The 114,047-nt window shown below is 56.9% G+C and carries 109 protein-coding genes and 1 tRNA gene (2 of these 110 running past the window's edge); 59 read left to right on the forward strand and 51 right to left on the reverse strand.

Annotated features, from left to right (window positions below; genetic code table 11):
- The 6 genes from AC2FH0_RS04585 to AC2FH0_RS04610 all read left to right on the forward strand — a co-directional run.
- A protein-coding gene (locus AC2FH0_RS04585) for a MarC family protein (RefSeq protein WP_142634274.1) crosses the window boundary here: on the forward strand, positions 1-398 show its 3' portion. The gene continues 223 nt to the left of window position 1, outside the view; the window shows 398 of its 621 coding nt (coding positions 224-621); its start codon lies off the left edge, out of view; it ends in the stop codon at positions 396-398.
- A 40-nt stretch (positions 399-438) separates the two neighbouring features.
- A complete protein-coding gene (locus AC2FH0_RS04590; RefSeq protein WP_142634277.1) occupies positions 439-1,020 on the forward strand; it encodes a retropepsin-like aspartic protease family protein in 582 nt (193 codons plus the stop codon).
- Positions 1,021-1,068: 48 nt separating this feature from the next.
- Positions 1,069-1,695: an ImuA family protein gene (locus tag AC2FH0_RS04595; protein WP_496788687.1), complete on the forward strand. Its 627-nt coding sequence runs from the start codon at positions 1,069-1,071 to the stop codon at positions 1,693-1,695.
- 61 nt (positions 1,696-1,756) lie between these two features.
- Positions 1,757-2,971 carry an MFS transporter gene (locus AC2FH0_RS04600; RefSeq protein ID WP_496695173.1) on the forward strand — a complete coding sequence of 405 codons (1,215 nt, stop codon included), beginning with the start codon at positions 1,757-1,759 and terminating at the stop codon, positions 2,969-2,971.
- Positions 2,968-3,564 carry a YceI family protein gene (locus AC2FH0_RS04605; RefSeq protein ID WP_496788688.1) on the forward strand — a complete coding sequence of 199 codons (597 nt, stop codon included), beginning with the start codon at positions 2,968-2,970 and terminating at the stop codon, positions 3,562-3,564. Before AC2FH0_RS04600 ends, AC2FH0_RS04605 begins: the two co-directional genes overlap by 4 nt.
- Before the next feature lie 70 nt (positions 3,565-3,634).
- Positions 3,635-4,858 (forward strand): MFS transporter, encoded by a 1,224-nt coding sequence (locus AC2FH0_RS04610; RefSeq protein ID WP_496788690.1) that lies wholly within the window; start codon positions 3,635-3,637, stop codon positions 4,856-4,858.
- Between the two features lie 39 nt (positions 4,859-4,897).
- Here the strand turns inward: AC2FH0_RS04610 and AC2FH0_RS04615 are convergent, their stop codons facing one another.
- Positions 4,898-6,562 (reverse strand): flotillin family protein, encoded by a 1,665-nt coding sequence (locus AC2FH0_RS04615; RefSeq protein ID WP_496788691.1) that lies wholly within the window; start codon positions 6,560-6,562, stop codon positions 4,898-4,900.
- 33 nt (positions 6,563-6,595) lie between these two features.
- On the reverse strand, positions 6,596-7,312 hold the full coding sequence (locus AC2FH0_RS04620) for an OB-fold-containig protein (protein WP_496750539.1): 717 nt from the start codon (positions 7,310-7,312) through the stop codon (positions 6,596-6,598).
- Positions 7,313-7,568: 256 nt separating this feature from the next.
- On the opposite strand from AC2FH0_RS04620, the gene metG reads away from it, so the two are divergent.
- The 3 genes from metG (at position 7,569) to AC2FH0_RS04635 (ending at position 13,896) form a co-directional block, all read left to right on the forward strand.
- Complete coding sequence (gene metG / locus AC2FH0_RS04625; protein WP_496788692.1) at positions 7,569-9,287, forward strand: methionine--tRNA ligase; 1,719 nt, start codon at positions 7,569-7,571, stop codon at positions 9,285-9,287.
- Positions 9,288-9,576: 289 nt separating this feature from the next.
- Positions 9,577-10,755 carry an efflux RND transporter periplasmic adaptor subunit gene (locus AC2FH0_RS04630; RefSeq protein WP_281972227.1) on the forward strand — a complete coding sequence of 393 codons (1,179 nt, stop codon included), beginning with the start codon at positions 9,577-9,579 and terminating at the stop codon, positions 10,753-10,755.
- Between the two features lie 3 nt (positions 10,756-10,758).
- Positions 10,759-13,896 (forward strand): efflux RND transporter permease subunit, encoded by a 3,138-nt coding sequence (locus tag AC2FH0_RS04635; protein WP_496690692.1) that lies wholly within the window; start codon positions 10,759-10,761, stop codon positions 13,894-13,896.
- A 37-nt stretch (positions 13,897-13,933) separates the two neighbouring features.
- Here AC2FH0_RS04635 and glpD read toward each other — a convergent pair whose 3' ends face one another.
- Positions 13,934-15,511, reverse strand: coding sequence for a glycerol-3-phosphate dehydrogenase (gene glpD / locus AC2FH0_RS04640; RefSeq protein WP_496700155.1), 1,578 nt, complete (start codon positions 15,509-15,511; stop codon positions 13,934-13,936).
- A 203-nt stretch (positions 15,512-15,714) separates the two neighbouring features.
- Between glpD and AC2FH0_RS04645 the strand changes: the two genes are divergently transcribed.
- The 6 genes from AC2FH0_RS04645 (at position 15,715) to AC2FH0_RS04670 (ending at position 20,467) form a co-directional block, all read left to right on the forward strand.
- Positions 15,715-16,497: a DeoR/GlpR family DNA-binding transcription regulator gene (locus AC2FH0_RS04645; protein WP_271946633.1), complete on the forward strand. Its 783-nt coding sequence runs from the start codon at positions 15,715-15,717 to the stop codon at positions 16,495-16,497.
- Positions 16,498-16,594: 97 nt separating this feature from the next.
- A complete protein-coding gene (locus AC2FH0_RS04650; RefSeq protein ID WP_271946630.1) occupies positions 16,595-16,750 on the forward strand; it encodes a DUF5993 family protein in 156 nt (51 codons plus the stop codon).
- A 9-nt stretch (positions 16,751-16,759) separates the two neighbouring features.
- Positions 16,760-17,329, forward strand: a complete 570-nt coding sequence (locus tag AC2FH0_RS04655; RefSeq protein ID WP_496788693.1) for a disulfide bond formation protein B — start codon at positions 16,760-16,762, stop codon at positions 17,327-17,329.
- A 34-nt stretch (positions 17,330-17,363) separates the two neighbouring features.
- Entirely contained in the window at positions 17,364-17,726 is a 363-nt protein-coding gene (locus tag AC2FH0_RS04660) for a DUF3302 domain-containing protein (RefSeq protein WP_496690695.1), read from the forward strand.
- Between the two features lie 21 nt (positions 17,727-17,747).
- Entirely contained in the window at positions 17,748-18,893 is a 1,146-nt protein-coding gene (locus tag AC2FH0_RS04665; RefSeq protein ID WP_281994737.1) for an HlyD family secretion protein, read from the forward strand.
- 11 nt (positions 18,894-18,904) lie between these two features.
- Positions 18,905-20,467, forward strand: a complete 1,563-nt coding sequence (locus tag AC2FH0_RS04670) for an efflux transporter outer membrane subunit (protein ID WP_496690696.1) — start codon at positions 18,905-18,907, stop codon at positions 20,465-20,467.
- Positions 20,468-20,470: 3 nt separating this feature from the next.
- Here the strand turns inward: AC2FH0_RS04670 and mprF are convergent, their stop codons facing one another.
- Together mprF and AC2FH0_RS04680 are read right to left on the reverse strand one after the other, a co-directional pair.
- Positions 20,471-23,080, reverse strand: coding sequence for a bifunctional lysylphosphatidylglycerol flippase/synthetase MprF (gene mprF, locus AC2FH0_RS04675; protein ID WP_496709327.1), 2,610 nt, complete (start codon positions 23,078-23,080; stop codon positions 20,471-20,473).
- Positions 23,081-23,178: 98 nt separating this feature from the next.
- Complete coding sequence (locus AC2FH0_RS04680) at positions 23,179-23,607, reverse strand: Lrp/AsnC family transcriptional regulator (protein WP_142634311.1); 429 nt, start codon at positions 23,605-23,607, stop codon at positions 23,179-23,181.
- A gap of 86 nt (positions 23,608-23,693) precedes the next feature.
- Here AC2FH0_RS04680 and rocF point away from each other — a divergent pair, with 86 nt between their 5' ends.
- The 3 genes from rocF to ocd are packed head-to-tail and all read left to right on the forward strand — an operon-like array spanning position 23,694 to position 26,584.
- Positions 23,694-24,614, forward strand: a complete 921-nt coding sequence (gene rocF, locus AC2FH0_RS04685) for an arginase (RefSeq protein WP_271946613.1) — start codon at positions 23,694-23,696, stop codon at positions 24,612-24,614.
- Entirely contained in the window at positions 24,614-25,534 is a 921-nt protein-coding gene (gene ctlX, locus AC2FH0_RS04690; protein WP_496788695.1) for a citrulline utilization hydrolase CtlX, read from the forward strand. Before rocF ends, ctlX begins: the two co-directional genes overlap by 1 nt.
- 9 nt (positions 25,535-25,543) lie before the next feature.
- Positions 25,544-26,584 carry an ornithine cyclodeaminase gene (ocd, locus tag AC2FH0_RS04695; RefSeq protein ID WP_142634317.1) on the forward strand — a complete coding sequence of 347 codons (1,041 nt, stop codon included), beginning with the start codon at positions 25,544-25,546 and terminating at the stop codon, positions 26,582-26,584.
- 68 nt (positions 26,585-26,652) lie between these two features.
- Here ocd and AC2FH0_RS04700 read toward each other — a convergent pair whose 3' ends face one another.
- From AC2FH0_RS04700 to AC2FH0_RS04710, 3 genes are all read right to left on the reverse strand, one after another.
- Positions 26,653-28,056: a TRAP transporter large permease gene (locus AC2FH0_RS04700; RefSeq protein WP_496709326.1), complete on the reverse strand. Its 1,404-nt coding sequence runs from the start codon at positions 28,054-28,056 to the stop codon at positions 26,653-26,655.
- A gap of 3 nt (positions 28,057-28,059) precedes the next feature.
- Entirely contained in the window at positions 28,060-28,689 is a 630-nt protein-coding gene (locus tag AC2FH0_RS04705; RefSeq protein WP_142634321.1) for a TRAP transporter small permease subunit, read from the reverse strand.
- 65 nt (positions 28,690-28,754) lie between these two features.
- Complete coding sequence (locus tag AC2FH0_RS04710; protein ID WP_496695146.1) at positions 28,755-29,771, reverse strand: C4-dicarboxylate TRAP transporter substrate-binding protein; 1,017 nt, start codon at positions 29,769-29,771, stop codon at positions 28,755-28,757.
- A 428-nt stretch (positions 29,772-30,199) separates the two neighbouring features.
- Here AC2FH0_RS04710 and acs point away from each other — a divergent pair, with 428 nt between their 5' ends.
- The 8 genes from acs (at position 30,200) to AC2FH0_RS04750 (ending at position 39,598) form a co-directional block, all read left to right on the forward strand.
- Positions 30,200-32,164 (forward strand): acetate--CoA ligase, encoded by a 1,965-nt coding sequence (acs, locus tag AC2FH0_RS04715; RefSeq protein ID WP_142634325.1) that lies wholly within the window; start codon positions 30,200-30,202, stop codon positions 32,162-32,164.
- Positions 32,165-32,171: 7 nt separating this feature from the next.
- Entirely contained in the window at positions 32,172-32,855 is a 684-nt protein-coding gene (locus tag AC2FH0_RS04720) for an adenylate kinase (RefSeq protein WP_142634327.1), read from the forward strand.
- Positions 32,856-33,039: 184 nt separating this feature from the next.
- Positions 33,040-33,324, forward strand: coding sequence for a DUF4212 domain-containing protein (locus AC2FH0_RS04725; protein ID WP_142634329.1), 285 nt, complete (start codon positions 33,040-33,042; stop codon positions 33,322-33,324).
- A gap of 6 nt (positions 33,325-33,330) precedes the next feature.
- Positions 33,331-35,115 (forward strand): sodium:solute symporter family protein, encoded by a 1,785-nt coding sequence (locus AC2FH0_RS04730; protein WP_142634331.1) that lies wholly within the window; start codon positions 33,331-33,333, stop codon positions 35,113-35,115.
- 111 nt (positions 35,116-35,226) lie between these two features.
- Complete coding sequence (locus AC2FH0_RS04735) at positions 35,227-37,050, forward strand: DUF294 nucleotidyltransferase-like domain-containing protein (RefSeq protein WP_496788696.1); 1,824 nt, start codon at positions 35,227-35,229, stop codon at positions 37,048-37,050.
- A 26-nt stretch (positions 37,051-37,076) separates the two neighbouring features.
- Positions 37,077-37,595 (forward strand): hypothetical protein, encoded by a 519-nt coding sequence (locus AC2FH0_RS04740; RefSeq protein ID WP_142634335.1) that lies wholly within the window; start codon positions 37,077-37,079, stop codon positions 37,593-37,595.
- A 1-nt stretch (position 37,596) separates the two neighbouring features.
- Positions 37,597-39,009, forward strand: a complete 1,413-nt coding sequence (locus AC2FH0_RS04745) for a 3'-5' exonuclease (RefSeq protein WP_142634338.1) — start codon at positions 37,597-37,599, stop codon at positions 39,007-39,009.
- Positions 39,010-39,097: 88 nt separating this feature from the next.
- Complete coding sequence (locus AC2FH0_RS04750; RefSeq protein WP_496690705.1) at positions 39,098-39,598, forward strand: flavin reductase family protein; 501 nt, start codon at positions 39,098-39,100, stop codon at positions 39,596-39,598.
- Positions 39,599-39,601: 3 nt separating this feature from the next.
- Here AC2FH0_RS04750 and AC2FH0_RS04755 read toward each other — a convergent pair whose 3' ends face one another.
- Genes AC2FH0_RS04755 through AC2FH0_RS04765 form a run of 3 tightly spaced genes read right to left on the reverse strand, consistent with a single transcriptional unit; the run spans position 39,602 to position 41,834 of the window.
- Positions 39,602-40,081 (reverse strand): DUF6505 family protein, encoded by a 480-nt coding sequence (locus AC2FH0_RS04755; RefSeq protein WP_496690706.1) that lies wholly within the window; start codon positions 40,079-40,081, stop codon positions 39,602-39,604.
- Positions 40,081-40,776: a biotin/lipoate--protein ligase family protein gene (locus tag AC2FH0_RS04760; protein WP_496788697.1), complete on the reverse strand. Its 696-nt coding sequence runs from the start codon at positions 40,774-40,776 to the stop codon at positions 40,081-40,083. The genes AC2FH0_RS04755 and AC2FH0_RS04760 overlap by 1 nt, the downstream gene beginning before the upstream one ends.
- Complete coding sequence (locus AC2FH0_RS04765) at positions 40,773-41,834, reverse strand: Mrp/NBP35 family ATP-binding protein (RefSeq protein WP_496695136.1); 1,062 nt, start codon at positions 41,832-41,834, stop codon at positions 40,773-40,775. The genes AC2FH0_RS04760 and AC2FH0_RS04765 overlap by 4 nt, the downstream gene beginning before the upstream one ends.
- 110 nt (positions 41,835-41,944) lie before the next feature.
- Between AC2FH0_RS04765 and AC2FH0_RS04770 the strand changes: the two genes are divergently transcribed.
- Positions 41,945-42,673, forward strand: a complete 729-nt coding sequence (locus AC2FH0_RS04770) for a hypothetical protein (protein ID WP_496788699.1) — start codon at positions 41,945-41,947, stop codon at positions 42,671-42,673.
- Here the strand turns inward: AC2FH0_RS04770 and AC2FH0_RS04775 are convergent.
- A complete protein-coding gene (locus AC2FH0_RS04775) occupies positions 42,667-44,619 on the reverse strand; it encodes a 4Fe-4S binding protein (RefSeq protein WP_496788700.1) in 1,953 nt (650 codons plus the stop codon). The genes AC2FH0_RS04770 and AC2FH0_RS04775 overlap by 7 nt on opposite strands.
- Before the next feature lie 230 nt (positions 44,620-44,849).
- Here AC2FH0_RS04775 and AC2FH0_RS04780 point away from each other — a divergent pair, with 230 nt between their 5' ends.
- From AC2FH0_RS04780 to AC2FH0_RS04825, 10 genes are all read left to right on the forward strand, one after another.
- A complete protein-coding gene (locus AC2FH0_RS04780) occupies positions 44,850-45,404 on the forward strand; it encodes a DUF3305 domain-containing protein (protein WP_142634353.1) in 555 nt (184 codons plus the stop codon).
- Positions 45,401-45,982, forward strand: coding sequence for a DUF3306 domain-containing protein (locus tag AC2FH0_RS04785; RefSeq protein WP_496690711.1), 582 nt, complete (start codon positions 45,401-45,403; stop codon positions 45,980-45,982). The genes AC2FH0_RS04780 and AC2FH0_RS04785 overlap by 4 nt, the downstream gene beginning before the upstream one ends.
- 4 nt (positions 45,983-45,986) lie before the next feature.
- Positions 45,987-46,598 (forward strand): TorD/DmsD family molecular chaperone, encoded by a 612-nt coding sequence (locus tag AC2FH0_RS04790; protein ID WP_496709320.1) that lies wholly within the window; start codon positions 45,987-45,989, stop codon positions 46,596-46,598.
- 59 nt (positions 46,599-46,657) lie between these two features.
- Positions 46,658-46,846 carry a twin-arginine translocation signal domain-containing protein gene (locus AC2FH0_RS04795; RefSeq protein WP_496788703.1) on the forward strand — a complete coding sequence of 63 codons (189 nt, stop codon included), beginning with the start codon at positions 46,658-46,660 and terminating at the stop codon, positions 46,844-46,846.
- Between the two features lie 107 nt (positions 46,847-46,953).
- Entirely contained in the window at positions 46,954-49,848 is a 2,895-nt protein-coding gene (locus AC2FH0_RS04800) for a formate dehydrogenase subunit alpha (protein WP_496693276.1), read from the forward strand.
- Between the two features lie 11 nt (positions 49,849-49,859).
- Positions 49,860-50,453, forward strand: a complete 594-nt coding sequence (gene fdh3B, locus AC2FH0_RS04805; RefSeq protein ID WP_085821701.1) for a formate dehydrogenase FDH3 subunit beta — start codon at positions 49,860-49,862, stop codon at positions 50,451-50,453.
- Positions 50,454-50,572: 119 nt separating this feature from the next.
- Positions 50,573-51,754, forward strand: coding sequence for a formate dehydrogenase subunit gamma (locus AC2FH0_RS04810; protein WP_496788704.1), 1,182 nt, complete (start codon positions 50,573-50,575; stop codon positions 51,752-51,754).
- Positions 51,755-53,017 (forward strand): c-type cytochrome, encoded by a 1,263-nt coding sequence (locus AC2FH0_RS04815; protein WP_496788705.1) that lies wholly within the window; start codon positions 51,755-51,757, stop codon positions 53,015-53,017. It abuts the gene before it with no gap.
- A 13-nt stretch (positions 53,018-53,030) separates the two neighbouring features.
- Entirely contained in the window at positions 53,031-53,156 is a 126-nt protein-coding gene (locus AC2FH0_RS04820; RefSeq protein ID WP_281972248.1) for a hypothetical protein, read from the forward strand.
- Positions 53,157-54,029, forward strand: a complete 873-nt coding sequence (locus tag AC2FH0_RS04825; protein WP_496788707.1) for a substrate-binding domain-containing protein — start codon at positions 53,157-53,159, stop codon at positions 54,027-54,029.
- A 2-nt stretch (positions 54,030-54,031) separates the two neighbouring features.
- Here the strand turns inward: AC2FH0_RS04825 and AC2FH0_RS04830 are convergent, their stop codons facing one another.
- The 9 genes from AC2FH0_RS04830 to AC2FH0_RS04870 all read right to left on the reverse strand — a co-directional run bounded on the left by AC2FH0_RS04830 (position 54,032) and on the right by AC2FH0_RS04870 (position 62,923).
- Entirely contained in the window at positions 54,032-54,847 is an 816-nt protein-coding gene (locus AC2FH0_RS04830) for an ABC transporter substrate-binding protein (protein ID WP_281972250.1), read from the reverse strand.
- An 18-nt stretch (positions 54,848-54,865) separates the two neighbouring features.
- Entirely contained in the window at positions 54,866-55,600 is a 735-nt protein-coding gene (locus AC2FH0_RS04835) for an ATP-binding cassette domain-containing protein (protein WP_496788708.1), read from the reverse strand.
- Complete coding sequence (locus AC2FH0_RS04840; protein WP_281994749.1) at positions 55,593-56,306, reverse strand: ABC transporter permease; 714 nt, start codon at positions 56,304-56,306, stop codon at positions 55,593-55,595. The genes AC2FH0_RS04835 and AC2FH0_RS04840 overlap by 8 nt, the downstream gene beginning before the upstream one ends.
- 153 nt (positions 56,307-56,459) lie before the next feature.
- A complete protein-coding gene (locus AC2FH0_RS04845) occupies positions 56,460-57,449 on the reverse strand; it encodes an ABC transporter substrate-binding protein (RefSeq protein WP_271946556.1) in 990 nt (329 codons plus the stop codon).
- 60 nt (positions 57,450-57,509) lie between these two features.
- Positions 57,510-58,355, reverse strand: coding sequence for an ABC transporter permease (locus AC2FH0_RS04850; RefSeq protein WP_142634378.1), 846 nt, complete (start codon positions 58,353-58,355; stop codon positions 57,510-57,512).
- Entirely contained in the window at positions 58,352-59,284 is a 933-nt protein-coding gene (locus tag AC2FH0_RS04855; protein WP_142634380.1) for an ABC transporter permease, read from the reverse strand. The genes AC2FH0_RS04850 and AC2FH0_RS04855 overlap by 4 nt, the downstream gene beginning before the upstream one ends.
- Positions 59,277-60,071: an ABC transporter ATP-binding protein gene (locus AC2FH0_RS04860; protein WP_271946553.1), complete on the reverse strand. Its 795-nt coding sequence runs from the start codon at positions 60,069-60,071 to the stop codon at positions 59,277-59,279. Before AC2FH0_RS04860 ends, AC2FH0_RS04855 begins: the two co-directional genes overlap by 8 nt.
- A 54-nt stretch (positions 60,072-60,125) precedes the next feature.
- Positions 60,126-61,580 (reverse strand): dihydropyrimidinase, encoded by a 1,455-nt coding sequence (gene hydA / locus AC2FH0_RS04865; protein WP_281972255.1) that lies wholly within the window; start codon positions 61,578-61,580, stop codon positions 60,126-60,128.
- A 92-nt stretch (positions 61,581-61,672) separates the two neighbouring features.
- Positions 61,673-62,923 (reverse strand): Zn-dependent hydrolase, encoded by a 1,251-nt coding sequence (locus AC2FH0_RS04870; protein WP_496690716.1) that lies wholly within the window; start codon positions 62,921-62,923, stop codon positions 61,673-61,675.
- A gap of 169 nt (positions 62,924-63,092) precedes the next feature.
- Between AC2FH0_RS04870 and AC2FH0_RS04875 the strand changes: the two genes are divergently transcribed.
- Positions 63,093-63,701, forward strand: a complete 609-nt coding sequence (locus AC2FH0_RS04875; protein ID WP_142634388.1) for a TetR family transcriptional regulator C-terminal domain-containing protein — start codon at positions 63,093-63,095, stop codon at positions 63,699-63,701.
- Positions 63,702-63,953: 252 nt separating this feature from the next.
- On the opposite strand, the gene preA is transcribed toward AC2FH0_RS04875, so the two are convergent.
- From preA to AC2FH0_RS04890, 3 genes are all read right to left on the reverse strand, one after another.
- Positions 63,954-65,258, reverse strand: a complete 1,305-nt coding sequence (gene preA, locus AC2FH0_RS04880; protein WP_281994752.1) for an NAD-dependent dihydropyrimidine dehydrogenase subunit PreA — start codon at positions 65,256-65,258, stop codon at positions 63,954-63,956.
- 45 nt (positions 65,259-65,303) lie between these two features.
- Positions 65,304-66,638, reverse strand: coding sequence for an NAD(P)-dependent oxidoreductase (locus AC2FH0_RS04885; protein WP_281972258.1), 1,335 nt, complete (start codon positions 66,636-66,638; stop codon positions 65,304-65,306).
- Positions 66,639-66,795: 157 nt separating this feature from the next.
- Positions 66,796-67,428 (reverse strand): cupin domain-containing protein, encoded by a 633-nt coding sequence (locus tag AC2FH0_RS04890; RefSeq protein WP_496700118.1) that lies wholly within the window; start codon positions 67,426-67,428, stop codon positions 66,796-66,798.
- 171 nt (positions 67,429-67,599) lie between these two features.
- Between AC2FH0_RS04890 and AC2FH0_RS04895 the strand changes: the two genes are divergently transcribed.
- The 3 genes from AC2FH0_RS04895 (at position 67,600) to AC2FH0_RS04905 (ending at position 70,680) form a co-directional block, all read left to right on the forward strand.
- On the forward strand, positions 67,600-68,595 hold the full coding sequence (locus tag AC2FH0_RS04895; protein WP_496700116.1) for a GT-B fold glycosyltransferase domain-containing protein: 996 nt from the start codon (positions 67,600-67,602) through the stop codon (positions 68,593-68,595).
- A gap of 72 nt (positions 68,596-68,667) precedes the next feature.
- Complete coding sequence (locus AC2FH0_RS04900; protein ID WP_271946534.1) at positions 68,668-69,960, forward strand: O-acetylhomoserine aminocarboxypropyltransferase/cysteine synthase family protein; 1,293 nt, start codon at positions 68,668-68,670, stop codon at positions 69,958-69,960.
- 3 nt (positions 69,961-69,963) lie between these two features.
- Positions 69,964-70,680 (forward strand): GNAT family N-acetyltransferase, encoded by a 717-nt coding sequence (locus AC2FH0_RS04905; protein WP_496788710.1) that lies wholly within the window; start codon positions 69,964-69,966, stop codon positions 70,678-70,680.
- Here the strand turns inward: AC2FH0_RS04905 and AC2FH0_RS04910 are convergent.
- Positions 70,677-71,372: an SIMPL domain-containing protein gene (locus tag AC2FH0_RS04910; protein ID WP_496788711.1), complete on the reverse strand. Its 696-nt coding sequence runs from the start codon at positions 71,370-71,372 to the stop codon at positions 70,677-70,679. The genes AC2FH0_RS04905 and AC2FH0_RS04910 overlap by 4 nt on opposite strands.
- Before the next feature lie 164 nt (positions 71,373-71,536).
- On the opposite strand from AC2FH0_RS04910, the gene AC2FH0_RS04915 reads away from it, so the two are divergent.
- A complete protein-coding gene (locus tag AC2FH0_RS04915) occupies positions 71,537-73,414 on the forward strand; it encodes a hypothetical protein (RefSeq protein ID WP_496788712.1) in 1,878 nt (625 codons plus the stop codon).
- Between the two features lie 43 nt (positions 73,415-73,457).
- Here the strand turns inward: AC2FH0_RS04915 and hppD are convergent, their stop codons facing one another.
- Positions 73,458-74,555, reverse strand: coding sequence for a 4-hydroxyphenylpyruvate dioxygenase (gene hppD, locus AC2FH0_RS04920; RefSeq protein ID WP_281994757.1), 1,098 nt, complete (start codon positions 74,553-74,555; stop codon positions 73,458-73,460).
- 146 nt (positions 74,556-74,701) lie between these two features.
- Here hppD and AC2FH0_RS04925 point away from each other — a divergent pair, with 146 nt between their 5' ends.
- Both AC2FH0_RS04925 and AC2FH0_RS04930 read left to right on the forward strand, forming a co-directional pair.
- Complete coding sequence (locus AC2FH0_RS04925; protein ID WP_142634408.1) at positions 74,702-75,157, forward strand: Lrp/AsnC family transcriptional regulator; 456 nt, start codon at positions 74,702-74,704, stop codon at positions 75,155-75,157.
- A 19-nt stretch (positions 75,158-75,176) separates the two neighbouring features.
- Entirely contained in the window at positions 75,177-77,057 is a 1,881-nt protein-coding gene (locus tag AC2FH0_RS04930; RefSeq protein ID WP_496785331.1) for a monovalent cation:proton antiporter-2 (CPA2) family protein, read from the forward strand.
- A gap of 28 nt (positions 77,058-77,085) precedes the next feature.
- Here AC2FH0_RS04930 and cobT read toward each other — a convergent pair whose 3' ends face one another.
- Positions 77,086-78,099: a nicotinate-nucleotide--dimethylbenzimidazole phosphoribosyltransferase gene (gene cobT / locus AC2FH0_RS04935; protein ID WP_496700109.1), complete on the reverse strand. Its 1,014-nt coding sequence runs from the start codon at positions 78,097-78,099 to the stop codon at positions 77,086-77,088.
- A gap of 31 nt (positions 78,100-78,130) precedes the next feature.
- Here cobT and cobS point away from each other — a divergent pair, with 31 nt between their 5' ends.
- Positions 78,131-78,943 carry an adenosylcobinamide-GDP ribazoletransferase gene (cobS, locus tag AC2FH0_RS04940; protein ID WP_496788714.1) on the forward strand — a complete coding sequence of 271 codons (813 nt, stop codon included), beginning with the start codon at positions 78,131-78,133 and terminating at the stop codon, positions 78,941-78,943.
- A gap of 83 nt (positions 78,944-79,026) precedes the next feature.
- Here cobS and AC2FH0_RS04945 read toward each other — a convergent pair whose 3' ends face one another.
- The 5 genes from AC2FH0_RS04945 to AC2FH0_RS04965 all read right to left on the reverse strand — a co-directional run bounded on the left by AC2FH0_RS04945 (position 79,027) and on the right by AC2FH0_RS04965 (position 84,055).
- Entirely contained in the window at positions 79,027-79,545 is a 519-nt protein-coding gene (locus AC2FH0_RS04945; RefSeq protein ID WP_142634416.1) for a CarD family transcriptional regulator, read from the reverse strand.
- A 282-nt stretch (positions 79,546-79,827) separates the two neighbouring features.
- Positions 79,828-80,166: a ferredoxin FdxA gene (fdxA, locus tag AC2FH0_RS04950; RefSeq protein ID WP_085821728.1), complete on the reverse strand. Its 339-nt coding sequence runs from the start codon at positions 80,164-80,166 to the stop codon at positions 79,828-79,830.
- A gap of 66 nt (positions 80,167-80,232) precedes the next feature.
- On the reverse strand, positions 80,233-80,598 hold the full coding sequence (locus AC2FH0_RS04955) for an RNA-binding S4 domain-containing protein (protein ID WP_496788716.1): 366 nt from the start codon (positions 80,596-80,598) through the stop codon (positions 80,233-80,235).
- 6 nt (positions 80,599-80,604) lie between these two features.
- Positions 80,605-83,424 (reverse strand): helicase-related protein, encoded by a 2,820-nt coding sequence (locus AC2FH0_RS04960; RefSeq protein WP_496690726.1) that lies wholly within the window; start codon positions 83,422-83,424, stop codon positions 80,605-80,607.
- Positions 83,425-83,446: 22 nt separating this feature from the next.
- A complete protein-coding gene (locus AC2FH0_RS04965) occupies positions 83,447-84,055 on the reverse strand; it encodes a tetratricopeptide repeat protein (RefSeq protein ID WP_496788717.1) in 609 nt (202 codons plus the stop codon).
- Positions 84,056-84,085: 30 nt separating this feature from the next.
- Here AC2FH0_RS04965 and AC2FH0_RS04970 point away from each other — a divergent pair, with 30 nt between their 5' ends.
- The 3 genes from AC2FH0_RS04970 to AC2FH0_RS04980 all read left to right on the forward strand — a co-directional run bounded on the left by AC2FH0_RS04970 (position 84,086) and on the right by AC2FH0_RS04980 (position 87,240).
- Entirely contained in the window at positions 84,086-84,376 is a 291-nt protein-coding gene (locus AC2FH0_RS04970; RefSeq protein ID WP_142634424.1) for an SCP2 sterol-binding domain-containing protein, read from the forward strand.
- Entirely contained in the window at positions 84,376-85,317 is a 942-nt protein-coding gene (locus AC2FH0_RS04975) for an alpha/beta fold hydrolase (protein ID WP_496788719.1), read from the forward strand. The genes AC2FH0_RS04970 and AC2FH0_RS04975 overlap by 1 nt, the downstream gene beginning before the upstream one ends.
- A 102-nt stretch (positions 85,318-85,419) precedes the next feature.
- The gene (locus tag AC2FH0_RS04980; protein ID WP_281994761.1) at positions 85,420-87,240 is read left to right on the forward strand and encodes a M3 family oligoendopeptidase; all 1,821 of its coding nucleotides are present in this window, start codon (positions 85,420-85,422) and stop codon (positions 87,238-87,240) included.
- 57 nt (positions 87,241-87,297) lie between these two features.
- On the opposite strand, the gene ybiA is transcribed toward AC2FH0_RS04980, so the two are convergent.
- From ybiA to AC2FH0_RS05010, 6 genes are all read right to left on the reverse strand, one after another.
- On the reverse strand, positions 87,298-87,753 hold the full coding sequence (ybiA, locus tag AC2FH0_RS04985; protein WP_496788720.1) for a riboflavin biosynthesis intermediates N-glycosidase: 456 nt from the start codon (positions 87,751-87,753) through the stop codon (positions 87,298-87,300).
- Positions 87,754-87,909: 156 nt separating this feature from the next.
- Positions 87,910-88,440, reverse strand: a complete 531-nt coding sequence (locus AC2FH0_RS04990) for a dihydrofolate reductase family protein (protein ID WP_496788721.1) — start codon at positions 88,438-88,440, stop codon at positions 87,910-87,912.
- 198 nt (positions 88,441-88,638) lie between these two features.
- A complete protein-coding gene (locus AC2FH0_RS04995; RefSeq protein ID WP_496785360.1) occupies positions 88,639-88,908 on the reverse strand; it encodes a DksA/TraR family C4-type zinc finger protein in 270 nt (89 codons plus the stop codon).
- Positions 88,909-88,967: 59 nt separating this feature from the next.
- Positions 88,968-89,945, reverse strand: coding sequence for a Gfo/Idh/MocA family protein (locus tag AC2FH0_RS05000; RefSeq protein WP_496788773.1), 978 nt, complete (start codon positions 89,943-89,945; stop codon positions 88,968-88,970).
- Between the two features lie 130 nt (positions 89,946-90,075).
- A complete protein-coding gene (gene rpoH / locus AC2FH0_RS05005; RefSeq protein ID WP_142634432.1) occupies positions 90,076-90,972 on the reverse strand; it encodes an RNA polymerase sigma factor RpoH in 897 nt (298 codons plus the stop codon).
- 145 nt (positions 90,973-91,117) lie between these two features.
- A complete protein-coding gene (locus AC2FH0_RS05010; protein WP_281972271.1) occupies positions 91,118-92,152 on the reverse strand; it encodes an RluA family pseudouridine synthase in 1,035 nt (344 codons plus the stop codon).
- Between AC2FH0_RS05010 and AC2FH0_RS05015 the strand changes: the two genes are divergently transcribed.
- The gene (locus AC2FH0_RS05015) at positions 92,151-92,453 is read left to right on the forward strand and encodes a DUF6476 family protein (protein WP_142634436.1); all 303 of its coding nucleotides are present in this window, start codon (positions 92,151-92,153) and stop codon (positions 92,451-92,453) included. The genes AC2FH0_RS05010 and AC2FH0_RS05015 overlap by 2 nt on opposite strands.
- 2 nt (positions 92,454-92,455) lie before the next feature.
- Here the strand turns inward: AC2FH0_RS05015 and AC2FH0_RS05020 are convergent, their stop codons facing one another.
- From AC2FH0_RS05020 to AC2FH0_RS05060, 9 genes are all read right to left on the reverse strand, one after another.
- Positions 92,456-93,418, reverse strand: a complete 963-nt coding sequence (locus AC2FH0_RS05020) for a hypothetical protein (protein WP_496709306.1) — start codon at positions 93,416-93,418, stop codon at positions 92,456-92,458.
- A 47-nt stretch (positions 93,419-93,465) separates the two neighbouring features.
- Positions 93,466-94,464: a glycosyltransferase family 2 protein gene (locus tag AC2FH0_RS05025; RefSeq protein ID WP_496690732.1), complete on the reverse strand. Its 999-nt coding sequence runs from the start codon at positions 94,462-94,464 to the stop codon at positions 93,466-93,468.
- Positions 94,465-94,570: 106 nt separating this feature from the next.
- Positions 94,571-96,589, reverse strand: a complete 2,019-nt coding sequence (locus tag AC2FH0_RS05030; protein ID WP_496788723.1) for a hypothetical protein — start codon at positions 96,587-96,589, stop codon at positions 94,571-94,573.
- Positions 96,586-97,521 (reverse strand): hypothetical protein, encoded by a 936-nt coding sequence (locus AC2FH0_RS05035; RefSeq protein ID WP_496709304.1) that lies wholly within the window; start codon positions 97,519-97,521, stop codon positions 96,586-96,588. The genes AC2FH0_RS05030 and AC2FH0_RS05035 overlap by 4 nt, the downstream gene beginning before the upstream one ends.
- A gap of 5 nt (positions 97,522-97,526) precedes the next feature.
- The gene (locus tag AC2FH0_RS05040) at positions 97,527-98,510 is read right to left on the reverse strand and encodes a glycosyltransferase family 2 protein (RefSeq protein ID WP_496788724.1); all 984 of its coding nucleotides are present in this window, start codon (positions 98,508-98,510) and stop codon (positions 97,527-97,529) included.
- 266 nt (positions 98,511-98,776) lie between these two features.
- A complete protein-coding gene (locus AC2FH0_RS05045; protein ID WP_496788725.1) occupies positions 98,777-99,559 on the reverse strand; it encodes a dimethylarginine dimethylaminohydrolase family protein in 783 nt (260 codons plus the stop codon).
- Positions 99,560-99,577: 18 nt separating this feature from the next.
- Entirely contained in the window at positions 99,578-101,173 is a 1,596-nt protein-coding gene (locus AC2FH0_RS05050) for a 5-guanidino-2-oxopentanoate decarboxylase (protein WP_496788727.1), read from the reverse strand.
- Entirely contained in the window at positions 101,170-102,357 is a 1,188-nt protein-coding gene (locus AC2FH0_RS05055; RefSeq protein ID WP_496690738.1) for a pyridoxal phosphate-dependent aminotransferase, read from the reverse strand. The genes AC2FH0_RS05050 and AC2FH0_RS05055 overlap by 4 nt, the downstream gene beginning before the upstream one ends.
- Positions 102,354-103,004 (reverse strand): TetR/AcrR family transcriptional regulator, encoded by a 651-nt coding sequence (locus tag AC2FH0_RS05060; RefSeq protein ID WP_271946462.1) that lies wholly within the window; start codon positions 103,002-103,004, stop codon positions 102,354-102,356. The genes AC2FH0_RS05055 and AC2FH0_RS05060 overlap by 4 nt, the downstream gene beginning before the upstream one ends.
- A gap of 96 nt (positions 103,005-103,100) precedes the next feature.
- On the opposite strand from AC2FH0_RS05060, the gene AC2FH0_RS05065 reads away from it, so the two are divergent.
- From AC2FH0_RS05065 to AC2FH0_RS05080, 4 genes are read left to right on the forward strand one after another with little or no spacing between them, the layout of a single operon-like run.
- Positions 103,101-103,877: an ABC transporter ATP-binding protein gene (locus AC2FH0_RS05065; protein ID WP_142634458.1), complete on the forward strand. Its 777-nt coding sequence runs from the start codon at positions 103,101-103,103 to the stop codon at positions 103,875-103,877.
- 31 nt (positions 103,878-103,908) lie between these two features.
- On the forward strand, positions 103,909-104,682 hold the full coding sequence (locus tag AC2FH0_RS05070; protein WP_496788728.1) for a transporter substrate-binding domain-containing protein: 774 nt from the start codon (positions 103,909-103,911) through the stop codon (positions 104,680-104,682).
- A gap of 47 nt (positions 104,683-104,729) precedes the next feature.
- On the forward strand, positions 104,730-105,443 hold the full coding sequence (locus AC2FH0_RS05075) for an ABC transporter permease (RefSeq protein WP_496691035.1): 714 nt from the start codon (positions 104,730-104,732) through the stop codon (positions 105,441-105,443).
- Positions 105,443-106,213, forward strand: a complete 771-nt coding sequence (locus AC2FH0_RS05080; RefSeq protein WP_425471946.1) for an ABC transporter permease — start codon at positions 105,443-105,445, stop codon at positions 106,211-106,213. Before AC2FH0_RS05075 ends, AC2FH0_RS05080 begins: the two co-directional genes overlap by 1 nt.
- Before the next feature lie 164 nt (positions 106,214-106,377).
- Here the strand turns inward: AC2FH0_RS05080 and AC2FH0_RS05085 are convergent.
- Positions 106,378-106,464, reverse strand: a tRNA-Leu gene (locus AC2FH0_RS05085).
- Positions 106,465-106,606: 142 nt separating this feature from the next.
- On the opposite strand from AC2FH0_RS05085, the gene AC2FH0_RS05090 reads away from it, so the two are divergent.
- On the forward strand, positions 106,607-107,266 hold the full coding sequence (locus AC2FH0_RS05090; protein ID WP_496678127.1) for a DsbA family oxidoreductase: 660 nt from the start codon (positions 106,607-106,609) through the stop codon (positions 107,264-107,266).
- A gap of 38 nt (positions 107,267-107,304) precedes the next feature.
- On the forward strand, positions 107,305-107,964 hold the full coding sequence (lipB, locus tag AC2FH0_RS05095; RefSeq protein ID WP_496690741.1) for a lipoyl(octanoyl) transferase LipB: 660 nt from the start codon (positions 107,305-107,307) through the stop codon (positions 107,962-107,964).
- A gap of 292 nt (positions 107,965-108,256) precedes the next feature.
- Here the strand turns inward: lipB and AC2FH0_RS05100 are convergent, their stop codons facing one another.
- Positions 108,257-109,183 (reverse strand): cation diffusion facilitator family transporter, encoded by a 927-nt coding sequence (locus AC2FH0_RS05100; protein ID WP_282021359.1) that lies wholly within the window; start codon positions 109,181-109,183, stop codon positions 108,257-108,259.
- 81 nt (positions 109,184-109,264) lie between these two features.
- Here AC2FH0_RS05100 and AC2FH0_RS05105 point away from each other — a divergent pair, with 81 nt between their 5' ends.
- Positions 109,265-109,678 (forward strand): MerR family transcriptional regulator, encoded by a 414-nt coding sequence (locus AC2FH0_RS05105; protein WP_281972282.1) that lies wholly within the window; start codon positions 109,265-109,267, stop codon positions 109,676-109,678.
- Between the two features lie 15 nt (positions 109,679-109,693).
- Here the strand turns inward: AC2FH0_RS05105 and AC2FH0_RS05110 are convergent, their stop codons facing one another.
- On the reverse strand, positions 109,694-110,113 hold the full coding sequence (locus tag AC2FH0_RS05110; RefSeq protein WP_496690742.1) for an HIT family protein: 420 nt from the start codon (positions 110,111-110,113) through the stop codon (positions 109,694-109,696).
- Positions 110,114-110,194: 81 nt separating this feature from the next.
- Complete coding sequence (locus AC2FH0_RS05115; RefSeq protein WP_496690743.1) at positions 110,195-110,950, reverse strand: glutathione S-transferase family protein; 756 nt, start codon at positions 110,948-110,950, stop codon at positions 110,195-110,197.
- Between the two features lie 188 nt (positions 110,951-111,138).
- Between AC2FH0_RS05115 and ctaD the strand changes: the two genes are divergently transcribed.
- From ctaD to AC2FH0_RS05130, 3 genes are all read left to right on the forward strand, one after another.
- Complete coding sequence (gene ctaD / locus AC2FH0_RS05120) at positions 111,139-112,812, forward strand: cytochrome c oxidase subunit I (RefSeq protein WP_142634476.1); 1,674 nt, start codon at positions 111,139-111,141, stop codon at positions 112,810-112,812.
- A gap of 139 nt (positions 112,813-112,951) precedes the next feature.
- Positions 112,952-113,551: a 2-hydroxychromene-2-carboxylate isomerase gene (locus tag AC2FH0_RS05125; protein ID WP_142634478.1), complete on the forward strand. Its 600-nt coding sequence runs from the start codon at positions 112,952-112,954 to the stop codon at positions 113,549-113,551.
- A 44-nt stretch (positions 113,552-113,595) separates the two neighbouring features.
- A protein-coding gene (locus tag AC2FH0_RS05130; protein WP_496695061.1) for a DUF2244 domain-containing protein crosses the window boundary here: on the forward strand, positions 113,596-114,047 show its 5' portion. The gene runs 40 nt beyond the window's last position; only the first 452 of its 492 coding nucleotides appear in the window; its start codon is at positions 113,596-113,598; its stop codon lies off the right edge, out of view.

The following is a 114,047-nucleotide window of genomic DNA, read 5'->3' on the forward strand; positions in this document are numbered from 1 at the left end:
TCCGCGTTGCGGGCGGCGTTCTGTTGTTCCTCACAGCGCTGGACATGCTGTTCGAACGGCGCACCAAGCGGCGCGAAAACAGCGCCGAAGAAGAAGAGCATCCTGATCCTTCGGTATTTCCGCTGGGTATTCCCCTGATTGCAGGACCCGGCGCGATTGCCACAATGATCCTGCTGGCCGGGCAGCATCCGGGCATAGAGGGTCTGGCCGTGGTGATCGGCATGATGCTGATCGTAGTGGCGATGGTGTTCGTCACCTACCTGTCTTCAGGCGCGGTGGCACGAATTCTGGGCAAGACCGGGCTGAATGTGCTGACCCGCCTGTTGGGCATGCTGCTGGCGGCCTTGTCAGTTCAGTTTATCTTGGATGGGCTAAAAGCCTTTGGATTTGCGTCATAAATCCCCATATTGGATTCGAGTGACGCAGTAAGGTAGCGGTATGGACGGCGACAGCATTGCAAATCTGGCCTATCTTGGATTGTTGGGCGCAGCGGTCGTGGCCTGGTTTATCTCTCAGAACCGGCAAAGCCTGAACAAAACGTTGCAACAGGCTCTGGCCTGGGTGTTTATTTTTATCGGCATCATTGCCGCCTATGGACTATGGGGCGATATCCGCAGCACTGTGGGCCCTGCCCCGCAGATGACCGTGACCGGCGAAAGCATCGAAGTGCCGCGCGCTTATGACGGGCATTACTATCTACCGGTTCTGGTCAACGGAGAACCCATCACCTTTTTGGTCGATACCGGCGCCAGCCAGATTGTGTTGAACGAGGCGGATGCAAGACGCATCGGTGTTGACCCCGATCAGCTGAACTATTTCGGGCGGGCCCTGACGGCCAATGGCGAGGTGCGCACCGCCCCGATACGGCTGGACAGCCTTGAACTGGGGCCGATCACGGATCGCAATGTCTCGGCCTGGGTGAATGAAGGGGCGCTGGATCAGTCCTTGCTGGGCATGGATTACCTGCACCGGTTCTCGAATATTCAATTCGCGGATGGGCGTCTGATCCTGTCGCGCTGATGCCCTCTCGATATTGAGAACATAATAAGAACATGCTAGAGTAATAGCATGTCCACACATCTTCTTGGCCGCAAGCCTGCACGACAAATGGCGGGGCTGCAGCTCCATCCGCAGATCACTCTGCAACTGGCCCGCGTGCACGAGGCCTGCGGCCCCGCCCGGCGCAGCTTTGCCATGTGGTTGGCCGGTCAGGCACAGGGGCCGGTGTTGTGGATTTCCCCCGCGTGGGAGGCAAGCCAGTTGCACCCAGGCGGGATGATGGCCTTTGCCGATCCTGCTCGGTTCCTGTTTGCCCGCCCCAACCATGCCGAGGATCTGCTGTGGTGCATGGAAGAAGCGTTGCGCAGCGGGGCAACCCCACTGGTGATCTGCGATCTGCCCGAGGCGCCCGGCCTGACGCCGGTCCGACGGATGCATCTGGCCGCGGAACAAGGCGGCACGATGGGGCCAGCCCCGCTGGGCCTGCTACTGACCCCTGGCGATGGCGGCGCACAGGGGGTTGAAACCCGCTGGCACATGGCTGCGGATCATCACGCCGGGGTTCCCTGCTGGACCCTGACCCGCCGTCGCGCCCGCGCCCTGCCCTCGGTCAGCTGGCAGGCCACCCAGACCAAGCCACATGCCGGGCTGAACCTGACGCGGATCAAAGCCCAAGATGTGTATTGGGGGGAATAAGTTACGCGGCTCACAGCACTTGTGACTAGCCAAGTGCCACATCCAACCCTAGCGTTCCGGTATGAGCCATCCAATCCATGACAGCCGCTATTCTTGGCTTCGCCTTCTGATCACCCTCGCAATCGCTACGGTGGCGAATGTGGGCATGTGGGCGGTAATCGTCGTGATGCCCGCGATCGAGGCGCAATTCAGCGCCGGTCGGGCCGAAGCCTCATTTCCCTATGTCTTGTCGATGATCGGGTTTGCACTGGGGAACATGTGGCTGGGGCAACTGGTTGATCGGTTGGGCGTGACCAAGGCACTGATCGGTGCCGCCCTTCTGAGCGCGGTCAGCTATCTGTTGGCAACATGGGCGCCGAATATGCTGCTCTTGTCACTGGCCCATCTGCTGTTGGGGTTGGGCACGGCTGTTGGTTTTGGCCCTCTGATCGCGGATATCTCACACTGGTTCATGAAACGCCGCGGGATTGCGGTGGCGTTGGTTGCCAGCGGAAACTACCTGTCCGGGGCGATCTGGCCAACGCTTCTGTCAGGCATCCTTGCACGTGAGGGATGGCAGCAGGTCTATCTGACGCTGGCGGTCATAACGCTGCTCGTTGTCATACCCCTGTCTCTGCTGCTGCGCCGGCAAGTCCCGATCGAGGCCCATCAGACCGCCGCCGCCAATGCGCAGATCAACGCGCGCAGCGTGGGAATATCGCCCCGCAGCTTGCAATACGTTCTTGGTCTGGCCGGAATCGGCTGTTGCGTGGCCATGTCGATGCCGCAGGTCCATATCGTGTCCTACTGCGTCGGGCTCGGATATGGCCCGGCGGTCGGGGCCGAGATGCTCTCGCTGATGTTGCTGGGCGGCGTGGTCAGCCGAGTGATCTCGGGGTTGGTCGCCGACAAGCTGGGCGGGTTGATGACATTGCTGGTCGGCTCTTTCCTGCAATGTATCGCCCTATTTCTGTTCCTTCCCTATGACGGGATGGCCTCACTTTACATTATCAGCCTCATGTTCGGTCTGGCGCAGGGCGGCATTGTCCCCAGCTATGCGCTGGTCGTACGTGAATATATGCCCCCGCAAGAGGCCGGAGCACGCGTTGGCTTTGTCATGATGATGACCATCATGGGCATGGCACTGGGCGGATGGATGTCCGGGTGGATATACGACTTAACCGGAAATTATCAACTGGCCTTTATCAATGGCATCCTCTGGAACGGGCTGAACATCGCTATCCTGCTGATGTTGCTAAGGCGATCGCGGCCCCGCAGGCAGGAGGTCATGATATGACCCAACTGACAAGGCGCGCTGTACTGTCCGGGTTGACCGCCCTTCCATTTGCGCACCCGGCTCTGGCCGGGTTGCGTCCCTATGAACTGGTCCGCAATGGCACTTCCCTAGATTTTACGTTCGAGCTGTCCGGAATCACACAGTCCGGAACCATGCCGATACGATCTGCAGATATCCGAATTGACATGACCGACCTGGCCAACAGCCGGGTGGATGTTTCGCTGAACGTTGCCAAGGCGCGAACCAACCTGCCCTTTGCCCGCAAACCGATGCTCAGCGCTGGGGTTCTGGACGCCACAGGATTTCCCACAATTCATTTCACCTCGACCGATATTCAGCTTGGCGAAGGTGGACGTATCTCGAACGGGGCCGAGATCACAGGAGATCTGACCTTGCGTGGCGTAACGCGACCAATCACATTGCGCGCCAATATATTTCGCCCGCCCGGCAGCGCCCGAGACAACTTGAATAACCTCTCCATCCAACTCAGCGGTTCACTGAACCGTCACGAATTTGGCGCCTCGGGTTATTCCGACCTCGTAAAGGAAACTGTTGGCCTTGATATCCGGGCCAAGATCAAAAAGACTGGATAGATCAAAAACGACGCCACAAAGTCGATAAGCCGCGCGCACCGCGCTGGAAATATCGCAATCTGAGCCCATCATGCGCACGATCATTTCCTTTGCCGCCCTATTTCTTTCCGTCATTCTGCTTCAACTGTCCACCGGTGGCGTTGGCCCGCTGGATGCGATTTCCGGCCTGACCCTGAATTTCACCACCGGGCAAATTGGTCTGTTGGGCTCGGCCCATTTCGTTGGCTTCTTTGTGGGATGCTGGTGGGCCCCGCGCCTGATGGGAAGCGTCGGCCATTCGCGGGCATTTGCCGTTTGCACAGCTTTGGGCGCAATGGGGTTGCTGGGGCACACCCTGACGGACAACGCTTATATCTGGGCGATGCTTCGGATCGCGTCAGGCGCCTGTGTCGCCGGGTGCTACACAGTGATCGAGGCCTGGCTGAACGCAAAAGTCACGAATGAGACGCGCGGGCGCGCCATGGGCACCTATCGCATCGTCGATATGGGCGCGTCCCTCTGTGCCCAGCTGATCATCGCAGTTCTGCCACCAGCATCATATGTCTCATATAACTTGCTGGCGATCCTGTGCTGCGCTGCCCTGTTGCCACTGACCCTGACCCGCGCCAGCCAGCCCGAAACGCCCGACGCCCCGCGGCTGCGCCCGAAACTGGCCTGGAACAGCTCTCCTCTGGCGGTGGCCGGGGTGGTGGTTGCAGCGTTAAGCTCGGCGTCCTTTCGGATGGTCGGCCCTGTTTACGGGCAAGAGGTCGGGCTTGGCGTCGATCAGATCGCGTTTTTCCTGGCGTCTTTCGTGCTGGGCGGCGCGTTGGCGCAATATCCGATGGGGTGGCTGGCCGATAAATACGACAGGCGCTGGGTACTGATCTGGCTTTCGGTAGCCGCCGTCCTAAGCTGCGGTGTGACCATGGCCACCAGCAACACCGGAACCGTCGGCGTCATGCTGGCCGCGTGTTTGTTCGGCTTTACGACCTTCCCGATTTTCTCAGTTTCATCCGCACATGCCAACGATTTTGCCACAACCGAACAGCGGGTCGAGCTCTCTGCCGCGCTGATGTTCTGGTATGCGCTGGGTGCGATTGCCTCGCCTTACGTGTCATCCACTTTGATTCAATCCTTTGGACCCGGCGCGCTTTTTGCCTTTGTAGCGCTTGGCCACGTGTTCCTGATCGTCTTTGGTCTGGCGCGGATGCGGTCGCGGCCAACACCCGAGGAACGCACCAGCTATGTCTATTCACCGCGAACCTCGTTTACCATCGGGCGCTTGCTGAAACGATCCCGCGAGGAACGATAGAAAAAGGGCCGGGAAAATCCCGGCCCTTTCTCTTTAGTGTTAGGTTCGTGGTTCCTTGTCGACCACCTCGACCTCTTCCACCGGATCAACCGTCGGCTCGAGCGCGCCGTTGACGATACCGCCCACACCGTTCTCCATCGACAGGCCCAGCTCTTCGCCCAGCTTTTTCAGCGCGGGCATCTGCACGGCCATACCCATGATCGAATCCAGCGCCTGGTTCACCACCGGCTTGTCGCCATTGGCGCCTCCGCCACCACCGGCGGCACCGATCCCGCCAACCTGATGGATCTTGATCGAGTCGATCTTTTCGGCAGGTTTGACCATTTCCGCAATGATCGTCGGCATCGCTTCAATCCGGGCCAGATCAACCTTCAGGCGGATCTGATCAACGGACAGGGCATTGTCAGCCTCGACAATCGCGCGCTTACCTTCCGCTTCGGCCAGCATGTCGTTCTTCTTGGCCTCGGCGCGGATGTTCAGCGCATCCGCTTCGGCTTGCGCCTCTTCACGGCGGGCTTCGGCGCGGTCGGCGGCAGCTTCTTTCTCGGCCTGGGCGGCCAGACGGATGGCTGTGGCCTGACGTTCAGCCTCACGCGTCGCTTCGATCAGCACGATCTGCTTCTGACGCTCGGCCTCGGCCACCTGACGGGCGGTAACCACCGCTTCGGTCGCTTTGGTCGCCTCAGCGCGGGCCAGATCGGCAGACGCACGGGCGCGGCTTTCCTCTTCGGATTTCTGCGCGATGATGATCTGACGCTCTTGCTCGGCAACCTCCAGCTCGCGCTCTTTCGAGATCTCGGCCTCGCGGATTTTACGCTCGCGCTCAATGTCGGCGCCACGAATGGCTTCTTCACGGGCAATCCGGGCACGTTCGGTTTCACGCACCGAGTCCTCGGTCCGCGCGGCGATCTCAGCCTCTTGCGCCACGCGCAGGGTTTCGATCTGTTGCGTCTGTTCGATGCGGGCCTGCTCTTCGTCCTTGTCGATCAACAGCTTCTGACGCTGGGCTTCCATCGCAGCACGGCGCACTTCAACCTCGGCATCCGCATCGATCTGCGCGCGCTCTTTTTTCGAGGTCGCAATCACCTCGGCCAGCTTGCGCATACCCACGGCGTTAAAGGCGTTGTTCTCATCCAGCGCTTCGAACGGTGTCTGGTCCAGCGCAGTCAGCGAGACCGATTCCAGCGACAGACCATTTTTCAGCAAGTCTTCGGAGACGGCATTCTGCACCTCTTGCACAAAATCGGCACGGTTTTCATGCAGACCGTCCATGGTCATCTGCGCAGCCACGGCACGCAGACCGTCGATCAGCTTGCCTTCGATCATCTCACGCAGTTGCTCAACATCGAATGTACGGGCGCCCAGGGTTTGGGCCGCGCGTGCGATACCCTCTTCAGTGGCCATGACCGAGACATAGAACTCGACCCCGACGTCAACACGCATCCGGTCTTTTGTGATCAAAGCAGCCTCGGCGCTGCGCTGCACCTCAAGACGCAGGGTCTTCATGTTGACGGGGCTGACCTCGTGCAAAAGCGGCACGACTATGACGCCACCATCCATGATGACTTTCTTACCGCCAGCACCGGTTTTCACCAGGCTCACCTCGCGGGTTGCGCGGCGGTACAGTCGGGCCAGTACAAGGCCAATGAACATAACGGCCGCTAAAATGGTCACAACTGTGACGGCTAGGAATGTAAGTTCCATGCAAAATCCTCCGATTTGGGGTTGTTGAATTGGTTAGTTTGACAAGCCGACCAGAACGAACCGGTCGCGCCGTCGGTCGCGCAGGACAAGCACTTCGGTGCCTTGTTCCAGCGTATCCTTGTCCTGCAGGGGTTCAGCGCGCAGGTAATGCGCATTGCCAAAGCGGTCCATGACCCGCACTTCGGCCGGGCGGCCTCGGGATGCCGTCCCTTGCGAGATGAAACCGCGACGGCGGGCCAGCATCCGTTCTGACATCGCCTCGGTCTCGGTTTTCGGCAGCAGGCGGGCAAAGACCGCGCTAAAGCCACGCGCAAACCAGATGCCAAAGGCCCCGGCCGGGATCGCAGCCATCCATGAGGGCAGATCAAAGCCCATCACATCACGCAGGCCCAGTTGCAGACCGATGCCCGACAGGCCGAAACCAGCCAGCAAAACCACCAGCCAGATCATGAAAGGCACTTTGCCAAAGCCCAGCCAGCTTGCAGGACCGTCCGAGGTCACAACCGGCGTTTCCGCCGCAACCTCGGCCAGCTCGAACTCACCCAGATCGACATCCGCGTCCAGATCAAGTTCGAAATCACCGATGTCCAATTCCGGAGCGTCAACCAGATCAAGGTCAACGTCGCCCTCACCCGCCATCAGGCTTCCACCCAGCAACAGCGCCACCAGTTCCAGCCCCAAAAGGCCAAACAACAGCGCAATCGCAATGGTAAAGGGCACAAATGCACCCTCGAGTAGAAAGCTGAACATCAGTGGGCTGTCTCCGTTATTGTATACGATGGTATGCAGTAAATATGGGGAGTCATGACAAAGTTTCAAGAGGTTGTGATTCTATATTTCAACCTATGGGTAATTAACATGGTGACACAGCGGCAGTCGGGAAATCCGTTCTTCGGGGTTTTTTCGGTGCCTGGGGCCGGAAAGTGGCATCCGTGCAAAAGCCGGGCTTTTGCTGGGCAGTGACATACGATAGACGAGCCTGCAGTTACATACGCGGAAACGGAACATGGCTCGGATTCTCATCACCTCGGCGATCCCCTATATCAACGGGATCAAGCACCTCGGCAATCTGATCGGCTCGCAATTGCCTGCCGACCTATATGCGCGGTATCAACGCGGCCGGGGGAATGAGGTCATGTTTCTCTGCGCCACCGACGAACACGGCACTCCGGCCGAGCTGGCCGCCGCCAAGGCAGGCAAGCCGGTCGCTGATTACTGTGCCGAGATGCATGGTGTGCAGGCCGATATCGCACAGCGCTTTGGCCTGAGCTTTGATCACTTTGGCCGCTCATCCAGCGCCCAGAACAAAGCGTTGACCCAGCATTTTGCGGGCAAGCTGGAAGACGCCGGGTTGATCCGCGAAGTGAGCGAGAAGCAGGTCTATTCCCACGCCGATGGACGGTTTCTGCCGGATCGCTATATCGAAGGCACCTGCCCCAACTGCGGGTACGACCGTGCACGTGGAGACCAGTGCGAAAACTGCACCAAGCAATTGGATCCGACCGACCTGATCGAGCCGCGCTCGGCCATTTCCGGGTCAACCGATCTGGAGGTGCGTGAGACCAAACACCTGTATCTGCGCCAATCCGCGATGAAGGATCAACTAAACGCCTGGATCGATTCCAAGACCGATTGGCCGATCCTGACCACCTCGATCGCCAAGAAATGGTTACATGACGGCGACGGCCTGCAGGATCGCGGCATCACCCGCGATCTGGACTGGGGCGTGCCGGTCAAGAAAGGCGATCAGGACTGGCCGGGTATGGAAGGCAAGGTCTTTTACGTCTGGTTCGACGCGCCGATCGAATACATCGCCTGCGCCAAGGAATGGGCTGATGCGACCGGAAAAGCGGATACCGAGTGGGAGCGCTGGTGGCGCACTGACAAAGGTGCCGATGACGTGCGCTATGTTCAATTCATGGGTAAGGACAATGTGCCTTTCCATACCCTGTCCTTTCCGGCGACCATTCTAGGTTCGGGTGAGCCGTGGAAGATGGTCGACCACCTGAAATCCTTCAACTACCTGAACTATGACGGCGGCCAGTTCTCAACCAGCCAAGGTCGCGGCGTATTCATGGATCAGGCACTGGACATCTTGCCCGCCGATTACTGGCGCTGGTGGCTGCTGAGCCATGCGCCTGAAAGCAGCGATAGCGAATTCACCTGGGAGAACTTCCAGCAATCGGTGAACAAGGATCTGGCCGATGTGTTGGGCAACTTCGTCAGCCGGATCACCAAGTTCTGCCGCTCAAAATTCGGCGAGGCGGTGCCCCAAGGCGGCACCTATGGGGACCGCGAGCAGGCCCTGATCGAAGAGCTGACCCGCCGCGTCCGCGCCTATGAAGGGTTCATGGAGGCGATGGAAGTTCGCAAATCCGCGCAGGAATTGCGCGCCATCTGGGTTGCCGGGAACGAGTATCTTCAATCCGCGGCACCCTGGTCGACCTTCAAGGAAGATCCCGAACAGGCCGCGGTACAGGTGCGTCTGGGTCTGAACTTGATCCGGCTCTATGCCGTGCTCAGTGCGCCGTTCATTCCCGAAACCACCGCCCGTATGCTGAGCGCGATGAACACGCTGGATACCGGCTGGCCTGACGATGTTGCGGCGGCCCTGTCCGCCCTGCCCGCAGGCCACGACTTTGCCGTTCCTGATGTTCTGTTCGCCAAGATCACCGACGAACAGCGCGAAGATTGGCAGGACCGTTTTGCAGGTGTCCGCACGTAAGACACCCGACCGGGAAAAGAATACAGGGGGCTTAACGGCCCCCTTTTTTCATTTTGCGTTTAATCCAGATTGCCGGAAACGCCCTTGCCAGATCAGGAACCTAGCCCTGGCCGATTTTCGTAAACCTGCCGCCCTACAGAAAAATATCCTTGGGTAAGCGATTGCCTTACGGGCTAACACGCTTGAGAAACCTACCAAAACCAGCCATCCTCACGAAGAGTTTAGGCGACTCGGACCGCTGGCGGCGACCCGAGTTGTGTCCAGTTTTTGTTTCAATGGGGCTTCTGCCATGATCCTTGCATCAACACTTTTCAGCTTTCGACCGAATGACCCCATAGCCAAATCCGTTTGGTATGCCGCAGCTTTGGCCCTGTGTGGGTTGGTGGTGCCAGCTGCCGCGCAGGATAAAAGTGACGCCCCACCGCCCAAAGTGTCCATTGCAGCGGCCTACACACAAGAAATCACGGACGAGGCGACTTTCATCGGTCGAGCTGAGGCGCTGAACAAGGCCGATATTGTCGCCCGGGTCAGCGGTTTTCTGGACAGTCAGAATGTTGAAGACGGCGCGATGGTGAATGAAGGCGACCTTATGTTCACGATCGAGCCGGACCTGTATCAGGCGACACTAGATGCACGGAATGCCGATCTGGACCGTGCCGAAGCAAATCTTGAGCTCGCCAAAGTTGATCTGGCCCGGAAGGAAGAACTTTACAAACGCGATGCCACTCCGGAAAGCGAACGGGATATCGCCCGTGCCAACGAACTTGTGGCCATTGCCGAAGTCAAAGCCGCGAAAGCCGCGATCCAACAGGCCGAACTTGATCTGAGCTATACTAAGGTCCACGCACCGTTCACCGGCCGTATCGGGCGGGTCGCTATCAGCGTCGGGGACGTTGTCGGCCCGAACAACCCACCATTGGTGAATATCGTCAGCGAGGCACCAGTGTATGTGAATTTCTCGTTGAACGAGAAACAGTTTACCTCGGTTCTTGAACAATATGGCGAGAATGCATCGTCGCTGGCTGAAAGCCCCAAAAGCCCGAATGTGCATGTAACGCTGCCCAATGGATCGGATCTGGGCGAAACAGGTTCGATTGTTTTCGTTGACAACCGTATCGACCCGCTGACTGGAACGATTGCAATGCGGGCCGAATTCACAAATGCCGACCGGCTGATCCTCGATGGTCAGTTCCTGAGCGTTCATATCGAAGCGCTGGAGCCGACCTTGCAGGTTCTGATCCCGCAGGCGGCCTTGTCACGTGATCAGCGCGGTGATTTCGTTCTGGTCGTTAACGATAAGCAAATGGTCGAACAGCGCTATATCACCACCGGCGACAATGTCGGAACTGCTGTGATCGTTCTGGACGGCCTGCGCGAAGGGGAAAGCGTGATCGTCGAGGGCCTTCAGCGCGTGCGCCCGGGTGTGGCAGTGGATGCTGTCACCGCATCCGAGCAGCCGGGAGAGTAACAGATGTTCTCATCCCTGTTCATCAGCCGGCCCAAGCTGGCCCTAGTTATTTCGCTTGTCCTGACGATCATGGGCGGGATCGGCTATATGGTTTTGCCGGTCGCCCAGTTTCCTGATATTACGCCACCGGTCGTCAGCGTTTCCGCCACCTATACCGGTGCCAATGCCGAAACGGTCGAGAACACCGTCGCCGCGCCGATCGAGGCGCAGGTCAACGGCGTGGATGACATGATCTACATGACGTCCACCTCTTCGGATAACGGCTCGTATTCGTTGAATATTACCTTCGAAGTCGGCACCGACCCCGACATTGCATCCGTTAACGTGCAGAACCGCGTTGCGCAGGCCATGTCTTCGCTTCCGTCAGAGGTGACTTCGTCGGGTGTCGTTACTCAGAAGGCATCGACCAATATGCTGATGCTGGTCACGCTGACCTCACCCAAAAGCACCTATGACAGTGTATTCTTGTCGAACTACGCTTCGATCAACCTGAAAGATGCGTTGGCACGGGTACAGGGTGTTGGTAAAGCCGATGTTCTGACTAACCTTGAATATGCAATGCGGATCTGGATGGATCCCGACAAGATGACCGCCCTGTCGATTTCACCGGGTGATGTCATAGACGCTATCCGAGAACAGAATATCGAAGTGTCTGCCGGTTCGATAGGCTCGCCTCCGGTCCCTGAGGGACAGACATTTCAATATACGATCAAGACCAAGGGCCGGCTGACCTCGGCCGCTGAATTTGGCAATATTGTCATCCGTACTGGTGATGCAGGGGCAATCGTACGCATAAGGGACATTGCCAGAACCGAACTTGGAGCGCAGTTCTACTCGGCTTCGGGCTATTTCCAGGCAGAACCCGCAACGGTTATCGGTATCTATCAAGCCCCCGGTGCCAATGCGTTGGCTGTTTCTGATCGTGTTCAGGCCGAATTGGACCGGCTGTCGCGTTCGTTCCCAACAGATGTTGAATATCAGGTACCCTTCAACACGACCGACTTCGTGGAACAATCTCTGAACGACGTGGTTTCCACCCTGATGCTGACGTTCGTTTTGGTGATTTCGGTCGTATTTGTCTTTTTGGGCAGTTGGCGTGCCACGATCATTCCGGCGGTTGCTATTCCTGTTTCGCTGATCGGGACGTTCGCGTTCCTGCTGGCGTTTGGGATGTCCCTGAACACAATTTCTTTGTTCGCGCTTGTACTGGCCATCGGGATCGTGGTCGATGATGCCATCGTGGTGGTTGAAAACGTTGAACGCATTATCGCCGACGAAGGGTTGTCCCCGCCTGAGGCGACACGGAAAGCAATGGGCCAAATCACCGGACCCGTCATCGCAACCACACTGGTTCTGCTGGCCGTTTTTGTGCCCGTAACCTTTATGCCTGGCATCTCGGGGCGACTGTATTCTCAGTTTGCAGTCACCATCTCGACTGCGGTCGTGATTTCTTCAATCAACGCTTTGACCTTGTCTCCGGCGCTTTGCGGATTGGTTCTGCGCGCACGCTCGGGTCCGCCCAAGGGTATTCTGGCCCTGTTTGAGCGTTTCATCGGAACGCTGCGTGACGGTTATGTTGTCATTGTGCGCAAACTGTTAATTCTGCCAGTCGCCGGACTGGGCGTCATCGTTGTTCTGGCAATGGGTACAGGGACGATCATGTCGAACACATCAAGCGGTTTTATTCCGCTTGAAGACAACGGCTATCTCTTTGTGGACATCCAGTTGCCAGATGCGGCAACGCTGGAACGCACCGAGACTATCGCAGGTCGGGTCGACGACCAGATCCGCGATATCTCGGGGGTTGCCAGTACAGTTTTGATCAACGGATTTTCGCTACTGAACGGCACAACCACAAATGGAGCGACCGTTTTTGTAAACCTCGACAACTGGGACGAGCGGCAAGATCCCGACCTGTCTGCCGATGCCATTCTGGGCAAGGTTCTAGCGATTGCAAATGGCGAATCCGCAGCTTCGATCGTGGCCTTCAACCCGCCACCGATACAGGGCCTCGGCATGTCAGCCGGTGTGGAAATGGAGGTTCAGCAAGTCGGGGGCGGTACGCCTCAGGATCTGGCCTCGGCCGTTGGGTCCTTCGTCTATGCTGCAAACCAGCGACCCGAGATTGGTCAGGCCTATACAACATTCCGGGCCAATGTTCCTCAGCTATTTGTCGATCTGGACCGTGAGAAAGCGAAAACCCTGGAAGTGTCTGTTGCTGAGATTTTTCAGACGATGCAAGCCCAACTAGGCTCGTACTATGTGAACGATTTCAACCTGTTTGGCCGCGTCTACCGCGTGATGATTCAGGCCGAGGGGAGCTATCGGAACAAGGTCGAAGATATTTCGAACCTGTATGTGCGCTCGACCAAGGGCGATATGGTTCCATTGGGTACGTTGATCGACGTGGAAAACGTGTTGGGGCCAGTCCTGTTAAAACGGCATAACCTGTTTCGTTCGGCAACTGTTACAGCTGTACCTGCGCCAGGGCTGTCCAGTGGCGACGCTATCACTGTGATGACAGAAGAATCCGCCAACGCCCTACCCTCGGGATACGCGTTTGAATGGACAGGTACCGCGCAACAGCAGCTTGCATCCGGCAGCCTTGTGATCATTATCCTCGGGCTTGCTGTCCTGTTCGCTTATTTGTTCCTGGTGGGGCAATACGAAAGCTGGTCGATGCCGGTGTCTATTCTTCTATCGGTTATCGTTGCCCTGTTCGGGGCGGTTGCGGCAGTGGCCATCGTGGGCAGCGACATAAACCTGTACACGCAGATCGGGATGATCATGCTGGTGGGGCTTGCGTCGAAGAACGGTATCCTCATCGTTGAATTCGCAATGGAACAGCGTGCCAATGGCCTTTCGATCAAAGATGCTGCAGCCGAAGCCGCCCATCAACGTTTCCGCGCGGTGATGATGACTGCCCTCTCCTTCCTGTTGGGTGTTGTACCGTTGCTTGCCGCGAACGGCGCGGGAGCGGCTAGCCAGAAGGCCATCGGTGTCGCCGTCTTTGGCGGAATGCTGGCGGCAACTCTGGTTGGCGTTATCCTTGTGCCGGTACTTTACGCCCTGATGCAGGGGCTGAGGGAATGGCTCAAAGGGACAAAGAACGACCCCGACCCTTCGGAAGAAGCCGCATAAATCAAAAAAAGCCCCGCCAAAAACGCGGGGCTTTTCTTTAATGGGCCAGGCGCTTTTCGATCCAGCGCTGGATGGCAGCGATCTGATCGGCATCAAGTCTTAGGCCCAGCTTGTTTCTGCGCCAGATGGCATCTTCAGCGCAGCGCACATATTCCTTGGTGACCAGCCATTCCATTTCGCGTTCGGTCAGAGTCGCCCCGAACTCTTCCCCCAGATCCTCAGCGGTCTTTGCATCGGCCAGAATAGCGCGCGCCTCGGTTCCATAGGCGCGCACCAGCCGTTCCGCCCATGTGCGATTCAAAAAGGCATAGTCGAATTCCAGACCGGCAATAAGGTCTTGCACTGCGCTAACGGGGAAATCGCCACCCGGCAAAGAAACACCAGCGGTCCATGGACCGGGCAAATCCGGGAAGTACTCAGCGATTTTCTCAAGCGCACTTTCGGCCAATCTGCGATAGGTCGTAATCTTGCCGCCGAAAACATTCAAAACCGGAGCGCCGCCAAGCCCATTGACCTTCAGAGTATAGTCTCTGGTCGCGGCCGTTGCGCTGCTGGCCCCATCGTCATACAGAGGGCGCACACCGGAATAAGTCCAAACGATGTCTTCGTGGGTCACAGGCTGCTCAAAATATTTTGACGCAAATGCACACAGATATTCCTGTTCAGACTCAGTACAGACTGGAGGAACCGATGGATCTGGGTGATCCTGATCAGTTGTTCCAATAAGGGTGAAATCTCTCTCATAGGGAATGGCAAAGATGATGCGCCCGTCTTCGCCCTGAAAGAAATAGCATTTGTCATGGTTGAATAACCTGTGGGTTACGATATGGCTGCCGCGAACCAACCGAACGCCTTCACGCGAGTTCACGTGGATTTTGTCCTGAATAATGTCCCCGACCCAAGGGCCACCGGCATTGATCAGCATCTTGGCCTGGACGACGCGCGTTTCATCACTCTGCTTGTCGCGGATCGTGACATGCCACAGGTCATCGACCCTTTCGGCAGACAGAACCTCTGTCCGGACCAGAATTTCGGCACCTCTGGCCTCGGCATCACGGGCGTTCAGAACCACCAGACGGGAATCCTCAATCCAGCAGTCGGAATATTCATAGGCAGTTTCGAACCTGTTCTGCAGCGGGCCGCCTTCGGGCGCAGACCGTAGATTCAGCGACGAAGTTCCCGGCAGAATTTTACGCCCCCCGAGGTGGTCATACATGAACAGGCCCAGACGGATCAGCCAGGCCGGGCGACGACCGCGCATCCAGGGCATCACCATGCTCAGCAGGCGCGATGTCGGCGTGTCCGAGTCAAAGCGCATCCCATCGTGGTACGGAAGCACAAAGCGCATCGGCCAACTGATATGCGGCATTGCCCGCAGCAAGGTCTCACGCTCGATCAGCGCCTCGCGGACCAGTCGGAATTCAAAGTACTCAAGATACCGCAGGCCGCCATGGAACAGTTTGGTCGAGGCAGAGGACGTCGCCGATGCCAAGTCGTTCATCTCGGCCAATGTCACCGACAATCCCCGCCCGGCCGCATCACGCGCGATCCCGCAACCGTTAATACCGCCACCGATGATGAATAGGTCAGTAACCTGGCCAGTCTGCTGTGCCATTTGCAGGTCAGTCCTTTTGCTGAAAACGTGCGGCAATTAACCCGTTCGATACTCGGTTCGTCAATGTGGATTTTCGTTTTTTTTCGCGTAACGAACAAGAATAGTGATTTTTTGTTGTTGTCCAAACGATGTTTGTTTTCTGCCGGTTGCAATATTGCGAAAAAAGGAACAAAAACGAAAGAACCCAATAACCGGAGCTTCCCTTGTCTCTTTCGTTCCGCCAGTCAGACATCATAGAAATCGCCAAGCAGAATGGTCGCGTCATGGTCGAGGATCTGGCGTTGCAGTTTGGTGTCACGGTCCAAACGATCCGGCGCGATCTTTCCGAGCTTGCGGAACTGGGCAAGCTGGACCGGGTTCATGGCGGCGCGGTCCTGCGATCCGGCGTTTCGAATATCGGTTACGAGGACCGGCGCGCCCTGAATGCTGAAATCAAGACCCGTATCGCACAGGTTTGCGCTGCCAACATACCGGATGGTGCATCGCTTTTTTTGAACATCGGTACATCGACCGAGGCTGTCGCGCATCAGTTGCTAAACCACAAAGATCTTATGGTGGTGACAAATAACATGAATGTCGCGCGTATCCTGGTGGAAAACACGAACTGCCAGATCGTCGTCGCCGGTGGTGTTCTGCGCCGGTCGGACGGTGGTCTGATCGGCAATCTGACCAATTCAACGATTGAACAATTCAAGTTCGATTATGCGGTAATCGGGTGTTCCGCACTGGACGCCGATGGTGATCTTCTGGATTTCGATTTCCAAGAAGTCCGTGTCAGCCAGACTATCATTGCACAGGCCAGACACAGCTTTCTGGTTGCCGATCATTCGAAATTTCAGCGCTCGGCCCCTGCCCGTATTGCCTCGATGTCCGAAGTTGACGTTTTCTTTACAGATCAACCTCTTCCAAGTGGGCTTGCACGTAAATGTAAGGAATGGGGAACGCGGGTCGTATACAGCGGCCGAACCACCGGAGATTCGCATTAAACGCGTAATTCCAAACGTGGTTCTTGTCATAGGCGACCGGCCCTGACAGTATCGCAACATATTGCAATCAGTGCACGGCAAGGGGGAGATCCGGGCCATGATCGCGCTTTTATTTGCGTTACTCACAGCCACTATGGGGCTGAATTATTATAGAAAAACCAAAGCGGCCAATGTTGTGTTCTTCATTACCATGGCCCTAAGTGTTTATTGGCTGAAGTTTCATGCCACCAGCCAACTGACCATTCAGCTGTAGGAGGCCACAATGACAGCCGAGCTTTCCCGCACCCTGAACGCGTTGGGAACCCTGGCGGTCAGCCTCGTTCTTGTACTGGCCTTCGGATACCAGCTGGCGCTGAACGAACTGCCCTGCCCGCTTTGCTTATTGCAACGGGTCGGGTTCGTAGCGGTGGGCGTTGGTTTGGGCCTGAACCTGCTATACGGAGCCCGGCCGCAGCATTATGCGTTGATGTTGCTTGCGGCACTGTTTGGGATCAGCGTTTCCGTTCGCCAGATCTTGCTGCATATCGTACCGGGTACCGGCCACTATGGTTCGCCTGTTTTTGGGTATCACTACTACACATGGGCCGCGATCTGCTTTTTTCTGATCCTGCTGGGCACGGCAATCTTGCTGCTTTTCGACCGTCAATATCAGGACACAACCGTCGATCAACCACGGTTCGGGGGCAATACGCTGGCCAAAACCGCGTTCTTTGTGATGCTAGGGCTGGCCGCTCTGAATGCGGGGGCGACCTTGTTGGAATGTGGCCCAGGTATCTGCGCTGACCCGCCAACAAGCTACAAATTGATTGACGAACTGGACACCAACAACTGAGGATGGATAAACCTTCCCTCATGGAGGCATCGGAATGGGACTACTGGGGCAGCCGCTAGGCTATTATGACTATCTGACATTTATCGCACTTATACTGCTGCTGGCCGCTGTAATGGCGCTGTTTCTGTTCATAATGGGACTGCCCGGCCGCATCGCAATCAAACGCAACCATCCCCATGCCGAGGCAGTCAAGATCATGGGCTGGATGGGGTTTCTGGCCGTCGTTCCCTGGATTCACGCCTTTATGTGGGCTTTCCACGATGCAGCCACAGTCGATATCCGCCGTTTGCCCGACGATGAACGCGATGCGATACGCAAGGATATCAAACGGTTGGGCGGTGAACTGACTGAAGAATATCGCGATCCGCTGGACCCGGACGAAACACAAAAAAGCTAAGGCTAAAGGAAGTCCCACAATATGTTTGTCGCTCTTGGCATTACGCTTTTCTACATCATTTTTGTCTGGCTGATCTTCTTCAAACTGCAATGGCTTAAGTTCAGTATCGCCTGGGGCATCGTTTCCTTCTGGGTGGGTGCTCATCTGTTATTGATCTTTATGGTTGCGCTGCGGTTCTTCCAGCCATTTTCGATCGACAGCCACGTGGTCCGCTCAACCATACAGATCGTGCCGCGTCTGACTGAACCAACCATCCTTTCCGAGGTTCTGGTCGAGCCGAATACAGAGGTGAAGAAAGGGGATCCGCTGTATCGGTTCGACGACACCGTCTTTGCGCTTGAATTCGAAGAGGCATCCGCACAGTTGGTTGCAGCCCAGCAGAACGCCAAAATTCTGGAACAGGATGTGATCGTCGCGGGTGAAGCCGTCGAGCGAGCCAACGCACAACTGGCATATGCGCTGACCCAGCAAGCACGGTATGAAAACCTTGTCCCAGCGGGTGGTGCCCGCGAGGATGAGCTGGATCGCTGGAACGAGCAGGTCACGGAAGATCAGGCCAAGATAAAAGAGGCCGAAGCCAATCTGGAAAAGGCAAAGCTGGCGCTGGATTCGCAGATCGACGGGGTCAATACCGGAATCGTTCAAGCTCAGGCTCAGTTGGAAAAGGCCCGGTACTTTCTGGACAATACTACGATCTACGCGCCCGAAGATGGTATGATCGTTTCACAACAGGCACGCCCGGGTCTGGTTGTCGGTGACATCCGATTGGGCGCAATCGCCAGCTTTGTGACCAAGGAAAATCCCTATATTCTCGCCACTTACCGGCAGCAAAACCTGAAATTTGTGAAACCCGGGCAACAGGTTGAGGTCGCGCTGGACTTATATCCCGGAGAAATCCTGACCGGCAAAGTCGAGGCAATCTGGTGGGCAACCCGCCAGGGTCAATATCTGCCATCAGGCCGCCTGCCCGGATTTGAACTGCCAAAAATTCCCGGACATATTGCCGTGCAGATTTCGGTCGAAATTCCAGATGGCCACGTCTTTCCCGCCGGTGGACATGCCGCGGTGGCAATCTATACCGGCCAGGGCAAAAGCTTTGAGTTCCTGCGGCGCATCAATATCCGCCTCTATTCCTTCGCAAACTTCATCCGACCACTGGACATTTAAGGACACGCTGTATGACACGGGCCAGGCTAAACCGCAGTTTGATGGGCACAGCCCTGTGTGCCGCGCTGCTGGTGGGATGCGCACCTGTCGGTCCTGATTTTGTGCGACCGAACTCTCCGGTCGTGAAGGAATGGATCGAGGTAAACAACCCTTCAGTCGGTGCCAGCGGCCTCACCTCGCGTAGTGCCCCTGTTGCAAAATGGTGGGAGACCTTCAACGACGCCACTTTGAACCGGTTGATCGCCGAAGCCTATGCCCAGAACCTGGCGCTACAGGTGGCCGGTGCACGCGTATTACAGGCCCGCGCACAGCTTGGGATTGCCTTTGGTGAGCTTTACCCCCAATCGCAGGCCATCGGAGGTTCGATCGAGCGGCGCCAGATCAGCGATAATATCGGGCCGATTTCCGATATCAATCGGATCATCCCTCTGGATACCGAATTCTCGACCTCGCAGGTTGGCTTCGACGCCCAATGGGAATTGGATGTGTGGGGGCAGCAACGCCGGGGTGTGCAGGCCGCACGATCCAATCTGGCACTTCAGGTCGCTAATTACGATGACGCTTTGGTCACGCTGACCGGCGATGTAGCAGCGTTATATGTAAGCTTCCGCGCGTTGCAAGAAACTCTGTTCGTGGCACGAGAGAATATCAAGCTGCAACAGGAATCGGTTGATCTGACGCAACTGCGTTTCAACAACGGCGTCACCACTGAATTGGATGTGCAAGAGGCCACCGCCCTGCTGAACAATACCATGGCGCTGGTGCCGGAAATTGAAAGCGATCTTCAACAGACCAAGAATGCTTTGGCTGTTTTACTGGGAACAACACCCTCGCGCATGGCCGGGTTGCTGGGTAATTCCGGTCGTATCCCTTCGGCCCGATCCAACGTCGCCGTTGGAGTACCAGCGGAATTGCTGCGCCGACGCCCGGATGTACGCGCCGCAGAACTGGCCGCTGCCACACAGTCTGCGCAAGTTGGGATCGCGATTGCTGACCTGTATCCCCAGTTCATCCTGTCCGGTTCGATCGGCCTGCAGGCCTCGGGCAGTCAGGACCTGTTTTCATCCGCCAGCAATACTGGGCTGGCCAGTGCCGGAGTGGTCTGGAATGTGCTGAATTATGGGCGGATCAAGAATAATGTCCGCGCCCAGGACGCAGCTTATCAGGCATTGATTGCGAACTATCAAAACACCGTCCTGACCGCTTATTCCGAGGTTGAAAGCGCCATGGTCGCCTATGCGCAATCACGCAAACAGGTGACATTCTACCAAAACAGCGTCACCGCATCGCGCAAAGCTGCCGAGATCGCGGTGAACCAATACCGGGATGGCATCGCCAGTTATTCCCGCGTTCTGAACACGCAAACCGCATTGCTTCGATCACAGGCCAATCTGATCGAAGCCCGCCAGCAGGTCTCGAGCAATCTGGTTGCAGTCTACAAAGGTTTAGGCGGTGGTTGGCAAATCCGGCAAAATCAGGAGTTCCTGCCGGAAACCGTGCTGGCCGAAATGGCCTATCGCACCGATTGGGGAGACCTGCTGCAACAGGCTCCGACCCAAGCCAGCCTGAACTGAGCGCTATTTCGTCAGACCGCGCAAGCCGCCCGAAATCAGAATGTTGACCTCGTAGAGAATACGCGGCGCGGCCAGTCCTCCGGGGCTGGCCAAATAGTTCGGGCTCCATTCTGGTTCAAATTTCTGCTTGAACGAGCGCAGCCCCTCGAAGTGATAAAACTGTTCGCCATGTTCATAGACAAAGCCGCCAATGCGGTTCCACAGCGATGCCAGTTGCCGGTTTTCGATCCCGGAAAACGGTGCCGCCCCCAGCGAGAACCAGTGGAACCCCTGCTCGGCCCCCCATGACATCATCTCGGCAAACAGCGCGTCCATAACAAAACTTGGGCTATCTGGTTCATACCGCATCAGATCCAGCGACAGTTCTGATTTTTGCCCGCCCTGAAACAGGTTAGCAAACGCGACGATCTCACCTGTTTCGCCATTCCGCAGCACCGCGTGGTCGAAATAGGACAGATAGGTTTCATCAAATCCGCCAAGCGCAAAACCTTTCTCGGCCCCAGCTTTTTGTGCCAGCCAGTCATCCGAAATCTTGCGCAACTCGGGCAGGATCGGGGTTAGTTCCTGTTTTGGAATAATCTCGAAAACATACCCTTCGCGTTCGGCCCGGTTCTTGGCTTGGCGGAATCGCTTGCGGGATTTGCCATCCAGCGAAAAGTCTTTCAGCGGCACCCGGGCAACCTCGCCGATTTTCAGGATCGACAGGCCCAGGTCCAGAAAGGTCGGCAGATACTTGGTCGAAACGCTGTAAAAGGCGCAGAGCTTCCCCTCACGATCCGCCATCTCGCGCAGCTGCCAGATCAGCTGTTTGCCGGCGGTTTCATCCCCTACCGGTTCGCCTTTGGTGACCAGCGCGTTGCCGGTGTCGGCATAGGCCAGAAAGGCGGTGTCATCCGGTGCGATCAGGAATTGCTTGTCCCCTGTCAGCGAGATCTGCGATTCCGTGTCTTCGCTTTCCATAACCAGACGCTCGACAACGTCGGGGATTTCGGTGCGGACCGGCGCGGGTATCTCGCGCCCGAACAGAGAGCTGATGGCAACCACCCCAAGGATCACCGCAACCACAAGGCTGGACCGCAGGAACCGCGAGGCATCACCGTCCCAGGCAAACTCCCACCACAGGGCGTTCTGATATTCAACATGGGAATAGGCAAACAGCCCCACCCAAAAGATCACGGCAAGCAAAGAGATGACGCTGACCAGCCAGGGAATGTTCAACCTGAAGATCGACGCGCCGCTAACTCGATAGAACGCGCCCCGGAACATCGCCAGCAGAGCGATAGTCCCCACCATGCTGAGCGCTTCGTGCGTATCCAGCCCCTTGGTCAGCGAGGCGACAAAACCGGCCACCATCAACAGCATGGCCACGACCCAGGCCCGGTAAAGCTTGCGAAACAGCCCCCGTGACACAAGGATCAGCAAGACCCCTACCGCACTTCCGGCCAGGTGGGACGCTTCGACAAAGGAAAGGGGCAGGAAATCCCGTAGCACACCCAGGTTACCGCTGCTTGCAGGCAACGCGCCGGAGACCAGAAGTATCACACCGGCCACTGCGGCCACGCCTGCGGCCACCATGGGCACGATCGGACGGATCACTCGATAAACCCAAGTGGCTGCACCAGTAATATGTCGCCGGTGGCTCAGCGCTGATGCCACAGCGATTGAAAGCGTGGCGATGAGGAAGGGAAGAAACGTATAAACAAGGCGATACAGCAACAGCGCGGCAATGACATCCGACCGGCCTGACGCGCCAAGTCCCGCGATCATAGTCGCCTCGAAGGCGCCAATTCCACCCGGCGCATGGCTGAGGATACCGACCGCAATCGCGCCAATAAAGATGGTGAAGAAATAGGGGTAGCCGATCCCAAGGTCTGTCGGCAGCAGCACATACAGAACCATCGACGCACCAAAAACATCGCCCAAGGCCGCCAGCGTCAGCAACCCGGCCAGTTTGCCGCCGGGAAGGTTAAATCCAACCCCGCCATAGGCCAGCCTGCGCCCGCCTTTCGACAGCCAGATGAACAGCGTTGCCAGAGCGATCAAAAGGCCCAATCCTATGACCGTCTCGACCGTATCGCTGATTGGCAAAACCTTCGATATCCCGTCGGGATGAAAGGTCAGCAAAGCCCCCAACAGCAAGGTCATGCCAGACCAGAAAGCGATCCACGAGGTCGCAATAACCCCAGCGACGCGCCCTAGATCCAACCCTAGAGACGCATAGATCCTGTACCTGATCGCCGTGCCCGTGATGTAGGAAAACCCAAGGCAGTTTGACACCGCATAACCACAGGCCCCGGCCATGCCCGCAACCGGCAAAGGGACCTCACCGTCGGCAACGCTCTGGACTGCAAAGACGTCGTATAAAGACAGGGAAACAAAGCTAAAAGCGGTCCAGCACAGGGCGATGAACAACAGCGTCCAAGAGGTGTTCGCCACATCCGTCTGAACGGATGACCATTTCACATGTGCAGACAGTTCATGCAGCACGGTCAGGGCGACCAGCATGACGATTACGGGAATGGCGATTCTGACCAGGGGTCGTTCCAGAAAACCGGATACTCTTTCGGCAAGTCTGATGGCCCAGAGTTCTTTGCCTGTATCCTGATCAGTCATGTGATTTCCCTGTTTCAGGTTTGCAGCTGCCTTTGCGCGGGTGGCGAACGCATCGCAACTTTTACACATATTCCTTGCTGCTCAAAGCACTACAGCAATCAGACGCGGCCTTTCCGAGTAGAAAGAAGCAAGTTGGTTTCGGATCGCGTAATCCCTTCGATCCTGCGGATGCGAAACAGGATTTCATCCAGTTCGGCCAGGGTCTCGGTCCCAATCTCGGCAATCAAGTCCCAACCGCCATTTGTCGAATGGACAGCCCGCACCTGTGGCATGGCGGCAATTTGGGCCATGGTGCGCTCGGTGCCGCGCCCTTCGATTTCCAGCATCATCAACCCTCTGACCGGGCTTTGCGCCACATCCTGCCGTGTCAGAACCGTAAAGCCCACAATCTCGCCGGATTGCTTCAAACGTTGCAGACGGCTGCGCACTGTTGTGCGTGTGACCCCCAGTGTTTCAGCCAGTTCCGAGAGTGAAGCACGGGCATCCCGGTGCAGAGCGCTGAGAAGCTTGCCATCCAAATCGTCCATTCAATACTTCCGTTATGTCACTTGCAGTTCCATTTTGAGCATTTTGATCCCTATCCGCAAGCCACATTGCCGGAGTAGTATTCCATATGGATACAAACAACGTAATTCTGGTTGGCGCCCCGATGGATTCGGGCAAGCGTCGACAAGGCTGCCGGATGGGCCCCGATGCCTATCGGGTTGCGGGGCTTCAATCAGCTCTTTCCGATCTCGGCCTTCACCTACGGGATCTCGGCGATATCACACCTGACATTCCGGATATGTCCGAACATTCGCATCTCTTCGCCCTGCCCGAGTGTGTCGGTTGGACCAAAGCTCTCAGCCGTGTTGCGCAGGAAGTCGCCCCACAAGGCCTGCCAATTTTCATGGGCGGCGATCATGCGCTTTCGATGGGCACGGTTTTGGGCATGGCACAGCACGCCGAGCGGATCGAACGTCCACTGTTCGTTCTCTGGCTGGACGCGCATAGCGATTTCCACACACCCGAGAGCACCGATAGCGGCAACCTGCACGGGACACCCGTAGCCTATTTCACCGGACAGCCCGGATTTGACGACTTCCCACCGGTTTCATCGCCAGTTCCGACCGACCGGGTCGGCATGATCGGTCTGCGCTCGGTCGACCCAGCCGAACGGGCTCGGCTGGAACAGGATCGCGCAATGCTGGCCGATATGCGAAGCATCGACGAAAACGGCATCAAAGCACCGCTGATGGCCTTTCTGGAGCGGGTCCGGGCAGCGGATGGCATCCTTCATGTTTCGCTGGATGTGGATTTCCTTGATCCGTCCATTGCTCCTGCAGTTGGCACAACAGTTCCAGGTGGCGCGACCGAACGCGAGGCCCATCTAGTGATGGAACTGCTGCACGAAAGCGGTCTTGTCTGCTCGCTGGATCTGGTAGAATTGAACCCGTTTCTGGACGAACGCGGCCGCACTGCAAAGCTGATGGTCGATCTGGCCGCCTCATTGCTGGGTCGCCGCATCTTTGACCGCCCCACCCGGAGCTTCTGATGCAATCTCTACAAGCCCCACCAGCCGTTGTGATGATCCGGCCCCATGCGTTTGCTTCGAACCCCGAGACACGCGACGACAATGCGTTCCAGACCTTGGCCAACCGCTCCGCAGCGGCCACGTCTGTCCAAGCGCGCGATGAACATGATCAGGCGGTGGCGCTGCTGCGCGATGCGGGTGTTAAGGTTCATGTCTTCGACGATTTCGGAGACCTCGACACACCAGACAGCGTATTTCCGAACAACTGGTTCTCGACCCATCCCGGCGGACATGTGGCAATCTATCCGATGTTTGTGCCGTCGCGCAGGCGCGAACGTCGCGCCGACGTCATAGAAATGTTGAAACAGGAGTATCGTGTTCAGGACGTGATCGATTATTCCGGGCTTGAACAGGACAGACTGGCGCTGGAAGGCACCGGAGCGATGGTTCTGGACCACATTGGCCGCGTGGCCTACACGGTCAAATCCAACCGCGCCGACCCCGTTCTGTTGGAGCGTTTCTGCACCCATTTCAACTATGAGCCCATCGCATTCGAGGCGCATGATGCCGCAGGACGTGATGTCTATCACACGAATGTTCTGATGGGCATCGGCTCCAAATACGCGCTGATCTGTCTTGATATGATCGCGGACCCCGAACGCCGCGCGACAGTGAAAGCCAGGCTGGAGGAATCCGGTCGCACGATCATTGACCTGACCCATGATCAGATCGCTGAATTTGCTGGCAACGCCATCGAACTGAGCGGCCAGAATGGTCCCGTGCTGGCGCTGTCCAGCCGGGCACTTGCCGCCCTGACCCCGGAACAAATCGTTACAATCGAAGCCAGCGCGACACCTCTGCCGCTTTCGATTCCCACCATTGAAACTGCCGGTGGATCCGTGCGCTGCATGATTGCGGGCATCCACCTGTCCCGCCGATAGGAGCCCCTAATGCAACCATCCGAAAAGGCCTTGGTGCCGTTTGTGTCTGTCGACAATATGATGAGACTGGTCCACCATATCGGCGTCGAACGTATGATCACCGATATTGCGGCGCAAATCGAAGCTGATTTCAAACGGTGGGAAAGCTTTGACAAAACACCCCGCATCCCTGCCCACTCGCCGCATGGGGTTATTGAACTGATGCCAACCTCAGACGGTGAGGCCTATGGGTTTAAATACGTCAACGGCCACCCCAAGAATACCTCCGAGGGCCTACAGACCGTTACCGCATTTGGACTGCTGGCAGACGTCTACACAGGCTATCCGACCCTGCTGACCGAAATGACCATGCTGACTGCATTGCGCACCGCAGCAACCTCTGCTCTGGTCGGCAGCTATCTTGCGCCCAAATCGGCCTCGACCATGGCAATGATCGGGAATGGCGCGCAATCCGAATTTCAGTGCCTCGCCTTCAAGGCCATGTGCGGGATTGATACTGTTCGCTTGTACGACACCGACGCGGCTGCCACCGAAAAATGTGCGGCCAACTTGGCGGGCTCTGGCCTCTCGGTCGTGAAATGCAAATCCCCTGAGGACGCCATCGAAGGCGCGCATATCATCACGACCTGCACGGCGGACAAGAAAAATGCCACGATCCTGACCGATAACTTGGTCGGCCCAGGCGTCCACATCAACGCGATCGGCGGCGACTGTCCAGGCAAAACCGAACTGCACAGAGATATCCTGCTACGCTCTGAAATATTCGTCGAATACCCGGAACAAACCCGTATTGAGGGCGAGATTCAGGCCCTTGAAGACGATCATCCCGTCACCGAGTTGTGGCAGGTCATGACGGGACAGGCCGAGGGTCGCAAAGATGATCGTCAGATCACGTTGTTTGACAGCGTAGGCTTCGCGATCGAGGATTTTTCAGCCCTGCGCTACATCCAGTCCGCAGTCCGGGGCACAGATTACTACGAACCCCTGGACATGCTGGCAGACCCTGACGATCCGCGCGATCTGTACGGAATGCTGATGCGAGCGAAATAGAGATACCCTGCCCCCAACGCGCCAGCCGGGGGCAGATATCACCAAAGATTGACTTCGCCAGATGCCAATTACCCAGCCAGCGAAGGCAGGTACAGAACGATGCCCGGAAAGGCGACCAGCAGCGCAATCGTCACGGCGTCGGCGATGAAAAACGGCGTCACGCCCTTGAACACGTCCTGAACGCTCAGATCAGGGCGGACGCCGGCAACGACAAAGCAATTCAAACCGATCGGTGGCGTGATCAGGCAGAACTCGGCCATTTTCACTACCAAAATACCAAACCAGATGGCGCACATCGGACCGGACATCCCAAACGTACTTTCCGCAGCGGTGACGGCCTCGCCCCCGTTCAGCGCCATAACTGCCGGATAGACAACCGGCAGAGTCAGCAGCAGCATCCCGATGGCATCCATGAACATGCCGAGCACCGCATAGGCCAGCAGGATGCAGATCAGGATCAGCATGGGTGACATCGTCAGCGATGTGATCCAATCGGAAAACGCGTTCGGCAAATCGGCGAATCCCAGGAACCTGACATAGATCAGCACACCCCAGATGATCGAAAAGATCATTGCGGTCAATTTGGCTGTCTCGAGCAGTGCGGATTTCAACTCTGCCCATCTCATGCCGTGGAACAAGGCGAAACAGAATACGATGAAGGCACCTATTGCCCCGCCTTCGGTTGGTGTGCCCCAGGCTTTCTCACCAAAGGGGTTATAGACAAAACAGATGATGATTAGGATCACCGCCACAATCGGCAGAGCGCCAGGCAGAGCGGCAAAACGCTGTTTCCAGGTAAAGCCAGTGACCGGTGGGCCGACATTCTTGAACACAACGGCGATGCCAACGATCAGCAAACCGTAAATAACTGCCGAAAAGGCGCCCGGTATGAACCCGGCGAGCAGCAGTTTGCCCACATCCTGCTCTACGATGATCGCATAAATCACAAGGATCGCAGAAGGTGGGATCAGCGAGGCCAACGTGCCGCCTGCAGCAACTACGCCCGCCGCAAATTGTTTGTTGTACCCGACCTTCAGCATTTCCGGGATCGCGATCCGGGCAAATACCGCAGATGTCGCGACCGATGCCCCCGAGACTGCAGCAAAACCAGCGGTGGCAAACACGGTTGCGACCGCAAGCCCACCCGGAACCCAGGCCACCCAGCGCTTGGCCGCCTCGAACAGCGCGCGCGTCAGGCCTGCGTAGTAGGCAAGGTAACCGATCAGGATAAAGGTCGGGATCAGGCTGAGCGTATGGGCTGCAACCTTGGAATGCGGCACTTGCCCTGCGGTTTTTACCGCAACGGTCAGCGCCTTGCCAAATCGGTCAGGATCATATCCGAATTTGGCCCAGAATATCCAAACCAGACCGATCAGCCCCGCCAAAGCCGCGGCAAAAGCCACACGCATTCCGGTGATAACCAGAACCAGCAGGCCACCGGTGACCCAGAGGCCAATCTCAATCGAGTCCATTTACTAGTCCTGCCCTTCGAATTGTTCGGCTTCAGCGGCAGCCTGCGCAGCAGCGTCCTGTATCATCGGCACCGCAACTGGGTTTTGTAGGCCCAGCACAAAGGCCCGTCCATAACCCCAGATTTGCAGCACAAGCCGCAAGCAAAGTACCGAAAACGCAATAGGTGCCAGTAACTTGGCAGGCCAGAGCGGGATGCCAATGTCGATCGAGCTGTCCCGGCTCCACAGAGGTGCGCCAAAGTCGAATGATCTGTCGAAATGGGACCAGCTGCCCCAGACCAATGCCAACATGAGCACCAGGATGAGAACGACCGAAATCAACTCGAACAGCCACAAAGCCCGTCCGTGTAGCCGCGAAATGACAATATCCATCCGGATATGGCCCCCATCGCGTTGTACGTAAGAGATACCTAGAAACGCAATCAAAGGCATGGCTTGCTCGATCCAATCGACATAGCCCGGCAATGGCGCGTTATAGGCGTTGCGCCCGCTCACCGAGACAACTGCCAGCACCATTAACCCGAACACGGCAATTCCGCTGATCAGTGCAAGCGTACGCTCGGCCCTTAACAGCAGCTGGTCCAGCCTGCTCAGACGGCTATCATCCGCAAGCACCGTCGCCTGTCCTGCCATTCCGCTGGCCCTTTCTGTATTGGAATCAGTGTCCGGGTACCGCGCTGGGTACCCGGAACGCGTGATCAGTTCCCGCCACGCTGTTGTTTCAGCGTCAGTTGAACAAGATCATATAGATCCTGCGCAGGCAGACCCTGCGCGGACATGTCAGCGATCCATTGCTCGCGGATCGGATCAGCAGCCTTGGTGCGGAATTCCTCCAGCACGGCCTCGTCGATCTGAACTTTCTGCACGCCTTTTTCGGTCAACACACCATCCCACTGCTCCAGCAGACCGCCGTAATTGGCGAGATAATGGGCAATGGCCTCGTCGACAGAACTGTTAAGCGCTTCACGATGTTCTGCAGGCAGCGCTTCGTAGGCGTCGATATTGACCACAACCGGACAGTTTACAGTGCCGGGGTTCAGGTTGGCTGTCCACCAGTCGGCTTCGTTGATGGTGCCGAAAGACAAATGTGCGTGCTGAGCAAAGGCCACTGTATCAACTACACCGGATTCCATCGCATTAAACGCCTCGGTCGCGGGCACCGATGTTGGAACACCGCCAACGGCCTCAAACGCCTTGCCCAGCCCGCCAGTCGCACGTACACGCATGCCGTCAAAATCGGCAAGCGTTGAGCGCGGATCACCGGTTCCAACGATATTATACTGGGGCATTGGCGACGTCATGATGATCCGGGCATTCCACTGAGCCATCTCATCCTTAACGGCGGGATGATCATATACAGCGTGGCTGACGGCCACCTCTTCTTCCAAATTGTTCACACCCAGGAACGGCAGTTCAAGTACAGTGATCGCCCGATTTTTGTCGCGGTGATAGCCTGCGCAGAACTGCGCCATTTCGAATGCACCGATCTCAATCCCGTCCAGATTCTCTTTCGGCTTTGACAGCCCGCCATAGCTGACATTGATCGTGAATTCGCCACCGGTTTTTTCGCTGACCAGTTCAGCCAGTTTCTCGACATGTTCGGTAAAGGCCCGGCGTTTGCCCCAGACCGAAGCATTCCATTCTGTTGCTGCAGCTTCGGTAACGAATGCAACAGTCAGGGCGGCGACGGCGGCACCGCTCAACATTTTAGTCATAGTGAATTCTCCCATTGATGCGCCCCCTTTTTTGGGTCGCTTGCGCGTAAAGCTAGCGCCAACATCGATATGTGCCAACCCCTGCCAGACCACCCACTAAAATCTGCAAACCGCCCGCCAGCGCTAACAATCATAAGGTGTATATGAAATGTGTAAATTTCACGGGCAAGCACTTTGAAAACAGTGAAAATGTGATTAACATCTATATTATTGTTTTAAATATGTTTTTTTAATATCAAACGATTTCCTTTACAATTCTCTCAAAGGGATTGAAATTTATTAACAAATAAACCCTGCTATTTCTGTAATTTATTTCTTTGTTTTCTGATCTCCGTATTATCCTGCATCGGGAGGAAACAGGTCGACATTGCCTGTTCAGCGGGCAAGATTGTCCCAGTGAATTTAAGTCCAGAGGGAGGAACCTCAGAATGACAACCGCTGCTCAGGCAGATGCCAAAGTTTATCCGCCATCCGCAGAAATTTCAGCGCGTGCGCATGTCGATGCCAAGAAATACGGCGAAATGTACACGGCTTCTATAAACGACCCCGTTGCATTCTGGGGCGAACAGGGCAAACGCGTTGACTGGATCAAACCCTATACCCAAGTTAAAGACGTCAGCTATGATTTGGGCTCGGTCGGGATCAATTGGTATGCGGATGGCACTCTGAACGTTTCAGCCAACTGCCTGGATCGTCATCTGAATACACGCGGCGATCAGACTGCGATCATCTGGGAACCAGATGACCCGAATGAACCCGCCCAACACATCACCTATGCCGAACTGCACCGCCGTACCTGCCGGATGGCAAATATCCTGGTTTCCATGGGCGTGCGCAAAGGCGACCGTGTGGTCATTTATCTTCCGATGATCCCCGAGGCTGCATATGCGATGCTGGCGTGCGCACGTATTGGTGCAATCCACTCGATTGTTTTTGCAGGGTTTTCCCCTGATGCCCTGGCTGCACGCGTCAACGGATGCGACGCCAAGGTTCTGATTACAGCTGATGAAGCCCCTCGCGGCGGCCGTAAGACACCGTTGAAGTCAAACGCAGATGCGGCCCTGCTGCACTGCAAGGACACGGTGAAATGCTTGGTTGTCAAGCGTACCAACGGCCAGACCACATGGATCGACGGGCGCGACTACGACTATAACGAGATGGCGCTCGAGGCGGATGACTATTGCGCGCCTGCGGAAATGGACGCCGAAGACCCTCTATTCATTCTGTATACCTCCGGTTCGACCGGTCAGCCCAAAGGTGTCGTGCACACGACCGGCGGATATCTGGTCTATGCGGCAATGACGCATGAGATCACCTTCGATTACCATGAAGGCGACGTCTATTGGTGTACCGCCGATGTCGGCTGGGTGACCGGCCACAGCTATATTGTCTATGGCCCGCTTGCCAATGGCGCGACCACGCTGATGTTCGAAGGTGTTCCGACCTATCCGGATGCATCCCGCTTTTGGCAGGTCTGTGAAAAGCACAAGGTCAATCAATTCTACACGGCCCCTACCGCTTTGCGCGCCCTGATGGGGCAAGGCAATGAATGGGTCGAGAAATGCGATCTGAGCGATCTGCGCACGCTGGGCACTGTGGGTGAGCCGATCAACCCGGAAGCGTGGAACTGGTACAATGACGTTGTCGGCGGTGGGCGCTGCCCGATCGTGGACACCTGGTGGCAAACCGAAACCGGTGGTCACCTGATGACCCCCCTGCCCGGTGCCCACGCGATGAAGCCCGGCTCGGCCATGAAGCCGTTCTTTGGCATCCAGCCTGTGGTTCTGGACCCGCAATCCGGGGTCGAGATCGACGGCAACGGCGTCGAAGGCGTGCTGTGCATCAAGGACAGCTGGCCCGGCCAGATGCGTACGGTCTGGGGCGATCATGAACGGTTCGAGAAGACTTATTTCTCGGACTACAAAGGCTACTACTTCACCGGTGACGGCTGCCGCCGGGACGAGGATGGCGATTACTGGATCACCGGACGTGTGGACGATGTGATCAACGTCTCGGGGCACCGCATGGGTACGGCCGAGGTTGAAAGCGCTCTGGTGGCACATGCTGCCGTGGCCGAGGCCGCGGTTGTGGGCTATCCCCATGATATCAAAGGGCAAGGCATCTATTGCTATGTCACCTTGATGAATGATCGCGAACCCTCGGACGAGCTTGTGAAAGAGCTGCGCACCTGGGTTCGGACCGAGATCGGACCGATTGCCAGCCCGGATGTGATCCAATGGGCTCCTGGCCTGCCAAAAACCCGCTCGGGCAAGATCATGCGCCGTATCCTGCGTAAGATCGCCGAGAATGATTTTGGATCGCTCGGTGACACATCGACCCTGGCTGATCCGTCCGTGGTCGACAACTTGATCGAAAACCGCGCAAGCAAGTGAGGATGTGATGGACGCTGCCACGATCACTACACCCACCGTACTGATCCTTCTCGGCCCCCCGGGCGCCGGGAAGGGTACACAGGCCCGTATGCTCGAAGACAAGTTCGGGCTTGTCCAACTCAGCACGGGTGACCTGTTACGGGCGGCAGTTGCCGCAGGAACCGAAGCCGGAAAAGCCGCCAAAGCTGTCATGGAGGCGGGTGATCTGGTCAGTGACGATATCGTAATTGCAATCCTGCGGGATCGTCTGGCCGAACCGGACTGCGCCAAGGGCGTCATTCTGGACGGCTTCCCCCGCACCACGGTTCAGGCACAGGCGCTGGACGCGCTGCTGTCAGAGACCGGTCAGCAGATCAACGCAGCCATCAGTCTTGAGGTTGAAGACGCTGAAATGGTGATCCGTATTTCCGGCCGTTACACATGTGCCGGATGTGGCGAAGGGTTCCATGATCGGTTCAAAACGCCCGCAGTCGAAGGCAAATGCGACAAATGCGGCAAGACCGAGTTCAAGCGCCGCGCAGATGATAATGCTGAAACCGTCGCCTCACGGCTGGCTGCCTATCACGCGCAGACCGCGCCGCTGATCACTTATTACCAAGACCACGGCGTTCTGAAAGGTCTGAACGCAATGGGCAATATCGAAGACATCGCCGGCAATCTGGAACGGATCGTCAGCGACACAATGAACTAGGGGAATATGGCCCGCCCTCAATAAGGGCCGAATTCCTAAAGGAAAACTTCAAAGGACCCGCTCTGGCGGACCAGAGAAGCCTTGCCTGATGCCACCTGGCATCAAGCATATCGAAAAGTGGCCCCGCGCGCTGGAGGGTTAGGACAACGGGCCGCTCAAAGAGGAAGCGAAGGAGGAACCCGCGATGGCGGATCAATCAACACACTCCGCGCAGACTGCCGAAGCCGATAAGGGCTATTGGCAGGCCAACCTGCGTCTTATCTACATCAGCCTGGTGATCTGGGCGCTGGTGTCGTTTGGATTCGGCATTTTGCTGCGTCCACTTCTGTCCGGCATTTCCGTCGGCGGAACCGATCTCGGCTTTTGGTTCGCGCAACAGGGATCCATCTTGGTCTTTCTGCTGCTGATCTTCAACTACGCCTGGCGGATGAACAAGCTAGACGCTGAATACGGCGTTGAGGAGGAGTAAGGCCCTATGGACCAGTTTACCATCAACCTGCTGTTTGTGGGCGCGTCCTTTGCGCTTTACATCGGCATCGCGATCTGGGCCCGTGCTGGGTCCACATCAGAATTCTACGCCGCCGGTCGCGGCGTTCACCCGGTCACCAACGGTATGGCGACAGCGGCAGACTGGATGTCTGCGGCCTCGTTCATCTCGATGGCGGGCCTCATCGCCTTTACCGGTTATGACAACTCGTCCTTCCTGATGGGTTGGACAGGTGGTTATGTGCTGCTGGCGCTGCTTCTTGCCCCTTACCTGCGTAAGTTCGGCAAGTTCACCGTGTCAGAGTTCATCGGCGACCGCTTTTACAGCCAGACCGCGCGAATCGTGGCGGTGATCTGTCTGATCGTAGCGTCTGTGACCTACGTGATCGGCCAGATGACCGGCGTTGGCGTAGCTTTTGGCCGCTTCCTTGAAGTGTCAAACACCACCGGGTTGTTAATTGGTGCAGCCGTTGTGTTCGCCTACGCGGTGTTTGGGGGGATGAAGGGCGTGACCTACACACAGGTCGCTCAGTACTGCGTGCTGATCACCGCCTACACAATCCCAGCCATCTTTATTTCCCTGCAACTGACTGGCAATCCGGTTCCGGCTCTGGGTCTGTTTGGTGATACCGCCAGCGGTGAACCGCTGCTGACCAAGCTGGATGCGATCGTGACCGAGCTGGGCTTTAACGAATACACCGCCCACCACTCGGACACGCTGAACATGGTGCTGTTCACGCTGTCGCTGATGATCGGTACGGCCGGTCTGCCGCACGTTATCATGCGTTTCTTCACCGTGCCGAAAGTGGCTGATGCCCGCTGGTCTGCCGGTTGGGCGCTGGTGTTCATCGCACTGCTGTACCTGACCGCCCCTGCGGTTGGCGCAATGGCCCGTCTAAACATCAGTGACATGATGTGGCCAAATGGCGGCATCGAAGGTGGCGCCGTATCCGTCGAAGATATCGACAACGACGCTCGTTATGACTGGATGGCCACATGGAAGAAAACCGGCCTGCTGGACTGGGAAGACAAGAACGGCGACGGCAAGATCCAGTACTATAACGACAAGAATGCCGACATGCAGGCGCTTGCGGAAGAGAAGGGCTGGGTCGGAAACGAGCTGACCAAGTTCAACCGTGACATCCTGGTTCTGGCCAACCCCGAGATTGCCAACCTGCCGGGTTGGGTGATCGGTCTGGTCGCTGCCGGTGGTCTTGCGGCTGCTCTGTCGACCGCTGCGGGCCTGTTGCTGGCGATCTCGTCCGCGGTGTCACACGACCTGATCAAAGGCGCGATCAACCCGCAGATTTCGGAAAAATCCGAGCTTCTGTCGGCGCGGATCGCAATGGGCGTGGCCATTGTTGTGGCGACATATCTGGGCCTGAACCCTCCGGGTTTTGCAGCGCAGACCGTTGCCCTGGCGTTTGGTCTGGCAGCTGCCTCGATCTTCCCGGCGCTGATGATGGGGATCTTCTCGACCCGCATCAACAACACCGGTGCAGTTGCTGGTATGCTGGCTGGTCTGACTGTGACACTGGTCTACATCTTCCTGCACAAGGGCTGGTTGTTCATTCCGGATACCAACTCGTTCACGGATGCTGATCCTCTGTTGGGTACGATCAAGTCGACTTCGTTCGGTGCGATCGGTGCATTGGTCAACTTCACTGTCGCCTATGTGGTGGCTGGCATGACCAAGGAAACCCCGCAAGAGATCAAGGATCTGGTCGAAAGCGTCCGCATTCCCCGTGGCGCGGGTGCCGCTCAGGATCACTGAGTAGAGATGCGGCCCCTGAGCACCTTGCCAAAGGCCGTGTCTTTCGACTGACTACTCCCGCCCGGCATTCCACCGGGCGGGATTTTTCGAATAGAAACCGAGGAGTATCCGATGCCCCTGCCCCAAGCCGAGATCACGCGGTTTCTGAAATCCGTTCACCCTTATGACGCCCTGCCCGCCGATGATCTGGCAACGCTGTCTGATCAGATCGAAGTTTGGGAGGTCGAAGAAGGATCCCCGGTGTATCAACTGGGCGCGCCCCTGCCCGGCGTATTCGTGATTTACGAAGGACAGGTTGAAATCACTGACAGGAACGGTGCGATTGTCTCTCATCTGGGGTTGCGGAATTCTTTCGGGGAACGCGGTTTACTGAAAGACGGTAAAGCCGCGACCAAAGCGCAGGCACACGCAAACTCGGTTTTTTTTGTGATTCCGCCCAACCTGATCCGAGACCTCATTGACGAACATGAAATCGTCGCCAAATTCTTTGATCGGACCCGCACGGAACGCTCCAGCCCCCAAAGCCTTGCAACCAGCGCTATCGACGTTCTGATGGCACATAACCCCGCAACCTGCCCCCCTAATACCACCGTTCGCGAAGCGGCGCAGATGATGAGGGACAAACATATTTCCTCTCTCTGCATCACCGAGGGGGACATTCTTTTGGGGATCGCCACCTTACGAGATATCTCGGGCAAATACGTTGCCGATGGGATGTCTGTGGATACGCCTGTCTCGGCAATAATGACGGCAAACCCGGTGACGCTGTCGCCGTCTGATATCGGATCGGATGTTCTTCACATCATGATGGAGCGCGGCATCGGCCATATTCCGGTATCCGAAGCTGGGCGTCTGGTCGGAATTGTCACCCAGACAGACCTGACCCACTATCAGGCGGTCAATTCCGCCGAGTTGGTGCGCCGGATAGCAACTGCGCAAACCGCGCAGCAGATGGCAGAAGTGACCGAAGAGATTCCCCGGCTTCTGGTCCAGCTTGTCGCTGCCGGAAATCGCCACGAGATCGTTACACGCCTGATTACCGATATCGCCGACACAGCCACCAGACGTTTGCTGGCAATGGCGGAAAAACAGCTTGGACCACCACCTGTGCCTTACCTATGGCTGGCCTGCGGATCGCAGGGACGACAGGAACAAACCGGGGTGTCGGATCAGGACAACTGCTTGATGCTGGATGACAAAGTAACCGATGACGACATGTCATATTTCCAGACACTGGCAAAAATCGTGTCGGACGGGCTGGATAAATGTGGGTACTTTTATTGCCCGGGCGACATGATGGCGACAAATCCACGCTGGTGCCAACCGGTAAGTGTCTGGCGTGATTATTTTCGCGGGTGGATCGCCAAACCAAACCCCGAGGCGCAGATGCTGGCCTCGGTTATGTTCGACCTGCGCCCCATTGGCGGCGCATTTCACCTGTTCGATGACCTGCAGGCCGAAACGCTGGCCGCGGCCCAAGCGAATTCAATCTTTGTGGCGCATATGATCTCGAACTCGTTAAAGCACACGCCGCCGCTGGGCCTGTTACGCGGGTTTGCCACGGTACGCTCGGGTGAACATCGCAACACGCTGGATCTAAAGCATAATGGCGTTGTGCCTGTGGTTGACCTGGCCCGGATATACAGCCTTCAGGGGCAACTGTCCCAGGCCAATACACGTGCCCGCCTGAAAGCAGCTGGGGCGGCAGGCGTCCTCAGCCCCTCAGGTACCCGCGACCTGCTGGACGCTTACGATCTGATCGCCGAAACGCGGCTGGACCATCAGGCCCGTCTGGTGAAAGGCAACAAGAAGCCGGACAATTTCCTTCCCCCTTCCGATCTTTCGGACTTTGAGCGAAGTCATCTGCGAGATGCCTTTGTCGTGGTAAAAACAATGCAATCGGCGGTCGGCCACGGTAAAGGAATGCTGGGCTAAACCCTCAGGAACCTTGGAGAGTATTCATGTTCTTAGAACTGATCGGCACGATATTTGCAGGCGTCGCCCTAGCCGGCATCGTGATGGTGATCAACAAACTGACAGGCGGTCGCCTGCCTCGTTGGTCCGCACCAGTCGCGGCGGGCATTGGCATGATCGGGATGACGATCAACAGCGAGTATTCATGGTTTGACCGCACGCGCGATACGCTTCCAGATGGTCTGATCATCATTCAAGAGGTCGAAAGCCGCGCTTTGTACCGTCCCTGGACCTATGCGATGCCCTTTGTTGATCGTTTTGCCGCAATCGACACCCTATCTGTGCGCACCAATGACCAAGTGCCTGAGCAGCGCCTCGTTGAACTGTATTTCTTTGGCCGCTGGGCACCGGTTTCAAAATTGCCGGTCGCTGTGGATTGCGACAAGAACCAACGCGCCAATCTGGCGGATGGGGCAGAGTTTGGTGACAACGGCCAGTTGCTGAACGCCGATTGGGTAACAGGCTCTACGAACGATCCGATCATCGAGGCCACTTGCGGAGTGTAACATGCTGACCCGATTAAGCCTGCGCCTGCGGATTTTCCTCTTCTTCTGCCTGCTGGCGGTCGGCGGGGTTGCCGTCAGCTCGGTTGCGCTTTGGGTCAGCTACAGGCGAGCGGCGGATCCGGCCCTTTTCGACGCGTTCATCTTTGCAGAGATCGTCATCGGGTTCGGTCTGCTGGCCCTGATCGCCGCTGTCTGGCTATTGTTCGACGATAATGTCGCCAAGCCGATCGAAAGGCTTTCCGCTGAACTGCGCGCACGAGCGCATGCCGGTGTCAGCCGCGACCTCGATCTGCAAGCCGCGCGGTATCTTGGCGACCTGGCCCCTGCGGCTGCCGGTCTGGCCAACCAACTGTCCGACAAGACCATGGGCGTGGCAGAGGCTGTCGCTGCTGAAACCGAGCATCTGGCTGTGGAACAGCAAAGGCTTAGGGCGCTTTTGACTGAAATTCCTGTAGCCATATTGCTGGCTAGCCCCTCTCACAGGCTCGTTTTGTATGACGGACAGGCGGCCGAGGTACTGGCACAGATTTCGCATCCACGCCTGAATGCGCCACTGTTCGATTACTTCCAGCCAGACGCGCTGCAGAAAGCCTATGCCAAACTGGCCAAGACCGGGATGGAGGCATCCTGTTCGCTGACCAGCATTGATGGGGCGCAGACCTATTCAGCCCGCATGAAACCGCTGGGGGAAACTTCCGGCTACATGCTAATCCTAGATGACAGCGCCGCCAATATAGCGCCTGAGGCTGCCAGACCTCTGGTCTATGACTTTGGTTTGCTGAACACATCCACCGACCAATCATTCGAGACATTGCCTCTGCGCGAGCTTTGTTTTGTTGTCTTCGACACCGAAACCACAGGCCTGCTGCCGCACAAAGACGAGATCGTCCAGATCGGCGCAGTCCGTGTGGTAAATGGACGGATGGTCGAAGGCGAAAGGTTGGATATGCTGGTGAACCCGGTCATGCCGATCCCTGCCGCCTCGACCAAGGTTCACAAGATCACGGATCGAATGGTCGAAGGCGCGCCGGAAATCGCCGAAGCCGGGCGTATCTTTCACGAATTCGCGCGAAATGCTGTAATCGTGGCTCATAATGCACCTTTTGATATGGCGTTTCTACGACGCCACGCCGACCGTATGAAAGTTGAGTGGACGCATCCCGTACTGGATACGGTCCTGCTATCAGCGGTCCTGTTCGGCGCCAGCGACACGCACACTTTGGACGCGCTGTGCGAACGGCTGGACATTACAATTCCCCATGAGCTGCGCCATACGGCATTGGGTGATGCAGTTGCCACCGCCGAGGCGCTGGTTCGGATGCTTCCGATGCTGCAAGCGCGCGGGATGAATACGTTTGGCGAGGTCATCGAAGCAACCCGCCGGCACGGTCGTCTGCTTGAGGACCTGAACTGAGGGCGAAATATGCACCTCAGGCGCAGCTTTTCATGGACAATCCCGACTTGCCGTGGCACCTGAGGCGCGGCCACAGAATGAGCGTGAGATGACGGACCGCACCTTCACCCCAACCCCGGACAACAGCACCGCGTTTCGCGAGGCATTGGGGTGTTTTGGAACCGGGGTCACGGTCGTCACCACCGAAACAGCGCTGGGGCCCCGCGCAATCACGGTCAATTCGTTTTCCTCGGTCTCGCTGACGCCCCCGCTGGTGCTGTGGTGCCTGGCGAAGGATTCAAACCGGTTCGACGCTTTCAAAGACTGCGATCACTATTCGATCCATGTGATGGCTGAGGAACAGCAGGAACAGGCCCTAAAATTCGCGCGCGAGGGTGCGGATTTTTCACATGCCAACTGGGCCGCAGATCACCGTGGCCGCCCTCGTCTGGCGGATTGTCTGGCGCGGTTCGACTGCCAGCTTCATGCCCGGCACGAGGCAGGGGATCATCTGATCATCGTGGGTGAGGTCGAACATGCCATGTACCGCACCGGCAAAGGCCTGATCTTCAAACGCGGTCAATTCGGTGGGTTTGCCGATCTTCTTTAAGCCCTATTCGTCCAGCGATCCGTGGACGGCCAGCGCCTCAAGCTGGGTTTCCTGCGGTGTGATGATGCGAAACGCCTCAAGCACCCCGGTTTCAGACAGCTCACGGGCGACCGTCAGCAGAGTATTGGCGGCGTGATCATCGCATAGCTCTGCCATATGCGCGATCTCTTCCTGCGCAACACCCAGGGCGGCCTCGACCGATGGGGCTCCGTAGAATTGCACGAAATGTTCCGCCAAATTCCGGGCAATCTGGTCGATCTCGGCCTGTTCAACCTGCGTCACCGCTACAAAGGTCACCCGGCCGAATGTCTCAACCCCCAACCAACCATTCGCAAAGGCCTGGCGGGCTTTACCCTCCAAATCGCCTTCGCCCCAATTCGAAAACTCGAACCCGCCGGAAATGCACCACTCACCCGTTCTCGCCGGAGAATGAAACACATTCATGTCGCTTTCATCGAAATGGATCGCACGGGCCAATTTCATTATCCGTTCTCCAGTAAGTTAGTCAGCGGGTGCAGGCGGGTGTCCGCAACATTGCGGATAAGCATGCCAAAACGTTCATCAGTGCCCAAAAAGACCCCGATCTCGCCATAGGGTTCGCCAACACCACGCAGCAGGCCCAACCATTCGCTGTGCAACGGCGCGTTTCCGTCTTCTTGCCAGCGGTTGAGCCATGTCAGCATATGGCGCGACCAGCTTTCAATCAGTTGGACAGGCTGGACCTCGGCACACCCTTCATCATAGAGCGCTGTGATATCCGGGGTCTGGCCTGGCGCAGTGCTGGTCTGTAGCAAGGCCAGCTCCCAGCCGACAATCAACCAGTCGGGCTCAATCTGAGGGTCTGAAGTCGACGCAGCAACCTGAAACTTGCCGCAGGTCGCACCATTCACACAGATAGGGCCGCCCCAGTCCAGATGAACGGCAACCTCGGGCGGGGCCAGAGCGCCCAGCGCATTCTGAAACCCAACTCCGCACAGCGGCAACATCACCATGGCGTCCTGCAATGGAACCTCAGGTGCAAATACAATGGCAACGCGCAAACGGTTGGCCTGAATGTTGTAGACCACCGTTCCGGCATCACAGCCCAGCGCAGCCATCGCCTGGGCGCGTTCGAACGGGTCTTCCCCGCCCTGAACGGCATGTCCAGTCAGCAACGGAGGAAAGACCGGCTGGGTCATGCATTGCCCTTGGTGATCATGTCGCGGGCAATCTTGCGGAAAGCTTCGGCCTGTGCGCTGTCCGGCTTGCTGACAACGATGGGCGCTCCCCCATCCGCCGCAACCCGTATATCCAGATGCAGCGGAATCTCACCAAGCAACGGAATGCCCAGCGCCTCGGCCTCAGCGGCGACGCCGCCATGTCCGAACACATGTTCCTCATGCCCGCAGCTGGAACAGATATGGGTCGACATATTCTCGATCATCCCAATAATCGGCGTCTTGAGCTGATTGAACATATCGATCCCCTTGCGCGCGTCAATCAGGGCCACGTCCTGCGGGGTCGACACCACGATGGCCCCGTCCACCTTGAACTTCTGGCTGAGCGTCAGTTGCACATCGCCGGTGCCCGGCGGTAGGTCGACAATCAATACATCCAATGCGCCCCACTGAACCTGTCCCATCATCTGTTGAAGCGCGCCCATCAGCATCGGACCACGCCAGACGACCGCCTGACCTTCGTTGGTCATCAGTCCCATCGACATCATCGTGACGCCATGATTGCGCAGGGGCAGGATCGTTTTGCCATCCGGGCTGGCCGGGCGGCCAGAGACACCCAGCATCCGAGGCTGTGAAGGGCCATAGACATCAGCATCCAACAACCCGACACGCCGCCCTTCTGCAGCCAAAGCACAAGCCAGATTTGCGGATACGGTGGATTTACCGACTCCGCCCTTACCGGATGCAACGGCGATGATCCGATCGACACCCGGAACGGCCTGCGGACCTGTCTGAGATGGTTTCGGCTTGGGCTTCAGTTCAGGCGGGGCCTTTTCGGAATGCGCAGTCATCATGGCGGAAACCTTGTCGACCCCCTCCACCAACTGCGCAGCCTGCTCGGCGGCGGCGCGCACCGGCTCCATCCGCTCTGCCTGTTTCGGATCAATCTCAAGCACAAAGCGCACTGTATCGCCATCGACATTCAACGCGCGGACAACTCCGGCGCTGACGATATCCTGGCCTGAAACCGGATCGGTGATTTTCTTCAGGTTCGCCAGAACCGCGTCACGAACACTCATGCCATTACCCTTTTGGTTTGCCCGGTCGTTGGGATACGTTTCATTGCATGTGTCTCCGTCTTTTTTTCGTTCATTTGACGCATTCGGGCGCAGGCCGATAAGCTGCCTTTATGCGGGTTACCTTCTTTTGCCTGAGCTTGCTGCTCTCTGCTACCCCCTCTTGGTCGCAAGAGGCGCTGGGGCTTGCCGCCCCGGATGAGGTTACAGACTCTGGTCTGTTGCAACATATTCTTCCGCGTTTTTCTCTCAAGACCGGGATACGCGTCGTTGCAGACGATTCCGGCGCTATGGCTTTGGGCGGTTCACCGCCAGGTGATCCGGTATTCGAGCGTCATGGCGTCACCTATCACCTGCGTATTGTGGACGACCCAAGGCAGATTCGGTTTCGGGAGTGGCTGCTTTCTGACATCGGCAAACGCACCGTTGAAAGCTTTAGCCCCGATAGCGGCCCGTCCTATTCGGCCAGTTTCACTGTCGAAGCCGCAACAGAGGGTCCGAAGATCGAAGGCGACGCTGTCCTGGGTGCGGAATTGTCGATGACCCATTGCGGGCGGTGCCATGTGATCGGTCCAGAGAACCAAATGAACGGGCTTGGCTCCACCCCCTCTTTCGCCGTGCTGCGGGCTATGCCGGACTGGTCCGAACGGTTCGAGGCCTTCTTTGCCCTGAACCCTCATCCCGCTTTCACACAGATTGAGGACATAACCCCACCCTTCGATCCTCTGCGTCCCCCTCCAATCCACCCGGTCGAGATGACGCTAGAGGAGTTAGAGGCCATTCTGGCCTTTGTCTCGGCCATCAAGGCAGCAGATCTGGGCGCGCCGCTACAGCTTCAATGATCCTTTCTTTTCGAGAAATAGTCCTCGGTCGTGACGACTTTGGGTTTCGGGTTTGACTGAAACGGGTTGTCCTTGTGTTGGAACTGCGCGTTCACGCGACAGTTGTCACACATCTGGATCATGCGCGCCTGCTCGGATGTCGCAAACATCGGATGCGTACCAGACAGCTTTTCCATGATACGTTCGACGGTCGATTTGACACCAAAGAGAGCACCGCATTCCACACATGCAAAAGGGTCTTCTTCGTTCAACACGTCCTGAGACAGGGCCGCATCACTTAAATCCAGTTGCGGAACCAGAGTTATTGCATTCTCGGGACAGATTGTCCGGCACAGACCACATTGCAGACAGGCATCCTGTTGGAAGTTCAGCTGCGGCATATCCGGGTTGTCGGCCAAAGCGCCTGACGGACAAAGGGACACGCAGCTGAGGCACAATGTACAGGCGTCCGTATCCACCGCGATGGCCCCATAGGGTGCATTCTCGGGCAAGGGCAACGGGGCTGCGGCCTGCGGGTTCAGCGCCTGTGCGGCCAGTCGCGTAATCTGCCTGCGATTTCCCAGCGGCAGAACCGGGTCGGCCAAGGGGGGCGGCACCTCCTGCGCATATAGCAGGTCGGACAGCGCATCGGGATCAGCCTCATCGATCAGTGCCAGACCGCCCGCGCCAGCGATCGCCTGCGCCAGCGCCAGTTCGCGGTCCAAGGCATCCCTTTCGGTTGTTGGGGCCAGCAGCACATCAACCCGCGCAAACCCATGTGCCAGCGCGGCCAGCATCTCGGCATGGCCAAAGCCCGAGATCACGTTCAGTTCTAGCGGGATCACATCCGCTGGAATCCCGCGTCCGAAACGGGCGGACAGACGGATCATTTCGGCCCCATGCGCGTCATGCACCAACAGTCGGGGGGCTTGCCCGCCTGCACGCCGGTAGGTTCGCGACAGAATGTGCATCCGTGACAGCAGCGCAGAAACGGGCGGATCCTCGTATGTGATCGCAGTCGAAGGGCACACCGCCGCGCATTCTCCACATCCCGCGCAAACCATAGGGTCGATGGCTACATGTTCGCCCGCAGGGGTGATCGCCCCCGTCGGGCAGATATCCAGGCAATTCGTACACCCGACCTGTTCGGCACGGGAATGCGCACAGAGGGATTCTTCCAACCGGACATAGAGAGGTTTTTCAAATGTCCCGACCAGTTGCATGGCCTCGAACGACAGACGCTCCACGGCCACCGCATCTTTGGGATCTGCCCGCAAATACCCCTCGCGCTTGGACGGGGCCTGCACCAGAGGCATGCCGCCCGTCAGATCCACAACCATATCGCATGAGGAGTTCGCCCCGTCGCGTGGTTCGGTCCAACCAAAGGCCCCGCGTCCTCCGGGTTCAAGCTGCTGTAACGCATCCAGCTTTATCGAAAACCCGCCCAGCGCACCGGTCACCAAACGAACGCGCCCGCGTATCACATCAAAGCGGCGCGACATGGGTTCGGTGTCATCAGTGGTCAAAACTGTCACGGCCAATATGTCCGAGAGGCGTTCAGCCAACTCCAAACTTACTGCGCCGGGCCCGACTATGAAACACGTCCCTTCGCTGACCACATCGACACTGGGTGTGATCGGCTGAGGCAACACCGCCTCAGCAGCCAGCGCGGCCATCTTGGGGGCGGCGTCCTGCCCCTGTTCAGACCACCCGGCCCGATCGCGCAGATCGACAAAGCCAGGTGCCTGGACACCTAATTCATCGGCCAATGCCAGGAAAACATCCTGCTCTTGCATACAGGCAATTACGACGTTGCCCTCTTGCAGCGGCTTGGCGGCGGATTCCAGTTCTTTCGTACATAATGCGGTGTGAATTCTGGAGCAGGCGACATCGCAAGCTGACGATAGCTTCTCAGCGTCAATGGTTTGCGTTCCCGCACAGTCACATAGCAGCAATCTCGTACCCATAACCTCCCCCGGATGTCCTCCCCAGTCCAAGGTCAGCTTAGAACCTCTGAAGAAAGTAGCAATGCCCGTGGGGGCCGGATCGCCGGAACAAAGCCCGATAAGAGCCGCGAGGACCGTAAACAATCGGTGAAGGGTGCATATTCGACCACCCAAGGACTTGGCAGGAAGCTACTTTGTGTACCATAGTAGACCCTGAGGAAGGCAGGGGAGAGCTTTCCAGGGAGGACTTAGTGGCCAAGGCCGCCAGCCAGATTGAAATGCCAATCGGCGTCGTCGTGCGCAAAACACCCGGGGTTACACGCTGGGCGCAATGGAACTGGCGCGCCGTCGCCGTGCTGCCCGGCGCTGGACCGGCCGATTGGCTGGAGATGCGGCGCGAGGGTGAAGCGGTCGAGTACCACGCGGCCACCCTGCCCCTGACCCTTTGGTCAGATGAGGCCGAAGCCTACATGGTCAACCTGTCGGACGGGCAACCCTCGATCTATCTGGTCCTGCGCGATGCGCTGGATGGAACACAGCCGATGGACGCGGTGCTGGTGACCGCCTCACCCTTCGAAGGACAGGACTACGCCGATACCGGCGAAGAGCTTGTCGAGAAAATCCCAATGACTGATGGGCTGATCGCTTGGGTACGTGATTTCGCACTGGAGCATCATCGCAACGAAGTCTTCGTCAAGCGCCGCCGTGATAAGAAACGCACCGATCTGGTTGAGGACGGCAAAGGGGATGTACGCATCCGGCAAGACTCGGATGTTTTCCGCGCCCCGCGGAGGATTGTGCAATGACAGAAACCCGCGATTTCTGGTCGCGCCGTAAAGCCGCCGTTCAGGCTGAGGCCAAAGCAGAGGTTGTAGCAGCACAAGAACAGGCTTTCGCTGAACAGCGGGGCGAGCTGGAAGAAAAGACTGACGCTGAAATTCTGGCAGAATTCAATTTGCCCGATCCTGATCTGTTGCAAGTTGGTGACGACGTCTCGGGCTTTATGGCCAAGGCAGTGCCTGACCGGTTGCGCCGCCGCGCCCTTCGGCAGCTCTGGCGCCTAAACCCGGTTCTGGCCAATGTCGATGGGCTGGTGGATTACGGCGAAGATTATACAGATGCCGCCTGCGTGATCGAAAATATCCAGACCGCCTATCAGGTCGGCAAAGGGATGCTTGCCCATATCGAAGCTCTGGCCACTCAGGCCGAGGAGGAAGACGCAGACCCGATCCCTGAGGTTGAAGAAACCACGCAAGAGCCTGAGTTGCCCGAGGTAGCCGAGATGCAATCGTCAGAGCCTGTAATGATTTCTGAAATCGACGACCCGGAAGAGGCAGAGCTTACGCCTGCCCCACGCCGCATGAAGTTTGAATACGAAGGATAACCGTATGAACGCAAGCAACGCGCAAAACCTGGACGTCTCAGCCGAGGATCGTCTGCGCGCGGATTTCTATAACTTCCTTGGGCTGCTGCTTGCGGCGCCTCCGGATCAGATGCTGCTGTCTCAGGTTACTGGTCTGACCGGCGATGAAACCGATCTGGGTCAGGCTATCAAGGCCATGTCGCGGGTCGCCAAGGTGACCAAACCCGCGGCTGCCGAACGCGAATTCAATGCCCTGTTCATCGGGCTAGGACGCGGAGAACTGCTGCCCTATGCCAGTTTCTACCTGACTGGTTTCCTGAACGAAAAACCGCTGGCGCAACTGCGCAACGACATGGCGGTTCGTCAGATCACACGGGCGCAGAACGTGTTTGAACCCGAAGACAATATCGCCTCGTTGATGGAGATGATGGCGGGCATGATTGTCGGACGCTTTGGCGCGCCCGCCTCATTGGAAGATCAAAAAGCGTTCTGGAACAAACACATCGGCCCCTGGACCGCACATTTCTATTCAGATTTGGAAGCTGCGGAAAACTCGGTTTTCTATGCCTCGGTCGGCACCGCCGGTCGGGTTTTCATGGAAATCGAGCGTGAAGCCTTTCGAATGACGGCGGGATGATCCCGCCATTCGCCAGCGCCCCAATAGGCGCTAGATCGCAATTGGGAAAGGAGGATCCCATGAGCAAAACCAAGGAAGAAGGCGCCACGCGCCGTGATTTCTTGAAACTGGCCGGAACCGCAGCGCCCGCTGCAATCGCCGCCGCCAGCCTGAGCGGACAAGCCGAAGCAGCCGAGCTGCCAACGGATGAGACCCGCATGCAGGACACCGCGCATACGCGCGCATATCTGGACAGCGCCCGGTTCTGAACCCCGGACGATGTCACCACCCGACTGACGGTTGCGATTGGCCCTGACGTCGGCACCAACAGGACCAAGCCAGCCATGGAAAACATGGCCAGCAAGGGAGGAAAGAAATGCTTAGGAAAAAGACCAACGGGGTTGCGAGACGCTCCCAGCGGACAAGTATCCTGTCCCAGGTCGGCGAGAAAACCGTCGATCGCCGCGCGTTCCTGCGCGGATCGGGCCTGACGATCGGCGGGTTGGCCGCGATCAGCGCCACGGGTGGAACCGTGACGCCAGCCAGTGCCCAGTCAGCGGCCAATCAAGCCGTCGAAAACATCAAATCCATATGCACGCATTGCTCGGTCGGCTGTACCGTCGTCGCCGAGGTGCAGAACGGCGTCTGGATCGGGCAAGAACCCGGCTGGGACAGCCCTTTCAACCTGGGTGCGCACTGCGCCAAGGGGGCCTCGGTCCGTGAGCACGCCCATGGTGAACGCCGCCTGAAATATCCGATGAAAAAGGAAGGCGGCGAGTGGAAGCGCATCAGCTGGGAAGAGGCGATCAACGAGATCGGCGACGGCATGATGAACATCCGCGAAGAATCCGGACCGGACAGTGTGTACTGGCTTGGTTCCGCGAAACATAACAACGAACAGGCCTATCTGTTCCGCAAATTCGCCGCCTATTGGGGCACGAATAACGTGGACCATCAGGCCCGTATCTGCCATTCGACCACTGTTGCAGGTGTTGCGAATACATGGGGCTACGGCGCCATGACCAACAGCTATAACGACATCCACAACTCCAAGGCTATCTTCATCATCGGTGGCAACCCGGCCGAGGCGCACCCCGTCTCACTGCTGCATGTTCTGCGCGCAAAAGAGCAGAACAACGCGCCCCTGATCGTCTGCGACCCGCGCTTTACGCGCACTGCGGCGCATGCGGATGAATATGTCCGCTTCCGCCCCGGCTCTGACGTGGCGCTGATCTGGGGTATTCTCTGGCACATCTTCGACAACGGCTGGGAGGACAAAGAGTTCATCCGCACCCGTGTCTGGGGCATGGATCAGATCCGTGAAGAGGTCGCCAACTGGAACCCGGAAGAAACCGAGCGTGTGACCGGCGTACCCGGATCACAGCTTAAGCGCGTGGCGCGCACCATGGCCAATAACCGTCCTGGCACTGTGATCTGGTGCATGGGCGGCACCCAGCATACCAATGGTAACAACAACACACGCGCCTATTGCGTGCTGCAGTTGGCATTGGGCAACATGGGGACGTCGGGCGGTGGCACCAACATCTTCCGTGGCCATGACAACGTACAGGGCGCGACGGACCTTGGTGTTCTGTCCCATACCCTGCCCGGCTATTATGGCCTGTCCGCAGGGGCATGGGGCCATTGGGCGCGCGTTTGGGGTGAAGACCCTGAATGGCTGTCCGGCCAGTTCGCCTCGATCAAGGACAAGGAGGGCAAGGATAAACCGCTGCAGAACGAGCGCGGCATCCCGGTCTCTCGTTGGATCGACGGTGTTCTGGAAGACCCCGCCAACATGGATCAGGACAACAATGTCCGCGCCATGGTTCTGTGGGGGCACGCTCCGAACTCGCAAACCCGCGGGCCGGAAATGAAGACGGCGATGGAAAAGCTGGACATGCTGGTCGTGATCGACCCGTATCCCACCGTTTCCGCCGTTCTGCATGATCGAACCGATGGCGTTTACCTGTTGCCCGCCTGTACGCAGTTCGAAACCCGTGGCTCGGTCACGGCCTCGAACCGGTCGTTGCAGTGGCGCGACAAGGTGGTGGATCCGCTGTTCGAAAGCCTGCCGGACGAGGTCATCATGGCCAAGTTCGCCAACAAGTTCGGCTGGGCGGATCGGTTCTTCCGCAATATCGAGATGGAGGACGCCGAAACCCCAAATGTTGAAAGCATCACGCGTGAGTTCAACTCGGGCCTCTGGACCATCGGCTATACAGGCCAATCGCCGGAGCGTTTGAAAAGCCACATGGCCAATCAGCACACGTTCGACAGAACCACGCTACAAGCCATTGGTGGACCAAACGACGGTGAATATTACGGCCTGCCCTGGCCATGCTGGGGAACGCCAGAGATGGGTCATACGGGGACACCGAACCTCTATGACATGTCCAAACCGGTGGCCGAAGGTGGCCTGACCTTCCGCGCGCGCTTTGGCGTGGAACGTGATGGTGACAACCTGCTGGCCGAAGGGGTCTATAGCGTTGGGTCGGAAATTCAGGACGGATACCCTGAGTTTACGATGCAGATGCTGATGGATCTTGGTTGGGACGGCGATCTTACGGCCGAAGAACGTGCGGCCATTGACGCCGTTGCGGGGCCAAAGACCAACTGGAAAACCGACCTGTCAGGCGGCATCCAGAGGGTTGCGATTGCACATGGCTGTGCGCCCTTTGGCAACGCCAAGGCCCGCACCGTGGTCTGGACTTTCCCGGACCCGATCCCGTTGCATCGCGAGCCGCTTTATACCAACCGGCGTGATCTGGTAGAAGACTATCCGACCTATGAGGATCGTCAGTCCTATCGCCTGCCAACCCTGTATGCCTCGATCCAGAAGAACGACTTTTCAAAGGATTACCCGATAATCCTGACGTCTGGTCGTCTGGTCGAGTATGAGGGCGGAGGTGAGGAATCCCGGTCGAACCCGTGGCTGGCCGAACTGCAACAGGACATGTTCGTCGAGATCAACCCCCGTGATGCCAACAACCTGGGCATTCGCGATGGGGCTCAGGTCTGGGTCGAAGGGCCTGAGGGCGGCAAGGTCAAGGTGATGGCGATGCTGACCAACAGGGTCGGTGCCGGCGTGGCCTTTATGCCATTCCACTTTGGCGGCCATTTCCAGGGTCAGGATCTGCGGGACAAATACCCCTCAGGCGCTGATCCCTATGTGCTGGGAGAAAGTTCGAACACCGCCCAGACCTATGGCTATGATTCAGTAACCCAGATGCAGGAGACCAAAGCGACTCTCTGCAAGATCTCAGCAGCGTAAGGAGGACGACAATGGCTAGAGCAAAGTTTCTCTGCGACGCTGAACGCTGCATCGAATGCAACGCCTGCGTAACCGCGTGTAAGAACGAGCACGAGGTGCCCTGGGGCATCAACCGCCGCAGAGTGGTGACGATCAATGACGGCGACCCGGGCGAACGCTCGATATCGGTTGCCTGTATGCATTGCTCGGATGCGCCCTGTATGGCGGTGTGCCCGGTTGACTGCTTCTATCAGAACGAAGAAGGGGTCGTCCTGCACTCCAAGGACCTGTGCATTGGCTGCGGCTATTGCTTCTATGCGTGCCCGTTCGGCGCGCCGCAATACCCGCAGGCGGGCAACTTCGGATCACGTGGCAAGATGGACAAATGTACCTTCTGCGCCGGTGGCCCCGAGGAAACGCACTCGACCGCAGAGTTCGCCAAATACGGTCGCAACCGGATCGCAGAAGGCAAACTGCCCATCTGCGCCGAGATGTGTTCCACCAAGGCCCTGCTTGCCGGTGACGGCGACGTGGTATCGGCCATTTATCGCGAACGCGTCGTGGCGCGCGGTTTCGGGTCTGGCGCCTGGGGTTGGGGCACGGCCTACGACCAAAAAGACGGCTGATCCATAGCTGAACTTTCCCCGGCGCGTACCGCGTGCCGGGGAGCACTAAGATTTTTCGACGAAAAATCTCTGCCCGCCCGCAATCGGGCCTACGCCAATGACCGCGTCACGAGGTTCATATGATTTTCCTGCGACTTCTGTTCTGTCTCATTGTTTTGACTGTTCCTGCCCTTGCTCAGGATGCTCCGGATCGCAATTCGACGGGTGGTGCGACCACGCTCGAGGATATCTTGGCCCGGCAGCGTGGCGAGACGGTCGATAACGGTTATCGCTCAGGTAACACCGGTCAAGGCAACGCCGAAGGTCTGATGGGCCAGTTGGGCACACGTGGCGTGGCGTCTGACAGCGACGTCTATCGCGCTTTGCGCTATGGCTCGGCGGATGTGACGGTTTCGTCGAACGGTCCTGCGGCCAGCGTCTTGATACAGGACGGTGGCATGTGGTGGTTGAATTTCCGAACAGGCCCATTGCGCGATTACGGCACGTATATTCTGGCCGGGATGCTTGGCATTCTGCTGCTGTTCTTCTTGATCCGGGGTAAAATCCGCATTGATGGTGAAAAGACGGGACGCACGGTTACGCGTTTCTCGGGCTTTGAGCGGTTCGGACATTGGCTGTTCGCGGGCTCTTTCCTGATCCTTGGCCTGACCGGTTTGCTGACCCTTTATGGTCGAGACTTTCTGATCCCAATCTTCGGGAAAGAAGGCTTTGCGGCCATAGCGCAGGGCTGCAAATGGCTGCATAACAACCTCGCCTGGGCCTTCATGCTTGGTTTGATCATGGTCACTGTGAACTGGATCGCCCACAACATCCCCAACCGCACCGACCTGAAATGGCTGGCCGCCGGCGGCGGGTTGTTCACGAAAGGCAGCCATCCCCCGGCCAAAAAATTCAACGCGGGTCAAAAGATCATCTTCTGGGCCTGTATCCTGCTGGGCATATCGATCAGCCTGTCTGGCCTGTCTCTGCTGTTCCCGTTTGAGATGCCGCTGTTTGCTAAGACCTTCTCAATCGCAAATGCCACCGGCATCCCGCAGATGTTGGGTATGAACCTTCCGGTGCAGATGTCCCCCCAAGAAGAGATGCAATATGCGCAGGTTTGGCACGTGATGGTCGCCTATGTCTTCATCGCCATCATCATCGCGCATATCTACCTGGGCTCGGTGGGCATGGAGGGCGCTTTCGACGCGATGGGCACCGGCGAGGTCGAGGAACAATGGGCGCGTGAGCACCACTCGCTTTGGCTGGAGGAGGTCCAAGAAAAAGAGGCCAATAAGGCAGTGGCCTCGCCTGCGGAATAGATGCGCGGTCTAATCCTTGCACTGGTGTTGACCCCCCTGCCCGCAATGGCCGAGTTCTTTACGCTCAAAGGTCATGGAGGACCGATCATGGGGATTGCCGCCGCGCCGGACGGCCGGATTGCGACGGCCAGCTTCGACAACTCCGTCGGCCTGTGGTCAGACCGCACGCCGCAATGGCTTGAAGGGCACGAGGCTGCCGTGAACAGCGTCGCCTTTGGCGACACAGCGATCTATTCTGCTGGTGACGACTTTACCCTGCGCCGGTGGCCGGGTGGCCAAATCCTCGGGCGGCACAAAGGCAAGATCGTCGATATTGCTGTTTCAGACTCCTACATCGCCACTGCCAGTTGGGACGGCACGATAGGGGTTTGGCCGCTTGACGGGACAGAGCCAAGGGTATTAGGGCCCACAGGCAGCGGTGTGAATGCTGTTGTGTTCACACCAAACGGGGATGCGCTGTATACCGGCGGGGTTGATGGGGCGGTTCGTCTTTGGGATGTCGCAACCGGTCAGGAAAAACTGCGACTGGTTGATAACGGGTTCGGCATCAACGAACTGGTCCTGAACCCCCATGAAAACTGGATTGCCTATGGGGCCGTCGATGGCGTCACGCGCATTCGTGATCTGACTACAGGCGACGAGCATGATTTCACCCTGGACCGCCGTCCAATCCTTGCGCTGGCTCTCAGCCCGGACCGCAGCTTGCTGGCGGTGGGGGATGGTGAGGGTCATATCATGTTGGTCGATACCATCGACTGGCGCATCGCACAGGATTTCCGGGCCACATTGCGCGGCCCGGTCTGGGCGCTGGCCTTCTCAACCGATGGTAAAAACATCTATGCAGGTGGTATAGATGAGGCGATGTATAGCTGGCCGGTATCTGACCTTGGCGACCAACAACAGATGGCCGCGACTGAACCAAGTTTTCTGAAGAACCCTGACCAGATGGATAATGGCGAACGCCAATTCGTGCGCAAATGCTCGATCTGTCACAGCCTGACGGCGGACGGGCACAGACGTGCTGGACCTACGCTCTCTGGTGTGTTTGGTCGCCGGGCGGGAAGCTTACCGGGATATTTCTACTCGGACACGCTGCAAGACTCTGATATCATTTGGAATGACGAGACGATAAATGCCCTTTTCGACCAAGGACCAGACCATTACATTCCGGGATCGAAGATGCCCATGCAACGGATTACACAAGCGGATGACCGCAAAGATTTGATCGCCTTTCTGCGCCGCGTCACGGCACCGGAAAACTGAACCGGAGGTAAATATGAAAGCCTTTATAGCCGCAGTTGCCACGATGGCTGTAATTGCCGTCGCTGCGCCATTTGCCTTAGGTCAATTCGGATTCAGCGCGGCGAATGCCAGCGCGGGTTCGGCCGTGCGCCTCGACTGAATGTCAGAATACCTGACCACCAAAGAACTGGCGGACCTGCTGCGCATTGGCGAGCGTAAAGCCTATGACCTTGCCTCATCCGGCGAGGTCCCCTGTGTCCGTGCCATGGGCAAACTCTTGTTTCCAAGGGCTGAAGTCATTGCCTGGCTGAACGCATCACGTAGCGGACCGCAGGTCGCAGAACCGTCGCTGCCGCCGATCGTGGCGGGCAGTCATGATCCGCTGTTGGATTGGGCTCTGCGGGAAAGCGGGTCGGGCCTGGCAACTTATTATGACGGCTCATTTGACGGCTTGAATCGTCTGAAAGAACGATCAGCGCAGGCTGCGGCGCTGCATATCCACGAGACAGACGGATTCAACACGCAATCTCTGCAGGACCATCTGGGAGAGGCACCCGTCATTCTGTTCGAACTAGCAAAACGCCAGCGTGGGCTACTGATGGCCCCCGGTGTGACTGGGATATCGGACTTTTCTGACCTCAGGGGCCGTCGCATTCTTCTTCGTCAGGACAGTGCCGCCAGTCAACGGTTGTTCGACACGCAACTGCAGGCGCACGGCCTGAACCGAGACGATCTGAATACCCTGCCGACCTGCGCACGTACCGAAGAAGAGCTGGCCATAGCCCTGCATGACAGCAAAGCCGATGCCGGATTCGGCCTGGGTGCGCTTGCGGGGCTGTACAATCTGGGCTTTGCCCCGACCCATACCGAACGCCTGGACCTTGCCATCTGGAGGCGCGCCTATTTCGATGGCCCGATGCTTCGGTTGCTCGGCTTTGTGCAATCCGACCGCTTTGCCACCCGGGCAGAAGAATTCGGCGGGTATGACTTGTCGGATCTGGGAACCATCCATCACAATGGAGCCAGCGGCTGACCCTATTGGGCGTTGGGAAAGAACAGCTGCTGGCCGTCGAGCGTGTAAGATGCGATGGCCGCCTGCCCTTCGGGCCCGGTCAACCAGTCAATAAAGCGCTGCCCCGAGGCCGCCCGCACTTTGGGATGCTTGTCAGGGTTCACAAGAATAATCCCATATTGATTGAACAGGAGTGGATCGCCCTCAACCATGACCTCTAGGTTTCCCTTGTTGCCAAAGCTCTGCCAGGTCGCCCGATCCGTCAGCGCATAGGCACCCATCCCACTAGCCACGTTCAGTGTCGCCCCCATCCCGGATCCAGTTTCCCGGTACCAAGTGCCCGAAGCGTCGGTCGGGTCGATACCGGACGAGGCCCAATGGCCCAGCTCCGCCTTATGCGTCCCGCTGTCATCCCCGCGTGAGGCGAAGGGCGCCTTGGCCTTAGCCACGGCGGTCAGCGCCGCGATAATGTCAGTTCCCCCTTTCACTTTGGCGGGATCGGATTTTGGCCCCACAAGGACGAAATCATTGTACATCACGTCCGACCGCTCAACGCCCCAACCGTCAGCCACAAATTTCTCCTCGGCAGGTTTGGCGTGAACCAGCAAGACGTCCCCGTCACCGTTGATCGCATTGCGGATCGCCTGCCCTGTACCAACAGCCACCACGCGGACATCAATCCCGCTTTCGGCTTCAAAGCCTGGCAGGATATGGTCGAACAAGCCCGAATTCTGAGTCGACGTGGTTGATTGGACTACAATAAATGGCGTTTCGGCCAATGCGGCTGTAGTGTTCAGGCCAAGCGCTATTACTGCAGCCCCGACGAATTTGCGGATCATTTGAACTCCATATTCTGATTAGGTTACCAGACCACCGGCAACAAACCGGCGCGCGGCGTCACTTGTCGGGGCATCCAGAACTTGTTTGGCAGCACCGTGTTCGACCACGTGTCCGGCCTGCATCATGACGATATCCGCTGCCAGACGGCGTGCCTGACCGATATCGTGGGATACCATGACAATGCGAACCCCTCGGTTCGAAGCGCGCAAGATCATCCGTTCGATCATCTGCGTAGCACCGGGATCAAGCGAACTGGTTGGTTCGTCCAGGAACAAAGTTTCCGGGTCCAGCGCCAGCGCGCGCAGGATGGCCAGCCGTTGCGCTTCGCCCCCGGATAGCGATCTGGCGGACTGGCGCGCCTTACCCTCTAGCCCACCTTCGGCCAGCAATTCGTCGATCCGGGATTTGCGAGTTGCACGGGACATGCCCTGACGCTTTAGCACAAAATCAAGATTGGCTGACACGGACCGGCGCAACAGAACCGGTCTTTGAAACACCATCGCCTGTCGTGATTTGTGATACGCATTCAGGGCAATCCCGTCCTGCTGAACCCCGCCACTATCCGGGACGATAAGCCCGTGCAAACAGCGCAAAAGCAGGCTCTTGCCCGCTCCGTTCGGCCCAAGGATCAAAGTTGGTCCCAGCCCCATCAGGGGTAGCTCTGGTACTTGAAGCAGTGTCTTTCCCTTGCGGGAAATCTGTAAACTGTGAACAGAAAGACATTTCACCATCTCGGGCACCAGATCACGCATGGCGCAACCCTTCCTTCTCGGCCCGCAGGCTAAGCGTGCTGACCATGGCGTTTACTGCGATGGCTATGGCAATCAGGATGGCCCCAAGCGCAAGCGCCAAGGCCAAATTACCCTTGGACGTTTCAAGGGCGATTGTCGTCGTCATCACCCGCGTCACGTGGTTGATATTGCCGCCAACGATAATAACCGCTCCAACTTCGGCAATCGCACGGCCAAACCCCGCCAGCAATGCCGTAACAAGAGACAGCCGCGCATCCCACAATAGCACCGGAATCGATGCCATCCGCGACAGGCCGAGTGAGCGGAGTTGCTCGGAATATTCCTCGGCCAGCATTTCGACCACTTGACGTGTCAGTGCGGCAACGATCGGGGTCACCAGAACGACCTGAGCAATAATCATAGCCGTCGGTGTGTAGAGCAATTCAAGGACCCCCAACGGGCCGGAACGCGACAGCATCAGATAGACCAGCAAACCTACCACAACCGGGGGCAAGCCCATCAAGGCATTCATCAAGACGATCAGAATCCGCCGCCCTGGAAAACGCGCAACGGCCAAAGCCGCGCCCATGGGCATCCCGATAACGGCAGAAATCAGAACGGCAAAAACAGAGACTTTCAGGGACAACAGAACAATCGCCCACAGCTCCGGATCCCAATGAAGGATCAAAGCAAGCGCAGACCTGAATTCTGTTGTAAAATCCTGCATTATCTACCTAATATCCCCCATGTTGAACAGTTTGCTATAATTTACAGGTAATTACTATGACAAACGCCATACAAGTGCAGTCACATTTTCGACGCTTCCAACAAAAAACGCGGCCCCGTTTGGGACCGCGCCATATTCCATCGTGAACCTGACTCAGTTCAGTGCTGCATCCGAAATCTGATGCGTCCAGGCACCTTCGGGTTGTTTGGTGATAACGGGATCAGAACCACCGGCAAGCAGCGTCCCTACAGTGCGCTCAAAATCCGCCGGATCAAGCGATCCGTTTGAGCCCGCAGTCAGCTTGGCAATCTCACCCATCATACGTTTCTGATGCGCTTCGGTCTGGGCGCCAGTCGCGTCATTTTCAAGCACGATATCGGCCGCTTCATCTGGGTTCTCTTCGGCATATTTCCACCCCTTCATCGACGCCCGCACGAAACGTTCCATCTTGTCGACAAATGCCGCGTCGCTCAGGTTCTCTTCAAGAACGTACAGGCCGTCTTCCAGCGTCGCGACGCCCTGATCTTCGTATTTGAATGTGACCAGTTCGTCGGGGCTGACGCCGGAATCTATGACCTGCCAGTATTCGTTATAGGTCATGGTGCTGATGCAATCAGCCTGACGCTGCAGCAGCGGGTCGACATTAAAGCCCTGCTTCAAAACCTCGACGCCATTTTCGCTCTTGCCACCGGTATCAATGCCCAGCTGGCTCATCCAGCTCATGAAGGGGAATTCGTTGCCAAAGAACCAGACGCCCAGTGTCCGGTTCTTAAGGTCTTCTGGTGCGGAAATACCGGCATCTTTCCAGCAGGTCAGCATCATACCCGAGCTTTTGAAAGGCTGGGCAATATTCACCAGCGGCAGGCCCTTTTCGCGCGCGGCCAACGCAGCTGGCATCCACTCGACCGTCACGTCAGCGCCGCCACCGGCAATGACCTGTGTCGGCGCTATGTCCGGGCCGCCTGGCAGAATGGTGACATCAAGACCTTCTTCTTCGTAGAACCCTTTGTCTTTGGCCACGTAATAACCTGCGAACTGAGCTTGCGTGACCCATTTCAACTGCAATGTCACCTCATCCGCCGACCAGGCTGCACTGGCGGCCAGGCTAAAGGCGGCAACCGCCCCGCTGAGTATCTTTTTCATCTTCACATCTCCTAGTTTCAGTTGGCGCCCCATTTTTCATTTTTGGGGTCTGTTGAATTTTTATCCGCGCTGCGATGGGTGCCAGAAGGTCACCGCCTTTTCGATCATGGCCACCAGACCATAGAATGATGTCCCAGCCAGAGCCGCCACTACGATCTCGGCCCAGACCATATCCAGTGAGAGCTGCCCCACGCTGGTTGATATCCGAAACCCCATGCCAAGCGTCGGTGAGCCAAAGAACTCGGCCACGATAGCGCCGATCAATGCAAGGGTGGTGGATATCTTGAGACCATTGAAAACAAATGGCATCGCGGCAGGCAAGCGCAGCTTCAGAAAGCTCTGCCAATACGTGGCGGCATAAGTCTCCATCAGGTCACGCTGCATTGCTGTCGCCTCGCGCAGCCCGGCGACGGTGTTCACCAGCATTGGGAAAAAGACCATCACGACAACCACCGCCGCTTTGGAGTGCCAGTCGAACCCGAACCACATGACCAGAATCGGCGCGGTGCCAACAATCGGCAGAGCGGCCACGAAGTTGCCCACGGGCAAAAGCCCAAGGCGCAGAAAATCCCACCGGTCTACTGCAATCGCCATCAGGAAGGCCGCTCCACAGCCGATGATGTAACCGCTCAGCGCGCCCTTGATGATGGTTTGCACGAAATCCATCCAAAGCGTGGGCAAACTGTCCCAGAACCGAATCCAGATAACCGATGGAGCGGGCAGAATGACCAAAGACACCTCAAGGCCGCGCACCAAAAGCTCCCAGATGATGATGATAGTCAGACCAAAGATCAGCGGAGCCAGAAACCGGACCATCCGCGTATCAGCATAGGGCCCGCTGGCCAAGCGGCTGTTCAACCACCATCCCAACAGCCACACACCGAGTGCGCCCAGAATTGGTATCATTGCGCAATCCCCATCCGTTTCAGGACCGACTTTTCAATCAGCCCCAGAAGCCCCACAAGACAGGCCGCCAGAATCGCCGCCGCAAACAGGGCCGACCAGATTTGCACGGTCTGACCATAATAGCTGCCTGCCAGCAGGCGCGCGCCCAGCCCCGCGACTGCCCCGGTGGGCAATTCCCCCACGATGGCCCCTACCAATGAAGCCGCAATGCCTATCTTCAGCGATGTGAACAGATACGGCATCGAGGCCGGCAAACGCAGTTTCCAGAACCCCTGCGCGTGGCTCGCGCTATAGGTACGCAGCAAATCCAGTTGCATCGCATCAGGGCTGCGCAAACCTTTGACCATGCCGACCACGACAGGAAAAAAGCTGAGATAGGCCGATATGACCGCCTTGGGGATAATCCCCTGCACGCCAACGGAATATAGGACCACAATGATCATCGGAGCCAGAGCGATGATCGGGATGGTCTGGCTGACTATCGCCCAGGGCATGACCGACAGGTCCATGACCCGGCTATGTACGATCCCAACAGCCAGCAGAATTCCCAGACCGGTGCCAATGGCAAAACCCAGTATCGTCGCACTCAGCGTCACCCAGCCGTGATAAACCAGCGAGCGCTTTGAGGTGATTTTCTTCTGAACTGTTGTCTTCCATATCTCAACGGCCACCTGATGCGGAGCGGGCAACCGTGGACGATCCTGTTCCCACGTGGCTGGAATGGCAAAGCTATTGTCCAGAACCAGGCTGAATTCGGACAGATCGCGACGATCTTTTGCCGAGGGTGGCTGAACTGTGGCGCCGGCCCGTTCCTGTTCGGTCAGAACACCTTTGATATTCATCGGAATACAAGCGGCGTACCAAAAGGCTACTATGACGGCCAGTACCGTCAATACAGCCCAGAATGCCTTGAACCCGCTGCTATTCATCCGAATGCCCCGCGCGCAACCCTTCTCGCACCCTATGGGCAACTTCGATGAATTCCGGCGTGTCGCGAATATCGAGCGGCCGCTCTTTCGGCAACGGACTGTCGATCACGTCAGTGATCCGTCCGGGCCGAGGGCTCATTACAACGATCTTGGTGCTCAGATAGACGGCCTCAGGGATGGAATGGGTGACAAACCCAATGGTCTTTTCAGTCCGCGCCCAAAGTGCCAGAAGCTGCTCGTTCAGGTGATCGCGGACAATCTCATCCAACGCGCCAAAAGGTTCGTCCATAAGCAGGATATCCGCATCAAAGGCCAACGCCCGTGCGATGCTGGCCCGTTGCTGCATTCCACCCGACAACTGCCAGGGAAACTTTCCACCAAACCCCTCAAGATCAACAAGTTCCAAAACCTTGTTTACGCGTTCTTCCTGCTCGGCAGCTGTAAACCCCATGATTTCAAGCGGGAGCTTGATGTTCTTGGAAATGGTGCGCCAAGGGTACAGACCCGCGGCCTGAAATACATAACCATAGGCCCGTTTCCGCCGCGCCTCATCCGGAGTCATACCGTTGACGGTCAATGTCCCGCCAGTCGGTGTTTCCAACGCAGCGATGCACCGCAAAAAGGTGGTCTTACCACAGCCGGAGGGCCCGATGAAGCTGACGAATTCTCCCTTTTCGATGGTCAGGTTCACATCCTTCAGAGCGTGGACCGGCCCGTCATTGGTCTGAAAGGTCAGATCCAGTTGCCGCGCCTCGATTACAGGCGGTGCAGCGGTTTCAATATTCATTCCATCCCCTTGAACTTAAACCGTAATAAGACGTGATATCTGCCACATATTCTGTCATACACCGGTTGCTGGAATACCCGTGCGTACCACCGGTCGCGGCGCTGTCAGCTCTTTCCAAGTACTCAGCGCCTTGTTGACGGTTGTATTGGCCTCGCGTTCAACAAATTGGCCATGGCCTTCCTGAGTCCTGATCTCTCCGTCATGCACTGCAACCTGCCCACGGGTCAGAGTAAAGCGCGGCAAGCCTTTGACCTCTTTGCCCTCAAACACGTTGTAGTCGATCGAAGATTGCTGCGATTTCGCGCTGATCGTCTTGCCTTTCTCAGGATCCCACACCACCAAATCGGCATCGGCACCTACAAGAACTGCGCCCTTTTTTGGATAACAATTCAATATCTTGGCGATGTTTGTTGAAGTGACTGCCACAAATTCATTTGGCGTTAGCCGACCAGTGTTCACCCCATGAGTCCACAGCATCGGCATCCGGTCTTCCAACCCTCCGGTACCGTTCGGGATCTTGGTGAAATCCCCCACGCCAAAGCGTTTCTGATCCGTCGTAAAGGCGCAATGGTCGGTGGCCACGACACTCAACGAACCAGATTGTAATCCGTTCCACAGGCTATCCTGATGCTGCTTGTTTCGGAACGGAGGGCTCATGACCCGCCGCGCCGCGTGGTCCCAATCCTGGTTGAAATACTCGCTCTCATCCAAGGTCAGATGCTGGATCAAAGGTTCCCCCCACACCCGCTTGCCCTGCATCTTGGCACGCCGAATGGCCTCATGCGCCTCTTCGCACGAAGTGTGCACCACATACAGCGGCACTCCGGCCATATCCGCGATCATAATCGCGCGGTTGGTCGCTTCGCCCTCGACCTGCGGCGGACGGGAATAGGCATGTGCCTCGGGACCTGTATTGCCTTCGGCCAACAGCTTGGCGCTGAGCTCGGCAACAACATCGCCATTCTCGGCATGCACCATGGCCGTTCCACCCAGCTCGGCAAGACGCTTGAACGAAGCATACATTTCATCGTCATTGACCATCAACGCGCCCTTATAGGCCATGAAATGCTTGAACGTGTTGATGCCGCGTGTCTCGATCACCGTCTTGAGGTCATCAAACACCTGCTCGCCCCACCAGGTCACCGCCATGTGGAAAGAATAGTCGCAATTTGCACGTGTCGACTTGTTATCCCAGCGCTTGAGCGCATCCAACAGGCTTTCACCTGGGTTGGGCAGAGCGAAATCAACCACCATCGTGGTTCCTCCGGCCAATGCCGCCCGGGTTCCGCTCTCAAAATCATCGCTGGAATAGGTGCCCATGAACGGCATTTCCAAATGCGTATGCGGGTCGATCCCGCCAGGCATCACATAGCAGCCTGTCGCATCCAGTTCCGTGTCACCTTTTAGGTCCGGCCCAATCTCGGTGATCACCCCATGCTCGACCCTCACATCCGCCTGGTAAGACAAATCCGCGGTTACGACGGTCCCGTTCTTGATAACAGTGCTCATATCAATCTCCCTGATGCGGTCTGCGCCGCTTGCTTCATCTGGCTACAAATACCTCGGGGGGAGTCGCCCAACGGGCGACGGGGCAGAGCCCCCTATTCCACAATTCCAGCCGTCTCTACGACCGCATGAAACAGAACATCCGCCCCGGCGGCAGCCCAATCCTTGCTGATTTCTTCGGCTTCGTTATGGCTTAGCCCATCCACACAAGGGCACATCACCATCGCTGTTGGTGCAACCCGGTTGATCCAGCAGGCATCATGACCGGCGCCCGAAATGATATCTGTATGAGAATAACCCAACCGTTCAGCCGCGTCGCGCACGGCTGCCACGCAGCCTTCATCAAATTGCACCGGATCAAATCCGCCGACCTTCTCAAACTCGATCTGTAGGCCCATCTCATCCACGATATCTTCGGCCGCTACGCGCAGACGATTTTCCATATCGGTGATCACGTCCAGATCGGGCGAACGGAGATCGACAGTAAACACTACTTTCCCCGGGATCACGTTACGCGAATTCGGAAACACATCAATATGCCCCGCCGCACCCACCGCGTGGGGCGCATGGGACCAAGCAATCTCGTCAACCTTTTCAAGGATACGCGCCATCGCCAATCCGGCATTCTTGCGCATCGGCATCGGCGTAGACCCGGTATGGGCGTCCTTTCCGGTAACTGTAATCTGGGTCCAGCTGAGACCCTGACCATGGGTGACAACGCCGATATCCTTCCCCTCGGCCTCAAGAATGGGGCCCTGTTCGATATGCAGCTCAAAAAAGGCGTGCATCTTTCGGGCACCAACCTCTTCGTCACCGCGCCAGCCAATGCGGCTCAGCTCATCTCCGAACTTCTTACCATCGGCATCCTCACGGTCATAAGCCCAATCCTGCGTATGCATCCCGGCAAAAACCCCCGAGGACAGCATCGCAGGTGCATAGCGCGTGCCTTCTTCATTCGTCCAGTTGGTCGCAACGATTGGATGTTTGGTCTTGATTCCCAAATCATTGAGCGTGCGGATGATTTCCAGCCCGCCCAATACACCTAGAACACCGTCATATTTGCCGCCTGTCGGCTGCGTATCCAGGTGTGAACCCACATAGACCGGCAATGCCTCGGGGTTCGTGCCCTCTCGATGCGCAAACATATTGCCCATTTGGTCCAGCCCCATGGTGCACCCGGCCTCTTCGCACCATTTCTGAAACAGCGCGCGGCCTGCCGCATCTTCATCCGTCAGGGTCTGACGATTATTGCCCCCCGCAACACCCGGGCCAATCTTGGCCATCTCCATCAGGCTGTCCCACAACCTGTCGCCATTGATCCTGAGGTTCTGCGCCGGAGCTGCCATCCTAGTCTTCCCTGTTGCTTGCGATTTGCTCGCTTTTGGTGTCTTGATTTGACCATCTGGTCAAACTCACGCTATCACGGGTTCGACATCAGTCAAGAAATAGCAGAGCTCGGTGGGAATTTTTGGCATATTCCGCACTTGCGAGCCCAAAAATCAGACAGGCAAAGACATGTCCAAAGACCGCGCACCAACACGAATTCAGAAAAAAAACCGCGCTGCAATTCTAGAAGCCGCTTTGAACGTGTTTTCTGCCTACGGTTTCCGCGGTGCCACCGTCGACCAGATTGCTGCCGAGGCCGGGTTGAGCAAGCCGAATCTTCTATATTATTTCCCCTCAAAAGAAGCGATTCACACGGCCCTTCTATCTGGCCTTCTCGAGATTTGGCTGGCCCCTCTCCATGATCTCGACGCCGACGGGGACCCATTGGAAGAGATACGCGCTTATATCCATCGCAAACTGCAAATGAGCCGGGAACTTCCGCGCGAAAGCCGTCTGTTTGCCAATGAACTGGTCCAGGGTGCGCCACGCATACACGATGCATTGTCCAATGATCTCAAAACTTTGATGGATGAGAAGACCGCAATCCTTACGGCCTGGATGGAACAGGGTAAAATCGCGCGCCTCCACCCCTACCACCTTATTTTCTCCATCTGGGCTTTGACACAGCATTATGCGGATTTCGATGTCCAGGTTCGGGCCATTCTTGGCGACGAAGACCCGTATGAAGGTGCTGAACCGTTTATCGACACGCTCTACCGCAAATTGCTGGCGCCTTAGGTTTTCGTTAGCCGGAACCCGCTCACCCTGAGCCTAGGATGACGCTACTCTTTTCTTCCCTGTCGACACACAGGTGCCGTGGTAAGGCTTTCGTTGGGTGGGTAGAGCGAGAAGTGGGACATAAGGCGTTCCAAGACGAAGTGAGGAGGCGCGGATATCATCTGATCCGCACCGCCACCCAAAATGTCGCAAACTGCCACAACGCCCCCCATCGACATCCTGCTCTAAGAAAATTCGACGAATTTTCTTGGACTACTCGGCGGCTTTCGCCATTGGATTGTTGGGATGGGTTGTCCAGTTGCCATATTCGGGCTGCACTTCCTGTCCCGTGCGCGGGTCGATTTCGCCAGCGTCCATCGGCACCATGGAAATACATCCCTCGACCGGGCACACATCCACGCACAGGTTACAGGCCACACATTCGTCATCCATAACCTCGAATACGCGCTCTTCGGACATTGAAATGGCCTGGTGGCTGGTGTCTTCGCAGGCGGCATAGCAACGACCACACTTGATGCACTGATCCTGATCAATCTTGGCCTTGGCGACATAATTCAGGTTCAGATATTGCCAGTCGGTCACGTTCGGAACCGCAAGACCGACAATTTCCGAGACGTCCTGATACCCTTTTTCATCCATCCATTTCGACAGGCCCGCCGTCAGTTCGTCAATGATCTTGAACCCATAGGTCATCGCCGCCGTGCAGACCTGAACATTGCCGCAACCCAATGCCATAAACTCTGCTGCATCGCGCCAGGTGGTCACACCGCCAATACCCGAGATCGGCATTCCGTTCGTTGCCTGTCCACGCGAAATCTCGGACACCATCGACAGGGCAATCGGTTTCACCGCAGGGCCACAATAGCCGCCGTGGCTGCCTTTGCCGTCAATCGAGGGTTCAGGGCTGAAGCTATCCAGATTGACACTGGTAATCGAGTTAATCGTGTTGATCAGCGATACCGCATCCGCACCACCATTCTTTGCGGCTTCTGCCGGCTTGCGGATATCAGTGATATTCGGCGTCAGTTTCACGATGACCGGACGGTCATAGTATTTCTTGCACCAGCGCGTCACCATCTCGATATATTCCGGAACCTGCCCTACGGCCGCCCCCATCCCACGCTCGCTCATCCCGTGTGGACAGCCAAAGTTCAGTTCGATCCCGTCGGCACCGGTTTCGGCAACACGCGGCAGAATGGCCTTCCAGGCTTCTTCCTCGCACGGCACCATGATCGAGGCGATCAGGGCGCGATCTGGATAATCAGCCTTAACCCGCGCCATTTCTTCAAGGTTTACCTCTAATGGGCGGTCTGTAATCAGCTCGATGTTGTTCAGACCCAACAACCGACGGTCTGCGCCGTAGATCGCCCCATACCGCGGGCCATTAACATTGACGACCGGTGGACCTTCGGACCCGAGTGTTTTCCACACGACCCCCCCCCATCCGGCCTCAAAGGCACGGCGGACGTTATATTCCTTGTCCGTCGGCGGCGCAGATGCCAGCCAATATGGGTTGGGGCTTTCAATTCCCAGAAAGTTCGATTTCAAATCAGCCATTTATCCGGCCTCCCTGATGCTTGCAGGCATCTTGATCATTGAGTTTCACGCAATCAGACTTGCGTGGATATCCATCGCGGCATCGCGCCCCTCGGCCACTGCGGTCACGGTCAGGTCATCCCCGCCTGCGGCGCAGTCGCCTCCGGCCCAGACCGCTTGTACCGACGTGCGCCCGGCCCCCGTGACGGCGATCTTGTTCCCGTCCAACGTCAGCCCTTCGGGCGCTCCTTCCAGCGTCTGACCTATCGCCTTCAGCACCTGATCGGCAGGCAGGCGGGTTTTCTCGCCGGTGCCCTTCAACTGACCGTCATGGCTGGCAGTATACTCCAATTCGATCTCGGCGGCTGCCCCGTTGCCGTGTACGGCTATGGGCTGAACATTGGTCATGATCCTGACGCCGTGCGATGCGGCCAGATCCTGCTCATAGCGGCTGGCACCCATCGCCTCGCGTCCGCGCCGGTAGGCGATGGTGACGTTTTCCGCGCCCAGCAATTTCGACTTTACAGCTGCGTCAACCGCGGTCATGCCGCCTCCGATGACGACGACATTCCGCCCAACGGGCAGCTCAGCCAGATCGGCCGCCTGACGCACATCCGAGATAAAGTCGACCGCGTCGCGCACGCCGGTCAGATCCTCGCCGCCCGCTCGCAATGCATTCACACCTGTCAGACCGATGGACAGGAAAACCGCATCATAGTTGTCAACAAGGCCATCCAGCGACAGGCCCTCGCCCAGCACCGATCCGGTCTCGATGGTGATGCCGCCGATCATCAGCAACCAATCGATCTCAGCCTGAGCGAAATCATTGGTCGATTTATAGGCGGCAATTCCATATTCATTCAGACCGCCGGGTTTTGGGCGGCTTTCGTGAATGACCACATCATGCCCCAGCATCGCCAGCCGATGCGCACAGGCTAGCCCTGCGGGCCCTGCCCCGATCACGGCCACCGTTTTGCCGGTGAATGCGGCGCGCTGGAACGGATGGTCGCCCGATGCCATAACGCTGTCAGTAGCAAACCGCTGCAAACGCCCGATCTCGACTGGCGATCCTTCGGCGGTTTCGCGTACGCAGACTTCCTCGCACAGCGTTTCGGTCGGACAAACACGGGCGCACATGCCACCCAAGATATTCTGGCCAAGGATGGTTTCACCCGCAGCTTCAGGCTGACCGGCCTGAATCTGGCGCATGAACAATGGAATATCAATGTCTGTCGGACAGGCCGTCACACACGGCGCGTCATAGCAGAAATAGCACCGATCCGCGGCCACTGCGGCCTCATGCGGGGCAAGTGGTGGATGCAGATCCGTGAAATTCGAGGTCAGCTCATCGCTGGAAAGCCTCCCGGAGACTATGCCGGGGACCATCTGGCCCTGTGCCATCGCTCTACTCCCTGTAGATATGTTGTTATGGCCTCAGCTTGGCACAATCTGATTTTTTATCAAATGGTAAATTTTGCCAAATGGTCAAAAAATGAATAACCAGGCCGAAACACCCGGTTTTTTACTGTACATTGCTGGTTTTTTGGGCCGGAACCGCTCAGATCATCTGTGACAGGTGCCCAGATTTGATCCAAATTCGCGCGCCCTCTGCTCCCGCCAAAGCAGTGGAACGCGCACCTGGCGGTAATCTCAACCAGTCCCAGACCGAAAATTCTTCGTCGGATTCCTGCACCGAACCTGCGATGACAAACAACTCCAACCCATCGACTGCATCCAGATCCAGCTTTTCGCCAGGTGACAGATTCAATACGCGAACATCTTCGCGTGCGTCCTTGAAAAGCTGAAGATTCGAATCCCCGGTAATCGACCGACGAATTTCGGTCCTGTCCTCGGGGTCAAACTGGTGCAGTTTGACTAGTATCGTCGCGCCTTCTTTTGCCGAAGGCGTATGGGAAGATGTCGGAGGATTGCGCACATAACTACCTGCAGGAAAATCACCGGTCTCGTCCTGAAACACACCGTCCAGCACCAGATACTCCTCTCCTCCATCATGCCTATGGGCGGCAAAGGCGCTTCCTGGGGCAAAGCGGACAATCGTGGTGGCGCGGGCGACCTCTTCCCCGATCCGATCCAACATCTTGCGCTCGACACCTGCGGCAGGTGACGCAATCCAGTCATTCCGGTCGAAATGCACAGCAACACGTTTTGTGAAATCTGCGTTAACTCTCATGCGGCTTCTCCTGTTTGGTCTGGTCTCTAGATGGTTGCGCAAGTCCTGAATTCAAAATTCAGATGCATGATCTATGATCACATCTGGTTTTGTGCCACGTCTCTACCTAGTGTACGCCCAACCAAAATTCGAGCAGTGCTGGCCCAACGCCACGAACCCGAGAGACGCCCGATGCAGACCGCCAACAATAAATTCAATATCGTGGTCATCGGCCAAAACAATCGGCTGCAATACGAGGCACTGCTGTTTGCAGCCTCGTTACGACACAGCTGTCCCGATTTCGCAGGCCGCCTGTTCGTTGCCGTTCCTCAACCAGGGGCCCGCTGGTCACAGGATCCCAGCATTCAGGATGAGGATGTCCTGAAAGCGCTACATCAGCTTGGGGCCGAAATTCTACCGTTTGAAAACCGGGCTTTCGGTGGAAGCTATCCCTATGGAAACAAGATCGAGGCGCTCTTGGCCCTGCCCGAGGGGGAACCGTTTGTCTTTTTCGACAGCGATACGCTTGTCACCGGAGACCTGAATAGTGTGCCCTTCGATTTTGACCGCCCCGGTGCCTCGCTGAAAGTCGAGGGAACATGGCCGCGCCCGACCCTGTATGGTCCGGGGTATGACGGTATCTGGCGCGCCCTGTATGAGCGGTTCGAACTGGATTTCGACAGCTCATTGGACAAGGCCCAACCAGCCGAATACTGGCGGCGCTACCTGTATTTCAATGCGGGTTATTTCTTTTACAGATGCCCACGCCAGTTCGGCGAACGGTTCCTGGAATATGCCTGCACTATCCGGGATGAGGATATCCTGGAACTCGCGGGCCAAACACTGGACCCATGGCTGGATCAGGTCGCATTGCCGCTGGTTATCCATGCCCTTGGCGGCGGCCGCGACGCACTGCCCACTGGCCTGCTGGACGGGTCGGTCACGTGCCACTACCGTCTGTTTCCCCTGCTGTATGCCCGCGAAAGCGACCATGTGATCGAGGTTCTGGAAACTGTGGTTGCGCCCAACAAGTTCAAGAAAGTGCTCAAGGGCTATGACCCAATAAAGAAACTGGTGCTCCAGCGCAAAGGGCACAAAATACGCGAGATGTTCGATCGCGAAAACCTGCCTCAGCGCGAGCAGGTCATTCGCAACAAGATCAAAAGCAAAGGTCTATGGATGCGCTGACAGCAATGTTGTGCGCACGCGTCCAATCGCCTAGAGATTCTGCAACACATAGCCCAACAGGAGATTTTCACCATGTCTGACGGCCCCACCTACGGTTTCGACACGCTTCAAATTCACGCGGGCGCACGCCCTGACCCGGCAACAGGTGCGCGTCAGACGCCGATTTATCAAACAACGGCATATGTGTTTCGCGATGCAGACCACGCGGCGGCTCTGTTCAACCTGCAGGAAGTCGGCTTTATCTATTCCCGCCTGACCAATCCCACCGTGGCGGTTCTGCAAGAACGCGTGGCAACGCTTGAGGGTGGCGTTGGAGCAGTTTGCTGCTCGTCCGGTCATGCCGCCCAAATCATGGCACTGTTCCCGCTGATGGGACCTGGCTGCAACGTGGTGGCCTCGACCCGGCTGTATGGCGGCACGATCACTCAGTTTAGCCAGACGATCAAACGGTTCGGCTGGTCTGCCAAGTTTGTGGATACTGACGATCTGGATGCTGTGAAGGACGCGATCGACGAAAATACACGAGCGGTGTTCTGCGAATCCATCGCCAACCCGGGCGGCTATGTCACCGATATCCGCGCACTGGCGGATGTGACGGATGGCGCCGGCATTCCGCTGATCGTCGACAACACCTCGGCCACACCCTATCTGTGCCGCCCGATTGAGCACGGCGCGACGCTGGTTGTGCATTCAACCACCAAATACCTGACCGGCAACGGCACTGTCACCGGCGGCTGTATCGTGGATTCGGGCAAGTTCGATTGGTCCGCGAATGACAAATTTTCCTCGCTCAGCCAGCCGGAACCGGCCTATCACGGGCTGAAATTCCACGAGACATTCGGTCCGCTGGCCTTCACATTCCACGGCATCGCCATCGGCCTGCGTGATCTGGGCATGACGATGAACCCACAGGCGGCGCACTACACGCTGATGGGAATCGAGACCCTGTCTTTGCGAATGGAGCGTCATGTAGAGAACGCGCAAAAGATCGCAGCCTGGCTAGAGGCCGATGACCGCGTGGAATATGTGACCTATGCGGGCTTGCCGTCGTCGCCCTATCACGACCGGGTCAAGACGCATTACCCCAAAGGGGCCGGTGCGCTGTTCACCTTTGCGGTCAAGGGCGGCTATGACGCCTGTGTCAAACTGGTGAACGCGCTGGAGATCTTCAGCCATGTGGCCAACCTGGGCGACGCGCGGTCGTTGATCATTCATTCGGCCTCGACCACCCACCGTCAGCTGACCCCGGAACAGCAAGAGGCCGCAGGCGCCGGTCCCGGCGTTGTTCGGGTTTCCATTGGCATCGAAGACGCCAACGATCTGATTGCCGATCTTGATCAGGCGCTGGCCAAGGCAACGGCCTGACAAATGGCCGGGCACGATACCAACGATCTTGGCCAACCCATCGGCCGGCCGGTTTCGGGCAAGTTTCCGCGCCCGACGCCGCCTTATACACCGATGGAAGGTCAATACTGCTCGGTCGTGCCCCTTGATGTGAACAGGCATGCGCCCGGTCTGTACCGGGCGTTTGCCAATGACACTGATGGGCGGAACTGGACTTATCTGCCCTATGGCCCATTCGACAGCGAAGAAGATTTCGCCGCCTGGACCCGCGCGTCCTGTATGAATGCCGATCCCATGTTCCACACAGTGCTAGACGGTGATGGCACCCCGATTGGCATGGCCTCGTTCCTGCGGATTGAACCTGCGGCCGGTGTGGTCGAGGTTGGGCACATCCATTTCTCACCGCTGCTGCAGCGCAGTCCGAAATCCACCGAAGCGATGTACTTGATGATGCGCCGCGTGTTCGACGAGCTGGGGTATCGCCGGTACGAATGGAAATGCGACGCGCTGAATGCCCCGTCCCGCAGCGCAGCCCAAAGGCTGGGCTTTACCTTCGAGGGCATCTTTCGGCAGGCCACCCATTATAAGGGGCGCAACCGCGATACGGCCTGGTACTCGATCCTCGATACAGAATGGCCGCGCATCCGCTCTGCTTTCGAGGCCTGGCTTTCACCAGATAATTTTGATCAGTCGGGCCAGCAGCGGCAATCCCTGATGGCCCGATCCAGCGACACATCCTAGTCGGAAATCAGAAATTCCATCGACACGTTGACCGAGACCGAAATCTCGCCCGCGGAAACCGGAACGCCGCCCTCAGCCGCCATGTTCATTGCACGCATTTGAGGCATGGGATTGAACCCTCCGGCCTGTTCGCGGATCATCTGAACCGGGCCCAGCGTGACTTCGGCCGCCTGTGCCAGTTGGTTGGCCTTTGCCCTTGCCTCACCCACTGCCTTGGCCCGCGCCTGTGCCTCGAGCGGTGCAGGGTCCTGAATTCCGAAACTCAGCCCGCCGAAATTGTTGGCCCCGTCGTCAATGACCGCATCCATGATGGTACCCAGCTGCGACAGATCGCGAACACGCACCACGACGCTGTTGGATGCGACAAAGCCGGAAATCTCTGGCCGTTCTCCGCTAGAACTGTTCCGCCCAGACCATACCGGCGACAAAGACAGATCACGTGTTTGCACATCACGGGTTTCGATCCCCATCTCATCCAGTCGAGTCAGAATTTTGGCCACCGCATCCGAAGTCGCCTGCATCGCATTTGATGCCTGTGCATTTTCGTTTGTTACACCCAGGGTAATGGTGGCCATATCCGGGGCCACATGCACCATGCCTACCGCATCAACAATGATGCGACGTTCTTCCGCAGTTGCCATCCCTACCGACGTCATGGCCAGCACAGCGGCCAGAAAAGCGATTTTCTTCAATATCTTCCCTCCAATTATCCTGATTTCAACATGGGGCTGCACCGGGTCACGGGGCAAGAGGAGACGGAGGCTTTTTCTTTCCCTCGGCGAGATCCTGCTTTAATGTCGGTCTGCGGACGAGGCATCGTTTGCATTGCAACTGACAATTATGGTTCCTCCGGATTATGAAACCCGCTTTTGCGCTGTCCATTTCTACAACCGGAATTTCTTTGCACCACAATTCCGATGGCGACTGGTTCGCCATAGGTGAGGTGTCGTTGGATGCCTCCAACTTGGAAGAGCAGCTGAAAGCGCTTCGGGACAAGGGGTTTGCGCTTGAAAATGACCTGAGCTGCAAGGTCATCATCCCAAGGGATCAGGTCAAATTCATCAAGGTTGAGGCCGCCGGATCATCCTTCGAAGACACCGAACAGGCTGTGCAAAACGCTGTATCCGATGCCACCCCTTATGATCTGACAGAGCTGGTATATGTCACGGCACATGACGGGGCGACCACATGCGTCGCCGTCGTTCCACGCGATACACTGGAGGAAGCTCGGGGGTTTGTGCTGGGATACGGATTCGTTCCGGTCGCGTTCAGCGCTGCATATGAAACAGATGACTTTCCGACCGAACCGTTTTTCCCGCTTGGGGACGCGCCTGCGACCACAAACGCGCCCAAAGTGATAGCCACAGACCCCGCGCAGGATAGTCCGGTTGTTCACGCGATCGCCGATTCTACCGCTCCGACCAGCTTTTGGCCTGTCCAAAAAGTGGCCGCACCTAACTGGACCTCTCTGCCATCAGTGCGAATTGCAGCGGCGGTGGCTTTGATGTTGGTGGCCGGTGGCATATGGAGTCTTTTCAGAGAAGACAGCCCTGCCCCTGCCCATTCAGAACTGGCCCTGCTGGACGAAACAATATCCCAACTCGAGCCGAGTTCTGGACCTGTCGAGCCCGCAGAGACACCCGCAGCACAGACCGAAGTCACAGTGCCCGAGACTGCAGAGCCAGAAATGGCACCGACCTCTGAATCAGAGCCCGAGCTGTCTGCAACCGACCAGGCCATTCTTGAGGCGCTGAACGTTGCGCCCGCGTTGGTAGACGAAATCGAGCTTGAGCCTGAACCTCAGTTAGTTCCGACACAGCCGGAGATCGAAATCACGTCACCGGGCCTTTTGATAGCGCCAGCGCAGGATCCGCAAATTGAGCTGTATCTGGCCTCCAAAGACGACTCGAATCTGTCGCGTGATGCAATCGCATTGCCGCCAGTACACACATACGACACCGACCTGCCATTTGATTTCGAACCACTTTCAACCGCTGCCGGGGCTAGGTTCAGCCTTGATGAGCGCGGGCTGGTAATACCAACCAAAGAAGGCGTCTTGAACCCGGACGGAGTGGTTGTCTATTTGGGAACACCTTCTAAAACTCCCCCTCCATCGGCTTTGGTCCGGCTGGAAAAGGCACCTGTTGAGGAAGTGGTCGACAACAGGCTGGCGACATTGCGACCAAAACCAAGGCCCGAGAACCTGGCCGAAAATTTTGAACGGCAACGGCTTCAAGGGCGTACATTGAAGGAATTGTCCGGAATTCGCCCGAAACCGCGCCCGGAATCCCTGTTGCGTGCCCCGCCGCCGCCGGAATCGACTGAGCCCCTTGCGGAAATGAGGGTGCCGCGCCCCAAACTCCGACCGGCCGGGCTGACTCGGCAGGCCAGTGCAGGTACTGCGACTTTGGGTTCGGCAGCTGGAATTGAACAGCTCAACAATGAGGTTGGAACGTTCCAGCCCAAAACCACAGCGCCCAAAATCCCATCCTCGGCTTCGGTTGCACGGCAGGCCACAATCGACAATGCAATCAACCTGCGGAAACTGAACCTGATCGGGGTTTACGGCAGCCCATCCAATCGCCGCGCATTGGTTCGGCTGCCCAGCGGCAGGTACAAAAAGCTTAAGATCGGGGACAGGCTTGACGGCGGCAATGTCATTGCTATCAGCGACAATGAATTGCGCTATCAGAAACGCGGGCGAAACGTGGTTCTCAAGATGCCACGTGGTTAGGAGGCGGCCTGCGCGGGTGACCACGCAGGATTACCTTCTTGCATCAAGCTGCTGAAATTTCTCCACTTTCAATCTGCTCTCGCTCGATGGATTCGAACAGCGCCTTAAAGTTACCCTCGCCAAACCCATCGTCGCCTTTGCGCTGAATGAACTCGAAGAAAATCGGTCCGATGACCGTTTTCGAGAAGATTTGCAGCAGAATCCGGGTCTCACCTCCGTCCAGAACCCCCTCTCCATCAATCAGGATGCCGTGCTTCATCATCCGGTCCAACGGCTCTTCATGATCGACCACGCGGGTTTTAGACAACTCATAATAGGCTTCGTTCGGGCCGGGCATGAACTTCAACCCCTTTTCGGCAATCGCATCGGTCGAGGCATAGATATCCTCGCTGCCCACAGCGATATGCTGGATGCCCTCGCCCTTGTATTTCTTCAAGTAGGAAACGATCTGCCCGGTTTCGCCGCGATCTTCGTTGATCGGAATGCGGATACGCCCGCATGGAGACGTCAGCGCGCGGCTAAAAAGACCGGTGAATTTGCCCTGAATATCAAAAAAACGGATTTCACGGAAGTTGAACAAATCACCATAGAACTTGAACCACTTGTCCATATTGCCCTTGTAAACATTGTGGGTCAGGTGATCGAGATAATAGAACCCATCCCCCCGGGGCTTGGACTGTTCGGTCCATGTGAATTCCTGATTATAGGGCGATGTTTCGTAATATTGATCAATGAAATAGATCAACGATCCGCCAATCCCCTTGATTGCAGGCACATTCAGTGTCTTGTCTGCCGCGTCATAAGGTTCAGCCCCTTTCGCTACAGCGTGCTCATAGGCTTTCTGCGCATCCACGACGCGCCATCCCATCGCCGGAGCACAAGGGCCATGCTCGCCCACGAACCGGGCAGAATAGCTGTCGGGATCTGCATTCAGGATGTAAGTCACATCACCCTGTTGCCACAACTCAATCGCAGGCTTGTCCTTGTGGTGACCGACCAGCGCGAATCCCATCTTTGCGAACAGATCGCGCAGCTCTTGCGGCTCGGGATGTGCGAACTCGACAAACTCGAACCCATCGGTTCCGGCGGGGTTTTCATCCGATATGATTGATTTCGGGGCGTTGTGAGGGAAAGGACCCATGGCGCGTCTCCGTTAATACAGGAATTTATTTGCTGATTTCAAAATACGTCTTAATCGGCACTTTTTTCGCGCATAGTTTTCCAATAACTTAAAGGAGCGCGCGTAAATTGCGCATAAGATTGGCCAATCACGGAGTTTTTCCGCACATGCTTGATTCCACTGATACGCGCCTGCTGTCAGCGCTGCAGAAAAACGCCCACCTAACAGCACATCAACTTGGAGAGATGTTGAACCTGTCGCCCAGTCAGGCTGGTCGCCGGCGCCAACGGCTGGAAGCTGAAGGGTATATCACCAGCTATGTCGCACGCCTCGATCCTCTAAAGTTAGGGTTGCAGGTGCAGGGTTTTGTTCAGGTTCATCTGAGTACGCACGGCCCCGAGCAATCTGAAGGCTTTGCCCGTATGGTCGAAACACGCGCCGAAATCACCAGCGCATGGACAATGACAGGTGAGGCCGATTATTTACTACATGTCTATTGCGACGATCTATCCGCGCTTAATCGCTTGCTTCATCAGGTAATCCTTCCACATCCTGCAGTGGCTCGGATACAAAGCCAAATCGTTATGGATCAGCTCAAACGCGACGCCCCCCTGCCCACCTGAGCGCATTGAAAGGACGATCATGGACAACTTCCTTTACCAGGCGACGATCTATCTGGCTGCGGCTGTGATCGCCGTGCCACTTTCGGCGCGTCTGGGACTGGGCTCTGTACTGGGATATCTGGCCGCGGGCCTTGTCATAGGGCCGTTGTTCGGATTGGTGGGTGCGGAAACGGAAAACCTGCAGCATGTGGCTGAATTCGGCGTAGTCATGATGCTGTTCCTGATCGGACTTGAACTGGAACCGCGCGCTCTTTGGGATATGCGGGACAGGCTTTTGGGGCTTGGCGGCCTCCAGGTGCTTTTATCGACCGCAGTGATCGCCAGCGTCGCCATGTATGCAAATCATCCATGGTCCGTAGCCCTGGCAGTGGGGTTGACGCTTTCCCTGTCATCAACTGCGATTGTTTTGCAGACCCTGTCGGAAAAGGGCTTGATGAAAACGAATGGAGGACGGGCGACCTTTTCAGTACTGCTGACTCAGGACATCGCGGTCATACCAATCCTGGCACTGCTTCCACTGCTGGCTCTGCCTGCCATTCCCCAGATTGCAAATGACGGATCTATCAACCGCATATCCTCGGGGCACCACGGCGCGGCGCATCATAGCTTGTCATTGGTCGAGGGGTTGCCAGGGTGGGCGGTAACGCTTGTCACCATTGCCGCGATCGGTTTCGTCATTCTTGCCGGAGTGTACCTGACCAGGCCCTTGTTCCGCTTTATTCATGCGACCCGCCTCCGCGAGATGTATACGGCGCTGGCGTTGATGATTGTGGTTGGCATTTCCTTCCTGATGACGCTGGTTGGCCTGTCACCCGCTCTGGGCGCGTTTCTTGCAGGTGTGGTGCTGGCCAGTTCCGAGTTCCGGCATGAAATGGAGAGCGACCTAGAGCCGTTCAAAGGCCTTTTCCTTGGTCTGTTTTTCATCACCGTTGGTGCAGGCATCGATGTCGCCTATTTCTTTGACGACCCCTTCGACCTGATCGGACTGGCCCTGTTGGTAATCTTGGTCAAAGGGATCATTCTGTTCCTGGTTGGCCGCGCCTTTAAACTGCGCGGGCGCGATCACTGGCTGTTTACACTGGGGCTGGCGCAAGCGGGTGAGTTCGGCTTTGTCCTGCTGGCGTTTTCGACCCAGCAGAATGTGATTCCAGGGGATCTGTCACAAAAACTTCTGATGATCATTGCGCTGACCATGCTGATCACGCCGCTTTTGTTCATCATTTATGATCTTCTCTCGCGCCGGATGGGGGATGGCACACCGGCACCCGAACCGGATGAGATCGACGAGAAAGGCCCGGTCATCATCGCCGGGATCGGGCGATTTGGTCAGATCGTCAATCGTCTGGTGCAGGCAAGCGGGTTCAAAACCATCGTTCTTGACCATAACATCGAAACCATCCAGTTGATGCGTCGCTTTGGCGTAAAAGGGTTCCTGGGGGATCCGACCCGTCCGGAACTGTTGCGCGCGGCCGGCCTTGAAAAAGCATCTGTTCTGGTGGCTGCGATGGATGATCGCAAGAAGGTGACGCGTCTTGTCGGCTATGCGCGCCGCCAGCGCCCAGACCTACACATCGTCGCGCGGGCACGGGATCGGACCCATGTGTACGAGCTGTATCAAGCCGGCGCGAACGACATAGTGCGCGAGACATTCGATGGCTCATTACGGGCCGGGCGATATGTGCTCGAGAATGTGGGTCTCAGCGAATACGAGGCAGCGCAGGCCGAACAGACTTTCTACCACCATGATCGCATGTCGGTTCGTGAACTGGCAGAGCTCTGGATTCCCGGGCTGCCCACCGCCGAGAACAAAAAATACATCGAGCGTGCGCAGCAGCTGGAAAAAGACCTTGAGACCGAACTGCTGGAATTGGCAGAAGAAAACGACAAAAAATCGGCCTGACCTTCAACTGACGGTCAGGCCGCGCGGATCAACCGTCCGAGACGCCAGCTTCGGCAAAGGTCGCCATGCCGGAATGACAGGCAACAGCGCTTTTGAGGATATTGATCGCCAGCGCCCCGCCAGAGCCCTCACCCAGTCGCAGCCCCAGCTTCAGCAAAGGCTCTTTACCGAGCTTGGCCAACACAGCGCCATGCGCACCTTCCGCGCTCTGGTGCCCGGCGATCGTGTGATCCAGCGCGCTCTCTGAAAGGTCAGACAGACACGCGGCGGCGGCTGAGCAGATAAAGCCATCCAGAATAACCGGAATGTGCAGCGCGCGTGCGGCGGCAATGGCTCCGGCCATAGCGGCGATCTCGCGTCCGCCCAGACGGCGCAGAATCTCTAGCCCATCGCCCGAACCGCCATGTAGCGTAACACCTTCGGCCACCACACGGGTTTTGTTTGCCAATCCCGCATCATCGACACCTGTTCCGCGACCAGTCCAATCGCCCGCCTGACCTCCGAACAAGGCGCAAGCAATCGCCGCTGCGGGGGTCGTGTTGCCGATACCCATTTCACCAACAACAAGAAGATCGGCGTCTGGTCTGACTGCAGCCCACCCGGTGCGCAGCGCCTGCAACAGGTCGTCCTCTGACATAGCTGGACCTGATGTGAAATCCGCGGTCGGTCGTTCAAGCTCCAGCGCGTGGACATCCATCGTTGCCCCAGCCGCCTTGGCCAGCTGGTTGATGGCCGCCCCGCCATGTTCAAAGTTCAACACCATCTGCACGGTCACTTCCGGCGGAAAGGCCGAAACACCCTGTGCTGTGACACCGTGGTTTCCGGCAAACACGATAACCTGCGGCGAGGTGATCTGCGGGCGGGCATCCCCGCGCCAGCCTGCATACCAGATTGCCAGGTCTTCCAACCGACCAAGCGCGCCCGGAGGTTTGGTCAGCTGCCCATTACGGTCAGTCGCCCCTTGCGCAGCGGCATCATCGGGCCCGGAGGCTTGCCGGACAGCTTCGCGGAAAGAATTCAGATTGTTAATTTCGGGCAGCATCCAAAGCCTCGTTGCATCAGAGTGGTCCTGCGTGTTTAACCGAAGCGATCAAACCGACAAGACCCTGAAAGGCGCAGGAGTGCTAAAAAACGACACCAAGCTCATTTCTGCCTGGGATATTCCGCTGGCTTTGGTCCTGTTGACGCGTTTGCCCGTGCCGCGGCTGCCTGACAGAGTGTTCTCGCGTCAGGCCAGTGCCGTTTGGGCCTTTCCATTGACGGGGCTTGTTGTCGGCCTGTTGGCCTGTGCCGTGGGATGGATGGCGACGGCCATGGGGCTGCCGTCGATAGCGTGTGCCATGCTTGTCGTTCTTGTCCTGACCATCACCACCGGCGCGATGCACGAGGATGGGCTTGCAGATACCGCCGACGGGCTGTGGGGCGGTTTCACGCCTGAACGGCGGCTAGAGATCATGAAGGACAGCCACATCGGCACCTATGGCGTCCTTGCCCTGATTTCTTCGCAACTGCTGCGCGTGTCGTTGATTGCCGCGATCCTTTCGAATGCGGGTTTTACCACCATATTGGCCGCATGCATCGTTTCGCGGGCTATGATGCCTGTTGTTATGTCCGTCCTTCCAAATGCCCGCCAATCAGGCCTTAGCCATTCAGTGGGCGCACCCGGATCGACCGCGGTGATACTCGGCGGGGCCATGGCGCTGCTGCTCACTCTGCCAATGATCGGGTTGCAGGTGGTTTTCCCTGCGCTGATTGCCGCTTTCTCTGCGGTGGCAATGGCGATGCTAGCCAAGGCCAAGATCGAGGGTCATACCGGTGACATACTGGGCGCCACTCAACAACTGGCCGAGTTAGGGTTTCTTATGGCCGTAGCTACGCAGGTTTAGTGGCCCCGATTTCAATAGGTGACTGCAATATAAAAAGGCCACCTCCTTGCGGGGATGGCCCTAAAATTCTGATTTCAGCAGGTTCAGGCCGCCGCTGCCGCGCGCGAGGTCAGAACCTCATCCACCTGCCTGGCCGCGGACACTTCACCTGCGCCGGATACTGCCGCGACTTCGCGGGTCAGACGCTCAAGCGCGGCTTCATAAAGCTGACGTTCGGAATAGCTCTGTTCGCGCTGATCATCGGTGCGGTGCAGATCGCGGACAACTTCGGCAATCGAGATCAGATCACCCGAGTTGATCTTTTGTTCATATTCCTGTGCCCGGCGGGACCACATGGCACGCTTGACCTTGGCCTTGCCCTTCAGCGTTTTCATCGCCTGGCTGATGACATCCGGCGAGCTGAGCGACCGCAGACCAGACTCGGTCGCTTTGTTGGTCGGCACGCGCAGGGTCATTTTGTCTTTCTCAAAGGAAATGACGAACAGCTCGAGCGAGTATCCCGCAACTTCCTGCTCTTCAATCGAAATGATCTGACCGACACCATGGGCCGGGTAAACAACATAGTCGTTGGGACGAAACTCAAGCTTCTTCGACTTAGACATACAGGTTCTTCCTTGGTTACGAGAGCGCGGGACAGACAACAAAACGACCCACCCCGTGCCAGTACGGCCCGGTCAGGTTGCTGTGTTTTCAACTAATCAGAACTCCAAAGCGAGCATACTTACGGAGTCATCCCCATCTCAATCAACGTTCAATTTCTGAGTGTATCACAAAATTGAGACACTCGAAAGGCTGCCCCTTTCCACATGAAAGAAAGGTGTTAAGAAACAGATAGATAAGGCGCCATCCCACTGCTGAACTGACAAGTTCAGAGCGCGAATCGCTTAGCCGCCTTCGCCGGGGGCCTCAGAGAAATATTTCTCCATCTTACCCTCTTCGCCATCACGCTCTTCTGCGTCGGGCAGCGGGTCTTTCTTGGTCACGATCACCGGCCACTGCTCAGAGAACTTGCGATTGAACTCAACCCATTGATCCATGCCCGGCTCAGTATCCGGACGGATGGCGTCAGCGGGGCATTCCGGTTCGCAAACGCCGCAATCGATGCATTCGTCGGGATGGATGACCAGCGTGTTTTCACCTTCATAGAAACAATCCACCGGGCAAACTTCGACACAGTCGGTGTATTTGCAGGCAATGCAGTTTTCTGTGACAACATAAGTCATGGTGAATTTCCCGTTTGCGGTTTGGGCGTCTAGCTAAATCAGTATGGCGTCAGCTTCAAGATATGTTCAGCTATCTTGATTGCGAGAAAGATCAAGTAGACGCCGATCCTTCTTGGTCGGACGACCTTTTCCCTCAAACCCCGGATTTCGCGGCTGTGTGTCCTGCTTTTCGGTCAGATCGGTATATAATGTCTGCGCCTCAGAGGCCGGTCCGCGCCGATCACCCAGTTTTTCGATACGCACAACGCGCACAATCCGCCCCTGTGGGAAGGTCAGAACATCGCCCGGGGCCACAGGCTGCGCCGGTTTCAGGATCCGGTTTCCGTTGACGCGGACATGGCCGCCACTGACCTGCTTGGCGGACAGGCTTCGGGTCTTGAAGAACCGCGCCTGCCACAGCCATTTATCGATCCGAAGCCGGGCCTCGGTCATCAGGCTTTAGTTGCCTTCCTTCAAACCCATAAGCGCGGCCGCGAACGGGTTATCGGGATCAATGGGCTTTTCTTTCCTGGGCGGACGAGATGAGAAGGTCTTGGCACCCTGCGGCTTGCCACCTTTCTTGCCCTGCGGCTTGCCCCGGCCATCCTGAGGCTTACCGCGCGGCTTACCTTTGCCCTGCCCCTGTCGCTGTTCGCGGCGTGGGCCTTGGTTGGCCTGACGCTGACGGCCCCAAGTGAAGGTATAAAAGACCTCAACTTCGGGTTCATCTGTTGCGGCTGTCGGCGCGGTGGCCTCGGCTGCTGCCTCGGTGCTTTCGGTGGCCTCGGCTGACGCCTCGGTGGGTGCGGCGACCTCTTCGGGGGTTCCCTCTGGTGCGGGCACTTCCTCGGAGGCAGCTGCTTCCGTGGCCTCTGCGGCAGGTAGCTCTGCCGGTGCGGGCTTAACCTTTTCACGCTCGGCGCGTTCGGCCTTGTAGCCCAGCCCCTGCATCAGGTCGGCGAATTGTTCCAGCGTCATACCGGTGATCGACAGCATGTCAGGCTTGGCCTCGAACCCACCACGGCTGTCTTCAGCGCGCAGCATGTCGGCCAGACGTTCCAGCATGTCGATCCGGATCGAGCGTTCGCCCGCATCGCGATAACCACACATAGTGTCATAACCGTCAGGTGCGCCTTTGGCGATGGGCACAGTAACAAGACCCGGAGGCGGCGCGTCGGGAAATTCCTGCAGGCCATTTGCCAATGCCCACAGAACAAGACGCAGACGCGTTGGGGCCGGTTTCAGCAGCAGCGGCATGAAAATGGTGAACTGACCAAAGCGGATACCGTGTTTGCGCAGCGCGCCACGGGCGTCCTGATCCAGATCCTTGACGTCTTGCGCGACACCTGCGCGCGGCAATACGCCTAGCGCCTCAACCATGCGGAAGGCAAAGCCCCTAGCCAGCCCATTGAGTTCTTCATCGCGCGACAGGTTCAGCAACGGCTCGAACAGTGCGGCCACTTTGCGGTCGATGAAATGCTGCAGGCGACGCTGAACTTTCTGTTCAACATCGGGGCCCGCGGCCTCGTCCACAAAAACCTCGACCAGCGGCTTGAGAGGCTCTGCCCCGGCAACCAGCTTGCCAACGGCATATTCACCCCACATCAAGCCACCCTGATCGGTAAAATCAATTTCGGTATCGGGTGCATTATAGAAGCGATCGGCACGCAGATGGAATTGCGGCGCGAGGGCTTGCAAGGACGCCGATTTCAAGGCTTTCGCCTCGGCTCCTTGCGCGCTTTTGTCCGGACTGAACCGGAACCCTTCCAGACGACCGACGAATTCACCTTCGACGGTCACTTCACCCTTGTCATTTACTTCGGCCAAAAGGGCCTCCTTCTGTTTGAGCCGGCGCAACAAAACGGATGTGCGCCGGTCCACAAATCTCTGAGTCAAACGGTCATGCAGAGCGTCTGACAGCCTGTCTTCTACAATGCGCGTCTCATCACGCCAATGGGATTCGTCACGCACCCAACCATTTCGTTGCGCAACGTAAGTCCAGGTGCGAATATATGCCAACCTTTTTGACAGTGCATCTATATCGCCATCCGTTCGGTCGATCCGGCGGATTTGCCGCGCCATAAAGTCATCCGGGATCGAACCACCTTCATGCAGGTGGCCAAAAATCACTTCGATCTGGCTGGCATGTTCGGCATGGCTGATGCCGCGAAAATCGGGGATTCGGCAAACATCCCACAACAAACGAACGGATTGCGGATCACTGGCACGGGCCGCAATTTCGGCAACTTGCGACAAGGATTTAAGCACATTCAGATCATCTGCCGGACGGGCTTTGATCAGGTGTTCGCTATCCGGGCTAATCTCGAGCGTGTGGATCAGAGCGTCAATCGAACCAAACTGCAAGGCGGCATTCCGCCAATTCAGTTTTTTCATCGGCGCAAAGCGGCTGTCCATAATGGCCTGCGCGACACCGTCGTCCAGAGGCGGCGCCTCGCCGGTCACGCCGAAGGTTCCATCGGACATTCCGCGCCCTGCGCGGCCAGCAATTTGGGCAAGTTCATTCGGGGCCAGGGGCCGCATCCGCCGGCCATCGAATTTGGTCAGGGACGAGAACGCAACATGGTTCACATCCAGGTTCAACCCCATCCCGATGGCATCGGTGGCAACCAAATAGTCGACCTCACCATTCTGATAGAGCTCAACCTGTGCATTCCGTGTACGCGGGCTAAGCGCCCCCATGACCACAGCCGCCCCACCCTTTTGACGGCGTAGCAGCTCGGCGATGGCATAGACGTTGTCGACCGAAAACCCGACGATGGCGCTGCGCGGTGGCATGCGGCTGATTTTCTTGGAACCGGCATAGACCAGTTGCGACATCCGCTCGCGCCGGACGAATTGTGCTTCGGGCACAAGTGCCGCGATGGGGCCGCGCATGGTATCGGATCCCAGAAACAGGGTTTCATTGGTGCCGCGCGCGCGCAGCAACCTGTCGGTGAAGACGTGGCCGCGTTCCGGGTCGGCGCAGAGTTGGATTTCGTCGATAGCCACAAAATCGGCACCCATGCCTTCGGGCATCGCCTCGACCGTACAGACCCAATATTTCGCACGCGGCGGTACGATACGTTCTTCCCCGGTGATCAGCGCCACCACCGACGGTCCGCGAATGGCGACGATTTTGTCGTATACCTCGCGCGCAAGCAGGCGCAGCGGCAGGCCGATCACCCCCGTGCGGTACCCCAGCATACGTTCGATTGCGTAATGGGTTTTGCCTGTATTGGTCGGGCCAAGTACGGCCACGATTCGGGATGACCCGCTCACCTTTGCCCCCTGCCCCCGGTTCTCAGAGGGCCGAGCCCTCGACCTGGGCTTTCAGTCGATTCACTGCATTGGTTACTTCTTCGTAATGGGGATGTATAGCCAAGGCATGGGAATAGGCCGCAAATGCCTTTTCGGGCTGACCCAGAATCTCAAATATCAATCCAAGCCCGTAGATGGCCTCATAGTTGTTCGGGTTCAGCGTCAGGGCATGTTCCAGATCTGCGGCAGCCATCCCGAACCTTTCGATCCCAAAAAACGCAGAGGCCCGCGCGTGCCAGCCTTCGGCGAAATCAGGCGCGTGGTCTGTCAGGGCCGTCAAATGCTCGATCGCGGCATAGGTGTCACCATCATCAAGTGCTTCGCGCCCACGCTCCAGCAGCAGGTCGGCCGAGGCCGAACCCGATTGCGACCAGAGCGCCCGTAACTGGCGGTCGATTCCAGTCGCCTGGTCCGGTGTGGCCTGTGCAAGGTTCTGCAACAACTCGGTCTCGTCGCGGGAATCCTCCTGCTGCGCAAGGCAAGTGGAGGAAAACATGACTAGGACAAAAAGTGCCGCAACGGTACCTTTGAGATTGTTGATTGCATTGCTCATAACAAGTGTCAGTGTAGCGTTGCGACCGAGGATGTCCATTCACGGCGTACTAACAAAATGAGGAAGATCATGAGCGATTCATTGGAAAAAGCCGCAGCAGTGCTGAATGAGAAACTGTCGGGCGGCGATTTCGACGCATCGGCTAAATTTGCCATCGCGGATTTGGGCGCGATCGTAGTTGATGCAAGCGGCGCGCGCATCAGCGATGAAGAAACGGACGTGACTTTGAACGCTGATGCGGACACGTTCGAGCAAATTCTCAATGGTGATCTGGACCCGACAAGCGCCTTCATGGCCGGAAAACTGAGCATTGACGGCGACATGGGCGCGGCAATGAAACTCGCCTCGGCCCTGGCCTGATGGAATACCCGTCGGCCCCTTTGTTCGAAGACGTGGCTGGCGGCCCCGCTGGCGGTGTTGCTCATTGGTTGAACACCGCCGACGGTACCCGAATTCGCGTGGCGCATTGGCGCCCCGAAGGTACAGCGAACGGGACTGTCATGCTGTTTCCCGGTCGCACTGAATACATCGAAAAATACGGTGATGCGGCGAGTGAATTCGTCAAGCGTGGCTTTGCCGTGCTGGTGATCGACTGGCGGGGTCAGGGATTGGCAGACCGGTTGCTTGACGATCCGCGGGTTGGCCATGTCAATAAATTCACTGACTATCAGCAAGACGTAGATGTGTCGCTAGAGCTGGCCACAAAGCTTGATCTGCCCAGGCCCTGGCATGTTATCGGCCACTCTATGGGCGGTGCCATTGGATTGCGGGCAGTTTTGGAAAACGATTGTTTTGCTACCTGTGTTTTTACCGGTCCGATGTGGGGGATTTTCTTTACGCCCCTTATGAAACCCATCAGCCGGTTGACCGCAAATTGGGCCCCACGACTGGGGTTTGGCGAAAAGACCCCCCCGACCACTTCACTGGACAGTTATGTTCTGACACAGCCTTTCGAAGGCAATAGCCTGACGCGCGATCCTGCCATGTACAAAATGATGCAGGATCATCTGGCCAAGTATCCCGAACTTTCCCTTGGTGCACCGTCGACGATCTGGCTGCGCGAGGCATTAGATGAATGCGACTGGTTGATGGTGCAGACTGCCCCAGCCATTCCATGCCTGACATATCTTGGCTCCCACGAGCAGATTGTGGACCGCAAGGCCATCCGCGCACGCATGGCAAACTGGCCGAACAGCACGTTGATCGAAATTCCAGACGGTGAACACGAAGTCCTGATGGAACCGCCAGAGGTGCGCGACCCTGCATTTGAGCAAATCGCCACGCATTTCAAAGCTGCATAGACGGATCACCCCCTGGAACCGGCGCTTTCCCTTTGACTGTCCGCTTGTGATCCTCGCCGGTCGCGCCTAGATGTTTGCCAAAGCAGATTTTCGAGGTGATCCATGCGCGACCTTCCTTTTCCAGTACGTGACGCAAACGCAGTCGGCGGGGCCGATAATCTTGGCAACCTGCCGGAATGGGATCTGACGGATCTCTATGCTTCGGAAGACGCGGCCGAGCTTGCGCGTGACCTGGACTGGTTGGAAACCGAATGCGCCGCCTTTGCCGCAGATTACGAAGGCAATTTGGCGGATCTTGATGCCCAGGGCTTGCTGACCTGCGTGTTGCGGAACGAAAAGATCAATTCGATCGCCGGGCGTATCATGTCCTTTGCCGGACTGCGCTATTATCAGCTGACGACCGACGCCGAGCGCGCCAAGTTCCTCTCGGACATGCAGGAAAAGATCACTGTCTTTACCACACCGCTGGTGTTCTTCACGCTGGAAATCAATCGCCTCGACGACGACGCGCTAAAAGCGCATTTCGACGCCAACACCGATCTGGCCCGTTACGAGCCCGTATTCCGCCGCATCCGCGCAATGAAACCCTATCAGCTATCTGACGAGCTTGAAAAATTCCTGCACGATCTGGGTGTTGTTGGCGATGCCTGGGAACGCCTGTTCGACGAGACCATCGCGGGCTTGACCTTTGATGTTGACGGAGAAGAGTTGAACATCGAAGGCACACTCAACCTACTGACCGAGCAGGACCGCAGCAAACGCGAAGCGGCTTCTCGCGAATTGGCCCGCGTGTTTCAAGACAACGTCAAGACCTTCGCGCGCGTTCACAACACGCAGGCCAAGGAAAAGGAAATCGTCGACCGCTGGCGCAATATGCCGACCGCGCAGACTGGTCGCCATCTGTCGAATGACGTCGAACCCGAGGTCGTCGAGGCCCTGCGCGAGGCGGTCGTGGCCGCTTACCCCAAGCTGAGCCACCGGTATTACGAGCTAAAGCGCAAATGGCTGGGTCTGGACGTGATGCAGGTCTGGGATCGCAACGCACCCCTGCCGATGGAAGACACGCAGATTGTCGGCTGGGATGACGCCGAGAAAACCGTGATGGATGCCTATGAGGCCTTTGATCCGCGTATGGGTGAGATCGCCGCGCCGTTCTTCTCGAAGGGTTGGATTGATGCCGCGGTGAAACCGGGCAAGGCGCCGGGCGCCTTTGCGCATCCCACTGTTACCGACGTCCATCCTTACGTGATGCTGAACTATCTGGGAAAACCGCGCGACGTGATGACACTGGCGCATGAGCTGGGCCACGGCGTCCATCAGGTGCTGGCCGCCGATCAGGGAGAGATGCTGTCATCCACCCCGCTGACGCTGGCCGAAACCGCTTCGGTTTTTGGCGAAATGCTGACCTTCCGCAAAATGCTGGACAAGGCCGAAACGCCGGAACAGCGCAAGATTCTGCTGGCTGGCAAGGTCGAGGACATGATCAACACGGTCGTGCGCCAAATCGCCTTCTATGACTTCGAATGCAAACTGCACGCCGCCCGGCGTGAAGGCGAATTGACCCCGGACGACATCAACGCCTTGTGGATGAGCGTTCAGGCCGAAAGCCTCGGCCCCGCATTTGAATTCATGGAAGGGTATGAGACGTTCTGGGCCTATATCCCACATTTCGTGCACTCGCCCTTCTACGTCTACGCCTATGCCTTTGGTGATGGCCTCGTGAACGCGCTCTATTCCGTCTACGAAAGCGGCGCGGACGGGTTCGAGGACAAGTATTTCGACATGCTGCGCGCCGGTGGATCAAAACACCACAAAGAGCTGCTGGCCCCGTTCGGTCTGGATGCCAGCGATCCCAAGTTCTGGGACAAAGGCCTGTCGATGATCTCGGGCTTTATTGACGAGTTGGAGGCGATGGAGGGCTGAAGCCGCCTGAAGCGGAGACGGTGATGTCTGCTTTGCGGACTTTGCTGCCGTACGCACCTAGTCACTTTGTAGCTCCTCTCGCACCTGCATGAGGATTTCTCCTAGTCGATTGAGGCCCGCTCCGTCAGGTCCAATTCCCCAGTAGGCATCCATTGGAGCATTCTCCGCAATGCGTGCGTTTCCCGTAGATAGGAGCAGTTCGCGCGGAAGCTCGTGGGTCTGGAACTTGCGTCTAACTGCGTCCAGCATGATTTCCTCTTTAATATCTTCCCAATCGCTTCGCAGTTGGATTTTTCTTGTCATACCTAGCGCCTTAGCGTCTTTTGGCTTTCCGCAAATTCTGATGCGTTCGCGATAATCTTCATCGTGAAACTTCATTGCTTGGAAGTAATGCTCAACGGTCCGCCACCACCGGTCACCAAAAGCGACACCATATGGCGCAAAGTTCGAAAACTCGGAGTAGGCGTCTGTTTGCGCGTAGAAATAGACTGTGTTCTCTGGCTCTTGGGTCATATGTGTATGACTGTCACAACTGACACAGTTTACAAGTAGGTTTGGGCTCGAACCGGTCATCTGACGGTTTCAGTAGGTCACCGGGTCGGTTCAGACGGCATCAAGGTCCGGCTAGCGGACAAACGAACGAATAGTCCGAATGTCCGCTTCGGGACGTCAGACACCTACGAATTCTTCCAGAGTATACCCGTTTTCATATACTTCGGTTTTGGTCCGAGACAGGCTCAAGGCCGATGTATTGCTGCCAAACAATCCAACTCCGGTTCCCAAGATACATGGCGCTCGCTTGAGGATCAGCCTGTCGATCAATCCTTCGACGAGCATCCATCCTGCGAACTCTCCTCCGCCGCACAAATATACCGGGCCATCAGATTCTCGGGCTATCTGCCGAATATCGTCTGGATCTGGCCGCTTTAGAACCGATACCTCGGATTTCTCAGGCAACTGAAACGTGTTTGAGAACACAATCGTGTTCATGTGCGGATATGGGTTCTGTCCGGGTTCTAGTCCGTATTCATAGCCAAACTCATAGGTCTTCCGGCCCATGATTGCTGTCTTGTAGCCTTCAAGCCGATTGGCATAGTCGTCGACAACGGGCCCTTCATGGGCGAATTTCGAAATGTCTCCAGACAACCCAGAGATAAACCCGTCAAGCGATACGGCGACGTCATAGATAATGGGATGCATCTGCTGCTCCTGTACAATGATTTCCAATGAAGCCAGTTAGCTTCGTGCAGGGTGGAAATTACTTGATCACTGACAGGGCACTCCTCAGATTGAACGCGTCACTAGATGAGTTTCGTGGTCTGGTCAACGTTGCGTCAAATGGGCATTCGAGCAAAAAGCAGCATCCTCTACTTTGGGCTCAAAGCAAACATAATAAACTCACCTCAACTGACTGTCCTTCGACCCGCGCCGGTTGATACCGCCGCGCTTTTTATGCGCCCCGTCGCGTTCTTGCTGGCACTCGAGGCACAGTTTCACGCCCGGCAGTGCAGTGCGGCGCTTTTCGGGGATTGGTTCTTCGCATTCGGCACAATGGGTCAGGCTTTCGCCTACGGGCCGTTTCTGGGCCTGCATTCGGGCCAACTCATCCGAAATGGATGCTTCGATCTGTTCGCTTACTGCGCCGTCGCGCGCCCAGCCACCTGCCATCGGGATGCCTCCTGTTAAGGTGTTAGCCGATTTTGCGGCGATTCAAGAAGCGTGGCAAGTCATGGCAGCGCCACTGCATTCTCCAGCACACGGTCAATCACTTCCTGCGTGCCGCGTGAAAACTCCAGCGGGCACGGATATTCGGCACCCTCACGGACCGACCGACAAAAAGCTTCGACCTGCAGCTTATAGTGATCGTCCGCGGGGAAACGTGTGACCTGTATTTCCAGGCCGGGGCGGTGCAATTCGACACGCGCCTCTCCGAACACACGCGGATTGAACGGCGCAGTCAGCCGGATCATGCCGCGGTCGCCATGAAACACCATCTCTTGATGCGGATGCATTCGGATCGAGACATAGCTGGAATAGGTGAAACTCGGGAATTGAGCGCGAATCTCGGTAAAAGCGTCGACCCCATCCTCCCACCGGATGGCGGATTCGACCTGAACCGGCTCCTGCCCGGTGACAAAGCGCGCGCTGCCAATCACATAGACGCCAATATCACGCAGCCCACCTCCGCCGGTCTCAGCCCGGTTGCGAATGTTTGCCGTATCCGCCCGGCTGTCAAAGCTGAACGCACCCGTCACATGGGCCAAATTCCCGATCGCCTTGTCGGCGATCAGCTTGCGTACAAACTTCCATTGAGGGTGTTGGACGATCATATAAGCCTCGGCCGCCAACAATCCGGTCTCATCCCGTTTGTTGATCAATGGGGCAAATTCGGACACGGTCATAGCCATCGGCTTTTCACACAGCACATGTTTACCGGCGTCCAGTGCCTTAAGGCTCCATTCGACATGCAAATGGTTGGGCAGCGGGATGTAAACGGCCTCAATCTGTGGGTCGTTCAGCAACGCATCATAACTGTCATAAACCGTCAAATCCGGGCAAAAGGCCTGAAACGGTTCGGCTTTGGCGGGATCGGACGTCGCAAGGCCTGCCAGACGCGCGCCCTCAGCTGCGTGGATTGCAGGGGCCATATATTGCCGCGCGAATTTCGCAGCTCCCAATACGCCCCAATTCACCGGATTCTGCATCATGGACACCCCCTATGGCTTTGATCCGGTCTGTTGTAATCGCCCTCAGTCCGAGTGTCATTAGCGCTAACACAAATAGAAAACCCGGCACGACCAATGTCGCACCGGGTCCGTTCAATAAACGAAGAGGTCAGGCTGTGGCCAGCATCCCTTTTTCGCGGGCAAGCTCTCGCATCTTCTTCTGAAGTTTCTCAAAAGCGCGGACTTCAATCTGGCGAATGCGTTCGCGACTGACATTGTACTGCGTACTCAGCTCTTCCAGTGTGACGGCCTGATCCATCAGGCGGCGTTGGGTCAGAATGTCTTTTTCCCGGTCATTCAAAACTTCAAGAGCAGCCGCCAACAGCTCGCGGCGGGCGTCGAGCTCATCGCGGGCCTCATAGTCGCCCGCCTGATCGGCATCCTCGTCCTCAAGCCAGTCCTGCCATTGCATGGTGCCTTCGCCCTCGGACCCGACGGTCGCATTCAGAGAGGCGTCGCCACCGGACATCCGGCGGTTCATGCTGATCACTTCTGCTTCGGTCACACCAAGGTCATTTGCGATCCGGGCCACGTTTTCCGGACGCAGGTCGCCCTCTTCCAGCGCACCGATGCGTGCCTTAGCTTTGCGCAAGTTGAAAAACAGCTTTTTCTGCGCCGAGGTTGTACCCAGTTTGACCAAAGACCATGACCGCAGAATGTATTCCTGAATCGAGGCGCGAATCCACCACATGGCATAGGTCGCCAGCCGGAATCCTTTTTCCGGGTCAAACCGTTTCACGGCCTGCATAAGACCGACATTGGCCTCGGAGATCACTTCGGCCTGTGGCAGCCCATAACCGCGATAACCCATAGCGATCTTGGCCGCCAACCGTAGGTGGGAGGTCACCATTTTATGTGCAGCTTCAGTATCTTGCTTCTCAACCCAGCTTTTGGCCAGCATGTATTCTTCTTCTGGCTCCAGCAGGGGAAACTTCCGAATTTCCTGCATATAGCGGTTCAGCCCGCCTTCCGGCGTCGGCGCGGGGAGATTTGCGTAATTGGCCATGTTTCTTGTCCCTCCGACAAATGTTTAAGTCGTTAACATGGATATGGGAGGTCGTCCCGATCCGTTCAAGAGGTACCGTTAACAGTTTGAAATTAACGTTTGATAAAGGAAACCTAAGAAAACGTTATTCACGTAACTTTGCTTATTATGTCAGCGGTGTGCGCAGCTGTTCAATCAGATTTTCCATATCATCCGGCAACACAGCCTCGAAGCGAAGGTTTTCACCCGATATCGGGTGCTCAAAACCCAAAACCGCAGCATGAAGCGCCTGACGAGGAAAGTCTCGTACGGCCTCTGCGGCAGCCGCGCTAAAGGCTTTGGCTGCGAGTTTCCGCTTGCCCCCATAAACCGGATCACCGACCAGACCATGACCGGCATGGGTCATGTGAACCCGAATCTGATGTGTGCGGCCCGTTTCCAGCCAGCATTCGATCAGAGCCAGCCCCTGCGGCGCCCCAAACGTTTCGACCAGGCGGGCGCGCGTGACAGCGTGGCGACCACCGTGAAACAGCACAGCCTGTCGTTGCCGGTCTGTCTTGTGACGGGCCAGCTGAGTGGTGATCCGCATGATGTTTCCGGGCTCAAAGCTGACACCTTTGACGCCGCGCAACCGGGGATCATTGGCATCCGGGACACCGTAACAGATGGCGCGATAATAGCGTTCGACACTATGCGCCTCGAACTGCGCGGCAAGCCCGTGATGGGCCGCGTCGGATTTGGCCACCACCAGCAACCCGCTGGTTTCCTTGTCGATACGGTGCACAATGCCGGGGCGTTTGACCCCGCCCACACCGGACAGGTCATCACCGCAGTGATGCAACAACGCATTAACCAATGTCCCGTTCGGAGAACCCGGCGCAGGATGCACAACCATACCCGCCGGTTTATTGATCACGATCAGGTCGGCATCCTCGAACACGACCTCCAGCGGGATGTCTTCGGGGCCGATATGGCTGTCTTCGGCCTCGGCCACGGTGATCGCCACCACTGCGCCTTCGGCCACCTTGGCCTTGGGGTCGCGGGTGGCGGTTCCGTTGATCATCACGGCCCCCTCTTCGATTAACTTCCCCAATCGGGTCCGCGACAGGCTTTCCCCCGCTGGCACATCGCGGGAAAGCGCCTTATCAAGGCGGGGCGGCGGATCGGCCGCGATTTGAAACTCAATCTGGCGAGTGCCCATGACTGTCCCTTCCGAACCCCAAGAACCGCAGGAAACGCCGCAGCTTCGCCTGCTGCGGAGAATGGTCATGCTGCTGACCGCGGTGATGATTGGCGGGGTTCTAGTGACATTCGCACTGATTGTCATCCGGCTATCGGACCGGACCCCCACCCTGCCTGATCAGGTTGAGTTGCCCGATGGCGCAAAAGCGCAGGCGGTCACCATTGGAAACAACTGGTTTGCGGTTGTGACTGATGACAATCGCATCCTGATCTTTGACAAAACCACTGGCCGGCAGCGCCAGGAAATTACCGTCGAATAAGGTCAACCCTCTAGCGCCATGCGAAACACGATCTCGGATGCCTGGCGCAGCGCCTGATATTCCGCGGCTGTGTCCCGGCGAAACGACTGATCATGCATGCTCAACCTGACAGGGGCAAAAAGCTGCGTCCGGTCGGGAAAGAACTCTTGATGAAAACTCACATCTTCATTTGCCATAAACGCGTCCAGCCAGGCGCGTTCATCCGGTTCAAGCACATCATTCTTACGCATCATCACGGGATCATCGACAGCCCGACGTCGCAACTGGCGACTTTTCTTGCGTCCCATAGCCCTTGTGACCACACCAAACGCCTCACACGCGGCTCTTGAATGCGAAGGATTGGACGATGTTTCGGTCTTGCTGCCCAAGGGCAGTTGGACGCCGATGCGATCCAGAAAATCATCGACAATGTTGCCATTGGCCATTTCAGAGCGCTCATACAGCATAGGCACCAACGAGACGCCCGGAAAAGCTGACCTTATCCGAGCCGCAGCACTGGCAAAGCTGAAACGCTCAGGATGCGCACGTATCTCGTCCAGCTGGGTACTAATATATTCAGAGCCGCCCCCGGCAAGCCTGCCGTTCTTTGCCCTTTGTTTATAGTCGGCTTCGAAAAAGTCAGAATATCTACGGCAGTAGAAAGCAATCCTCATCTCACGCGCGGGGATCTCAGCGAAAATCTCGGCCAGTTTGTGCAGATCGACTGAGTACAACATCTCAGACGATACCAAGCATGCCTTATCCTCATGCTCAGCATATTCCCTTGCCATCGCTTCGCGCAGGGCGGTGACCGGCTGATCGGTTTGGTTCATGTGGAAGGCAATCAGGTTATGACTGCTGGCCAGACGCCCCTGCCCCTCGGTTCGCCTGCGGCCCGTTTCCATATAGTGTAATCCGGCCCCAGCCATCACTTGACCGTTTTTGCGAACAAACCCCTGTAACGCGGTCGACCCAGTCTTGGGCATTCCTATGTGTAGCCAAAGCATGAAACGTTCCTATTCGCCAAGCGACCTCAGGTCTCGGCCTTGGCTGAGAACCCGGCGGTCATCTGACGCATGAGGTCTTGCATCTCAGGTTGTTCGCGCAACTGGGCAACCTGCTGGCGATGCAGATCGCAGGTCATATGGTGCAGGCGTGCCGTCTCAGCGTCTGACAGCATTTCGTAGTACAAAGCCCGTTTCCGATCGAGGATTGTGTCGATCGAGGTCTCAGTTTCGGCGTTTTGGTTCATCATGTTCCAATATTCCATCCCAAGGCTTTCCCCCAGATGATGGGCCCGACCACGCATTTTCTTGACCAGATAACTTTCACAGGATTTCAGAGCATAGTGATTGATCTGAACATGCTCGTACCCGACGGAGTCCCGCGCCGATCGCCAACTGGCAGTAAAATACCTTTCGGGCATCGGTTGACCGGATCCGTTGTACCAATGGCATTCTTCCATCGTTTCAACGGTCGGCCTTTTCGGTCGATGGACACCGAGCGCATCCCATACGCCGCGTTGGAACATAGTCTTAAAGCCCCAAGCTTGCGGCGGTCGAAAAATACGCTCAGGTGCAGCTTGGCGAAACTGATCCGACAGGAAACGGTCCTCGTACCGAACAATGCCGGCGTTTCCGAATAGACGCCAAGTCATTGAAATCGTTTTTGCATCCGGCATGGCACCCGTCAGCGCACGCAATGTATGGTCGCCGGTTCTGACGTTAATATGTTCATCCGCGTCGATAACGATCACCCAATCCTGTGGACGGGCCACTTCCATTTTCAGAAAGGCGTTATAGGCGCGTTTTTGCGGGCTGGTCTGACGTCTCGAGTTGTTGTCGACATGCGTGACAATGCCAAGGTCATGCAATCGCTGCAGCAAGGCATCAGTACCATCGGTACAGTCATTGGTCATGACCACAATCTGGTCCACACCAATGGCACGATTATGGGCGATCCATTCAAGAACGAATGGTCCTTCGTTCTTCATAGGGGTAACGCTGATATATCGAGGATCCTGTTCGGCCATACCTGACTGCCCTGCTTGTTTTCATTGCCCCGGTGGTATCGGAGATTTGTTTAAGATTTTGACCGCAAACTACCGGTATTCAAGCCGGTCACCAAGAGAAATTCGTCTATTTTCCACCCGCACGTTTCAGCTGATTGGAATATCGTTTCAGGGTTGGGCACAGCGCGTGGGCCTTGGAAAGATGAACGCGCGCATTCTGCTTTTCACCTCGTTGCAGATATATCCTGCCGGCCTCGCCTTGAATCGCCGCTGTATTGTCATCCAGTTCCGCAGCCTGAATAATTTGGTTTTGCCCCTGTTCTTCGGCCCCGTTCCTTTCAAGGTATTGCCCCATCGCAAAGACCAGAAATGGGTTTCCCGGATCACAGGCCAACGCATCTGCCATGGCCAGCCTTCCGTTTACAAAATCTCCATCTTTCTCATACAGTTCGGCCAGTCGCTTTAAGTATAACGGGTTATCCGGAAGGCGCTTGGCCACTTTCCGCGCAATATCCAAAGACTGCGCCAAAGATGTATCTCCCAAATGCAAACGCAGCAAAGATTGGACCCCTTCAAAGCGCGGGTCTTCGCGGGAAATGCGAACGTCCTCGGGCAACTGAGTTGAGCTTTCTAGCCCGTCAGCCAAAGTCTGCAAACGGGATCTGTTGGAGGTTAGACGGCGCGCCCTTTGATCTACGGACAGACTAGCCCAATCCAATAGGATCAGGTCAAAATTACAGGGCGGGCGACCCAGTACCTTCCTCTGCGCAACGTGCGCATTGTAGTTGAACCAAGGCCTCCGAACAGCCTTCTGCATCACCCAATCCATTGGCGGCATTGCGCGCTGCGCAATCTGTTCACGATACAAAATCCGAGAGCCAAATATGATGACATCCGGGCGCATTGGTTTTGTCCAAAACGCCCTGCTGAACACCTGCGCAGCCTTCCAGCGTTTCTTCTGCCCTCCAAATATCGCGGCTTGAAGTGCAGTTACGACAGCAAAATCTTCGGGCCAGATATGCGGGTTTTCGAAGGCTGCTTCAGTCATCTCTAACGCTTCGGCCCAACGATTCAGATAAAAGTAATTCAACGCCTGAAGAAGTGGAAGGAATGCATTATCCGAACCTGCATCCATCAACGGCTGCACCAGTTCCAATGCCTCTTCGGCCCGATCTCCCGCGCCCAAACCATGAAGATAAAACGAAGCCTTGGCATAGATATGAGCGGCTTCTGAGAGATTCAGAAATTCTTCTGGACCGCGGTGCAGGCGTGCGATCACTTGTTCGTTGGCGCGTTTGACTTCATCTTCGTTCAAAACATCGCGAAAAACTTTTCCCTGCTGCCCTGAAATTCGCGCCGCTGCCATGGAAAAGGCGGAAACGTACGGCGCTATCAACTGATCCGCGCGCGACATGGTATAGAGCTCCAGAAAGTCTCGTTGTGCACGGGTCAGACTGGAAAGATCCGCGATATCTGACATTTGCATAAGGTGCGGAAACTGCACTTGGAATCGGGCCACAAGCTCGGGCTGATCTGAAAACATGATCGCGGCACACCCTGCGTTTTTTCCAAGATGCGCCGCATACAGTTCTTCCGGTTCGATCTTTGCCGGCCAGGTCGTATGCTTCCACGGCAGGCCATTCAGGATGTCGCCACGGCGAATGTGATAGGCCGACACCCGCTTGCCACTTAGTTTGACATCTGCCTTTTCCATGATCGTCCGGATTTCATCCGTGAACCCGATCCGATGGATGAACTCTCGGTACCGGGGACGGATCTGCTCGATATCTTCCCATTGAAAGGCCAGAACCTCAAAGCCTTCCTCGACGACAACAGAGCGGCCGGAATTCAGATGGGATATCAGCCGATCCGGTGTCGCATCGCCCTGAAACGACCATATCGGCAAGGCATCCTCGCCTAGAGCATCAAAGGATTCGGTGCTCAGGAAATGCTCATCCATCCACTCTTGTGAGAACAATTCTTGCGGCTGGTCCAGCTCTGGCGCATCCGCACCTTTGGGAAACCAGTTGACCCGATAGTTGGTGTCAAAATCCTCGGCCAACCGGATGCAGGTCAGCATCATCAGCAACCGGGCACCCATCCTGTCTTTGCGCTGGCCGATAAAGACCCCCTTTTCGGGCTTCATGAGCCTGCTTCGGCCAAGGCTGCGCGCCGCAGCCGTCGGAACCTCTGCCTTGCTTGCGTAACAAGCTGTGGGTGACGTTCGCCGCCAATCGCCTCGATCCCGCGCATATATAAAGGCAGTCGCCGCCGTGCCCGCATCATCCGGTAATAGGCCTGGGGTTCCAGTGTGCCGTCCATCGCCTCGAGCATAACCGGCTTCAGTATATCCAATTTGCGCAGCATCGGGGCCGCGAAATGGTTTGAAAACCATGTCTTCAGCAGCACGACATTATCGCCCTCCAATCGCGACACCTGCTGGCGATCAAGATCAAAAAATGGATCATAGAAAACGTAGGCTTTCCCCACATTCTCAATGGTTTGCGCGGCATCGCTAAAGGGAAGATCCCAGTCTTGCACCTGCCCGAACCGATACCGGGTTTCCCACGGGACCAGCCGTTCATCCAGCGTTGTCTGCGGATTGAAAGCGATGACATTGGCGCCGGGAACAAGGGCCGAGAATGTCAGCGCTCCAAATCCGCCCATCGAAGCGCCCGCAAACACAACCTGATCAAACTGTGCAAAAAAACCCTGATCCGCTTGGGTCTGAAAATACGAGATGATCTCGGGATCGCGGTACCAGGCTTTGGTCCGCGCAAATATCCCCATATGGGACCAGCCTTCGTCACGGAAGAACTTCCAGCCCCAGGGTTCGCGGGAAAAAGACAGGTCGTTGGCATTGGCAATGTTGTCAAAGCTGACCACAAGCCGGGACGCAGACCTTTGGTGAAACAAAACCGAGTGTCTGTTCAGCTTTTGCAGAAACCCGGTCCCGTCCCCACCTGGATACAGCTCGACAAACCAAGGGGGCGCAGGGTCTGTCAGAATCCGTTCATACCCCGTCTTACGATCGGGGTGATCAGGCTTGAGCTGCTCTTTTGAAAGGTCTTCTGCCATGGTGATCAGACCAGATTTTCCGCAAGCCAGAGGCGGAAATCCACCCAGTCAGGCCGCAACTTGATCTCTGATATCTTGGCGCGATGCCAGTCACATGCCTTCGCGTGCAGGCGGCCGAGTTCTTCATCGGCTTTCAGTTCGGCCAGCAATGGGGCCGCGCGATGCGCTGCTGGCAGTATCGAGTGATCTGTTTCTTTGTTGGCATTCATGTCCTGCCAATAGGCTTGCCCTTGGTCTACGCGGATATGATTGGTCCGGCCCCGATCCCTTTTTACCAGAAACCCATCCAAAGACCGGACGGAATAGTGATGAATCCGCCCCAGCGAATGATCAAATTTCCGCCATGCGCGCCACCCAACCTTCTCGGACGGAAACAGCCTGCCACCGGCATCGGACCAAGCGATTTCGCTTTCTTTCCCTTCTTCGACCCCTTTCGGGCGATGCGGGCCGAACCGCGTAAATTTTCCGTTGTTACGAAACAGGGTTTTCAGACCATAGGCCCGGCCGGAATGATACGGGAATTCCTGATCCCCCATCGAAAAGGACTCGGTCACAGGTTTGTCGTCAAAGCTGATATTCCCCGAACTACCAAACAATTTCCACGCGAATGAGATCGCATCCACCGGCTTTCCGGCCCGCTGTTCGGTTTCTGCGATCAGCGCCGCAAAGCTGTTGTCACCGCAGCGGATGTTCCAGAATTCATCAACATCCAGACACATCAGCCAGTCGGCCTCTTTCACTTTGGGCTGACGCCGCGCGCGCCTTAGCATCTGGTGCTGCGGGTTTCCCCCTTCTTTGACCTCGTTCGGTACATGTGTGGCAAGACCCAATTCCTGCAGCCTGCGGGCAATGGCATCCGTGCCGTCTTCACAGCTATTGGTGAAGATCACAAAGTGATCGACTCCCAGTGTTTTGTGGAATGCGACCCATTCCAGCATATAGGGGCCTTCGTTCTTCATCGTCGTGAATACGGTGAGCGCCTGAGACATGTATTTCCTGCCATAACTTCTTTGCCCAAGTCATACACAACCCGGCAAGCACGGGCGAGATGGGATTTGGGTGCAAAAGAAATACTGCGCGAAACTGGTGCAAAGCTACACCCACTGGGTAGGGATCATACTATTTCGAATGAATATCCAAGTGGTTGAAGCGGCTAACCTTAATCACGCCAAAATGCGCCTACTCTTTCTTTGGTTGCAGCAGGACGCATTTGGCTGGTTCAAGGTTAGTCGGTTCTGAATCGTCGCGAACCAGGTCAGAATCTCAGCGACAGACATGACATTCCGCCATCCAGTTTGGCGCATTCCACATTGTCGATTTCGACCACATCATAACCGTTCTGGCGCAACATCTCGGTGGTACGCGGGAAGCCGGCCGGAGCCAGGACAAATTGGTTGAACCGGATCGAGTTTGCAGCGGCTTCTTCGCCTTCTGCCACATGCAGAACCCGATACCCTTCGAAGCAGCCGGATGCGTCCAGCCGCTTCGTGGACAGGATGGTTTCCCCATCCAGCAACGAACAATCCGTTTTGAAGTGCAACACGCCCGGTGGTGTAAAAACCTCGCGTACGGTGTGGCCCCAGTCGGAAACGATTTCGGTCAGCTCTGTGACACCGGCCGCATCGGTCCGATCTGACCGGCCAACCAGAATTTCGCGACCCGTTACCAGAATGTCCCCGCCTTCAATATGGCCGGGCCCAGCGATCTGCCGAACCTCGTCATAAACGCCGCGGATTGTCGGCTCCATCTCGGCCACCTCACCCATGCGGCTGAGTGCACCGGGGCGCATCATCACCGCACCCTGAGGAAGACACAGTGTGGTATCTTCGACAAAGACGGCATCCGGATACGTCTCAAGGGGAGCCAGTTCGATAACCTCTGCTCCGGTTTTCTTGAGGGTTTCAACATAATGCGCATGAGATGCAAGCATTCGGTCTAGGTCCGGCGTACCGATATCTTCTGCACGCAAACCATCGGTGATGGACGCTGCTGGGCGACGGGTGATCGCGCGCGAGAATTCATAGGTCGGGTCAGTCATTTTCGGTCTCACTTTTAATCAAGAGTGTGATTGGTTTGGCGCGCGGATTTCAACAAGCCGCGGGCCATCTTGGGATTGTGCAGACGACAAAGCTTGGGCCACGTCCAACGGGTCGGGGCCAGTGCGCCAGAACGGCATGCCGCACGACCGGGCGACGCTTTCAAAATCCGGTGGGGTCGGATCGCATCCCAGCACAGTCACACCGACCGCCTGCATTGATGTGGCGATTTCCTGATAACCGTGGTTGTTCCAGATCACGAAGGTGATCGGCAGTTTTTCATCAACGGCGCACATCAGCTCAGGAAGGCTGAACTGCGCCCCGCCGTCGCCTGCGATACAAATGACCGGAGCGTCAGGGTCCGCCAATGCAGCGCCGATCGCGGCGGGTATGCCATATCCAAGCGCTCCAAACCCGGTCGCGGCGTTGAACCACCCGCCGGGCCGATCATGATCGTAGTAAAGGTTTCCTGCATAGATCGGATAAGCAGAATCGCCCACCATGATCGCGTTAGGGACTGCATCGCGCATGGCGTTCAGCACAGCCAGTAACGCCTGCATTTCCGGCCCGATTTCTTCGACCGCGTTCTGCCGCGAAGTAGCTGCGCGCGCGGCACCGTTTGCCGACTTGGGCGATGCGGCAAACCGATCCACAAGCTCGGCCGCTGCCATCGCCGCATCACCAACAATGGCAATGTCCGCCGCGTGGCGCTTCAGCTGATCGGGGCATAGGTCCACACGGATCAGGGATGGCATTTCAGCCATCGTGCCGGTGGCGTACATATCGTAGTCCGTCTGGCCCAGCTCAGTTCCCAGAGCCAGGACCACGTCGGCCTGTTCGATCAAAGCGCGCACTGAATTCAGGCTTGGGCTTGCAGGCACGCTCAACGGGTGATCGTACATCAACCCGCGCGCATTCACGGTTTGAACAACCGGCGCATCCAGCGCTTCGGCCAGCTGCCGGATCGACCTGCCGGCGCTGCGCGCACCGCCGCCGACCAGAATGACCGGCGCTTTTGCCGACCCCAGTAGCTTGGCCGCACGGTCAAGAAGCGCCGGATCAAGAGGCTTATCGACGGGACCTTTCGCAGCATCGGTCGGACCAGCAAGCTCGTCCCCCGCAACGTCTAGCGGGATTTCGACATGTGTTGGCCCCGGGCGACCGGATCGAAACAGGGCGAAGGCGCGGTCCAACGCGGCTGCTAGTTCAACTGACTTTTCAACTCGGTCCGATGACAGAGCGACTGTTCGCGCCATCGCTCGTTGATCCGGTAACTCATGCAAGTGACCAAGCCCTTTGCCAAGACTGGACAACGTGTTGACCCCAGACACAACCAGCATCGGAACGCTGTCTGCCCGAGCCTGCCCCATCGCCGTGAGTGTATTGGTCAAACCGGGGCCGGTAATCACAAAGGCCACGCCGGGCTTGCCGGATACCCTGGCATAGCCATCAGCCATGAACCCTGCCCCCTGCTCGTGTCGTGGGGTGACATGGCGAATGCCCGATGCGGCCAGCCCGCGGTACAGTTCGACCGTATGCACGCCGGGGATGCCAAACACGGTATCCACATTGCGCCTGACCAGTTGATCAACCAGCGCCTCACCAATGCTTGTCATGCGTTTTCCAGTTGCAGTTGGGTCGCGTGAGCAACGATCCGGTCACAGGCTTCGGTAAAGATCGCGTCGTCCACCGTCAGCGCGATACGGACCCAGTCATCAACCGTGTCACCGAAAGACGGCCCCGGCATCACCGCGACTTTGCCATGTTCGAGCAGATGAAAGGCGTACTCGTTTCCATTCATCCCTGTGGCCGAGACATCAATCATCGCAAACATACCTGCCTGTGGAAGATGCACACGCAGATGTGTCTCGTTCGGCAGCCTGTCGTTCAGCATCCGGGCGCGGCGGGCGTACCGTTGCGCCATGCCTTCGGCCACGGTTGAACCGTTGCGAATGGCCGTCTCGGTCATGTCGGCGATGAAGGGCTGATTTCCAAACAGCATGGTTTCCGACAGCGCCAAAAGGCGCGCGGTAAATTCCTCGGGGCCAATGCACCAACCGCTGCGGAATCCGGGGGCGGCATGGGATTTTGATATCGACGAGACGACGATTACCCGATCCGCCAACTCGGACCGCGACAGGGGTGAGGTAAACACAGATCCGTCAAAGATCAGTTCTTCATAAACCTCATCAGAAATGATCCATAGATCATGTTCGATAGCCAGCTCGCCGATTGCTTCTATGTCTTCGCGTGTCAGGATCGACCCGGTAGGATTATGCGGTGTGGTCAACAAAAGCGCAGTGGTCTTCGCGGTAATCCTGTCCGCGATATCATCCGCAGAAATACGAAAACCGTTTTCCGGCCGCAATGGTACCGGCACAATATCCGCACCGCTTGCGCGTACCACACCTTGATAGGTTGCATACATCGGATCGCCCACCAGCACCTCACAACCCGCCTCGGCCACGCCCATCAGGACGGTAAAAAGCGAGGTCTGGGTGCCTGGAAAACACAGCACTTGATTATCCGTGATCGTGCGCCCGGATCTGGCCGAATAACGATCGGCCAGTGCAGAGCGCAGTCCAGCCTCACCACGCCCATTGGAGTAGTTAGTACGCCCGGCGCGCAAAGCGTCCACAGCGCTTTCCACCAGTTCGGTAGGCGTTGGCACATCCGGCTCGCCAATGGTCAATTCGATGATATCCTGCCCCTGCTCGACAAGTTCCTTGGCCTTGAGATAAACTTCCCATTTGGCGCCACCCAGGCCGGCAAGGCGTTCGGTAATCGCTGTTTTCTTCATGTCTGCCTCTGCTCAAGATCCGTCAATTCAACACCGATAATTGCCCCAACCGAAGCAAGCCCAATCTCGGGCAGCTCATCCGGCTCAAAGGCGTATGGCAGGGCGCCGCCCTCCATCCACAAGCCGTCGACCACGGCGTTGCATGCGATAGCCAACCTGCGCAGTTCCGCCGGGCTGGCTGGTATGCCTACCTCGTTCAGCGCATCTGCAATGAGTGATTCCAAGCGGTCACGAAAATCCCGATATGTCTGTTCGTGGATCGCTTGCATTTTGTCGTCCGCCAGAACTTTGTTCAAAAAGCCCGCCCATAGGGACACTGACCCCGGATCGACCACCGGATGGGTCAGCCCGGTCGTTACAAACGTCGCCAGCCGCAATCTGGCTGTGCTATAATCTCCGTCTGCAGGGGCCGACGTCATATCCGTCAGCCGCCGCATATGAAAGTCATAAGCTGCTGTAATTAAATCTTCTTTCGAAGAAAAATAGTGCCGGATCAGACCCTGAGTTACACTGGCCCGCTCGGCAATCGCCCGAACGGTCGCACCTTGCAAACCTTGCTCGGCGATCAAAGACAGCGTGGCCTGGATCAACGCCTCTTTGCGCTGCTCCGCGGGTTCTCGCTTGAATTTTGTTGCGTGATCCGACATCTATCTTTCCAGAAATTATAATTATACAGTTGCATAATTGTAGGGATTTGCTAAAGCTGCAAGTAAAAAAACGGTTGAGAGGGATGAAACTGCAAAATGAACGCTGACCCAGAAACCACGCCGGATGAAGCCATTCGGGTCACTGACTTGCACAAGTCTTTTGGCTCGCTCGAAGTTCTTAAAGGCGTTTCACTTACTGCCCATCAGGGTGATGTCGTCGCCATCATCGGAGGCAGTGGTTCGGGGAAATCCACGTTCCTTCGCTGTATCAATTTCCTTGAAACGCCCAGTTCCGGAGAAATCGTCGTAAACGGCGAGCCGATTGAGATGCGCCCGGATGGCACGCCTAAGGACCGGCGTCAGCTGGAACGCATCCGCACCCGACTGGCAATGGTGTTTCAGGCCTTCAACCTTTGGACCCACCGCACGTTGCTGGAAAATGTCATCGAGGTGCCCGTTCACGTGCTGAAAGTACCGCGGGACGAGGCGATCAAACGCGCGCACCAGCTGCTTGAGCGCGTTGGGCTTGGCGACAAGGCAGATACCTTCCCTTCCTTTCTGTCAGGCGGTCAGCAACAGCGCGCTGCGATTGCGCGTGCTCTTGCCGTTGATCCCAGCGTAATGTTGTTTGACGAGCCAACCAGCGCGTTAGATCCAGAACTTGTTGGTGAAGTACTGACCGTAATTCGCGATCTGGCGGCCGAGGGCCGAACCATGTTGCTGGTCACGCATGAGATGAAGTTTGCGCGCGAGGTTGCGACCCATGTTGTGTATCTTTTCGAAGGAAAGATCGAGGAACAGGGGCCACCCGACGAACTTTTCGACAATCCGAAATCCGCAAGGCTGCAACAATTCCTAAAATCAGTCGGCTGAACAAACAAAATATCAAACAGGGAGAATATCAATGAAAAACAAAAAGCTAATCGTGGCCGCTTTGGCTGCTGCTGTGCTTTCGGCTGGAACGGCTGGCGCAGATGAAGTCAAGATCGGGATCGCCGCCGAGCCTTATCCGCCGTTCGCATCGCTGGATGCCTCTGGCAAATGGGTCGGCTGGGAGGTCGAGGTTATTGATGCGGTCTGTGCCGCGGCCCAGCTTGAGTGTGTGATCACTCCGGTTGCGTGGGACGGGATCATCCCATCACTGACCGGTCAGCAGATTGATGCCCTGATGGCGTCGATGTCGATCACCGAAGAGCGCATGAAAACGATCGATTTCAGCGATCCTTACTACAACACTCCGGCCGTTATCGTCGCCGACAAGTCGATGGACATTGAACCGACACCAGAATCTCTGGCCGGTAAGATCATCGGCATTCAGGCGTCCACGATCCATCAGGCCTATGCCAATGAGCATTTCAAAGATGCCGCAGAAATCCGGGTGTACCAGACGCAGGACGAGGCAAATCAGGATCTGTTCGCCGGTCGTATCGACGCGACCCAGGCCGACAGCATCGCCATGGCAGATTTTGTCTCTTCTGACACTGGTGCCTGTTGTGAAATCAAAGGGGCGGTCGAGAATGACGTTGCCATCCTGGGCCGTGGCGTCGGCGCGGGTGTCCGCAAGGGCGATGACGCGCTGCGTGAAAAGCTGAATGCGGGTATCGCGGCAATTCTTGCCGACGGCACACATGACGAAATCACCTCGCGCTATTTCACAGCCAGCATCTACAGCGAGTAAGATCCGTCGTGGAAGCTATCCTCGAAAGTCTGGGTCTGGCCCAAAGCATGGAGTTGCTTGCCCTTAGTCCTCCGGGATGGGGCGGCAACCTTCTGCGTGGCCTCGCAAACTCGTTGCAGATCGCTTTTGGAGCGTTCGGGTTCGGGTTGATCATCGGGCTTTTCGGGGCCTATGGAAAACTATATGGCGGGCCGGTCACGCGTGACCTGCTCGGCATATACACAACTGTAATGCGCGCCGTGCCTGAACTGGTGCTGATCCTGATCCTGTATTACGTCGGGACCGACCTGATCAATCAGGCCGCGCAGGCAATGGGGTATGACCGCGTCGAAATCAGCGGCGTCGTTGCCGGCATCTGGGTTTTGGGCATCGTTCAGGGCGCCTATGCGACCGAGGTCCTCAGGGGCGCAATCAAAGCGGTTCCAACCGGACAGATCGAAGCCGCCCGCGCCTATGGCATGCCCTCGCTGCTGCTGATGCGGCGGGTGACAATTCCCGCGATGATGTCTTTTGCCACGCCTGGATTGGCCAATCTGTGGCTCATTGCAACTAAAGATACGGCCCTGCTGGCCATTGTCGGCTTTAGCGAATTGACGCTGGAGACCCGTCAGGCCGCGGCCAGCACCCGCGCCTATTTCACCTTCTTCCTTGCTGCAGGTGCCTTGTACTTGATCGTCACGCTTTGTTCCGGTGTCGTGTTCGCGCGTATCGAGAAATGGGCCCGTCGTGGGCAGCCTTCGTTGAAGGGAGGAAGCCGATAATGGACTGGCGAGCACTCATGCAGCCGCATCGGATCGTGCTGATGGCACTTTTTGCTGCTTTCGTTATCTGGTGCGCCGTCTCACTGCGCTGGGATTGGATTCCAACCTATGCGCCCCTGGCACTTGAAGGTCTGTGGAGAACCATCTGGCTGTTGGCCGTCACCTGTGTGCTTGGGTTCTTGCTGGCTGTTCCGCTGGGCCTCGCTCAGGCGATTGGGCCCTGGTATCTGTCGGCACCGGCGCGGGTGTTCTGCACGATCATTCGTGGCACGCCCATCCTTTTGCAGATCTGGCTGCTATACTATGGGCTTGGATCGCTTTTCCCTCAGATTCCATGGATACGCGGCAGCGAGCTGTGGCCCTATCTGCGACAGGCTTGGCCCTATGCGGTTCTGGCCCTGACCTTGTCGTACGCAGGCTACGAGGGCGAAATCATGCGCGGTGCCTTTGCCAGCGTTAAGAAGGGTCAACTCGAAGCGGCGCAATCCTTTGGCATGCCTCGGTTTACCATGTTCCGCAGGATCTGGCTGCCTCAGGCCATTCGCAGCGTGCTGCCGACACTAGGCGGTGAGACAATCCTACAGCTGAAAGCAACCCCGCTGGTGGCGACGATAACAGTGGTTGAGATCTACGCTGTGTCGTCAAGAATTCGAGCGGACACCTTTGTTGTCTATGAGCCGCTGCTGCTGTTGGCACTGATCTATCTGATCATTGCAGGCATTATCACACTGATCTTCCGCCGTATTGAGCTGCAGGTCCCTGCCCGGTAACGCAACGCCGGACACCTAAGAAACCTGACACCTGGTCAGAATCCTGGCTGCCAGCGCCTTTACCTTGCTTAACAGCGGGCGGCTGGCGACCGGCTTTGACACGTCGACTGAACGCACCGAAGGCGTCGCGAATTTCGGCCTAAAAAGAATGAAATCCAATGACTTGGTGCGGTCGAGAAGACTCGAACTTCCACGGGTGTTACCCCACAGCGACCTCAACGCTGCGCGTCTACCAATTCCGCCACGACCGCACTGTTAGTGACTTGGTAGTGGGGCGTATAGACCTTGATGATCAAGATGTGAAGAGGCAAAAATCACGTTGGTTTGAATTCCCATTCGGCGCTCTTATCTTTAACAGGTTGTCGTCCAAATGACCCCGTCAGGAGCCCCGCCATGACCTCGCCCGACCCTCGCCCCATCGTTCAGATCGACATAGTCTCGGATGTGGTTTGCCCCTGGTGCATTGTTGGATTCCGGCAGTTGGATCTGGCGCTCAAACAGCAAAATATTCTGGCAAAGCTGCGCTGGCATCCGTTCGAATTGAACCCAAACATGGCGTCCGAGGGTCAGAACCTGCGTGAGCACATTGCCGAGAAATACGGCTCCTCGACGGAACAAAGCCAAGCGATGCGGGATCGATTGACGCAAATCGGGGCTGACTTGGGCTTTACCTTCGCCTTTGATGAAGAAAGTCGCATCGTAAACACATTTGCTGCACATCAGCTTCTTGACTGGGCTGAGGCTCAGGGTCGCCAGCATCCACTGAAACTGGCTTTGTTCGAGGCCTATTTCACCAAGCAAATGGACGTTTCGAATATTGAAGTTCTGCTTGAGGCCGCGGAAACTGCCGGTCTGGATCGGAATGCTGCGCGCAGGGTGCTTGAATCAGGTGCTCATGCCGCGCCGGTTCGAGAGAAGCAGCAATACTGGACCGGTCGCGGTATTTCCGGCGTTCCCGCAATGGTGTTTGGCGGAAAGTATCTGCTGACTGGGGCGCAGGGGGCGGACACCTATGCGCAGGTCCTGCAGCGCTGTTTGACCGAAGCAGCCTAGGTCTTTCCATCCATGCATCCAGCCGCTAAGGAGCCGACATGGAATGGAAGATTACTGACGGATTGACCGACTATGATGAGGCCATCGCCTTTATGGAGGCGCGCGTGGCCGATATCGCGGCGGGTGAGGCGGATGAGTGTATCTGGCTACTTGAGCACCCTGCCCTGTACACAGCGGGCACTTCAGCCAAGGTCGAAGACCTGAAAGACCCGGACAGATTTCCAGTCTATACGTCAAAACGCGGTGGTGAATACACCTATCATGGTCCGGGGCAGCGCGTTGCTTATGTCATGCTGGACCTGAACAAACGCGGCAGGGATCTGCGCAAGTTTGTAAAGCAGCTTGAGAATTGGGTGATCGCAGCTTTGGCCGAGTTCAACGTGACCGGGCAAATCCGCGACGGCCGTGTTGGTGTCTGGGTGCAACGGGATGACAAGCCGCTGACGCCAGCAGGCGAAAAAGCCGAGGACAAAGTCGCGGCGATCGGCCTGCGATTGCGTAAATGGGTCAGCTTTCACGGCATCTCGATCAATGTCGAACCGGATTTGAGCCATTTCTCTGGGATCGTACCCTGCGGCATCTCGAACCATGGCGTGACTTCTCTGGTCGATCTGGGTCTTCCGGTCGCGATGGATGATGTGGACAACGCGCTTAGAAAAACCTTCGCTGAGGTTTTTGGACCCGCGGGGGCGGATTAACTCGGATCACGAATCGAAAAACAGCCCGGCACCGACTACAATCCAGCCGTCAGATCCGCTCTGTTTCAAAATTTGGAAACAATTCCCGATTGGTCCGTCTGGTTTCCGACGGAATCTAGATAAATTTCACAAATATGAATACTTGGGTCCCATTAACGCCTAGTATGGATTTACCGTTCTAGAGTGAGTGGTGTGTTAAGCCGGTGATCGCAGGTATACCCTGGGAAAACAGGTAAGTGTTTTGGTTACGAGTCTGCCGTTCCGACCCCAAATCGGAACGGCAATTTCTTTTTTAGTGCTCGTGTTTGTCATGTCCAAACCGGGCCGGATGGCCACAAACCTCTTCCCCACTTTCAATTTCAAGCGTTGCATGGCCAATCCCGAACTGATCCTGCAGCGCATTCTTGATGGTTGTGGAAAGCCACCTGGCATCTTCGTCTGCGTGGCTGGTCGCAACCACATGTGCAGTCAGGGCAGGTTCGTGCTCCTGCATACTCCACAGATGAACGTGATGGACCGAAACAACGCCCTCGGTGGCCTCGATCATCGAAGCGACCTCTTCTGGGTCAAGGTCGGATGGTGCACCCAACATCAAGACGTGAATGGTTTCGCCAATTTCAGATTTCACATGCCAAAGGATGTAGACCGAGATCAGAATAGTTACGGCGGGATCCACCCATGTCCAGTTGAACACGATGACCAAGGTTCCGGCGACGATCACTGCCAACGAGCCCAATGCATCTGCCACATTGTGCAGAAAGGCCGCCCTGATATTCATACTGTCCTTTGCCATCGAATAGGTCAGGGCAGCCGTGATCAGATCGACGATCAGGGCCAGCGCTGCGATCCAGACGACGATCCAGCCATTCACCGGTTCGGGCTCGATAAACCGCATGACACCTTCGTACATCAGATAAACGGCAAGAACGACAAGAGTGGTGTAGTTAACAAGAGCGGCCACAACCTCTGCCCGACCATAACCAAAGCTCATCCGTGGATCTGCCGGGCGTCGCGCAATCTTACGAGCGAAAAACGCGATGATCAGCGCGATGGCATCTGAAAAATTATGCAAGGCATCTGCGATCAAGGCCAGTGAGCCAGACAAAATGCCCCCCACTATTTGTGCAAGCGTCAATACCATATTGACGCCGATCGCTCCGACCACCCTCCGGTCACCGGCATTCGGATCAATGTGAGAGTGGGTGTGGTTATGTGACATGGCAGATCAGATCCTTGTTTTGAACTGCCATCTTATGTAATTCCTCTAGTCACTAGAGGTTCAAGAGGCAAAAAGCACAAAATGTACTCAATCGGAGATTTGTCGCGGCAAACCGGGGTCAAGGTGCCCACGATCCGTTTCTATGAGGAAAAAGGCTTGTTGGCCAAACCGTATCGGACGGCGGGCAATCAGCGCAGATATGACGAGACTGCTCTGAAACGCCTCCAATTTATCCGGCACTCGCGTGATCTGGGCCTGCCTTTGCCGGATGTCGAGGCGTTGCTTTCTTTGGAAGGGGCGCAGGGGGCGGATCTGGACCATGTTCATGAAATCGCGGATCGTCAGCTGACTGAACTGCGCAACCGGATAACATTGCTGCGCAGCCTTGAGGCCGAACTGGAACGCATCACAGCCGCCTGTGACGGCACCCACGACCATGTATGTGAAGTGCTGAACGCGTTTGGCGACCATAGCAAATGCCTTGGATCGCACTGATCCTGTAGCGGGTGATCAGGCCAGCGCGTCTTTGATTTTAGCGGCGTTTTTAGCGATCAGGTCAAAATCACCCATATTGCCCGGCGGTCGCATCGAAACGCCTTCGTGCCGCGGCAGAACGTGGAAATGCAGATGAAACACCTCTTGCCCACCTGCAGCCTCGTTGAACTGTTGGATGGTGACACCATCCGCACCAAACGCCGCTTTCACCGCCTGTGCCATCTTCTGAACCGTTGAGATCACAGAAGCAAGCTGTTCTGGGCTGGCATCCAGCACGTTGCGACAAGGCGTTTTCGGGATCACCAGCAGATGCCCGTCCGTGCGCGGCATGATGTCCATGAAGGCCAGTGTGTCGTCGTCTTCATAGACCCGGTTTGCAGGGATTTCACCACGCAGGATCTTGGCGAAAATGTTATCGGGATCATAGGCAGACATACTCGGCCTCCGTTTGGACGTTTTTCATGAGGTGTTTGTGCGGTGCCGCACCTTGGCGGTCAAGACGCAATGCACATGCGATCAGAGCGACAAAGGTGTTTCCAGAAAATCGCGGTATACCCTGTCCCGATGCAACAGCAAACCTGCCGAAAGAGTATCCCGTACAGGATCGGATATATGCTCGAAAACCCTTCGGGTACTCAGCCGCATAGCACACAACTCTTCCGGCAACGGTGCGAACAAAGCCATGAAGGCAGCGCAATAAATATCTGCTGCAGTGAGCGTGTTGCCAAACAGAAAATCACCACTTTCTGTGAGCTTGCTACTGACGCGTTTCAATATCCCATCAGCGCGATCGGCAGCCATTTCACCTGCTTCTGTATCATAGCCGTATTTCTTGCCAAGATAGTCGGCAATCTTGGGATGGAACCCACCTTCTTGGCCTCGCATACAAGCATGGATTTGCTGAAGCCGCCTTTGCCAGCCCAATCCATTTGGGGCCGCAAGTAAGTCAATGAAGGCGAGAATGTCGGGCGCCATTGATGCTGGCAACAAATCTGGCTCAGGCGCGATTCGTTGTGCCAAGGCGACAATATCGGCCGTTTCGGAAAGCGGTGCCTCATCTTTCCAGAACACAACCGGTGCGCTGTCCGTTTGCGCCCAGATGGTCTGCGCCCGGTCCTGATGGTCCAGATAAACTGGCAGCCAAGGCAGACGCTTTACGTGAAAAATACCCTTTGCGGCTTCGCTCCAAGGGCTTGGCACACCTCCGACAACGATCATGCGTAGCCCGGTGGCCGCCTGAGCCTTTTCGGTCGTCACGTAGTTCAGAACCATCCGGTCTCCTCCATTTGCCGAAAGTTGTGCTCTTTTTCGAAGCCCTGCAACCGGCACCCGCGACAATTAATCTTGATCCAGATCAAACTCGACCATTGAAGGTCGCCCCCACGCAATCTAAAACCAGCAGGAATCCCGCGCGTTGGAGAGGTCCGACAGCGCGGTGTAGTTGCAACAGGAGGCACCTAATGGCAGACGCAGCCATTCATGGTCACGACCATGAAGACCAGCGCGGGTTCTTTACCCGCTGGTTCATGTCGACCAACCACAAGGACATCGGGATTCTGTACCTGATCGTCTCGGCCCTGGCCGGTCTAATCTCGGTTCTGATGACTGTTATCATGCGGATCGAATTGATGGAGCCCGGGGTACAGCACATGTGCATGGAAGGGTTCCGCTTGTTCGGCAGCGGTGCCGAGCTCTGTACTCCGAACGGGCATTTGTGGAACGTGATGATCACCTATCACGGTGTTCTGATGATGTTCTTCGTGGTCATCCCTGCCCTATTCGGCGGATTTGGCAACTATTTCATGCCGTTGCAGATTGGCGCACCGGACATGGCGTTCCCGCGGATGAACAACTTGTCCTTCTGGCTCTATGTCGCCGGTACTTCGCTGGGCGTGGCCTCGCTGCTGAGCCCCGGTGGTAATGACCAGCTTGGTTCGGGCGTCGGCTGGGTTTTGTACCCGCCGCTGTCGACGAGCGAGGGCGGCATGTCCATGGACCTTGCGATCTTTGCCGTGCACGTATCGGGCGCCTCCTCGATCCTCGGCGCGATCAACATGATCACCACCTTCCTGAACATGCGTGCCCCGGGCATGACCCTGTTCAAGGTGCCGCTGTTCAGCTGGTCGATCTTCATCACCTCGTGGCTGATTCTTCTGTCGCTGCCGGTTTTGGCGGGCGCGATCACCATGTTGCTAATGGACCGCAACTTTGGTTTCACCTTCTTTGATCCGGCCGGTGGTGGTGATCCGATCCTGTATCAGCACATCCTGTGGTTCTTTGGCCACCCAGAAGTGTACATCGTGATCCTACCTGGATTTGGCCTTATCAGCCACATCATCGCGACCTTCTCGCGCAAGCCAGTCTTCGGTTACCTGCCGATGGTTTGGGCACTTATTGCGATCGGTGTACTGGGCTTTGTCGTGTGGGCACACCACATGTACACAGTCGGCATGTCGGTCCAGCAGCAAGCCTACTTCATGCTGGCAACGATGGTCATCGCGGTTCCTACCGGCGTTAAGGTCTTCTCGTGGATCGCAACCATGTGGGGCGGCTCGATCGAGTTCAAGACACCGATGCTGTTTGCCTTCGGCTTCCTCTTCCTGTTCACCGTTGGCGGTGTGACCGGTGTGGTTCTGTCGCAGGCTGGTATCGACCGCGCCTATCACGACACATATTATGTGGTTGCACACTTCCACTATGTGATGTCGCTGGGCGCTGTGTTTGCGATCTTTGCTGGGATCTATTTCTACTTCTCCAAGATGACAGGCCGTCAGTATTCAGAGTTCTGGGGCAAGGTTCACTTCTGGCTGTTCTTCATCGGCGCCAACCTGACCTTTTTCCCGCAGCACTTCCTGGGCCGTCAGGGCATGCCACGTCGCTACATCGATTATCCCGAAGCGTTCGCGCAGTGGAACTATGTCTCGTCGATTGGCGCCTTTGTATCCTTCGCCTCGTTCCTGCTGTTCTTTGGTATCGTGTTTTACGCCTTGTTCCGTGGCGCACGTGAGACCCGGAACAACCCGTGGAACGAATACGCGGATACGCTGGAATGGACCCTGCCCTCGCCGCCGCCCGAACACACGTTCGAGCAGCTGCCCAAGCAAGAAGACTGGGACAAGGGCCACGCGCACTGATCCCTCTGAACCAACAGAAAACCCCGCCAACTTGGCGGGGTTTTTCATTTCTAAGTGGCGTGCCACCGGAAATTCGCCAGATCGGTCAAAATAGGGTACTCTGGTAAAGGCAAAACAATCGGCAACCCCGAGGGTTCATATGCCCGATCTTGATTTCTGGTACTCTATCGGAAGCACCTACAGCTTTCTGACGATCATGCGCCTGGACGATTGGTGTTCTGAACACGATGCGTCCGTCACATGGCGGCCGTTCAATGTACGCACAGTGATGTCGCAGCAGAAGAACATCCCCTTTGCAGGGAAACCCGTCAAATCCGCCTATATGTGGCGCGACATTGAGCGTCGGGCGGCTAAGTACCATATGCACGCCCAGCTTCCTGCGCCCTACCCCATTTCTGACCTTGCCTTGGCAAATCAAGTAGCGCTGTTGGGAATGGAAGAAGGCTGGGGCAAGAACTTTACGCAAATTCTATATCGGATCTGGTTCGAAGAAGGTGTAGAGGCCGGCAGCGAAACCGCCCTGTCCGAAGCGCTACATCGCAGTCAGCAGGATCCCCGACTGATCCTGTCCCGCGCGCGCAGCCCCGACATTGTCGCCGCACTTGAGGCGGAAACACTACGCGCAATTAAGCTGGGCATTTTTGGCGCCCCAAGCCTGGTTGTGGGGAACGAAGTCTTTTGGGGGGATGATCGGCTGGACGATGCCCTATCGTGGGCCCGCGTCGGGCACGTCATCTGAATTTTCAGCGTCGACTCGGACGCGCTTTGGGCTATCTTCCGGCCATGCCCTACAGATGGAATCAAACCACCACTTCAGAACTTGAATTGCGCCTGTGGCCGCATAACTCACTGCCGCGTCCTTGGGCGGTGCGAGTTGTGTTTGGGGTCTTTCTATTCGGGCTGATCCCACTTTTGGCCGTTCTTGGCTCGGCCTTGCTTTGGGGGTTGCTGCCCTTCCTGCTGCTAACAGTAATTGGCCTTTGGCTGGCGCTCCGGTCAAACTATCGGGCCCGTAGCATATTCGAAGTCCTGACGCTGACCGGAACACAGGCGCATCTGATACATCATGACCCGCGACGGGGGCAGCAGGAATGGGCCTGTAATCGCTATTGGGCCCGCCCCGAGATCCATCAGAGCGGCGGCCCGGTTCCGAACTACGTCACCCTCAAGGGTGAAGGTCGCGAAGTCGAAATCGGCGCATTCCTGTCCGAGGAAGAGCGGATTGCGCTTTACGA

The sequence above is a fragment of the Ruegeria sp. CDSC051 genome, from assembly GCF_059610665.1.

Excerpts from the sequence above, each read along its gene's own strand:
- AC2FH0_RS04590 (WP_142634277.1), top strand. The coding sequence starts at position 439 with ATGGACGGCGACAGCATTGCAAATCTGGCCTATCTTGGATTGTTGGGC.
- AC2FH0_RS04595 (WP_496788687.1), top strand. The coding sequence starts at position 1,069 with ATGTCCACACATCTTCTTGGCCGCAAGCCTGCACGACAAATGGCGGGG.
- AC2FH0_RS04600 (WP_496695173.1), top strand. The coding sequence starts at position 1,757 with ATGAGCCATCCAATCCATGACAGCCGCTATTCTTGGCTTCGCCTTCTG.
- AC2FH0_RS04605 (WP_496788688.1), top strand. The coding sequence starts at position 2,968 with ATGACCCAACTGACAAGGCGCGCTGTACTGTCCGGGTTGACCGCCCTT.
- AC2FH0_RS04610 (WP_496788690.1), top strand. The coding sequence starts at position 3,635 with ATGCGCACGATCATTTCCTTTGCCGCCCTATTTCTTTCCGTCATTCTG.
- AC2FH0_RS04615 (WP_496788691.1), bottom strand. The coding sequence starts at position 6,562 with ATGGAACTTACATTCCTAGCCGTCACAGTTGTGACCATTTTAGCGGCC.
- AC2FH0_RS04620 (WP_496750539.1), bottom strand. The coding sequence starts at position 7,312 with ATGTTCAGCTTTCTACTCGAGGGTGCATTTGTGCCCTTTACCATTGCG.
- metG (WP_496788692.1), top strand. The coding sequence starts at position 7,569 with ATGGCTCGGATTCTCATCACCTCGGCGATCCCCTATATCAACGGGATC.
- AC2FH0_RS04630 (WP_281972227.1), top strand. The coding sequence starts at position 9,577 with ATGATCCTTGCATCAACACTTTTCAGCTTTCGACCGAATGACCCCATA.
- AC2FH0_RS04635 (WP_496690692.1), top strand. The coding sequence starts at position 10,759 with ATGTTCTCATCCCTGTTCATCAGCCGGCCCAAGCTGGCCCTAGTTATT.
- glpD (WP_496700155.1), bottom strand. The coding sequence starts at position 15,511 with ATGGCACAGCAGACTGGCCAGGTTACTGACCTATTCATCATCGGTGGC.
- AC2FH0_RS04650 (WP_271946630.1), top strand. The coding sequence starts at position 16,595 with ATGATCGCGCTTTTATTTGCGTTACTCACAGCCACTATGGGGCTGAAT.
- AC2FH0_RS04655 (WP_496788693.1), top strand. The coding sequence starts at position 16,760 with ATGACAGCCGAGCTTTCCCGCACCCTGAACGCGTTGGGAACCCTGGCG.
- AC2FH0_RS04660 (WP_496690695.1), top strand. The coding sequence starts at position 17,364 with ATGGGACTACTGGGGCAGCCGCTAGGCTATTATGACTATCTGACATTT.
- AC2FH0_RS04665 (WP_281994737.1), top strand. The coding sequence starts at position 17,748 with ATGTTTGTCGCTCTTGGCATTACGCTTTTCTACATCATTTTTGTCTGG.
- AC2FH0_RS04670 (WP_496690696.1), top strand. The coding sequence starts at position 18,905 with ATGACACGGGCCAGGCTAAACCGCAGTTTGATGGGCACAGCCCTGTGT.
- mprF (WP_496709327.1), bottom strand. The coding sequence starts at position 23,080 with ATGACTGATCAGGATACAGGCAAAGAACTCTGGGCCATCAGACTTGCC.
- AC2FH0_RS04680 (WP_142634311.1), bottom strand. The coding sequence starts at position 23,607 with ATGGACGATTTGGATGGCAAGCTTCTCAGCGCTCTGCACCGGGATGCC.
- rocF (WP_271946613.1), top strand. The coding sequence starts at position 23,694 with ATGGATACAAACAACGTAATTCTGGTTGGCGCCCCGATGGATTCGGGC.
- ctlX (WP_496788695.1), top strand. The coding sequence starts at position 24,614 with ATGCAATCTCTACAAGCCCCACCAGCCGTTGTGATGATCCGGCCCCAT.
- ocd (WP_142634317.1), top strand. The coding sequence starts at position 25,544 with ATGCAACCATCCGAAAAGGCCTTGGTGCCGTTTGTGTCTGTCGACAAT.
- AC2FH0_RS04700 (WP_496709326.1), bottom strand. The coding sequence starts at position 28,056 with ATGGACTCGATTGAGATTGGCCTCTGGGTCACCGGTGGCCTGCTGGTT.
- AC2FH0_RS04705 (WP_142634321.1), bottom strand. The coding sequence starts at position 28,689 with ATGGCAGGACAGGCGACGGTGCTTGCGGATGATAGCCGTCTGAGCAGG.
- AC2FH0_RS04710 (WP_496695146.1), bottom strand. The coding sequence starts at position 29,771 with ATGACTAAAATGTTGAGCGGTGCCGCCGTCGCCGCCCTGACTGTTGCA.
- acs (WP_142634325.1), top strand. The coding sequence starts at position 30,200 with ATGACAACCGCTGCTCAGGCAGATGCCAAAGTTTATCCGCCATCCGCA.
- AC2FH0_RS04720 (WP_142634327.1), top strand. The coding sequence starts at position 32,172 with ATGGACGCTGCCACGATCACTACACCCACCGTACTGATCCTTCTCGGC.
- AC2FH0_RS04725 (WP_142634329.1), top strand. The coding sequence starts at position 33,040 with ATGGCGGATCAATCAACACACTCCGCGCAGACTGCCGAAGCCGATAAG.
- AC2FH0_RS04730 (WP_142634331.1), top strand. The coding sequence starts at position 33,331 with ATGGACCAGTTTACCATCAACCTGCTGTTTGTGGGCGCGTCCTTTGCG.
- AC2FH0_RS04735 (WP_496788696.1), top strand. The coding sequence starts at position 35,227 with ATGCCCCTGCCCCAAGCCGAGATCACGCGGTTTCTGAAATCCGTTCAC.
- AC2FH0_RS04740 (WP_142634335.1), top strand. The coding sequence starts at position 37,077 with ATGTTCTTAGAACTGATCGGCACGATATTTGCAGGCGTCGCCCTAGCC.
- AC2FH0_RS04745 (WP_142634338.1), top strand. The coding sequence starts at position 37,597 with ATGCTGACCCGATTAAGCCTGCGCCTGCGGATTTTCCTCTTCTTCTGC.
- AC2FH0_RS04750 (WP_496690705.1), top strand. The coding sequence starts at position 39,098 with ATGACGGACCGCACCTTCACCCCAACCCCGGACAACAGCACCGCGTTT.
- AC2FH0_RS04755 (WP_496690706.1), bottom strand. The coding sequence starts at position 40,081 with ATGAAATTGGCCCGTGCGATCCATTTCGATGAAAGCGACATGAATGTG.
- AC2FH0_RS04760 (WP_496788697.1), bottom strand. The coding sequence starts at position 40,776 with ATGACCCAGCCGGTCTTTCCTCCGTTGCTGACTGGACATGCCGTTCAG.
- AC2FH0_RS04765 (WP_496695136.1), bottom strand. The coding sequence starts at position 41,834 with ATGAGTGTTCGTGACGCGGTTCTGGCGAACCTGAAGAAAATCACCGAT.
- AC2FH0_RS04770 (WP_496788699.1), top strand. The coding sequence starts at position 41,945 with ATGCGGGTTACCTTCTTTTGCCTGAGCTTGCTGCTCTCTGCTACCCCC.
- AC2FH0_RS04775 (WP_496788700.1), bottom strand. The coding sequence starts at position 44,619 with ATGGGTACGAGATTGCTGCTATGTGACTGTGCGGGAACGCAAACCATT.
- AC2FH0_RS04785 (WP_496690711.1), top strand. The coding sequence starts at position 45,401 with ATGACAGAAACCCGCGATTTCTGGTCGCGCCGTAAAGCCGCCGTTCAG.
- AC2FH0_RS04790 (WP_496709320.1), top strand. The coding sequence starts at position 45,987 with ATGAACGCAAGCAACGCGCAAAACCTGGACGTCTCAGCCGAGGATCGT.
- AC2FH0_RS04795 (WP_496788703.1), top strand. The coding sequence starts at position 46,658 with ATGAGCAAAACCAAGGAAGAAGGCGCCACGCGCCGTGATTTCTTGAAA.
- AC2FH0_RS04800 (WP_496693276.1), top strand. The coding sequence starts at position 46,954 with ATGCTTAGGAAAAAGACCAACGGGGTTGCGAGACGCTCCCAGCGGACA.
- fdh3B (WP_085821701.1), top strand. The coding sequence starts at position 49,860 with ATGGCTAGAGCAAAGTTTCTCTGCGACGCTGAACGCTGCATCGAATGC.
- AC2FH0_RS04810 (WP_496788704.1), top strand. The coding sequence starts at position 50,573 with ATGATTTTCCTGCGACTTCTGTTCTGTCTCATTGTTTTGACTGTTCCT.
- AC2FH0_RS04815 (WP_496788705.1), top strand. The coding sequence starts at position 51,755 with ATGCGCGGTCTAATCCTTGCACTGGTGTTGACCCCCCTGCCCGCAATG.
- AC2FH0_RS04820 (WP_281972248.1), top strand. The coding sequence starts at position 53,031 with ATGAAAGCCTTTATAGCCGCAGTTGCCACGATGGCTGTAATTGCCGTC.
- AC2FH0_RS04825 (WP_496788707.1), top strand. The coding sequence starts at position 53,157 with ATGTCAGAATACCTGACCACCAAAGAACTGGCGGACCTGCTGCGCATT.
- AC2FH0_RS04830 (WP_281972250.1), bottom strand. The coding sequence starts at position 54,847 with ATGATCCGCAAATTCGTCGGGGCTGCAGTAATAGCGCTTGGCCTGAAC.
- AC2FH0_RS04835 (WP_496788708.1), bottom strand. The coding sequence starts at position 55,600 with ATGCGTGATCTGGTGCCCGAGATGGTGAAATGTCTTTCTGTTCACAGT.
- AC2FH0_RS04840 (WP_281994749.1), bottom strand. The coding sequence starts at position 56,306 with ATGCAGGATTTTACAACAGAATTCAGGTCTGCGCTTGCTTTGATCCTT.
- AC2FH0_RS04845 (WP_271946556.1), bottom strand. The coding sequence starts at position 57,449 with ATGAAAAAGATACTCAGCGGGGCGGTTGCCGCCTTTAGCCTGGCCGCC.
- AC2FH0_RS04850 (WP_142634378.1), bottom strand. The coding sequence starts at position 58,355 with ATGATACCAATTCTGGGCGCACTCGGTGTGTGGCTGTTGGGATGGTGG.
- AC2FH0_RS04855 (WP_142634380.1), bottom strand. The coding sequence starts at position 59,284 with ATGAATAGCAGCGGGTTCAAGGCATTCTGGGCTGTATTGACGGTACTG.
- AC2FH0_RS04860 (WP_271946553.1), bottom strand. The coding sequence starts at position 60,071 with ATGAATATTGAAACCGCTGCACCGCCTGTAATCGAGGCGCGGCAACTG.
- hydA (WP_281972255.1), bottom strand. The coding sequence starts at position 61,580 with ATGAGCACTGTTATCAAGAACGGGACCGTCGTAACCGCGGATTTGTCT.
- AC2FH0_RS04870 (WP_496690716.1), bottom strand. The coding sequence starts at position 62,923 with ATGGCAGCTCCGGCGCAGAACCTCAGGATCAATGGCGACAGGTTGTGG.
- AC2FH0_RS04875 (WP_142634388.1), top strand. The coding sequence starts at position 63,093 with ATGTCCAAAGACCGCGCACCAACACGAATTCAGAAAAAAAACCGCGCT.
- preA (WP_281994752.1), bottom strand. The coding sequence starts at position 65,258 with ATGGCTGATTTGAAATCGAACTTTCTGGGAATTGAAAGCCCCAACCCA.
- AC2FH0_RS04885 (WP_281972258.1), bottom strand. The coding sequence starts at position 66,638 with ATGGCACAGGGCCAGATGGTCCCCGGCATAGTCTCCGGGAGGCTTTCC.
- AC2FH0_RS04890 (WP_496700118.1), bottom strand. The coding sequence starts at position 67,428 with ATGAGAGTTAACGCAGATTTCACAAAACGTGTTGCTGTGCATTTCGAC.
- AC2FH0_RS04895 (WP_496700116.1), top strand. The coding sequence starts at position 67,600 with ATGCAGACCGCCAACAATAAATTCAATATCGTGGTCATCGGCCAAAAC.
- AC2FH0_RS04900 (WP_271946534.1), top strand. The coding sequence starts at position 68,668 with ATGTCTGACGGCCCCACCTACGGTTTCGACACGCTTCAAATTCACGCG.
- AC2FH0_RS04905 (WP_496788710.1), top strand. The coding sequence starts at position 69,964 with ATGGCCGGGCACGATACCAACGATCTTGGCCAACCCATCGGCCGGCCG.
- AC2FH0_RS04915 (WP_496788712.1), top strand. The coding sequence starts at position 71,537 with ATGAAACCCGCTTTTGCGCTGTCCATTTCTACAACCGGAATTTCTTTG.
- hppD (WP_281994757.1), bottom strand. The coding sequence starts at position 74,555 with ATGGGTCCTTTCCCTCACAACGCCCCGAAATCAATCATATCGGATGAA.
- AC2FH0_RS04925 (WP_142634408.1), top strand. The coding sequence starts at position 74,702 with ATGCTTGATTCCACTGATACGCGCCTGCTGTCAGCGCTGCAGAAAAAC.
- AC2FH0_RS04930 (WP_496785331.1), top strand. The coding sequence starts at position 75,177 with ATGGACAACTTCCTTTACCAGGCGACGATCTATCTGGCTGCGGCTGTG.
- cobT (WP_496700109.1), bottom strand. The coding sequence starts at position 78,099 with ATGCTGCCCGAAATTAACAATCTGAATTCTTTCCGCGAAGCTGTCCGG.
- AC2FH0_RS04945 (WP_142634416.1), bottom strand. The coding sequence starts at position 79,545 with ATGTCTAAGTCGAAGAAGCTTGAGTTTCGTCCCAACGACTATGTTGTT.
- fdxA (WP_085821728.1), bottom strand. The coding sequence starts at position 80,166 with ATGACTTATGTTGTCACAGAAAACTGCATTGCCTGCAAATACACCGAC.
- AC2FH0_RS04955 (WP_496788716.1), bottom strand. The coding sequence starts at position 80,598 with ATGACCGAGGCCCGGCTTCGGATCGATAAATGGCTGTGGCAGGCGCGG.
- AC2FH0_RS04965 (WP_496788717.1), bottom strand. The coding sequence starts at position 84,055 with ATGGACATCCTCGGTCGCAACGCTACACTGACACTTGTTATGAGCAAT.
- AC2FH0_RS04970 (WP_142634424.1), top strand. The coding sequence starts at position 84,086 with ATGAGCGATTCATTGGAAAAAGCCGCAGCAGTGCTGAATGAGAAACTG.
- AC2FH0_RS04975 (WP_496788719.1), top strand. The coding sequence starts at position 84,376 with ATGGAATACCCGTCGGCCCCTTTGTTCGAAGACGTGGCTGGCGGCCCC.
- AC2FH0_RS04980 (WP_281994761.1), top strand. The coding sequence starts at position 85,420 with ATGCGCGACCTTCCTTTTCCAGTACGTGACGCAAACGCAGTCGGCGGG.
- ybiA (WP_496788720.1), bottom strand. The coding sequence starts at position 87,753 with ATGACCCAAGAGCCAGAGAACACAGTCTATTTCTACGCGCAAACAGAC.
- AC2FH0_RS04990 (WP_496788721.1), bottom strand. The coding sequence starts at position 88,440 with ATGCATCCCATTATCTATGACGTCGCCGTATCGCTTGACGGGTTTATC.
- AC2FH0_RS04995 (WP_496785360.1), bottom strand. The coding sequence starts at position 88,908 with ATGGCAGGTGGCTGGGCGCGCGACGGCGCAGTAAGCGAACAGATCGAA.
- AC2FH0_RS05000 (WP_496788773.1), bottom strand. The coding sequence starts at position 89,945 with ATGCAGAATCCGGTGAATTGGGGCGTATTGGGAGCTGCGAAATTCGCG.
- rpoH (WP_142634432.1), bottom strand. The coding sequence starts at position 90,972 with ATGGCCAATTACGCAAATCTCCCCGCGCCGACGCCGGAAGGCGGGCTG.
- AC2FH0_RS05015 (WP_142634436.1), top strand. The coding sequence starts at position 92,151 with ATGACTGTCCCTTCCGAACCCCAAGAACCGCAGGAAACGCCGCAGCTT.
- AC2FH0_RS05010 (WP_281972271.1), bottom strand. The coding sequence starts at position 92,152 with ATGGGCACTCGCCAGATTGAGTTTCAAATCGCGGCCGATCCGCCGCCC.
- AC2FH0_RS05020 (WP_496709306.1), bottom strand. The coding sequence starts at position 93,418 with ATGCCCAAGACTGGGTCGACCGCGTTACAGGGGTTTGTTCGCAAAAAC.
- AC2FH0_RS05025 (WP_496690732.1), bottom strand. The coding sequence starts at position 94,464 with ATGGCCGAACAGGATCCTCGATATATCAGCGTTACCCCTATGAAGAAC.
- AC2FH0_RS05030 (WP_496788723.1), bottom strand. The coding sequence starts at position 96,589 with ATGAAGCCCGAAAAGGGGGTCTTTATCGGCCAGCGCAAAGACAGGATG.
- AC2FH0_RS05035 (WP_496709304.1), bottom strand. The coding sequence starts at position 97,521 with ATGGCAGAAGACCTTTCAAAAGAGCAGCTCAAGCCTGATCACCCCGAT.
- AC2FH0_RS05040 (WP_496788724.1), bottom strand. The coding sequence starts at position 98,510 with ATGTCTCAGGCGCTCACCGTATTCACGACGATGAAGAACGAAGGCCCC.
- AC2FH0_RS05045 (WP_496788725.1), bottom strand. The coding sequence starts at position 99,559 with ATGACTGACCCGACCTATGAATTCTCGCGCGCGATCACCCGTCGCCCA.
- AC2FH0_RS05050 (WP_496788727.1), bottom strand. The coding sequence starts at position 101,173 with ATGACAAGCATTGGTGAGGCGCTGGTTGATCAACTGGTCAGGCGCAAT.
- AC2FH0_RS05055 (WP_496690738.1), bottom strand. The coding sequence starts at position 102,357 with ATGAAGAAAACAGCGATTACCGAACGCCTTGCCGGCCTGGGTGGCGCC.
- AC2FH0_RS05060 (WP_271946462.1), bottom strand. The coding sequence starts at position 103,004 with ATGTCGGATCACGCAACAAAATTCAAGCGAGAACCCGCGGAGCAGCGC.
- AC2FH0_RS05065 (WP_142634458.1), top strand. The coding sequence starts at position 103,101 with ATGAACGCTGACCCAGAAACCACGCCGGATGAAGCCATTCGGGTCACT.
- AC2FH0_RS05070 (WP_496788728.1), top strand. The coding sequence starts at position 103,909 with ATGAAAAACAAAAAGCTAATCGTGGCCGCTTTGGCTGCTGCTGTGCTT.
- AC2FH0_RS05075 (WP_496691035.1), top strand. The coding sequence starts at position 104,730 with ATGGAGTTGCTTGCCCTTAGTCCTCCGGGATGGGGCGGCAACCTTCTG.
- AC2FH0_RS05080 (WP_425471946.1), top strand. The coding sequence starts at position 105,443 with ATGGACTGGCGAGCACTCATGCAGCCGCATCGGATCGTGCTGATGGCA.
- AC2FH0_RS05090 (WP_496678127.1), top strand. The coding sequence starts at position 106,607 with ATGACCTCGCCCGACCCTCGCCCCATCGTTCAGATCGACATAGTCTCG.
- lipB (WP_496690741.1), top strand. The coding sequence starts at position 107,305 with ATGGAATGGAAGATTACTGACGGATTGACCGACTATGATGAGGCCATC.
- AC2FH0_RS05100 (WP_282021359.1), bottom strand. The coding sequence starts at position 109,183 with ATGTCACATAACCACACCCACTCTCACATTGATCCGAATGCCGGTGAC.
- AC2FH0_RS05105 (WP_281972282.1), top strand. The coding sequence starts at position 109,265 with ATGTACTCAATCGGAGATTTGTCGCGGCAAACCGGGGTCAAGGTGCCC.
- AC2FH0_RS05110 (WP_496690742.1), bottom strand. The coding sequence starts at position 110,113 with ATGTCTGCCTATGATCCCGATAACATTTTCGCCAAGATCCTGCGTGGT.
- AC2FH0_RS05115 (WP_496690743.1), bottom strand. The coding sequence starts at position 110,950 with ATGGTTCTGAACTACGTGACGACCGAAAAGGCTCAGGCGGCCACCGGG.
- ctaD (WP_142634476.1), top strand. The coding sequence starts at position 111,139 with ATGGCAGACGCAGCCATTCATGGTCACGACCATGAAGACCAGCGCGGG.
- AC2FH0_RS05125 (WP_142634478.1), top strand. The coding sequence starts at position 112,952 with ATGCCCGATCTTGATTTCTGGTACTCTATCGGAAGCACCTACAGCTTT.